Annotated in this window: 98 protein-coding genes and 3 pseudogenes (1 of these 101 only partly in view); 48 read left to right on the plus strand and 53 right to left on the minus strand. The window is 62.3% G+C overall.

Annotated features, from left to right (window positions below; translation table 11 throughout):
- Positions 1 to 128: 128 nt before the first annotated feature.
- Positions 129 to 514: pseudogene (locus ACI2KG_RS10685) on the plus strand (transposase); the annotation flags it as partial.
- 36 nt (positions 515 to 550) lie between these two features.
- Here the strand turns inward: ACI2KG_RS10685 and ACI2KG_RS10690 are convergent.
- Entirely contained in the window at positions 551 to 1,570 is a 1,020-nt protein-coding gene (locus ACI2KG_RS10690) for an RHS repeat-associated core domain-containing protein (protein ID WP_404661868.1), read from the minus strand.
- A 148-nt stretch (positions 1,571 to 1,718) separates the two neighbouring features.
- Between ACI2KG_RS10690 and ACI2KG_RS10695 the strand changes: the two genes are divergently transcribed.
- Complete coding sequence (locus tag ACI2KG_RS10695; protein ID WP_404661869.1) at positions 1,719 to 1,991, plus strand: hypothetical protein; 273 nt, start codon at positions 1,719 to 1,721, stop codon at positions 1,989 to 1,991.
- 345 nt (positions 1,992 to 2,336) lie between these two features.
- A complete protein-coding gene (tam, locus tag ACI2KG_RS10700) occupies positions 2,337 to 3,113 on the plus strand; it encodes a trans-aconitate 2-methyltransferase (RefSeq protein ID WP_404661870.1) in 777 nt (258 codons plus the stop codon).
- On the opposite strand, the gene ACI2KG_RS10705 is transcribed toward tam, so the two are convergent.
- Positions 3,103 to 3,474 carry a DUF2784 domain-containing protein gene (locus tag ACI2KG_RS10705; protein ID WP_404661871.1) on the minus strand — a complete coding sequence of 124 codons (372 nt, stop codon included), beginning with the start codon at positions 3,472 to 3,474 and terminating at the stop codon, positions 3,103 to 3,105. The two genes, tam and ACI2KG_RS10705, sit on opposite strands and share 11 nt — an antisense overlap.
- Before the next feature lie 154 nt (positions 3,475 to 3,628).
- Entirely contained in the window at positions 3,629 to 4,498 is an 870-nt protein-coding gene (locus ACI2KG_RS10710) for a LysR substrate-binding domain-containing protein (protein ID WP_400617326.1), read from the minus strand.
- Positions 4,499 to 4,741: 243 nt separating this feature from the next.
- Between ACI2KG_RS10710 and ACI2KG_RS10715 the strand changes: the two genes are divergently transcribed.
- The 5 genes from ACI2KG_RS10715 (at position 4,742) to ACI2KG_RS10735 (ending at position 11,052) form a co-directional block, all read left to right on the plus strand.
- Positions 4,742 to 6,058, plus strand: a complete 1,317-nt coding sequence (locus ACI2KG_RS10715; protein ID WP_404661872.1) for an MFS transporter — start codon at positions 4,742 to 4,744, stop codon at positions 6,056 to 6,058.
- Between the two features lie 14 nt (positions 6,059 to 6,072).
- Positions 6,073 to 7,464 carry an FAD-dependent oxidoreductase gene (locus ACI2KG_RS10720; RefSeq protein ID WP_404661873.1) on the plus strand — a complete coding sequence of 464 codons (1,392 nt, stop codon included), beginning with the start codon at positions 6,073 to 6,075 and terminating at the stop codon, positions 7,462 to 7,464.
- A gap of 165 nt (positions 7,465 to 7,629) precedes the next feature.
- Entirely contained in the window at positions 7,630 to 8,340 is a 711-nt protein-coding gene (locus ACI2KG_RS10725; protein WP_404661874.1) for a YebC/PmpR family DNA-binding transcriptional regulator, read from the plus strand.
- 153 nt (positions 8,341 to 8,493) lie between these two features.
- Positions 8,494 to 9,438, plus strand: coding sequence for a LysR family transcriptional regulator (locus ACI2KG_RS10730; protein WP_404661875.1), 945 nt, complete (start codon positions 8,494 to 8,496; stop codon positions 9,436 to 9,438).
- A 201-nt stretch (positions 9,439 to 9,639) separates the two neighbouring features.
- Complete coding sequence (locus ACI2KG_RS10735) at positions 9,640 to 11,052, plus strand: DOPA decarboxylase (RefSeq protein ID WP_404661876.1); 1,413 nt, start codon at positions 9,640 to 9,642, stop codon at positions 11,050 to 11,052.
- A 137-nt stretch (positions 11,053 to 11,189) separates the two neighbouring features.
- Here the strand turns inward: ACI2KG_RS10735 and ACI2KG_RS10740 are convergent, their stop codons facing one another.
- Complete coding sequence (locus ACI2KG_RS10740) at positions 11,190 to 12,563, minus strand: MFS transporter (RefSeq protein WP_404661877.1); 1,374 nt, start codon at positions 12,561 to 12,563, stop codon at positions 11,190 to 11,192.
- A 288-nt stretch (positions 12,564 to 12,851) separates the two neighbouring features.
- On the opposite strand from ACI2KG_RS10740, the gene quiC reads away from it, so the two are divergent.
- The 6 genes from quiC (at position 12,852) to ACI2KG_RS10770 (ending at position 18,539) form a co-directional block, all read left to right on the plus strand.
- The gene (quiC, locus tag ACI2KG_RS10745; RefSeq protein ID WP_404661878.1) at positions 12,852 to 14,759 is read left to right on the plus strand and encodes a 3-dehydroshikimate dehydratase QuiC; all 1,908 of its coding nucleotides are present in this window, start codon (positions 12,852 to 12,854) and stop codon (positions 14,757 to 14,759) included.
- Between the two features lie 493 nt (positions 14,760 to 15,252).
- A complete protein-coding gene (locus ACI2KG_RS10750; protein WP_404661879.1) occupies positions 15,253 to 15,654 on the plus strand; it encodes a hypothetical protein in 402 nt (133 codons plus the stop codon).
- A gap of 259 nt (positions 15,655 to 15,913) precedes the next feature.
- Complete coding sequence (locus ACI2KG_RS10755; protein WP_003256222.1) at positions 15,914 to 16,135, plus strand: MbtH family protein; 222 nt, start codon at positions 15,914 to 15,916, stop codon at positions 16,133 to 16,135.
- On the plus strand, positions 16,132 to 16,851 hold the full coding sequence (locus ACI2KG_RS10760; protein ID WP_404661880.1) for a thioesterase II family protein: 720 nt from the start codon (positions 16,132 to 16,134) through the stop codon (positions 16,849 to 16,851). The genes ACI2KG_RS10755 and ACI2KG_RS10760 overlap by 4 nt, the downstream gene beginning before the upstream one ends.
- A gap of 57 nt (positions 16,852 to 16,908) precedes the next feature.
- Positions 16,909 to 17,460, plus strand: a complete 552-nt coding sequence (locus ACI2KG_RS10765; protein WP_404661881.1) for a hydrolase — start codon at positions 16,909 to 16,911, stop codon at positions 17,458 to 17,460.
- The gene (locus ACI2KG_RS10770) at positions 17,457 to 18,539 is read left to right on the plus strand and encodes a DUF1615 domain-containing protein (protein WP_404661979.1); all 1,083 of its coding nucleotides are present in this window, start codon (positions 17,457 to 17,459) and stop codon (positions 18,537 to 18,539) included. Before ACI2KG_RS10765 ends, ACI2KG_RS10770 begins: the two co-directional genes overlap by 4 nt.
- A gap of 415 nt (positions 18,540 to 18,954) precedes the next feature.
- Here the strand turns inward: ACI2KG_RS10770 and ACI2KG_RS10775 are convergent, their stop codons facing one another.
- From ACI2KG_RS10775 to ACI2KG_RS10815, 9 genes are all read right to left on the minus strand, one after another.
- Positions 18,955 to 19,818: a metal ABC transporter substrate-binding protein gene (locus ACI2KG_RS10775; protein ID WP_404661882.1), complete on the minus strand. Its 864-nt coding sequence runs from the start codon at positions 19,816 to 19,818 to the stop codon at positions 18,955 to 18,957.
- Positions 19,815 to 20,714, minus strand: coding sequence for a metal ABC transporter permease (locus ACI2KG_RS10780; protein ID WP_404661883.1), 900 nt, complete (start codon positions 20,712 to 20,714; stop codon positions 19,815 to 19,817). The genes ACI2KG_RS10775 and ACI2KG_RS10780 overlap by 4 nt, the downstream gene beginning before the upstream one ends.
- Positions 20,711 to 21,460 carry a metal ABC transporter ATP-binding protein gene (locus ACI2KG_RS10785; RefSeq protein WP_404661884.1) on the minus strand — a complete coding sequence of 250 codons (750 nt, stop codon included), beginning with the start codon at positions 21,458 to 21,460 and terminating at the stop codon, positions 20,711 to 20,713. The genes ACI2KG_RS10780 and ACI2KG_RS10785 overlap by 4 nt, the downstream gene beginning before the upstream one ends.
- Positions 21,457 to 22,359 (minus strand): metal ABC transporter substrate-binding protein, encoded by a 903-nt coding sequence (locus ACI2KG_RS10790; RefSeq protein WP_201202389.1) that lies wholly within the window; start codon positions 22,357 to 22,359, stop codon positions 21,457 to 21,459. Before ACI2KG_RS10790 ends, ACI2KG_RS10785 begins: the two co-directional genes overlap by 4 nt.
- A gap of 16 nt (positions 22,360 to 22,375) precedes the next feature.
- On the minus strand, positions 22,376 to 22,945 hold the full coding sequence (locus ACI2KG_RS10795) for a DUF6162 family protein (protein ID WP_404661885.1): 570 nt from the start codon (positions 22,943 to 22,945) through the stop codon (positions 22,376 to 22,378).
- Positions 22,942 to 23,262: a hypothetical protein gene (locus ACI2KG_RS10800; protein WP_400617276.1), complete on the minus strand. Its 321-nt coding sequence runs from the start codon at positions 23,260 to 23,262 to the stop codon at positions 22,942 to 22,944. Before ACI2KG_RS10800 ends, ACI2KG_RS10795 begins: the two co-directional genes overlap by 4 nt.
- Positions 23,259 to 23,798, minus strand: coding sequence for a thiamine pyrophosphate-binding protein (locus ACI2KG_RS10805; protein ID WP_404661886.1), 540 nt, complete (start codon positions 23,796 to 23,798; stop codon positions 23,259 to 23,261). Before ACI2KG_RS10805 ends, ACI2KG_RS10800 begins: the two co-directional genes overlap by 4 nt.
- Positions 23,795 to 24,988, minus strand: a complete 1,194-nt coding sequence (locus ACI2KG_RS10810; protein ID WP_400617272.1) for a PepSY-associated TM helix domain-containing protein — start codon at positions 24,986 to 24,988, stop codon at positions 23,795 to 23,797. The genes ACI2KG_RS10805 and ACI2KG_RS10810 overlap by 4 nt, the downstream gene beginning before the upstream one ends.
- A gap of 316 nt (positions 24,989 to 25,304) precedes the next feature.
- Positions 25,305 to 26,639 carry a lysine N(6)-hydroxylase/L-ornithine N(5)-oxygenase family protein gene (locus ACI2KG_RS10815; protein ID WP_404661887.1) on the minus strand — a complete coding sequence of 445 codons (1,335 nt, stop codon included), beginning with the start codon at positions 26,637 to 26,639 and terminating at the stop codon, positions 25,305 to 25,307.
- 173 nt (positions 26,640 to 26,812) lie between these two features.
- Here ACI2KG_RS10815 and ACI2KG_RS10820 point away from each other — a divergent pair, with 173 nt between their 5' ends.
- Positions 26,813 to 27,256 (plus strand): hypothetical protein, encoded by a 444-nt coding sequence (locus tag ACI2KG_RS10820; RefSeq protein WP_404661888.1) that lies wholly within the window; start codon positions 26,813 to 26,815, stop codon positions 27,254 to 27,256.
- Between the two features lie 141 nt (positions 27,257 to 27,397).
- Here ACI2KG_RS10820 and pbpG read toward each other — a convergent pair whose 3' ends face one another.
- Positions 27,398 to 28,324 carry a D-alanyl-D-alanine endopeptidase gene (gene pbpG, locus ACI2KG_RS10825; RefSeq protein WP_201202378.1) on the minus strand — a complete coding sequence of 309 codons (927 nt, stop codon included), beginning with the start codon at positions 28,322 to 28,324 and terminating at the stop codon, positions 27,398 to 27,400.
- 207 nt (positions 28,325 to 28,531) lie between these two features.
- Positions 28,532 to 29,149, minus strand: coding sequence for a hypothetical protein (locus tag ACI2KG_RS10830; RefSeq protein ID WP_404661889.1), 618 nt, complete (start codon positions 29,147 to 29,149; stop codon positions 28,532 to 28,534).
- Between the two features lie 281 nt (positions 29,150 to 29,430).
- Here ACI2KG_RS10830 and ACI2KG_RS10835 point away from each other — a divergent pair, with 281 nt between their 5' ends.
- A complete protein-coding gene (locus ACI2KG_RS10835) occupies positions 29,431 to 29,694 on the plus strand; it encodes a hypothetical protein (RefSeq protein ID WP_404661890.1) in 264 nt (87 codons plus the stop codon).
- A 121-nt stretch (positions 29,695 to 29,815) separates the two neighbouring features.
- On the opposite strand, the gene ACI2KG_RS10840 is transcribed toward ACI2KG_RS10835, so the two are convergent.
- On the minus strand, positions 29,816 to 30,490 hold the full coding sequence (locus ACI2KG_RS10840) for a polysaccharide lyase family 7 protein (protein WP_404661891.1): 675 nt from the start codon (positions 30,488 to 30,490) through the stop codon (positions 29,816 to 29,818).
- Between the two features lie 239 nt (positions 30,491 to 30,729).
- Here ACI2KG_RS10840 and ACI2KG_RS10845 point away from each other — a divergent pair, with 239 nt between their 5' ends.
- Positions 30,730 to 31,053, plus strand: coding sequence for a DUF1654 domain-containing protein (locus ACI2KG_RS10845; protein WP_404661892.1), 324 nt, complete (start codon positions 30,730 to 30,732; stop codon positions 31,051 to 31,053).
- A 38-nt stretch (positions 31,054 to 31,091) separates the two neighbouring features.
- Here the strand turns inward: ACI2KG_RS10845 and ACI2KG_RS10850 are convergent, their stop codons facing one another.
- Positions 31,092 to 31,916 (minus strand): helix-turn-helix transcriptional regulator, encoded by an 825-nt coding sequence (locus ACI2KG_RS10850; RefSeq protein ID WP_404661893.1) that lies wholly within the window; start codon positions 31,914 to 31,916, stop codon positions 31,092 to 31,094.
- A 162-nt stretch (positions 31,917 to 32,078) separates the two neighbouring features.
- Between ACI2KG_RS10850 and ACI2KG_RS10855 the strand changes: the two genes are divergently transcribed.
- On the plus strand, positions 32,079 to 32,399 hold the full coding sequence (locus ACI2KG_RS10855; protein ID WP_404661894.1) for a chemotaxis protein: 321 nt from the start codon (positions 32,079 to 32,081) through the stop codon (positions 32,397 to 32,399).
- A 32-nt stretch (positions 32,400 to 32,431) separates the two neighbouring features.
- Here ACI2KG_RS10855 and ACI2KG_RS10860 read toward each other — a convergent pair whose 3' ends face one another.
- Positions 32,432 to 32,614, minus strand: a complete 183-nt coding sequence (locus tag ACI2KG_RS10860) for a hypothetical protein (RefSeq protein ID WP_201202372.1) — start codon at positions 32,612 to 32,614, stop codon at positions 32,432 to 32,434.
- 97 nt (positions 32,615 to 32,711) lie between these two features.
- A complete protein-coding gene (locus tag ACI2KG_RS10865; RefSeq protein ID WP_404661895.1) occupies positions 32,712 to 33,056 on the minus strand; it encodes a hypothetical protein in 345 nt (114 codons plus the stop codon).
- Positions 33,057 to 33,217: 161 nt separating this feature from the next.
- On the opposite strand from ACI2KG_RS10865, the gene ACI2KG_RS10870 reads away from it, so the two are divergent.
- Positions 33,218 to 34,039, plus strand: coding sequence for a shikimate 5-dehydrogenase (locus ACI2KG_RS10870; protein WP_404661896.1), 822 nt, complete (start codon positions 33,218 to 33,220; stop codon positions 34,037 to 34,039).
- 119 nt (positions 34,040 to 34,158) lie between these two features.
- Here ACI2KG_RS10870 and ACI2KG_RS10875 read toward each other — a convergent pair whose 3' ends face one another.
- From ACI2KG_RS10875 to ACI2KG_RS10885, 3 genes are all read right to left on the minus strand, one after another.
- Positions 34,159 to 34,401: a hypothetical protein gene (locus ACI2KG_RS10875; protein ID WP_404661897.1), complete on the minus strand. Its 243-nt coding sequence runs from the start codon at positions 34,399 to 34,401 to the stop codon at positions 34,159 to 34,161.
- Positions 34,402 to 34,484: 83 nt separating this feature from the next.
- The gene (gene gloA / locus ACI2KG_RS10880; RefSeq protein ID WP_404661898.1) at positions 34,485 to 35,012 is read right to left on the minus strand and encodes a lactoylglutathione lyase; all 528 of its coding nucleotides are present in this window, start codon (positions 35,010 to 35,012) and stop codon (positions 34,485 to 34,487) included.
- Between the two features lie 225 nt (positions 35,013 to 35,237).
- Positions 35,238 to 35,597, minus strand: coding sequence for a histone-like nucleoid-structuring protein, MvaT/MvaU family (locus tag ACI2KG_RS10885; protein ID WP_201205603.1), 360 nt, complete (start codon positions 35,595 to 35,597; stop codon positions 35,238 to 35,240).
- Between the two features lie 364 nt (positions 35,598 to 35,961).
- Here ACI2KG_RS10885 and ACI2KG_RS10890 point away from each other — a divergent pair, with 364 nt between their 5' ends.
- Together ACI2KG_RS10890 and cobF are read left to right on the plus strand one after the other, a co-directional pair.
- Positions 35,962 to 37,251, plus strand: a complete 1,290-nt coding sequence (locus ACI2KG_RS10890; RefSeq protein ID WP_404661899.1) for an OprD family porin — start codon at positions 35,962 to 35,964, stop codon at positions 37,249 to 37,251.
- A gap of 80 nt (positions 37,252 to 37,331) precedes the next feature.
- Complete coding sequence (gene cobF, locus ACI2KG_RS10895) at positions 37,332 to 38,081, plus strand: precorrin-6A synthase (deacetylating) (protein ID WP_404661900.1); 750 nt, start codon at positions 37,332 to 37,334, stop codon at positions 38,079 to 38,081.
- Positions 38,082 to 38,201: 120 nt separating this feature from the next.
- Here the strand turns inward: cobF and ACI2KG_RS10900 are convergent, their stop codons facing one another.
- Complete coding sequence (locus tag ACI2KG_RS10900; protein ID WP_404661901.1) at positions 38,202 to 38,552, minus strand: response regulator; 351 nt, start codon at positions 38,550 to 38,552, stop codon at positions 38,202 to 38,204.
- A gap of 248 nt (positions 38,553 to 38,800) precedes the next feature.
- Here ACI2KG_RS10900 and ACI2KG_RS10905 point away from each other — a divergent pair, with 248 nt between their 5' ends.
- From ACI2KG_RS10905 to ACI2KG_RS10925, 5 genes are read left to right on the plus strand one after another with little or no spacing between them, the layout of a single operon-like run.
- Positions 38,801 to 42,268 carry a response regulator gene (locus ACI2KG_RS10905; RefSeq protein ID WP_404661902.1) on the plus strand — a complete coding sequence of 1,156 codons (3,468 nt, stop codon included), beginning with the start codon at positions 38,801 to 38,803 and terminating at the stop codon, positions 42,266 to 42,268.
- Entirely contained in the window at positions 42,265 to 43,086 is an 822-nt protein-coding gene (locus ACI2KG_RS10910; protein ID WP_201205592.1) for a protein-glutamate O-methyltransferase CheR, read from the plus strand. Before ACI2KG_RS10905 ends, ACI2KG_RS10910 begins: the two co-directional genes overlap by 4 nt.
- Positions 43,083 to 43,658, plus strand: a complete 576-nt coding sequence (locus ACI2KG_RS10915) for a chemotaxis protein CheB (protein ID WP_404661903.1) — start codon at positions 43,083 to 43,085, stop codon at positions 43,656 to 43,658. Before ACI2KG_RS10910 ends, ACI2KG_RS10915 begins: the two co-directional genes overlap by 4 nt.
- Positions 43,652 to 44,878: an ATP-binding protein gene (locus ACI2KG_RS10920; protein ID WP_404661904.1), complete on the plus strand. Its 1,227-nt coding sequence runs from the start codon at positions 43,652 to 43,654 to the stop codon at positions 44,876 to 44,878. The genes ACI2KG_RS10915 and ACI2KG_RS10920 overlap by 7 nt, the downstream gene beginning before the upstream one ends.
- 44 nt (positions 44,879 to 44,922) lie before the next feature.
- The gene (locus tag ACI2KG_RS10925) at positions 44,923 to 45,300 is read left to right on the plus strand and encodes a response regulator (protein ID WP_404661905.1); all 378 of its coding nucleotides are present in this window, start codon (positions 44,923 to 44,925) and stop codon (positions 45,298 to 45,300) included.
- Positions 45,301 to 45,478: 178 nt separating this feature from the next.
- Here the strand turns inward: ACI2KG_RS10925 and ACI2KG_RS10930 are convergent, their stop codons facing one another.
- The 3 genes from ACI2KG_RS10930 to ACI2KG_RS10940 are packed head-to-tail and all read right to left on the minus strand — an operon-like array spanning position 45,479 to position 48,119.
- Positions 45,479 to 46,060: a TetR/AcrR family transcriptional regulator gene (locus ACI2KG_RS10930; protein ID WP_404661906.1), complete on the minus strand. Its 582-nt coding sequence runs from the start codon at positions 46,058 to 46,060 to the stop codon at positions 45,479 to 45,481.
- Between the two features lie 12 nt (positions 46,061 to 46,072).
- A complete protein-coding gene (locus ACI2KG_RS10935) occupies positions 46,073 to 46,921 on the minus strand; it encodes a 3-hydroxybutyryl-CoA dehydrogenase (RefSeq protein WP_404661907.1) in 849 nt (282 codons plus the stop codon).
- A 13-nt stretch (positions 46,922 to 46,934) separates the two neighbouring features.
- Positions 46,935 to 48,119, minus strand: a complete 1,185-nt coding sequence (locus ACI2KG_RS10940; protein ID WP_404661908.1) for an acetyl-CoA C-acyltransferase family protein — start codon at positions 48,117 to 48,119, stop codon at positions 46,935 to 46,937.
- A gap of 170 nt (positions 48,120 to 48,289) precedes the next feature.
- Between ACI2KG_RS10940 and ACI2KG_RS10945 the strand changes: the two genes are divergently transcribed.
- Positions 48,290 to 49,300, plus strand: coding sequence for an AraC family transcriptional regulator ligand-binding domain-containing protein (locus ACI2KG_RS10945; protein WP_404661909.1), 1,011 nt, complete (start codon positions 48,290 to 48,292; stop codon positions 49,298 to 49,300).
- Between the two features lie 131 nt (positions 49,301 to 49,431).
- Here ACI2KG_RS10945 and ACI2KG_RS10950 read toward each other — a convergent pair whose 3' ends face one another.
- Complete coding sequence (locus ACI2KG_RS10950) at positions 49,432 to 49,869, minus strand: carboxymuconolactone decarboxylase family protein (protein ID WP_404661910.1); 438 nt, start codon at positions 49,867 to 49,869, stop codon at positions 49,432 to 49,434.
- A 201-nt stretch (positions 49,870 to 50,070) separates the two neighbouring features.
- On the opposite strand from ACI2KG_RS10950, the gene ACI2KG_RS10955 reads away from it, so the two are divergent.
- Positions 50,071 to 51,267 carry a cyanate transporter gene (locus tag ACI2KG_RS10955; RefSeq protein ID WP_404661911.1) on the plus strand — a complete coding sequence of 399 codons (1,197 nt, stop codon included), beginning with the start codon at positions 50,071 to 50,073 and terminating at the stop codon, positions 51,265 to 51,267.
- Here the strand turns inward: ACI2KG_RS10955 and ACI2KG_RS10960 are convergent.
- The 5 genes from ACI2KG_RS10960 to glcD form a co-directional block, all read right to left on the minus strand.
- Positions 51,260 to 52,693 (minus strand): PLP-dependent aminotransferase family protein, encoded by a 1,434-nt coding sequence (locus ACI2KG_RS10960; RefSeq protein WP_404661912.1) that lies wholly within the window; start codon positions 52,691 to 52,693, stop codon positions 51,260 to 51,262. The two genes, ACI2KG_RS10955 and ACI2KG_RS10960, sit on opposite strands and share 8 nt — an antisense overlap.
- 185 nt (positions 52,694 to 52,878) lie before the next feature.
- Positions 52,879 to 53,217, minus strand: a complete 339-nt coding sequence (locus tag ACI2KG_RS10965) for a hypothetical protein (protein ID WP_400617219.1) — start codon at positions 53,215 to 53,217, stop codon at positions 52,879 to 52,881.
- A gap of 483 nt (positions 53,218 to 53,700) precedes the next feature.
- Entirely contained in the window at positions 53,701 to 54,936 is a 1,236-nt protein-coding gene (gene glcF, locus ACI2KG_RS10970; RefSeq protein WP_404661913.1) for a glycolate oxidase subunit GlcF, read from the minus strand.
- A 9-nt stretch (positions 54,937 to 54,945) separates the two neighbouring features.
- Positions 54,946 to 55,995 (minus strand): glycolate oxidase subunit GlcE, encoded by a 1,050-nt coding sequence (gene glcE / locus ACI2KG_RS10975; RefSeq protein ID WP_404661914.1) that lies wholly within the window; start codon positions 55,993 to 55,995, stop codon positions 54,946 to 54,948.
- Complete coding sequence (gene glcD / locus ACI2KG_RS10980) at positions 55,995 to 57,494, minus strand: glycolate oxidase subunit GlcD (protein WP_404661915.1); 1,500 nt, start codon at positions 57,492 to 57,494, stop codon at positions 55,995 to 55,997. The genes glcE and glcD overlap by 1 nt, the downstream gene beginning before the upstream one ends.
- A 195-nt stretch (positions 57,495 to 57,689) precedes the next feature.
- Here glcD and glcC point away from each other — a divergent pair, with 195 nt between their 5' ends.
- Entirely contained in the window at positions 57,690 to 58,454 is a 765-nt protein-coding gene (gene glcC, locus ACI2KG_RS10985; protein ID WP_404661916.1) for a transcriptional regulator GlcC, read from the plus strand.
- Positions 58,455 to 58,575: 121 nt separating this feature from the next.
- On the opposite strand, the gene ACI2KG_RS10990 is transcribed toward glcC, so the two are convergent.
- Entirely contained in the window at positions 58,576 to 58,893 is a 318-nt protein-coding gene (locus tag ACI2KG_RS10990; RefSeq protein ID WP_201205562.1) for a DUF2388 domain-containing protein, read from the minus strand.
- A gap of 209 nt (positions 58,894 to 59,102) precedes the next feature.
- The gene (gene mrdA, locus ACI2KG_RS10995) at positions 59,103 to 61,001 is read right to left on the minus strand and encodes a penicillin-binding protein 2 (protein WP_404661917.1); all 1,899 of its coding nucleotides are present in this window, start codon (positions 60,999 to 61,001) and stop codon (positions 59,103 to 59,105) included.
- A 562-nt stretch (positions 61,002 to 61,563) separates the two neighbouring features.
- Here mrdA and ACI2KG_RS11000 point away from each other — a divergent pair.
- The 3 genes and pseudogenes from ACI2KG_RS11000 to ACI2KG_RS11010 form a co-directional block, all read left to right on the plus strand.
- A pseudogene (locus tag ACI2KG_RS11000) lies at positions 61,564 to 62,661 on the plus strand (MFS transporter); the annotation flags it as partial.
- Between the two features lie 3 nt (positions 62,662 to 62,664).
- Positions 62,665 to 63,235: pseudogene (locus ACI2KG_RS11005) on the plus strand (OprD family outer membrane porin); the annotation flags it as partial.
- A gap of 245 nt (positions 63,236 to 63,480) precedes the next feature.
- Complete coding sequence (locus tag ACI2KG_RS11010; protein WP_404661918.1) at positions 63,481 to 64,194, plus strand: GntR family transcriptional regulator; 714 nt, start codon at positions 63,481 to 63,483, stop codon at positions 64,192 to 64,194.
- 6 nt (positions 64,195 to 64,200) lie between these two features.
- Here ACI2KG_RS11010 and ACI2KG_RS11015 read toward each other — a convergent pair whose 3' ends face one another.
- The 3 genes from ACI2KG_RS11015 to ACI2KG_RS11025 form a co-directional block, all read right to left on the minus strand.
- A complete protein-coding gene (locus tag ACI2KG_RS11015) occupies positions 64,201 to 65,151 on the minus strand; it encodes a PDR/VanB family oxidoreductase (protein ID WP_404661919.1) in 951 nt (316 codons plus the stop codon).
- A 12-nt stretch (positions 65,152 to 65,163) separates the two neighbouring features.
- The gene (locus ACI2KG_RS11020) at positions 65,164 to 66,231 is read right to left on the minus strand and encodes a Rieske 2Fe-2S domain-containing protein (protein ID WP_404661920.1); all 1,068 of its coding nucleotides are present in this window, start codon (positions 66,229 to 66,231) and stop codon (positions 65,164 to 65,166) included.
- A 268-nt stretch (positions 66,232 to 66,499) separates the two neighbouring features.
- Positions 66,500 to 66,973 carry a hypothetical protein gene (locus ACI2KG_RS11025; protein WP_404661921.1) on the minus strand — a complete coding sequence of 158 codons (474 nt, stop codon included), beginning with the start codon at positions 66,971 to 66,973 and terminating at the stop codon, positions 66,500 to 66,502.
- A gap of 148 nt (positions 66,974 to 67,121) precedes the next feature.
- On the opposite strand from ACI2KG_RS11025, the gene ACI2KG_RS11030 reads away from it, so the two are divergent.
- Genes ACI2KG_RS11030 through ACI2KG_RS11045 form a run of 4 tightly spaced genes read left to right on the plus strand, consistent with a single transcriptional unit; the run spans position 67,122 to position 70,526 of the window.
- Positions 67,122 to 67,718, plus strand: a complete 597-nt coding sequence (locus ACI2KG_RS11030) for a paraquat-inducible protein A (protein ID WP_404661922.1) — start codon at positions 67,122 to 67,124, stop codon at positions 67,716 to 67,718.
- A complete protein-coding gene (locus ACI2KG_RS11035; RefSeq protein WP_404661923.1) occupies positions 67,715 to 68,344 on the plus strand; it encodes a paraquat-inducible protein A in 630 nt (209 codons plus the stop codon). Before ACI2KG_RS11030 ends, ACI2KG_RS11035 begins: the two co-directional genes overlap by 4 nt.
- A complete protein-coding gene (locus ACI2KG_RS11040; protein ID WP_404661924.1) occupies positions 68,344 to 69,984 on the plus strand; it encodes an intermembrane transport protein PqiB in 1,641 nt (546 codons plus the stop codon). The genes ACI2KG_RS11035 and ACI2KG_RS11040 overlap by 1 nt, the downstream gene beginning before the upstream one ends.
- Before the next feature lie 11 nt (positions 69,985 to 69,995).
- Positions 69,996 to 70,526: a membrane integrity-associated transporter subunit PqiC gene (locus ACI2KG_RS11045; protein WP_400617172.1), complete on the plus strand. Its 531-nt coding sequence runs from the start codon at positions 69,996 to 69,998 to the stop codon at positions 70,524 to 70,526.
- A gap of 264 nt (positions 70,527 to 70,790) precedes the next feature.
- Here ACI2KG_RS11045 and ACI2KG_RS11050 read toward each other — a convergent pair whose 3' ends face one another.
- The 11 genes from ACI2KG_RS11050 to tssF form a co-directional block, all read right to left on the minus strand.
- Positions 70,791 to 71,054 (minus strand): PAAR domain-containing protein, encoded by a 264-nt coding sequence (locus ACI2KG_RS11050; RefSeq protein WP_404661925.1) that lies wholly within the window; start codon positions 71,052 to 71,054, stop codon positions 70,791 to 70,793.
- Between the two features lie 75 nt (positions 71,055 to 71,129).
- Positions 71,130 to 71,516: a hypothetical protein gene (locus ACI2KG_RS11055; RefSeq protein WP_404661926.1), complete on the minus strand. Its 387-nt coding sequence runs from the start codon at positions 71,514 to 71,516 to the stop codon at positions 71,130 to 71,132.
- Positions 71,517 to 76,070 (minus strand): RHS repeat-associated core domain-containing protein, encoded by a 4,554-nt coding sequence (locus tag ACI2KG_RS11060; protein ID WP_404661927.1) that lies wholly within the window; start codon positions 76,068 to 76,070, stop codon positions 71,517 to 71,519. It lies immediately after the preceding gene.
- Positions 76,067 to 78,829 (minus strand): type VI secretion system Vgr family protein, encoded by a 2,763-nt coding sequence (locus tag ACI2KG_RS11065; RefSeq protein ID WP_404661928.1) that lies wholly within the window; start codon positions 78,827 to 78,829, stop codon positions 76,067 to 76,069. Before ACI2KG_RS11065 ends, ACI2KG_RS11060 begins: the two co-directional genes overlap by 4 nt.
- A 120-nt stretch (positions 78,830 to 78,949) precedes the next feature.
- The gene (locus ACI2KG_RS11070) at positions 78,950 to 79,090 is read right to left on the minus strand and encodes a hypothetical protein (protein ID WP_404661929.1); all 141 of its coding nucleotides are present in this window, start codon (positions 79,088 to 79,090) and stop codon (positions 78,950 to 78,952) included.
- A 77-nt stretch (positions 79,091 to 79,167) separates the two neighbouring features.
- Positions 79,168 to 79,431 carry a PAAR domain-containing protein gene (locus tag ACI2KG_RS11075; protein WP_404661930.1) on the minus strand — a complete coding sequence of 88 codons (264 nt, stop codon included), beginning with the start codon at positions 79,429 to 79,431 and terminating at the stop codon, positions 79,168 to 79,170.
- Positions 79,432 to 79,476: 45 nt separating this feature from the next.
- Positions 79,477 to 79,899 carry an SMI1/KNR4 family protein gene (locus tag ACI2KG_RS11080; protein ID WP_404661931.1) on the minus strand — a complete coding sequence of 141 codons (423 nt, stop codon included), beginning with the start codon at positions 79,897 to 79,899 and terminating at the stop codon, positions 79,477 to 79,479.
- A 3-nt stretch (positions 79,900 to 79,902) separates the two neighbouring features.
- Positions 79,903 to 84,486: an RHS repeat-associated core domain-containing protein gene (locus ACI2KG_RS11085; protein WP_404661932.1), complete on the minus strand. Its 4,584-nt coding sequence runs from the start codon at positions 84,484 to 84,486 to the stop codon at positions 79,903 to 79,905.
- Positions 84,479 to 87,223, minus strand: coding sequence for a type VI secretion system Vgr family protein (locus ACI2KG_RS11090; protein ID WP_404661933.1), 2,745 nt, complete (start codon positions 87,221 to 87,223; stop codon positions 84,479 to 84,481). The genes ACI2KG_RS11085 and ACI2KG_RS11090 overlap by 8 nt, the downstream gene beginning before the upstream one ends.
- A gap of 241 nt (positions 87,224 to 87,464) precedes the next feature.
- Positions 87,465 to 88,268, minus strand: coding sequence for a type IVB secretion system protein IcmH/DotU (icmH, locus tag ACI2KG_RS11095; protein ID WP_404661934.1), 804 nt, complete (start codon positions 88,266 to 88,268; stop codon positions 87,465 to 87,467).
- 16 nt (positions 88,269 to 88,284) lie between these two features.
- Entirely contained in the window at positions 88,285 to 90,048 is a 1,764-nt protein-coding gene (gene tssF, locus ACI2KG_RS11100; RefSeq protein ID WP_404661935.1) for a type VI secretion system baseplate subunit TssF, read from the minus strand.
- 294 nt (positions 90,049 to 90,342) lie between these two features.
- Between tssF and tssM the strand changes: the two genes are divergently transcribed.
- Positions 90,343 to 94,011, plus strand: a complete 3,669-nt coding sequence (gene tssM / locus ACI2KG_RS11105) for a type VI secretion system membrane subunit TssM (protein ID WP_404661936.1) — start codon at positions 90,343 to 90,345, stop codon at positions 94,009 to 94,011.
- Positions 94,012 to 94,074: 63 nt separating this feature from the next.
- On the opposite strand, the gene tssK is transcribed toward tssM, so the two are convergent.
- From tssK to tssG, 4 genes are read right to left on the minus strand one after another with little or no spacing between them, the layout of a single operon-like run.
- A complete protein-coding gene (gene tssK / locus ACI2KG_RS11110) occupies positions 94,075 to 95,412 on the minus strand; it encodes a type VI secretion system baseplate subunit TssK (RefSeq protein ID WP_404661937.1) in 1,338 nt (445 codons plus the stop codon).
- A gap of 24 nt (positions 95,413 to 95,436) precedes the next feature.
- Positions 95,437 to 96,186, minus strand: a complete 750-nt coding sequence (gene tssJ, locus ACI2KG_RS11115) for a type VI secretion system lipoprotein TssJ (protein ID WP_404661938.1) — start codon at positions 96,184 to 96,186, stop codon at positions 95,437 to 95,439.
- A complete protein-coding gene (locus ACI2KG_RS11120) occupies positions 96,183 to 96,761 on the minus strand; it encodes an FHA domain-containing protein (protein WP_404661939.1) in 579 nt (192 codons plus the stop codon). Before ACI2KG_RS11120 ends, tssJ begins: the two co-directional genes overlap by 4 nt.
- The gene (gene tssG, locus ACI2KG_RS11125) at positions 96,758 to 97,768 is read right to left on the minus strand and encodes a type VI secretion system baseplate subunit TssG (RefSeq protein ID WP_404661940.1); all 1,011 of its coding nucleotides are present in this window, start codon (positions 97,766 to 97,768) and stop codon (positions 96,758 to 96,760) included. The genes ACI2KG_RS11120 and tssG overlap by 4 nt, the downstream gene beginning before the upstream one ends.
- Before the next feature lie 326 nt (positions 97,769 to 98,094).
- On the opposite strand from tssG, the gene ACI2KG_RS11130 reads away from it, so the two are divergent.
- The 3 genes from ACI2KG_RS11130 to ACI2KG_RS11140 are packed head-to-tail and all read left to right on the plus strand — an operon-like array spanning position 98,095 to position 102,267.
- Positions 98,095 to 98,760, plus strand: coding sequence for an ABC transporter ATP-binding protein (locus ACI2KG_RS11130; protein WP_404661941.1), 666 nt, complete (start codon positions 98,095 to 98,097; stop codon positions 98,758 to 98,760).
- Complete coding sequence (locus ACI2KG_RS11135) at positions 98,760 to 101,222, plus strand: ABC transporter permease (RefSeq protein WP_404661942.1); 2,463 nt, start codon at positions 98,760 to 98,762, stop codon at positions 101,220 to 101,222. Before ACI2KG_RS11130 ends, ACI2KG_RS11135 begins: the two co-directional genes overlap by 1 nt.
- Positions 101,212 to 102,267: a lipocalin-like domain-containing protein gene (locus ACI2KG_RS11140; protein WP_404661943.1), complete on the plus strand. Its 1,056-nt coding sequence runs from the start codon at positions 101,212 to 101,214 to the stop codon at positions 102,265 to 102,267. The genes ACI2KG_RS11135 and ACI2KG_RS11140 overlap by 11 nt, the downstream gene beginning before the upstream one ends.
- A gap of 167 nt (positions 102,268 to 102,434) precedes the next feature.
- Here the strand turns inward: ACI2KG_RS11140 and ACI2KG_RS11145 are convergent, their stop codons facing one another.
- The gene (locus tag ACI2KG_RS11145; RefSeq protein WP_404661944.1) at positions 102,435 to 103,181 is read right to left on the minus strand and encodes an enoyl-CoA hydratase-related protein; all 747 of its coding nucleotides are present in this window, start codon (positions 103,179 to 103,181) and stop codon (positions 102,435 to 102,437) included.
- Between the two features lie 129 nt (positions 103,182 to 103,310).
- On the opposite strand from ACI2KG_RS11145, the gene ACI2KG_RS11150 reads away from it, so the two are divergent.
- The 8 genes from ACI2KG_RS11150 to ACI2KG_RS11185 all read left to right on the plus strand — a co-directional run.
- The gene (locus tag ACI2KG_RS11150; RefSeq protein ID WP_404661945.1) at positions 103,311 to 103,955 is read left to right on the plus strand and encodes a TetR family transcriptional regulator C-terminal domain-containing protein; all 645 of its coding nucleotides are present in this window, start codon (positions 103,311 to 103,313) and stop codon (positions 103,953 to 103,955) included.
- 74 nt (positions 103,956 to 104,029) lie between these two features.
- Entirely contained in the window at positions 104,030 to 104,746 is a 717-nt protein-coding gene (locus ACI2KG_RS11155; protein WP_012271826.1) for a response regulator, read from the plus strand.
- Positions 104,743 to 105,519 (plus strand): substrate-binding periplasmic protein, encoded by a 777-nt coding sequence (locus tag ACI2KG_RS11160; RefSeq protein ID WP_400617155.1) that lies wholly within the window; start codon positions 104,743 to 104,745, stop codon positions 105,517 to 105,519. Before ACI2KG_RS11155 ends, ACI2KG_RS11160 begins: the two co-directional genes overlap by 4 nt.
- Positions 105,516 to 107,768 carry an ATP-binding protein gene (locus tag ACI2KG_RS11165; RefSeq protein ID WP_404661946.1) on the plus strand — a complete coding sequence of 751 codons (2,253 nt, stop codon included), beginning with the start codon at positions 105,516 to 105,518 and terminating at the stop codon, positions 107,766 to 107,768. Before ACI2KG_RS11160 ends, ACI2KG_RS11165 begins: the two co-directional genes overlap by 4 nt.
- A 217-nt stretch (positions 107,769 to 107,985) precedes the next feature.
- Entirely contained in the window at positions 107,986 to 109,392 is a 1,407-nt protein-coding gene (locus ACI2KG_RS11170; protein WP_404661947.1) for an amino acid permease, read from the plus strand.
- A 359-nt stretch (positions 109,393 to 109,751) separates the two neighbouring features.
- On the plus strand, positions 109,752 to 110,546 hold the full coding sequence (locus ACI2KG_RS11175) for an enoyl-CoA hydratase/isomerase family protein (RefSeq protein ID WP_400617146.1): 795 nt from the start codon (positions 109,752 to 109,754) through the stop codon (positions 110,544 to 110,546).
- Between the two features lie 33 nt (positions 110,547 to 110,579).
- A complete protein-coding gene (locus ACI2KG_RS11180; RefSeq protein WP_404661948.1) occupies positions 110,580 to 111,740 on the plus strand; it encodes an acyl-CoA dehydrogenase family protein in 1,161 nt (386 codons plus the stop codon).
- Positions 111,741 to 111,756: 16 nt separating this feature from the next.
- A protein-coding gene (locus tag ACI2KG_RS11185; RefSeq protein WP_404661949.1) for an acetate--CoA ligase family protein crosses the window boundary here: on the plus strand, positions 111,757 to 113,733 show its 5' portion. 141 nt of this gene lie beyond the right edge of the window; 1,977 of the gene's 2,118 nt are visible here — the first part of the coding sequence; it begins with the start codon at positions 111,757 to 111,759; its stop codon lies off the right edge, out of view.

Consider the following 113,733-nt stretch of genomic DNA (forward strand, 5'->3'; position numbering starts at 1 on the left):
GAATCCGATGCGGTCGGTGTGGGAGCTGGCTTGCCGGCGATGGGCTGCACAGCAGCCCCGGCAGTCTTAACTGACTGGCATTAGGGCTTGCCCGCCCCCACAAGATACCCGTCACGAACGCGTAACCTATGGCCAAGCAACGCTTCACGGTCGTTCATCCCGATTGCGCCGTCCAGTCATTTACTTCCTTTACTGACGACCTGCACAGGCCGGCGGACTGGCTCAAAAGTTTGGCCATCACCGTCGTAGCCATGGAGCCCACAGGCGTTTACTGGATTCCGATTTACGAGATCCTCAGCGAACGTGGCTTCGAGGTTTACCTCCTCAATGCCCGGGCAACACGGCAGATCACGGGTCGCAAGTCCGATGTGCTGAATTGCCAATGGATTTGGCAACTGATGACACACGGGCTTCTGCGTGGTGCTTTCCGTCCGACGACCTGACATGCCGTGTTCGCTCATTGGTCAGGCAGCGTGCCTCCAAAGTGAAAGATCAGGCGCAGACCCTGAACCGGAAACTCGGGTATGAGGCAGTGGCTGCCTAAACCTGATCAAAACGATGAGTTGCGTCTTATTTGAGAAATTTGATAGGAAACACCATACGTATACGAATCTAGCGCATCATCATTAGCAATATCTACCCAAAGTTTTCTTCTGTCTAAAGAATGCTGCTCCGTAACCGGGCCGGATCGATAGGCTTCTTGAATATTGTGTATCCTGCGAGCATAAGGCCTTAACAAAGTCTCCAAATCTTTGGCATGGCCAGTCGTTATGCCAAGCGGCACGACTTTCGTTTTTTTGAACCAATTTCCTAATCCCTTGACGGTCACTGAATATAAATCAGAATAATCCTCTGCATAATACTTAAGACTCAGAACTCTTTCGCCTGAAATGGGTAGTTTGTATTTCGATAGCTCAGGGTGTTTCAAGAAAAAATTGTCATATTCTTTCGGGATCAAAGATTTAGTAACATTCTCTACCATAGATTTTGGAGCGGTAAGCGTAGCTTGCACCAAATCACCGCCACCTAGAGTATGAATAAAATCTGTGTCCAGTGTATAGTGCATTTGTGTGAGGACGCGATTGTCGCGCTGCGCAGCAATCTTCGCCAGTGTCTTGAGTGATGGACTCCCTGTAGTTGATGGGGCCCTGGTCCGCCCACTGGGGTCGCTGTAATTGACCGGATCACCAGAACAGTAACCCATCCAATTCAGCTCCTGCCCTTGCATATTAAATACATCGGGCGAATTAAACCCAGGGCGACTTGGAATATACGCCCGCCTGCCCCCCAGCAAATATCCCTGGAATGTGCGATCATACACCTCGCCATTAAATCCTACTCGGCACTTACTGCTCGACAAGTCAGGCTCAAACCCATATGCAGAATAGTTAAACGATGATTCTTGCTGCGCATCACGCATTACCGTCCCAGTCTGATCTGTTGCCAGTAACAGATTATTTATCGGCCCGCGCTGAGCGAGCAACTGAGCGGCTGCACGAAAAAAAACTGTGCGCTCGGTTTCCGCAAGCAAGATGACGGGGTGGCGACCCTTATAGAAGATACGTTCCATAACTTTATCACCTCGTTATTTTCAGTATTATTAACCCGCTGAAAACATCCTGCTACTGATAAAAATGTTAGGTTTACGAACAGCTGGCAGGTTTGGTACGTTGCTACAAATGTGGGTTTGCCCTAATGCCAGTCAACCTTAGGTCGAAGTGGAGGCCAGTGGTGAGCTGCAGCCAGACTGGAACCTCAGCGCCAGCTACAACCGCAGCATCATCAAGGGCGCCGATGGTGAACGCATCAACACGGTGTTCCCGGCCAACATGGTCAAGCTGTGGAGCACCTACCGTCTGCCGGGTGAACTGGACCGCCTGACCGTAGGCGGTGGCATGAACTGGCAGAGCGGCATCCACTTCACTGCCGCGCCCACCGACTTGGGCAAGACGGTCAGGCCAAGCAGGGCCTGTTCGCGGTGTTCAACCTGATGGGCCGTCACCAGATCACCGACCAGCTTTCGAACGTTGAAGGTCAACAACCTGTTCGAAAAGAAGTACCTCAGTGCGCTGGATACCACGTTCTACAGTGGCTACTACGGCGAGCCACGCAAGGTCATGGTGATCACCCGCTGGGACTTCTGAAGGCAGGGATGCGTTCCTTTGTAGGAGCGGCCTTGCGTCGCGATGGGCCGCAAAGCGGCCCCAAAATTGTGGCCCTGGCATAGATTGCCGGGGCTGCTTCGCAGCCCATCGCGACGCAAGGCCGCTCACAGGGACCGCACAGGGCTTTAGATGGCATATGCTGAACACACCGCCCGCCCTAAGGAGCTACACATGGCCTGGTCCGCCACCCAGTATTCCCTGTTCGAAGATGAACGCACCCGCGCCGTGCGCGACCTGCTCGCCGCCATCCCGTCGCGCCCGGTGCGCCACGCCACCGACCTGGGCTGTGGCCCCGGCAACTCCACCGAAGTGCTGCTGCAACGCTACCCCGACGCCCAGGTGACGGCGCTGGACAGTGACCCGGACATGATCGCCAAGGCCCGCGAGCGCAAGCGGCTGTGCATCCCCCGGATGCGCACGGCCATCGGCGACATCAGCGGCTGGTCCGCGCCCGAGCCACAGGACCTGATCCTCGCCAATGCCTCGCTGCAATGGGTGCCCGACCACGCCTCGCTGTACCCGCACCTGGTACGCCAGTTGAGCGAAGGCGCCAGCCTGGCCGTGCAGACCCCGGACAACCTCGACGAGCCCGCCCACCGGCAATTGCGCGAGATTGCCAGCCAGGGCCCCTGGGCGGCCAAGTTCGCCGACTTCCAGCTGCCGCCCCGGCATAGCGCGGCGTTCTATTACGACCTGCTCAGCCCGTTGTGCGCGCGGGTGGATGTATGGCGCACCACCTATCACCACCCGTTGATGGGCGGCGCCGAAGCGGTGGTGGAATGGTTCAAGGGCTCGGCGCTGCGGCCTTATCTGGCCAGGCTGGATGAACAGGAGCAGGCCAGCTTCCTGCAGATGTACCTGCAGGCGATGCAGCGCGACTACCCGCCGGCCACCGACGGCAAGGTGCTGTTGCCGTTCCCGCGCCTGTTCGTTGTTGCTACCCGCTAGGGCGGCGCCAGCGCCAGGCCACGTAGCTGTAGATGCCCAGGTTGAGCAGCAGTACGAAGCTGCCCAGCAGCAGCTGGATGTGCGGGGTCAGCCCGGCAGGGTAGATCAGTGGCCAGATGTAGTGCTCGACGAAGCCGCCTTGGTAGCCCGCGTCACCGGCGGCGCTGCGCATGCGGTTTTCCCAGGTTGTCAGTGGGCAGCCGAGGTGCAGGCATTCCACCGCCAGGCCCCAGGCCAGGGCCGGCAGGTGCAATAGCAGGGCAGGGCGCCAGCGCAGTACCAGCAGGCCACCGAACAGCACCAGCAGGATGAAGGCCAGGTGCAGCAGGACCAGGGTGTCGGCGGCGAGGCGGTAGAGCATGGGATGAGTGCCCAGTCATGAAGTTACACCAGCATAGTTGGGTAGCCTGCACTGGCCCTATCGCCGGCAAGCCAGCTCCCACAGGAAAACCACAAGTGCTGAAATTGTGGCGTACTTGTGGGAGCTGGCTTGCCGGCGATAGGGCCAGTGCAGGCTACAAACCTTCCTCAACCATCTGCAAAAAGGTCGCCACCACCCGCCGCGTACGCTGCTCGCTCAAACACACCAGGGTCTCGGTCAAATGCCGCTGGCAATCGACGATCGGCAGCGCACACACCCGCGCATCGGCGCCAAACTCCGCCGCCGACACCACCCCCACGCCAATCCCCACCACTACCGCCTCACGCGCGGCCTCGCGGCCTTCCACCTGGATGGCCGGGCGAATCCGCAGCCCGGCGCGCTGCATCTCTTCCTCCAGCGTCTGCCGCGTTACCGAACCAGGCTCGCGCAGCACCAGTGGCGTGTCGTCAAGGTCCGCCAGGCTGATCGAGCCACGGCTGGCCCACGGATGGTTGTGCGAGACAAACGCCACCATCGGGTCGCGCCGCAGCGGCAGGCAGTGCAGGCGCTCATCGTCGACATCACGGCCAAGCAGGGCCAGGTCGGCCTGGTAGCTGAACAAACGGGCCAGCGACTCATCGGTATTGCCGGTCTCGATCTTCACCTGAATGCCCGGGTAGCGCTGGCAGAAGCGGGCGATCTGCGGCAGCACGTGCACCGGCGCATCCACTGCCAGCACCAGGCTGCCGGTGTGCAGCGCACGCGAGTCCTGCAGCAGGTCATGGGCCTCGGCTTCACAGGCGAACAGGCGCTGGCTGATGCCCAGCAGGCGCTCGCCAAGGTCGGTGAGCTGCACCGAGCGCTTGTTGCGGTGGAACAGCAACACGCCGAAGCGTTCCTCCAGTTTGCGCACCTGGTCCGACACGGCTGGCTGGGTCAGAAACAACTTTTCTGCCGCGCGGGTAAAGCTGCCGTGCACGGCCACCGCGTGGAACGCCTTGAGTTGTGCGTGGGAAACCGACATGAGCACCTCAGTAACAAGCTGAGCTTATGTGTGTAATACGATAAATCGATTTTATTTATTTTTCCGCAACTGTTTCCATGCATTTCAGCCCGACGCAGGCACCACAAGTGCCGCCAGGGCCACGGTGCCCACCCGGTGCCACCTGACCCGATGACAGCCTCGTCATCGCTGTGCGTAACACAAGAACAAGACAGGCGTTTCTTCACATTCTGCCGGCACACTCAAGCAAGAGGTCAGACTTAAATGAATCAATCCCTAGCCACGATCAAACGTTGGCGCATGCAGATTTTCGCCATCACCTGGCTGGCCTACGCCGCCTTCTACTTCACCCGCAAAGCCTTTTCGGTGGCCAAGCTGGGCATCGCCGAAGACCCGGCCTTCATGCTCGACAAGGCCGCCATGGCCAACCTCGACGCCATTTACCTGGCCGCCTATGCCGTGGGCCAGTTCACCTGGGGCATGCTGGCCGACCGCTTCGGCCCGCGCGTGGTGGTGCTTGGCGGGTTGCTGATATCCGCCGTGGCGGCAGTGGTGATGGGCAGTTACGCCACCTTCCCGATCTTTGCCACCTGCATGCTGGTGCAGGGCCTGGCGCAATCCACCGGCTGGGCCGGCCTGTGCAAGAACATCGGCAGCTTCTTCCCGGCCTCGCAGCGGGGGCGGGTGCTGGGCCTGTGGAGCTCCTGCTATGCCTTCGGCGGCCTGGTGGCTTCACCGTTTGCCGGCTGGTGGGCCTATACCCTGGTCGGCACCTGGCACGCGGCGTTTTTCTCCAGCGCTGCGGTGGTGGCGCTGGTGGCGGTGCTGTTCTTCTTCCTGCAGCGCAACAAACCCGAAGACGTCGGCCTGCCGGCGGTGGAACCCGAACCGCAGAGCATGGCCCCGGCCGACAACCTGTGCAGCGTGTGGGCACCGCTGAAAGAGATTTTGCGCAACCGCACGGTGTTGACCCTGGGCCTGGCGTACTTCCTGCTCAAGCCGGCGCGCTACGCCATCCTGTTATCGGGGCCGGTGATCGTCTTCGAGCAGATGCCCTCGGTGGGCAAGGTGGGCGCGGCAATCATCCCGACCGCCTTCGAACTGGCTGGGCTGCTGGGGCCAATCATGATTGGCCTGGCCTCCGACAAGCTGTTTGGCGCCCGGCGAATGCCGGCCTGCGTGATCAGCCTGGTGCTGTTGACGGTGACCCTGGCGGCGTTCATGGCGGCGATGCACACCGGCAGCGTAGTGCTGGTCGTGGCCTTGCTGTTTGTCATGGGCCTGACTCTGTACGGGCCGGACTCGATGATCAGCGGCGCCGCCGCCATCGACTTCGGCACGGCCAAGGCCGGGGCCACCGCAGCGGGCTTCGTCAACGGCTGCGGTTCGGTGGGCGCGGTGCTGGGCGGGTTGCTGCCAGGTTACTTCGATGGCGTCACGGTGTTCATCGTGTTTGCCGGCTGCGCGCTGTTCTCGGCGCTGGTACTGCTGCCGCACTGGAACAGCCGCCCGGCCAGCAGCCCGCAGAGCAGCGATGTGGCACCGAACACCAGCATGGCAATCAAGCCACTGCGTACCTAAAGGAAAGCGAGCGGATGAGACCCTTCTGGCTACAACAGGCCCTGGCATCGACCCAGGAGGCGGTGTGCCCGCCGCTGCAAGGCGACGCCCGTTGCGATATATGCATCGTCGGCGGTGGTTATACCGGCCTGTGGACGGCGCTGATGCTCAAGGAGGCGGTACCGGCGCTGGATGTAATGCTGATCGAGGCCGACATCTGCGGTGCCGGGGCCAGTGGCCGTAATGGCGGGTGTGCGTTGTCCTGGTCGGCCAAGTACTTCACCCTTGAGCGCCTGTTCGGTGCGGCCGAGGCGGTGCGCTTGGTGCGTGAGTCGGAGCGCAGCATCAGTGAGATCGGCGCGTTCTGTGCGGCCAATGGCATCGACTGCGACTACCGCCTGGACGGCACGCTGTACACCGCCACCAATGCCGCCCAGGTAGGCGCCACCGATGCGGTGATCGCCGCGCTGGAGCACAAGGGCATCAATGCGTTCCGCCGCCTGCCGCTGGAGCAGGTGCAGCGCCTGGCCGGTTCGGCGCGGCACCTGGAAGGTTGGTTCTCGCCAGCCGCTGCCACCGTGCAGCCGGGAAAGCTGGTGCGCGGCTTGCGCCGGGTGGCGTTGCAGCGCGGGGTGCGCATTTTCGAGGGCACCGCCATGACTGGCCTGGAGCATGGCGCCCCGGTGCAGGTGCGCACGGCCAACGGTAGTGTGCGCGCCGACCGCGTGGTGCTGGGCCTCAACGCCTGGATGGCGCGGGCCTTCCCACAGTTCGAGCGCAGCGTGGCGATTGTTTCCAGCGACATGGTGATTACCGAACCGTACCCCGAACTGCTGCGCCAGATCGGCCTGGACAGCGGCATCAGCGTGCTCGACTCGCGCATTTTCGTGCATTACTACCACAACACGTCCGATGGCCGGCTGATGCTGGGCAAGGGTGGCAATACCTTTGCCTATGGCGGGCGCATGTTGCCGGTGTTCGACCAGCCATCACCGTACCGGCGATTGCTGCGCGAAAGCCTTGGCGGGTTCTTCCCGGCGCTGGCCGAGGTGCCGCTGGCGGCCAGCTGGAACGGCCCGTCGGACCGCTCGGTGACCGGGCTGCCATTCTTTGGCCGGCTGGACGGGCAGGGCAATGTGTTCTACGGGTTTGGCTATTCCGGCAGCGGGGTGGGGCCGTGCCATATGGGCGGGCAGATCCTGTCGTCGCTGGCGCTGGGGCTGGACAACCCGTGGACCCGCTCGCCGCTGGTCAAAGGGCCGCTGGGCCTGTTCCCGCCTGAGCCAATCCGCTACCTGGGGTCGCTGATGGTGCGCAATGCCATCCGCCGCAAGGAGCGCGCCGAAGACCACGGGTTGCGCCCGCGCCGGCTGGATGTGCGCCTGGCGCGGTTTGCGGCGGCGGCAGGTAAAGCCGATAAAGGCTGAGTCTTTGGCGTTACCCATTTTTTTTGGGAGCGGTCTTGTGCCGCGAATGGGTCGCGAAGCGGCCCCCAGCGATTACTTGTCGAACACCGGCTCGAGGGCGTATAAACTGCACCCACTTTTGGCCGGTCGCTTCCTGAACCGGCCGCTGAAACAAAGAGAGTCGACATGGGCGCACAGTGGAAAGCCAAACATAGAGAAACAGCGGCCAACGCCAAAGGCAAGGTGATGGGCAAGCTGGCCAAGGAAATTCAGATTGCGGCCAAGTCTGGCGCCGACCCGGACATGAACCCGCGCCTGCGCCTGGCCATTGTCCAGGCCAAGAAAGCCTCGATGACCCGTGAAACCCTGGAGCGTGCCATCAAGAAAGGTGCTGGCCTGGACGGCGAAGCCGTGCAGTACCATGCCGTCAGCTATGAAGGCTTCGCCCCGCACCAGGTGCCGCTGATCGTCGAGTGCCTGACCGACAACGTCAACCGCACCGTCGCGCAGATCCGCGTGCTGTTCCGCAAGGGCCAACTGGGGGCCAGCGGTTCGGTGACCTGGGACTTCAACCACGTCGGCCTGATCGAAGCCACCCCGGAAGGCGATGCCGACCCGGAAATGGCCGCCATCGAAGCCGGTGCCCAAGACTTTGAAGAAGGTGAAGAAGAGGGCTCGACCCTGTTCATCACCGACACCACCGACCTTGACGCGGTGCAAAAGGCCCTGCCTGAGCAGGGCTTCACCGTGACCTCGGCGAAGATCGGCTACACCCCGAAAAACCCGGTGAGCGCGGCCAGCCTGAGTGCTGAAGCGCTGGCAGAGGTAGAAGCGTTCCTCGAAGCGATAGACGAGAACGATGATGTGCAGAATGTTTATGTGGGTCTAACTGACTGATTTGTGTGATTAGGGCCGCTTTGCGGCCCATCGCGACACAAGGCCGCTCCTACAGGGACCGCGCAAGCCACAGAGAGATGCGGTCCCTGTAGGAGCGGCCTTGCGTCGCGAAACGAGGGCGAAGCCCTCGCAGCAGTCCGGAGCCGAACCCCGATGAACCCCACCTTCGCCTCCCTCAGCCTCGCCCACCTGCGCACCCTCGACCACCTTCTGCAGCTGAAAAACCTCAGCCACGCCGCCGAGCGCCTTGGCGTTAGCCAGTCGGCCCTGAGCCGCCAGCTGGCCCTGTTGCGTGAAGCGTTTGACGACCCCTTGCTGGTGCGCCAAGGGCGCGGCTACGTGCTTAGCGAACACGCCGAAACCCTGGTCGAACCCTTGCGCCAAGTTCTGGAAGAACTGCAAGCCCTGCGCCAGCCCGCAGTCTTCGACCCGGGCCGCTGCGAGCGGCGCTTCTGCCTGGCTGCTTCGGACTATGTGGCCGAACACATGCTGCCGTTGCTGGTCGCTGCGCTGGAACAGGAAGCACCGGGCGTTTCGCTGGAGTACCGCACCTGGCAGGCCGGCCAGTACGCCTTGCTGGCCAGCGGCGAGATCGACCTGGCGACCACGCTGTTCGACGAGTCGCCGCCCAACCTGCACGGGCGCCTGCTGGGCGAGGACCGCGCGGTTTGCCTGATGCGCCGTGACCACCCGCTGAGCGCACATACCGCGCTCAGCCAGGCCGATTACCTGGCGCACAAGCATGTGCGTATCTCCGGCGGTGGTGACAAGGACAGCTTCATCGACCGCCACCTGCGCGCCCAGGGCCTGCAGCGGCGAGTCAGCCTGGAAGTGCCGTTCTTCTCGGCTACGGTCAAAGTGATTGCCAATAGCCAGGCCGTGGCCACCGTCCCCGAGCACATTGCCCGGCAGCTGAGCCGTTTGCATGACCTGGCCTGGCGGCCGCTGGGCTTCATCGACCACAGCCAGCGCTACTGGGTGGTGTGGCACCAGCGTTTGCAGGCCTCGGCCGAACACCGCTGGTTGCGCAACCGGGTGTTCGAGTTGTGGCGCCAGTCGCAGTTCGGTGTGCAGGGTGGGCATGCGGGTTTGCCATAGCAGCTATGCGTGATGTGGGGTTATTCGTCTGGGGATAGCGGCCTAGACTGGGGGCATTGTGTGGCCAGCACTGGCCCTATCGCCGGCAAGCCAGCTCCCACAGGTACCCCACAAATTTCAGCACTTGTGGTTTTCCTGTGGGAGCTGGCTTGCCGGCGATAGGGCCGGGACAGGCAACGGACAACCCACAGGAGAGCCAGCGTGACCCCCGAACAATTCCGCCAATACGGCCACCAGCTGATCGACCTGATCGCCGACTACCGCCAGACCGTCGGCGAACGCCCGGTCATGGCCCAGGTCGAACCCGGCTACCTCAAGGCCGCCTTGCCAGAACAGGCCCCCCAGCAAGGCGAACCCTTCGAGGCCATCCTCGACGACGTCAACCAGCTGGTCATGCCCGGCCTGTCCCACTGGCAGCACCCGGACTTCTACGGTTATTTCCCTTCCAACGGCACACTGTCCTCGGTGCTGGGTGATTTTCTCAGCACCGGCCTGGGCGTACTGGGGTTGTCGTGGCAGTCCAGCCCGGCGCTGAGCGAACTGGAAGAAACCACCCTCGACTGGCTGCGCCAACTGCTAGGCCTGTCTGGTCAATGGAGCGGGGTGATCCAGGACACCGCCTCGACCAGCACCCTGGTGGCACTGATCAGTGCCCGTGAGCGTGCCACCGACTACGCCCTGGTGCGCGGCGGCCTGCAGGCCGAAGCCAAGCCGTTGATCGTGTATGTCAGCGCCCACGCCCACAGCTCGGTGGACAAGGCCGCGCTGCTGGCCGGTTTTGGCCGCGACAACATTCGCCTGATCCCCACCGACGAACGCTACGCCCTACGCCCAGAGGCGTTGCAGGCGGCCATCGAGCAAGACCTGGCCGCCGGCAACCAGCCCTGCGCCGTAGTGGCCACCACCGGCACCACCACCACCACCGCTCTCGACCCGCTGCGCCCGGTCGGCGAGATCGCCCAGGCCCATGGCCTGTGGCTGCATGTGGACTCGGCCATGGCCGGTTCGGCAATGATCTTGCCGGAATGCCGCTGGATGTGGGACGGCATCGAGCTGGCCGATTCGGTAGTGGTCAACGCGCACAAGTGGTTGGGCGTGGCCTTCGATTGCTCCATTTACTACGTGCGCGACCCGCAGCACCTGATCCGGGTGATGAGCACCAACCCCAGCTACCTGCAATCGGCAGTGGATGGCGAGGTGAAGAACCTGCGTGACTGGGGCATCCCGCTGGGCCGCCGGTTCCGCGCGTTGAAGCTGTGGTTCATGTTGCGTAGCGAAGGGGTTGAAGCGTTGCAGACGCGGTTGCGGCGTGACCTGGACAATGCCCAGTGGCTGGCGGGGCAGGTTGCGGCTGCGCCGGGCTGGGAAGTGTTGGCACCGGTGCAGTTGCAGACGTTGTGCATTCGCCATCAGCCGGCAGGGCTGGAAGGGGAGGCGCTGGATGCGCATACCAAAGGCTGGGCTGAGCGGCTGAATGCGTCCGGGGATGCGTATGTGACGCCGGCGACGCTGGATGGGCGCTGGATGGTGCGGGTGTCGATTGGGGCCTTGCCGACTGAGCGGGGGGATGTGGAGCGGTTGTGGGCGCGTCTGCAGGAAGTTGTTGAAGGCTGATAATGTCGGGGCCGCTTTGCGGCCCATTCGCCGGCAAGCCAGCTGCCACAGGTACTGCACAAGACTTGAGGACTGTGTAGCCCCTGTGGGCGCTGGCTTGCCGGCGAAAGGGCTGCAGAGCAGCCCCCTGCGGTCTATCAGTGACTCACCGCCTGAAAGCTACCTTTACGGTTAGCCTCATACGCTTCCTTTTCCATCGGCTTGGCGTCTGGGTTCCCCAGGTCTTCCATCGCCAGGCGGTGGGTTTCCGGGGCAATGTAGGCCGCCAGGGCGCACACGCAGGTGATGAAGAATGCCAGCCCGCCAATCACCAGCGGGATGTTCTCCGAGCCAGGTGGGGCAACCAGGGCGAACAGCGCCGGCAGCATGGCGGTCAGCATGGTGCCGATGTTCTGCGCGATGGCCATGGCCGAAACGCGGTAGCGGGTGTGGAACAGCTCTGGGTAGAAGCTTGGGAATACCGCGTTGTAACCCTGGTAGACCATGCCCCACATTACGATCGAAGCGGTGAAGGCCAGCGGCACGTTCTGGATGCTGATTGCATACAGGTAGACAAAGGCCAGCAGGCCCGAGCCCAGGCAACCGGCAATCATGGTCGGGCGACGGCCGATCTTGTCAGACAGGTTGCCGACAAACGGAATCACCAGCACCGCGACGATGTTGCCGACCACCGGAATCCACAGGTACACGCTCTTGTCAAAGCCGATGCCATAGGCCGGCTGCACCGCGTAGGCCGCACCAAAGATGGTGGCCACTACCGGGATCACGTTCATCAGCGCCATGAACATCACCAGCACCATGTGCTTCCAGCTATGGCGGAACGCTTCGCTGATCGGCGACTTGGCTACCTTGTCCTGTTTTTCTTCCTTCACGAACGCCGGGGTTTCGTGCACTTCCTTACGGATGATGAAACCGGCAATCAGCACGATGGCGCTCATCAGGAACGGAATGCGCCAGCCCCATTCGGTGAAGGCTTCGCTCGGCATGAAGTAGGCCAGTGGCAGGAACACGGCCGCGGCCATCACCTGGCCGGCCTGTACGCCCTGCAAGGTGAAGCTGGCGTAGTAGCCTCTTCGGCCGAACGGTGCGTGCTCCATGATCATGGAACTGGCCCCGGAGATTTCCCCGGCCACCGCAAAGCCCTGGATCAGGCGCAGTACCACCAGCAGGGCCGGTGCGAGGTAGCCGATGTCGTGGTAGGTCGGTAGCAGGCCGACGGCCATGGTCGACAGGCCCATCAGGAACATGCACAGCAGGAGCACGTTCTTGCGGCCGCGGGTATCACCCCAGTGGCCCAGCACGAAGGCGCCGACCGGGCGCGCCAGGTAGCCCACGCCATAGGTGGCCAACGAAGCAATGATGGCCATTTTCGGGTCGGTATTGGGGAAGAAGATCTGCGGGAAAATCAGTGCAGCGGCCTGGGCATAGATGAAGAAATCGTAGTACTCGAGTGCCGAGCCTATCCATCCACTGGCGGTCGCTTTTTTTGCTTGCGAGCTGGAGTGAGCCATCGTTGTCTCCGTTGTTATTGTTGTTTGCGCAGGTTCCGCCAGGGGTTTTGCCAAGGCAGGAGGCAGCGGTCGGTGTGCCTGCGTCTGTGGTTCATGTTGACCACGGGCCAGTGGGCTGGCAATTCGCTAAAACGGGTTTTGTGCGATAATCGAACGCAAAACTAACCATTCCGTACAAAGAGATTGAAGCGACGACTTTACCTGCGAATAATCGATCGTGCCATAAACTGTGACAGGGGTTTATACCTGTCGGGCACCGTATCCCTCTAACAACAAGGAACTCCCGCCATGCAGCGTTCGATCGCTACCGTGTCCTTGAGCGGCACACTGCCGGAAAAGCTCGAAGCCATCGCCGCCGCCGGTTTTGACGGCGTCGAGATCTTCGAAAACGACCTGCTTTACTACGCCGGCAGCCCGCGCCAGGTGCGCCAGATGTGCGCCGATCTGGGCATCGCCATTACCCTGTTCCAGCCGTTCCGCGATTTTGAAGGCTGCCGCCGCGACCGGCTGCAGAGAAACCTCGACCGCGCCGAGCGCAAGTTCGACCTGATGCAGGAACTGGGCACCGACCTGGTGCTGGTGTGCAGTAACGTCCAGGCCGATGCCCTGGGCGATGAACAGCTGCTGGTTGACGACCTGCGCCTGCTGGGCGAGCATGCCGGCAAGCGCGGCCTGCGTATTGGTTACGAAGCGCTGGCCTGGGGCCGCCACGTCAATACCTACCAGCAAGTGTGGAACCTGGTGCGCCAGGCCGACCACCCGGCCCTCGGGGTGATCCTCGACAGCTTCCATACCCTGTCGCTCAAGGGCGACCCGAGTGCGATCCGCGACATCCCCGGCGACAAGATCTTCTTCGTGCAAATGGCCGACGCACCGATCCTGGCCATGGACGTGCTGGAGTGGAGCCGTCACTTCCGCTGCTTCCCGGGGCAGGGCGAAATGGACATGGCCGGCTTCCTCGCGCCAATCCTCGCCACCGGCTACCGTGGCCCGTTGTCGCTGGAAATCTTCAACGACGGTTTCCGCGCCGCGCCAACCCGGCAGAATGCCGCCGATGGCCTGCGTTCGCTGCTGTACCTCGAAGAGCAAACCCGCCTGCGCCTGGAGCAGGAAAACACCCCGATCGAACCTAGCGTGCTGTTTACTCCACCCGCTGCCAGCACTTATGACGGCGTGGAGTTCCTTGAATTTGCCGTTGACGAAGCCGTCGGCGCGCGCCTGGGCAGCTGGTTGAAGCGCCTGGGCTTTGCTGAAGCCGGCAAGCACCGCAGCAAAGAGGTGCAACTGCTGCGCCAGGGCGATATCAACATTGTGCTGAACGCCGAGCCGTATTCATTTGGCCACAACTTCTTCGAGGCCCATGGCCCGTCGCTGTGCGCCACCGCGCTGCGGGTCAAGGATCAGCAGGCTGCGCTGAAGCGTGCCACCGCCTACCGTGGCCAGCCGTTCCGCGGCCTGGTCGGCCCCAACGAGTGCGAAGTGCCGGCGGTACGTGCGCCGGACGGCAGCCTGCTGTACCTGGTCGAACAGGGCACCGCCGGCCACACCCTGTACGACACCGACTTCAGCCTGGACCCGAACGCCAGCGCCACCGGCGGCCTGCGCCGCATCGACCACATGGCCCTGGCGCTGCCGGCCGAGTCGCTGGACAGCTGGGTACTGTTCTACAAGAGCCTGTTCGACTTCGCCGCCGACGACGAAGTGGTGCTGCCCGACCCCTATGGCCTGGTCAAGAGCCGCGCCCTGCGCAGCCAGTGCGGCACCTTGCGCCTGCCGCTGAACATTTCGGAAAACCGCAACACCGCCATCGCCCATGCGTTGTCCAGCTACCGGGGTTCGGGGGTGCATCACATCGCCTTCGATTGTGACGACATCTTCCGCGAAGTGGCGCGGGCCAAGCTTGCCGGCGTGCCGCTGCTGGAGATCCCGCTGAACTACTACGATGACCTGGCGGCGCGCTTCGATTTCGACGACGAGTTCCTCAGCGAGCTGGCGTACTACAACGTGTTGTACGACCGCGACGCCCAGGGCGGCGAGCTGTTCCACGTGTACACCGAGCCGTTCGAAGAGCGTTTCTTCTTCGAGATCATCCAGCGCAAGGGGGGGTATGCCGGCTACGGCGCGGCCAACGTCGCGGTGCGCCTGGCCGCCATGGCCAAGGCCCGCAGCGGCGCTGCGCGCAAGCCGGTCCTGTAGTCGCCTGCACCGGCCTCATCGCCGGCAAGCCAGCTCCCACAGGGTCACTGCAGGCTGACAGGCCAATGCAGTACCTGTGGGAGATCACCCAGCCCTTCCGGGCTGCGCTGTCGCGCAGCAAACATGAGATGTATGGCTCCAGATCTGCGGTGGCGCTGACATTTTGAAAAAGAAAAGGCGGCTGGCCCGGTAGGGCCAGCCGCCTTTTGCTTTGTTAGGGTTCGTGTGCGCGGGACAGAGATCGTAGCCAGCACTGGTGTGTGTCAGCACACCCGCGTGGGAGAGTGATCCGCACGGTATCGGCGTGAAGTCCCTGTAGGCATCAGCTGAATCAGCTGTGACCATGTATGAGAGAGTGAACCCTTTCGCCGCCGTGTGCCCCGCGCGCCCTGGCTTTAGCGCAGATGCATAAATTGCTGGGGCTGCTTCGCAGCCCTTTCGCGACACAAGGCCGCTCCTACAGGGCGCAGCAAAAACTGGCTATGCTTGCTCCATGACCAGCTCTCCACCTTTACGCCAACCTTGCCCCCCTGGCGCATGCATCTGCGGCCGCGAACACCTGGCCGATCACCCGCAGACAGCCCAGCGCATTCTCCTGCTGACCCGCCAGGAAGAAAAACGCCTGCTCGAACGCCTGGAAAACCTCAAGGACCTGGAAGACCTGCAGCGCCTGCAGCAACGCCTGTACGACAACCTCGGCATCCGCGTGCATATCGCCCCCGGTTTCAACGAAGTGCGGACCATGCGCGGCATCGTCATCGAACTGGACGACCAGCCCGGGCTGTGCCGCAAGACCCGGCAAGCGATACCGGCGGCGATCCGGCGGGGGCTGGAGCGTAATCCGCAGGTGGCCTTCCGGTTGCTTGATACCCATGACCTGTTGCGGGATGCCTGATGGCGGCTGTATCGCGATCCTTGTAGGAGCGGCCTTGTGTCGCGATCGGGCGCGCAGCGGCCGCAAAACCTGCAACCCCGATTTGCCTGACAGAGCATGGTTGCCTGGATTGCGGCCGCTGCGCGCCCGATCGCGACACAAGGCCGCTCCTACAGGGGATCGCGTCAGTGCTGCTAATTTTTCCAGCGCTCACTACGTCTACTTGAAAGCCCCCCTGCGCCAACCCCGCAGCGGCACTTATCATTCAAGGAGACAGGCAATGACTTCCGTTTTCGACCGCGACGATATCCAGTTCCAGGTAGTGGTCAACCACGAAGAGCAATACTCGATCTGGCCCGACTACAAGGCCATCCCCAACGGCTGGCGTGCCGTGGGCAAAAGCGGCCTGAAGAAGGACTGCCTGGCCTACATTGATGAAGTGTGGACCGACATGCGCCCGCTGAGCCTGCGCCAGAAGATGGCCGAAGCCGCCGCCCAGTGACCGCACTGAACCTGCTGTGCCTGCCGTACTCCGGCGCCAGCGCCATGGTCTACAGCCGCTGGCGGCGCAAGCTGCCGGCGTGGTTGCAGGTGCGCCCGGTCGAGCTGCCCGGGCGCGGTGCGCGCATGGCCGAGCCACTGCACACCGACATGCAGGCGCTGGCCCGGCAGCTGGCCAGCGAGCAGCGCCTGGCGGCCAGTGCGCCGTATGCGTTGCTTGGTCATAGCCTGGGCGCGTTACTGGCCTTCGAACTGGCGCACGAGCTGCAAGCGCTGGGCTGCCCGGCGCCGCTGGCGTTGTTCGCCTGCGGTACGGCGGCGCCGACCCGGCGCGAGGATTACGATGGCAAGCACTGGCGCGAGCCTAAAAGCGACGCCGAGCTGATCAGCGAGTTGCGCGAGCTGCAAGGCACGCCCGAGGAAGTGCTGGCCAATGCCGAGTTGATGAGCCTGACCTTGCCGACCCTGCGCGCCGATTTCCTGCTGTGCGGTACCTACGCCTACCGCGACCGGCCGGCGCTTAACTGCCCGCTGCATGTGCTGGGCGGCACCGATGACCGGGCCAATGATGAGCAACTGCAGGCCTGGGGCAAAGAAACTGACGGCGAGTTCTCGCTGCAGATGTTCCCCGGTGGGCACTTCTTCATCCATGAACATGAAGACCGTGTGCTCGACGCGCTGGCTGCCTCGCTGCAACCCTTGCGCTTGTCCGCCTGATTGACGTCGCCGCTCGCCTGGGGGAGGCTAGGCTTTTTCCCAGGCAAGGGGCAGACCATGCTGATCGATCCACACAAGGCCACGCTGCTGGTCGTCGACATCCAGGAAAAACTCATCGGCGCCATGAGCGACCCCGAAGGCACTCGGGCGCGGGCTCGCTGGTTGCTGGCAGCCACCGCCGCGCTGGAGCTACCGACGGTAATATCCGAGCAGTACCCCAAAGGCCTGGGCCATACCCTGGCGGAGCTGCTGGCCGCGGCACCGGCCGCCGACGTGGTGGAGAAAAGCCATTTTTCCTGCGTGGCCGCCGAGTGCCTGCCGGCCAGCCTGATGGCGCGTGAGCAGGTAATCGTGTGTGGCATGGAAACCCACGTTTGCGTGCTGCAAACCGTGCTTGGCTTGCTGGCGTTGGGCAAGCAGGTGTTCGTGGTCGAGGATGCCTGCGACAGCCGCACCCCGGCGAGCAAGGCAGCGGGGCTGGCGCGCATGCGAGCCGCCGGTGCGCAGGTGGTGACCCGCGAGATGGTGCTGTTCGAACTGATGGGCAGTGCCGGCCACCCGCTGTTCCGCCATCTCAGCAAAACCTACCTGGTCGGTGAACAACCCTGAACGGCCGGTTACTGGCTGCCGGGTTGGTGGCCCTGGCGCTGCTGCAAGGCTGCGCCGGGCGCCGCGAGGAAGTGCCCGAGGCGGACCCGGCCAAGGTCCGTGCCCAGTTGCTGCGGCTGCTCCCTGCCCAGGCCAAGAATCGCGAGGGTTGGGCCAAGGATATCCAGGTTGCCTTCGAAGCCCAGCGCATTGCCCCCAGCAAAAGCAACCTGTGCGCCGTGCTGGCGGTGACCGAGCAGGAGTCGACCTTCACTGCCGACCCGCAGGTGCCCAACCTGGGGCGCATCGCCCGCGAAGAAATCGACCGCCGCGCGGCACGCCTGCATATCCCCAAGCTGCTGGTCGACGGTGCGCTGAAGGCACCTTCGGGCAACGGCCAGAGCTACCAGCAGCGCTTGCAGGCGGTGCGCAGCGAGAAGCAGCTCAGCGAACTGTACGACGAAGTGATTGCCCGGGTGCCGCTGGGCAAGAGCTTGCTTGGCGGGCTCAACCCGGTGCACACCGGCGGGCCGATGCAGGTCAGCATCGACTTTGCCGAGAAGCATGCACAGGACTACCCGTACAGCCACGATGGCAGCATTCGCCGGGAAGTGTTCACCCGGCGCGGCGGCCTGTACTTCGGTATCGCCCACCTGTTGGGCTACCCGGTCAGCTACGATCGCAAGCTGTACCGCTTTGCCGATTTCAACGCCGGTTGGTACGCCAGCCGCAACGCGGCGTTCCAGGCGGCGTTGAGCACAGTGACCGGGGTGAAGCTGGCGCTGGACGGCGACCTGGTGGCGCCTGGGGCGATCATGCCGGGCACCACCGAAATGGCAGCGCGCAAGCTGGGGGTGAAGCTGGGTTTGCGGAACCCGCAGATACGCAGCCAACTGGAGGAGGGCGACAGCCTGGCGTTCGAGGACAGCAAGCTGTACAGCGGGGTATTTGCCCTGGCCGATGCTGCCGCTGGCAAGCCGGTGCCACGGGCAGTCTTGCCGGGTATTGAACTGAAGAGCCCAAAGATTACCCGCAAGCTGACCACGGCGTGGTTTGCCGGGCGGGTGGATGAGCGTTATCAGCGGTGCCTGAAGCGCTAGCCTGCAAGCTATCTTGTGTTGCCTGCGCTGGCCTCATCGCCGGCAAGCCAGCTCCTACAGGTACTGAACAAGGCACAAGGCACAAGACTTATGCGGTCGAGGTGGGAGCGGCCTGCATCACCATCGGGGCAGGCACAGAATCTGTAGGAGCGGCCTTGCGTCGCGATGGGCTGCGAAGCAGCCCCGGCAATTTGTGCATCTGTGCGGAAACCTTGGGGCTGCTGCGCAGCCCATCGCGACGCAAGGCCGCTCCTACAAGGGCCAGTGCTGGTCAGGGGAGCTATGCAAGACAGTTCTCCTTCCTCGACCGCTTTACCCTCAAGGCAGTATCCCTGTGGGAGCTGGCTTGCCGGCGATGAGGCCAGTACAGGTAGCACAAGACAATCTCCCACATTGAACGCATCAGCCTGTTCGATCAGCTCTCGCCCAATGCCCCAACCACTAGGTCAACACTGGCCTTCAACCCGGCAAACGCATCCTCAGGGTCACTGTCCACCACCACCAGTTTCGCACCTGCTGCCTTGATCACCTCGGCCACTGCCGGATCAGGTTGGCGATGGTCCAGCACCAACGCCACATCCTGTGCCTTCAGGTTCTCGCCCAAAGCCTTGAGCGCCGCCGCATCCCACTCGGCCGGCAGCGGTTGCTCGACCACGTCCAGGTTCATCCCGCTGGCCAGGTACCCCAGCCGCTCCGACAGGCTCACCACCGTCAGGTTGTCGACCTTGGCCAGGCGTGTCTGGCTGTTGGCCGATAGCTCCAGCAGTTGGCGCTTGAGCCCGGCCAAGTTGCCCTGGATCTTGGCCTTGGCGTCCGGCGCCAAACGCTCCAGGTCATTGGCCACCACGTCGGCCATGCGCCCGAGGTTGGTCGGGTTGAGCCACGGGTAGGCGCCATAGGCATCGTCGCCGCTCACCGCAATGCCCGGCAGCGCGCCATCGACTGGCCGTGCGGCATCGATCTCGATAATGCGGATATTGCTGCGACGAGCCATCGGGTACAGCGGGTCGTCACGCCAGATCGAGCGTACGCCGATCACCGCGTCAGCCTGCTGCGCAGCCTTGTCCAGGCTGGCACCCCCACGCCCGCTGAAATACGACGGTTGGCGGCTGGCCGGCAGGTTGGCCGGCGCAGCCCGTTTCAACTGCACCGCCGTGCCGTCGAGCAGGGCACTGGCCAGGCTGTGGGTGACGGGCAGCGTGGTCAGCACCTGCGTGGCGAAAGACAGCGACGGCAGGCCGGCCAGGGCCAGTGCCAGGGTCAGGCGTTTCAGGTTCATGCCGGGTTTCCTTGCAGGCGGGGAACGAGGGCGCGGGCGAGCGCGGCCAGGGCGAAGCAGATGCCGGCGACCAGGATGATCGCGGCACCCGACGGCACCGGCAGGTCGAACACGATCGGCAACAGGATGCCGAACAGGGTACTGATGGTGGCGATCAGTACGGACAGGAAGAAAAAGCCCTTCAGCGACTGGCTGACCAGGCGCGCGGCAGCAGCCGGGATCACCAGCAACGCACCGACCAGGATCGCCCCGATCACCTTCACCGCCGCGACGGTCACCAGGGTCACCAGCACCACGAACAGGTAATCCAGGGTCTTCACTGCCACGCCGCGCACCGCCGCCAGTTGCGGGTTGAAGCTGGCCAGCATGATGCGGTTGTACAGCGGTACGGCCAACGCCAGTACCAGCACCGCGACAATGCCCAGCACCACCAGGTCCTGGCCGCTGACGGTCAGCACCGAGCCGAACAGCACGTTCTCGAGGATGTGCACGTTGATCTTGCCCGCCAGCATCAGCAGCAGGCTGGCACCCAGTGCCAGTGACACCGAGAGGAACACGCCGATCAACGTGTCCGGCGACAGCCCGGTGCGGTTACGCAGGAAATTGAGCAGGATGCCAAACAGCAGGCAGTAGCCGAACAGGCTGCCATAAGGGCCGGTGTAGGGCTCGCCGAGCAGAATGCCGATGGCCACGCCGGTGAGCGCAGCATGGCCGACCGCTTCGGAAAAGAAGGCAAAGCGCTTGACCACCACCAGGGTGCCCAGGCCGCCCAGTACCGGGCCGATCATCAGGCCGGCCAGCAGGGCATTGACCACGAAGCCGTAGGCCATTGCCTCGGGCAGGTAGCCGGCAATGGCCCAGTCCTGGACCAGTTGGCGAAATGCTTCAAAACTCATGAGGCAAGGCTCTCGCTACGCGGGTGAACAGAGAACAGGCCGAGCAGGCGCTCGGGGGTCAGGGCCTGGGCGGGTGGGGCGTCGAACAGTACCTGGCGGCTCAGGCCGGTCACCCGGTCGGCCAGGCGCAGCACTGCCTCGAGGTCATGCTCGATCCACAGTACGGTGGTGCCGGCCTGGCGCCAGCCCAGCAGCAGTTGTTCGAACACTTGAATGCCGGCTTCATCGAGCGCCGACATCGGCTCGTCCAGCACCAGCAACTGCGGTTCGGGGATCAGGCCCTGGGCCAGCAGCACGCGTTGGCGTTCGCCGCCAGACAATGCCCCCATGCGCCGCTTGCGCTTGTCGAGCATGCCAACCCGTGCCAGGGCGGCATCGATGGCCGGCTGCACGCGCCGGGACAGGCCGAGGAACGCCGGGCGGCGCTGGCACATGGCGGCCATGAAGTCGTCCACGGTCATGGGCAGGCCGCGGTCGAACTCCAGTGCCTGCGGCACGTAGCCGATCACCTCGCGCCCGGCTGGCCAGTGCAAGGTCAACTGGCCCTGGTGTGGCATCTGCCCGAGCAGGGTCTTGATCAGCGAGCTCTTGCCGCCGCCGTTGGGGCCGACGATGGCATGCACGCTGCCGGCTGCGACGTTGAAGCTGACCTGTTCAAGAATGCGTGTACGGCCCAGGGTCAGGTCGATGCCGGCGAACTCGATGCGCGGCCCACAGGCTGCAACCAGGTTGGCGGCGGCGGTCATGCGCGGTTCTCCTGAATGGCGCGAACCACGGTGTCGAGGTTGCGCTTCATCTCCACTTCGTACTTGTCCTTGGTGTATTCACCGTAGGAAATGTGCGTCAGCGGGTACAGGCGCACGCCGGACTCACGCTGGATGGTTTCGACATACGCCGACGGGAAGTCCATCTCGGAGAAAATCACCCGTACATCCAGGGCCTTGAGCTGGTCGATGGTCTTTTTCAGCTGCGCCGGGCTCGGCTCGATGCCATGGGCCGGCTCGACAACCGCGGTCACCTCCAGGCCGAAGTCGCGCACCAGGTAGTCGTAGGCAGCATGAATGGTGGCTACGCGGAAGGTGGCGCTGGGCGCTTCGGTAACCTTGGCCAGTGCCTCGGCACGCAACGCGCGCAGGCGTTTGGCGTAGGCACGGGCGTTTTGCGTGTACAGCTTGGCGTTGTCCGGGTCGAGCTTGCCCAGTTCGCGGGCAATGTTGTTGACCTGGGCAATGGTAGTGCTGATCGACAGGAAGGTGTGCGGGTTGACCACCTTGCCGGCGCCCCGTGCGGCAATGCCGGTGGCTGCCAGCAGCGGGACGTTCTGGTTGGCCTCGATGGTGGCGATGTCGGGCTTTTCGCTGGCGGCGATCATGCGGTCGGCAAAGTCGTCATGGCCAACGCCGTTAAGCACCACCACGTCCAGCGTGCCGATGCGCTTGATGTCCTCGGCCCGTGGCTCGTAGGCATGCGGGTTGAAGCCCGCCGGAATCAGCGGCACCACTTCGGCCTTGTCGCCGACAATGTTGCTGACATAGCTGTAGTAAGGGTGCAGGGTAATGCCGATGCGCAGCGGTTTGCCGTTATCGGCCAGGGCCAATGCAGGCAGGGCAAGGGCCAGGAGCAGGGCGAGGGCGGAGCGGAACATGGGAAGGTCCTTGGGTTCAGTGACGGTGTTCGCGGGTAACCCCGGCGTCGTAGTGGCTGACCACCTGCTGCCAGCCGGCGGCGATCAGGGCAGCCTGGCCGAGGTCGTCCGGGATCACGGCAGCGCTGTCGCGGCGCAACCAGACGTCGGCCTGGCCGCTGCTGTCAGCGGGCAGGATCAGCAACAGGCTGCCGGCCACTTCAGGGGCCTGGGTGCGGCCCAGGTAGGCGCCGGTCTCCAGCCATGACCATTGGTGGCGGCCACGGCTCTGGCTGCCGGCATCGACCACGAACGGCGGCAGGCCTTCTTCGGCCAGGGCCTGTACGCTGGGCACGGCGGCGTTTTCCTCGCGCAGCAACTGGATCTCGTCGAAGGCCACCCGCAGGTCCGTGTACAGGCCTTGTTCGGCGGCGGTAAGGTCACGGCGGGCGTCGATCTGGTGGCTGGCGATGGCCTGTTCGTCCTCGCGCTCTGCCCGCAGCAGCACGACGCTGGCGGCGAGCACCACGATCAGCAGGCTGGCCAGCAGCACATACAGGGTTTCGTGCCCGGCACCGGCCGGGCGAATCACTTGGGCGCGGCTCATGGCTGGGCGATATCGGCGTAGTCGACTTCCACCACGTGCCCGGGGCCAGCGTCGAACAGCACGTAGAATTCACCGTCCGGGCGCTTGAAGGTCAGGGTAGAGTCGTCGCCGAGCTTGCCGCCGACCAGCACTTGCTCGTCATAGCCGATCACATCCAGGGTTACCCCAGGGGCGCCGCTGCCGTCGGAAAACCCGCCCGTGCAGGTGACCTGGCCGTTGGCCGTTTCTTCGCATTCGCACATCGGGTTGTGCGCCAGGGCGGGGCCGGCGGCCAGCGCCAGCAGGGGCAGGGCGAAGGTGCGGATCAGGTGTTTCATTTCTTGCCTCCTTGTTTTTCGAGCCAGGCCACGGTGGCTGGCGATGCCTTGGCCAACGGGACGGATGCCTGGTGCATGCTGCCGTCCCAGCCTTCCAGGGTGATCCAGATCTGGGCGTCGGGTTTGGTCCGCGGCGGGATCGGCAGCGAGGTGCCCATGTTGTACGGCGCGCCGAAGAAGATGGTGCCGGCGGCGCGCAGGCTGCGCGGCTTGCCAATGCGCAGGTAGGCAGCCTTGACGTCCTTGACGCAGGCTTTGCACAGCGCCGCATTGAATGACTTGAAGTAACCGGCCGGGCCGTCGGCGCGTGGCGCCTCGTCGCGCAGTTCGGCCAGGTTGAGGCTGTAGGGGCCGACCTTGATGTCGCTGATTACATTGGCACCCAGGCCGGCGTCGCCACGGAACAGCTTCGCGTCGGCAAAGTACTTGGGCATGAAGCCCAGCGGGATCAGGATCAGCAGGATGTTCAGGTGAAAACGCCACTTCAGCCAGAACTGTTTCAGCGGGCTGGCGGGCAGGGCTTGGGCCTGGCTCATGGGTGCATCTCCACAGTGGTTTCACGGCGTGCCGCACGCGGTGCGCGCTCGCTGCGCTTGAGCGCGGCGGCGGTGGCCTGGGCGGTGCGTTTGGTCCAGATCAGCAGGCCACTGAACACCATCAGGGTGAGGATCAGGCCGAAGAAGAACCACACCAGCTTGATCGGCAAGCCGCCGAAATCGCCGGTGTGCAGCGGGCGCATGGACTCGGTGACGAACTCCAGCGCCGAGCGGTCGCTGATCTCGAACTGGCTGTCGACATGACGGGTGTACGGGTTTACCGAGGCGCTCTGGAACATCAGCGGGTACCAGCCCGGACCGGACAAGGTGACGTGGCTGTAGGCGGTCGCAGGCAGCGAGATGAAGCTGACCTCCAGCCCCGGGATGGCCAGGCCGGCAAGGCGTGCCGCTTCATCCAGGTCGATGCGCGGCGCCGGGGTGCCGTCTGGCGTTTGCGGTACTTCCTCGCGGGCGATCACCGGCACGATGGGCCGGCTGGAAATGGTGATGTGGTTGTCGAACAGGATCGCCTGGATCAGGAACCAGGTGCCGGTGATGGAAATGACCGCAATGAACCAGATCGACCACACCCCGGCCAGGCGGTGCAGGTCACCCCAGAAAATCCGCGAACCATGGCCGGTACGCACCGGCTTGAAAAAGCCCTTCCAGAACTTCTTGTACACCACCAGGCCGGTGACCAGCGAGGCCAGCATCGGCAGGCCCAGCAGCGAAACCAGGTACCAGCCCCAGCTGAAGCCGTTGGTGAACGGCACCAGCCACCAGCCGTGCAGGGCACGGGTGAAGGCCTCGAAGTTGAAATCCGGGGTCTTGCCCTGGATGGCGCCGGTATAGGGGTTTACATACAGGGTCGGGCTGGTGCCGTCTGGCAGGGTGACATTGGCCTTGACCGCGAAGTGCGAACCGTCAGGTTGGCTGAGTCGCTCGACGACCATGTCCGGCTCGGCCTTGTTCAAGGCTTCCAGCACTTTCTGGAAACTCATGCGCTCGACATCGGCGTCTGGCTTGTTGGCGCGCACGGCCGGGTCGGCCAGCCAGACGATTTCCTGGCTGACCACGGCGAGCATGCCGGTGAAACAGACAATCAACACAAAGAACCAGATCGGCAACGCGAGCCAGCTGTGGACCAGGAACCACAGCCTGGATTTGGATTTTTTCGGTGATTTGGCCATCAGACGGTCTTCTGCAATAGGTGGTCGAGCGTATGCCCAACCAAAGAGGGCTGTACTGATAAGGACGAATGAGAATTGAAAACCTGCCGTTTTAAATGAAAGCAAATGTTTCAAACGACAAAGGCCTGTGCCTGTCAGGTGATCGATTGGGGCCGCTTTGCGGCCCGTCGCCGGCAAGCCAGCTCCCACAGATACAGCGCAGTTCTCAACAATTGCGCGTTTACTGTGGGAGCTGGCTTGCCGGCGATGGGCTGCATAGCAGCCCTAATGACGCTAAATGACGGTTATCAGGTCGGAAGGCATGAAGCAGAAGGGTTCAGGCGCGGGTCAGGGCTACTGCGGGGTGAGCCTTGCCATGCAGTTGTGCCAGGTCGTGGTACAACGCCCGGCCAATTTCCGCGGCGCGTGCCGGCAGCACCGAGAGCAGGGTGTCGCTCAGGCCGTGGCTGTTCTCGCAGAAGCCTTGCAGGTACACCGACGCCTGCAGGTCGGGGCTGGCCAGCACTCGGTAGTTGCGATCAACACTGAAGTCGTCCAGGTAACCGGCCAGCGGTGCCAGCAGGTCACGGTGCGAGCGGCGCTCGTAACCGGTGGCAAGGATCACGGCATCGTAACGGTGGGTTTGCTGCTGGCCGGTGGCGAGGTCACGCAGGGTCAGCTCCACGCCCTCGCGGGTGGCGACTACCGCTTCTACCTGGCGGCGGCACAGTACATTGTGGCGGTGCTGGTGGGCGACCTTCTGCCGATACAGAATGCCGTAGATGCGCTCGATCAAGTTGAGGTCGACCACCGAATAGTTGGTGTTGTGGTACTCGCCCAGCAGTTTGCTGCGCTGGTCGGCTGGTTCGTTGTAGACCAGGTCGGTGTAGTCTGGCGAGAAGATCTCGTTGACGAACGGGCTGTCGTCGGCGGGCTTCAGGGCCGAGCCGCGCAGGACCATGTCGACCTTGACCGACGGGTAGCTGTCGTTCAGGTCGATAAACGCCTCGGCGGCGCTTTGCCCCGAGCCGATCACGGCAATGCGCATCGGTTTGCCTTCAGTGCACGGCAGCTTGTTCAGGCTGCTCAGGTACTGCGAGTGGTGGAATACCCGTGGGTCATCCTTGAAGGCACCGAACTTTTCCGGAATTTTCGGCGTGCCGCCACTGCCGACCACCACCGAGCGGGTGCGGCGGCTGTATTCGCGGCCTTGGGCATCGCGCGCGATCAGGCGCAGGTGCTCGACCCGGCCGCTTTGCACTTCTGGCTCGATGCGCAGCACTTCCTGGCCATATACCGCCTGGGTGGCGAAGTGTTCGGCGGCCCAGCGCAGGTAGTCGTTGTATTCCAGGCGGCACGGGTAGAAGGTGCCGAGGTTGATGAAGTCGGCCAGACGCTGCTTCTGGTGCAGGTAATTGACGAAGCTGTAAGGGCTGGTGGGGTTGCGCAGCGACACCAGGTCTTTCAGGAACGAGATCTGCAGCTCGCTCTGGGTCGCCAGGGTTTCGCCGTGCCAGCGGTAGTCCTGTTGCTTGTCGATGAACAGCGCATCCAGGGCATGGCCCTGGCTTTCGGCGAGTTCTTCCAGGGCAATGGCCAAGGCCAGGTTGGAGGGGCCGAAGCCCACGCCGATCAGATCTTTGATGGTTTCCTGCTGTGTGGGCTGGCTCATGGCAGCGATTCCCTGAATGGTCGAATATGGACGCCCGCCGGGGCTCCGGCTCCTGCGCAAGTACATGAACTGGAACGAGCCAGCCAAAGGGGAATTTAAGCGGGCTAAAGATCTGCGTGGGGCTGCCGATAAGGGGGTTACGGCAAGGACCCAACTTCTGGCAGGGAATCGGCATGACATCCATAGCGGCAAATTTGCACATCAACGGCGTTTCGGCGCAGGCGCTGAGCGTTAATGCAGCAGCCCAGGGCGAACAGACAACGCAGGCCGAGAACGACGGGCCACTCAGTATCAGTGGCGATACCTTGAAGGTTGGCGGTGCAGGGCAGGCCCACTCTACGCAAGACAGCGAAGAGAGCGGCGAATCGGCAGGGGTAACGGCACTGCGCGAGCTGATCAAGCAGCTGCAGAAGCAGTTGGCCGAAGAGCAGAAGCAGCTGGCTCAATTGATGAGCAGCAAGATGGAAGAAACAGCCAAGGCCAATGCTGTGAGCGCCAAGCAAGCCAGCATCGCCACCATCACCGGGCAGATCATGACGGCCACAGCGCAGTTACTGGAGCTGTTGCAGCAAGAGGGCGGCAGCAGCGCGGGCGGAATGGTCAGCGCCACGGCCTGACAAGCATTGGGGCTGCTGTGCAGCCCATCGCCGGCAAGCCAGCTCCCACAGAGATAGCGACAGGCCCGCCAGACGCGGTCCCTGTGGGAGCTGGCTTGCCGGCGATAGGGCCCATTCAGGCCCCATCATTTCAAGCCCGGGTTACTCCGCCACCACCCGCCCTTTGCCCTGGCGGTCAGCCTTGTACTGCATGGCCACGGCCGGCGCTGGCTTGGCTGCGCCGGTTTCCAGCCACTGGCGCATGCGGCTGGCATCAGCAAAGTGGGTGTACTTGCCGAAGGCATCGAGGATAACCATCGCTACCGGGCGGTTGTCCATGCGGGTCAGCAGCACCAGGCAGTGGCCGGCTTCGTTGGTGAAGCCGGTCTTGGTCAGCTTGATGTCCCAGTTGCTCTTGTTCACCAAATGGTCGGTGTTACGGAAGCCCAGCGTGTAGTTGGGCTTGCGGAAGGCCACGGTCTTCTCGCGGGTGGTCGACAGCTCGCTCAGCATCGGGTACTTGCGCGAAGCCATCAGCAGCTTGGACAGGTCGCGGGCGGTAGACACGTTCTGCGTCGACAGGCCGGTCGGTTCGACGTAGCGGGTGTGCGCCATGCCCAGGCTGCGGGCCTTGGCGTTCATCGCCTTGATGAACGCCGGGTAGCCACCCGGGTAGGCGTTGGCCAGGCTGTTGGCCGCACGGTTTTCCGACGACATCAGGGTAATCAGCAGGGTTTCGCGGCGGTCCAGCTGGCTGCCCAGGCGCACGCGCGAATACACGCCTTTCATTTCCGGGTTGTTGGCAATGGTCATGGTGAGCATCTCATCCATGGGTAGCTTGGCATCCAGCACCACCATCGCCGTCATCAGTTTGGTCACCGAGGCGATCGGCACCACGCGGTCGGCATGGTTCGAATACAGTTCCTGGTTGGTATTCAGGTCGATCAGCAGGGCGCTGCCTGAAGCCAGGTGCAGTTTGGAAGGGTCTCGTTGCACCTGGGCCGGGGGTTGTGCAGCAGCGGTCGACGGAAGGGTCGCGGTACCTGTGAGCAACAGCAGCAGGCTGAGGATGGACAGGGATGTTTTCACGTTGAGGCTCACTAAAGGTTGGTATGTCGTTGGCTGTGCAAGGGTTTTCCCCCTAAACCGCTGCATTCTGGAGTATGGCCGAATTGCTGTCGAATGCCTTATGACTAAAGGGCGCAAGGTGAACGAAATTTAATCCTGTAGCGTTTTTTGTATCCATTTCCGAAGCCTGAGCAGGACCAGTTGCTCAGGCATCTGGTCGTCACGGTTTCATCCATGGCTGCCTGGAAGCCGATGCTTGTATGGGCTCGGATCCATTGAATTGACTTGTTTATCTGTCGAGGTCGTCATTCGGCCTTCTTTACCCTGCAACTGATCAATTCTTTCCTTGAGTTTTCGATTTTCATCAAGCACCGATTTGTAGATTTTTCGGCTTTCAGCCAGGTCCCGTTCCAGATCAGAGGCCCGCTGCTCGATCTGGCGTACCTGATTGGTTGTTGATCTTATCGAGCGCTGGGACCGCTCTTCACTTTCGTTCAGAGCCTCGATCTTTGATTTCTGCTCCTGCATCACTCGATTCGCTTCTGCCATTTGCTCCGATGGCGGCTTGGGTTTTGGCGGCTTTTTGTAAATGCCATAGCCCCCTTTCTTGTTCAGGTTTGCGTGAACGCCTCCACCGAAGTGATAGATCTTTTTCTCCATAAGCGCTTTTAATTGAGCAGGCGTAAATTCTACCAATGTTTTTGGCGTGTCCTTCCCTTCGAGGACAACTTCTGCAACAGCTGTGTATTTTACATCGTCCAGAAAGAACAGGCTTTTGGGCAGCGCTAAACCCTTCGTGTATTCTTTGCGCAGCGTTCTGCTCAGTGTTTTTCCCTTGCGTGCCATTGTTTGTATCCTCCTTCGAGAAACCGCAGGATATCAAACAGGTGTCACCTTGCCATCATTTGCCGTGGTTGATAACAAAGGCCATGAACCGTTTGCCAGGCGCTCGCGGTTCAGCCCCGTGCCTCTCTGGCCTGTCGCCGCCTCACCTGCCCACCCATCCAGTGTGGATGGAAACCCAGTAGCGACCTCGACCGCGTCATAGTACGGTCCGCCTTCGACAAACCGCCCGGTTCGTTGCCTTCAAGCCCATGGACCGGGGCGCTTATGACCTGGGAGGTCTGATGCAACGCGCACGTGAGATCAGCCAGCAAGAACTGGATACAGCCTTGGTGGCGTTTACCCGCTTCAAAATCGGAGAGATCAAGCTTTTCGACCTGGAACAGGCCATGAGCTTCGAGGTGGGCGAGGCCCTGTCCAGAAGCGGGCTGGTCAGGTTCTCGATCACCAGGATGGTGTCGGGTCGTTATCGCCTCAGGGATGAAGGGGAAAATGCCATCACCGAGGCCGGGCGGGACCGCTTGCAGATGATCCGCGGGACAATATGACGCATCGGGACTGATCAATGGCGTGTCACGCCTGCCGGCCATGCGCACCCGGCCAGCCGGCATCCCGATGCAGCCTGCATTTCGCCGCAGGGCATCGGGGCGCCTTGCCGGTACTCAACGCTCAGCCATGGACCAGCGAGAGTTCACTGATGATGCAGATCGAGCCGTCATCGGCGGGCGTTGCATCGCTGTAGTCGACCTGGTTGTAGACCCCACCATGGAACTCGAACCGCCGCGATGCCCAGCTGCTGTCGAGTTGCAGTTCGCCCGACGCGCCGGTCTGCCCATTGCAGGTGGCTGTCACCGTAACCAGGCCCTGGCCAGTGACGTGAATGCTGACATTGAAAATCGCCCCCAGCGGTACGCCCTTCAGCACCGTCGAGTTGACCGGGTCGGCCTGGTTGTAGGTTGCTCGAAAGCCCAGGGTGATGTCGCCCTTCTTCCAGAACACTTTCACCGGCGGGCTGTCGTCGCCGCGTACGTGCATCTGGGCAATGACCACCTTCTGTGCTGCGTTGACCTTGGTCAGCGCCATGGTTTGGCGGTTCCAGTGGTCCTGGGCACTGGCCAGCATCCAGTCCTGGGTTTCGGTCCACTCGCAGCGGGTTCGATGAGTGCTTTTGCTCGACGCGCCTTTAGTGGGGGCAGAGAGCTGGATCGAACCGTCACTGAGTATTTTGACTACGCTCGGAAAGCGGGCAATCGCTTCGGCGCCGTTGAGCTCGAGCGCCACGGGGTTGGTTGAAGATACGGCCACCGGGGTGGCGAGGGTGAGATTGCTGATATCTACGGCCATGGAAAACTCCTGACAAAAAGTGAGCCTTGTTGACGGGTTGCTCTGGCAGCCGTGCAGGTGGCTGCCTGACAAAAATTAGCCACAAGCTAAATCGAAGTCAATAGCGATGAGCTAAATTTTCTCCTGCATTACATTATCTGCTGGCGAAATTTTTCCGTGTTGGGGCTTTACGCTGGATTTGCCGGTGAGATAAGCTTTCAGTAAGTACTGTACGAATATACAGCTATCAGGGTAAGAATATGTCTATGCAGATGAAGCCGGCAGCCCAGCATCGCCAGGAGATGACCGGAATAGAGCGGCTTAGCCTGCGCGTGTCGTCGATGATCAACCACCCGGTGGCACAGACGCAGCGCTGGGTCAGGGTGCATCGCCTGGACAGCGACGGTGATGCGGAATGGGAAGAGGTGATGGGCTTGCTGTCGGAAACGCCCGAGCTGGAGCTGACCTTCAACGACGATGAGAGCGTGATGGTGCGCTGGGAACGCAGCAGCGTGGAGCAGCGCGACGACTTTATCGTCGAGCAGGGCAGTGCAGGGCAGGTCGAGGAAGCGGCACCCTTCTGAGCATCAGTAAAAGCTCGTCGGCATGGGCGGCATACGCTTCACACCAGGTGGGCGTTCCATACCAGCAGCACCCTGGCCTGGATGTAGGTTTCTTCCCGGCGAATCATGCGGTCCTTGTGCCGCGAGTTGTCGGAAATCATCTCGAAATGGTCTTCATCTGCGATCTGCAGGCGCTTGATGTAGATGTGGTCGCCCCAGGAGAAGAAGTAGATGCCGTCGCCGACGAACTCGCGGATGCTGACGTCGACGATCAGCGGGTCGCGATGCTTGATGGTCGGCTCCATCGACTGGCCCCAGCCGGTTACCATTTTCAGGTGGTGGTGCTCACTGAACTCCACGCCCAGTTCGCGCAGGTGGCTCGGGCTGATGCGAACATCCTTGAACATTTCCGGGTAGTCGTGAGGGATCTGGCCGCCGCCCATGGCTGCCCGCACATCGTAGTGGGCGATCCAGACTTCGTCTCCGACCAGGCCGGGGCGGGCGAGGTCCGCCTTGACCAGTACAGCGTCGGCCGGCTCCTCGGCAGCAGCCAGCAACCTTTGCCGGGTTTCTTCAGGTATACCTTTGCCACTTCTGGCCAACATCTGCCTGACCAGTTCCGCCGCAGACTGCCTGCTATCGGTGGGCTCGACCACAGCTTGCACATGTTCGCCTGCTGCAAGCGCGTCGAACCAGCCGCGCGGCAAGCCTTCGATGCCCTCGATGCGCCTGGCTACGTCATCGCCCAGGTTTTTCGCGGTCTTGTCTGAAAGGATCTGGCTCAAGTGTGCAGGCGCCATCCCCCAGCGCTCAGCGCAGGATCCTTTACGCTGGCCGCCAATCAGCTTGACCAGGTTGTGCTTGCGAATTTCATAGATGTCCATAGGGCGAAGCATGCCAGTGTTTAGCTTGCTGCTAAATGTGCGCATGGCTAAATTTACCCTTGAGGTTATATTAGCGTAAGGCTAAATTAATGCTGAGAAGAAGAAAAGCCGCCGAGACCATTTTCTGCGGATTACCCCATCACCTTGAGGAATGAGGTTTACATGGATCCGACTGACCTCGGCCCGGGCACCGTCACTTGGCTGGGTGGAACGGGCACCGTGTTGCTGGGTGCATTTCTGTGGCTGCGCAAATGGCTGTCCAGGGATGCGGCAGACCGTGCAATGGACAGTGCAGACATTGCGGTAGTCCGGCGCCTGACTGAACTGCTCGATATCGAGCGCACTGCCCGTAAAGAGGCGGAAACCAAGGCTGACCAACTGGCCAGGGAGCGCAACGAACTGGTGCTCAGCGTAGGCCGGCTGCAAGGCAAGGTCATTGCGCTGACCGCCCAAAAAAAAGCCCGCCAGTTTGGCGGGCCATAAGGGCGTAGGGAGCAACGCACAACAAATTCGGGTCAGGCAACCAGGGTACCTGGCTGTAACTGTTCAACCAGGGCCTGGGCCGAGGCAAGGCTTGGCATCGGCCCGCTCACGGCTTCGCCGTTGCGCACCAGGTACCAGCACGCCAGCAGGCCTTGTTCACGCAATGAAACGGGGACGGCGCTGCCGACAACGGACATGATCTGGATAGTGGCCATGTGGACCTCCTGTAAAACATGGCGCTACGATACCCAGCGGCCGCAGCGGTTTGAAATCAACGTTGTCGATAGTGGTCATTAGTTCTATCAACCCTTACTAACGTGGCGGGCCGTAGTACACCGGCGGTGGCGCATAGTAGGCGCGGTAACCCGGGGGTGGCGGGGCCGGTGCATAGTACGGCTGGTAGTAAACCGGCTGCGGGGGCGGTTGCACGTACACCGGCTGCGGCGGGTAATAGACCGGCTGGCGTTCGACATACACGGTACGGTCATGCCCGCCATAAACCGTTGCCCCGACCACAGCGCCAACCACGGCCGCCCCCAGCAGCGGCCCAGGCCCGTACCCCCCACCCCCATGGCCGCCATAACCGTGAGCGGCAGCGGGCCCGCTGATGGCCAAGGCACCGACCAGCAGGGCGATTCCGGGTATGAGACGGTTCATGGGCAACCTCTTAGGAAAACCCCCTGGAGTGGGGTGTTACTAGTATGACTCCGGGCTCTGTCAACTGAGCACAGGGGAACGGTAAAGGTTGTGTAAGGGACGACCAGTGGTTGCCTCTGTTACGCTGCACAAACGTTTCAGTTATGACAAAGGAGCAGGTTATGTCGACAACTCCCAGCAGGGACACCGTGCTGTGCATCTCCTTGACAGGCCGCCCCGGCACGTTCGGCGTACGCTTTCACAACCACCTGTATCAGCAGTTGGGCCTGGACTTCTACTACAAGGCCATGCGCACCGATGACCTGCCGGCGGCGGTGGCGGGCATACGTGCCCTGGGTATTCGCGGCTGCGGGGTGTCGATGCCGTACAAGGAAGCGTGCATGGCCCTGGTCGATGAAGTCGACCCCTCGGCGGCCGCCATCGAGTCGGTCAATACCCTGGTCAACAACGAGGGCCGGTTGAAAGCCTACAACACGGATTACCTGGCGGTGCGCCAGTTGCTGGCGCAGCACCAGGTTGACCCGGCTACCGCCTTTGCCCTGCGTGGCAGTGGTGGCATGGCCAAGGCGGTGGCCAGTGCCCTGCGCGATGCCGGGTTTGCTGAAGGCATCATCGTTGCGCGTAACGAACAGGCTGGGCGGCAGCTGGCGGATGTTTGCGGGTATCGCTGGGTGGCGGAACTGGGCGATGTTTGCCCGCCGATGCTGGTGAACGTGACGCCTATCGGCATGGGGGGTGGGCCGGAGGCCAATGAACTGGCGTTTTCCGAGAACGCCATTACGGCGGCGGAGCGGGTGTTCGATGTTGTGGCGATGCCGGCGCAGACGCCATTGATACGCCGCGCGCAGGCGCTGGGCAAGCCGGTGATTACCGGGCTTGAGGTGATTGCGCTGCAGGCGCTGGAGCAGTTCGTGCTGTATACCGGGGTAAGGCCGACGCAGGCGCAGGTGGACGAGGCGGTGGCGTTCGCGCGGGATATCTGATTACGCCTGTGCGGGCCTATTCGCGGGTAAACCCGCTCCTACAACAATTGTGCGATCAGTCGCGGTCGTTGTAGAAGCGGGTTTACCCGCGAATAGGCCCGCACAGGCTTATACCAGGATCAGAACACCTTGCGCCCATCATCCAGCTGCTGGTCAACCAGCGCCCGGCCATGGGCCAGCGACACATGCTGCGCATTATCAAGGTCGGAGAAGAACTTCATCGGCATCGCCATGCGCCTGCTGGTGTGCCCGTCCGGGGCGGTGATCAGGCAGCCTGCGGCGTAGGGCAGCGGGGACTCGGGGTGGGGCATCACGCTGGCGGTGATAGTGTGCTCGCGGTATTCACAGTGAAGAGATTGCATCGTCCTTACCTCGCTGTGGCATGTGAAGCAGTTACCTTCATATACCACAGCAAGGGGCCGGGAGTTCCCGGCCCGACGAACGCCTAGCCTTTTAGCTCGGTGGGCTGAATCACTTCGACCCAATAGCCGTCCGGGTCCTTGACGAACGCCAAGTGGTTCATGCGCCCGTCCTGCAGGCGTTTCTGGAAGGGTACTTCCAGTGCTTCGAAGCGTGCACAGGCCGCACGCACGTCTGGCACCGAAATGCAGATGTGGCCGAAGCCGCGCGGGTCGGTGTTGCCGTTGTGGTAGGCAAATTCCGCATCGTTTTCAGTGCCGTGGTTGTGGGTCAGCTCCAGTACCCCAGGAATCGACTTCATCCACTGATGACGCCCCGTGTCATCGGCAGGGATTTGCGCCGGGTCGACCAGGGCCAGGAAGTACAGGCTGAAAGCGGCTTCGGGGAAGTCACGCTTGTCTACCAGGCTGAAGCCCAGCACGCGGGTATAGAAGTCCAGCGACTTCTCGATGTCCTTGACCCGCAGCATGGTGTGGTTGAAGACGAACTGGGCGGTGGCGGCATCGGGTTGCGCGGTAACGCCAGGCAGGGTTTGCAGATCATGCAGGCTCATGGTAACTCCTGAGACGGGGCCGGGTGCAGGGCACCGGCAAAACAGACAGGCTGGCCATGATACGGCAGTGCGTCGATTGCGCAAATGAAAGCGCCCTGCACAAGGCAGGGCGCTGGAATTAGAGGCCCGCATGTGCGGGCGCGTGATGGGGTCGCTAGTCCTTTAGCTGCCTCGATACTGAGCCAGCCCTTGTGAAAAAAGTGTGAAGCAGGCGTTGATGTTTCATCAGCGAACCCAGCTTTCCACCGTGGCGGCGCCATATTTTTCTTTCCAGGCCTTGAGCCCGCGGTGGTTGCCGCCTTTGGTCTCGATCCGTTCGCCCGTGTCCGGATGGGTATAAACCTTGACGACGCGCGGGCGGCGCTGCTGCTTGGGGGCCGCGCTGGAAACGCGAGCCACAGCCTTGGGGTCGAGAATGGCGATGATATCGCGCAGGCTCTTGTCATAGCTTTTCATCAGGCCGACTAGTTTCTGCTCGAATTCGATTTCGCGTTTGAGGCCGGCATCCTTTTTCAACGCTTCCAGTTGCGCCATCTGTTCCTGGAGCGCTTTTTCGGCAGCACGAAACTCTGCAAGTCTGGACACTGTAATCACTCCTGTACGTCGGTCGTGGCAGGGCGTGACGAACATTGAAGAAGAGTAAAAAACGCCGGCCACGCGGGTGGGTTCCGCTGTTCGCTGATATCGAGTGTAGTCATTCATGGCTACTGGGTAAACTGCTAACTTTTTGTAAGTAAGCTGGGAACTTTCCTAGTTTTGTGTGCGGTGTTTCGCCCCTTTTCCAACGCGGCCCCACGCGCCGCTTAGACCATGGTCCAATGGCCCGTGCCAGAGCCTGTGCGCGACAATTTCAGATGATGGCCGGCTATTTGTTCGGCCTTGACGCAGTACCGTGGCCCAGCGCGTGCCACGGGTTGTTAACTCGCCTTGATTGTGGATGTTTCCTCCCATGTTTGCCCCTTTTCCCCTCGCCCCCGGGCGTCGTGTTGCCGGCCTGTTCCTGATGTGTGCCGGCGTCAATGCCCAGGCCGCCGGTTTTCTTGAAGACAGCAGCGCCAAGCTCGAAGCGCGCAATGTCTATTTCAACCGGGATTTCCGTGACGGCCACAGCAGTTCCGGCCAGGGTGCGTCCAAGCGCGAAGAGTGGGCGCAAGGCTTCATTCTCAATGTACAGTCGGGTTATACCCAGGGCCCGGTCGGTTTTGGTGTGGACGCACTGGGCATGTTCGGTTTCAAACTGGATTCCAGCCCGGCCGACAGTAACAGTGGTTTGCTGCCATCTTCCGGCCGCGACCCGCGGCACTCGGCCGACCAGTACGCCAAGATGGGCCTGGCAGCCAAGGTCAAGGTTTCCAGCACCGTGCTCAAGTACGGTTCGATGATGCCGGATGTACCGCTGCTCAAGTACAACGATGGTCGCCTGCTGCCGACCATGTTCCATGGCGCGATGCTCACCTCCGAAGAACTGCACGACCTTAAGTTCACCCTGGCACGCCTGGATAAATACACCGCGCGGGACTCCACCGACCGCCAGGACATTCGCGTGCACTGCAAGAACAAGCGCTATGCCTGCGACACCGAAGCCGACCACTTCGACCTGGCCGGTGTCGATTACCGCTTCAACGAGCGCTTCAGTGCCCAATACCAGGTAGCCAAGCTGGAGAACATCTACCGCCAGCACTTCCTCGGCCTGGTGGCCAGCCAGCCATTGGCGGTGGGTAGCCTGTCGGCCGACCTGCGCCTGATCAAGAGCGATGACATCGGCAATGCCCGCGCTGGCGCCATCGACCACCGCGCGTTCAGCGGCATGCTCGGCTACAGCCTGGGCGGCCACAAGATCAGTGCCGGCTGGCAGCGCATGTATGGCGACAGTGCCATGCCGTACCTGGATGGCAGCAACCCGTACCTGGTCAACTACGCCCAGGTCAACGACTTCGCCGCCGCACAGGAACGCTCCTGGCAAGTGCGCTATGACTATGACTTCAAGGCCCTGGGTGTTCCCGGCCTGACCTTCTTCACCCGTTACATCAACGGTGACAACATCAAGGTGCCGGGCAGCAATGCCGAAGGCAAGGAATGGGAACGCGACACCGAGTTCAAGTACCAGGTGCAAAGTGGCACGTTCAAGGACGTCAGCGTGCGCCTGCGTAATTCCACGTATCGCAGCAACTATGAACAGTGGGCGCGTGACATGGACGAGACCCGGGTGATTGTCAGTTACAACTTCTCGATCTTCTAACCGGTCGCTTTGCCAATGACTGGCAGCCGCCTGACAATGGCGGCTAGTTTTTGGCGAAGGGCAGGGCAATGGGCAGGGCAATGAAAAACCTGATGTTGATCGGCATCGGCCCGGGTGATCCGCGTCAGGTCACTTATGAGGCCGTCGACGCGTTGCGCAGTGCCAGTGTGTTCTTCGTGCTCGACAAGGGCGGCGACAAGGACGAGCTGGTGCGCCTGCGCAAAGCCATCCTGCAACGCTACCGCCCCGAGGGCGGCTATCGGCTGGTGCAAGTGGCCGACCCGCTGCGCGATCACCAGGCAGACGACTACCTGGGCGCAGTGCAGGACTGGCACCGCCAGCGGGCGGCGCTGTATGCCCAACTGATCGAGCAGGAAATGGGCGGCGGTGAAACCGGCGCTTTTCTGCTGTGGGGCGAACCCACGCTGTATGACAGCACCTTGCGTATTCTTGGCCTGGTCCGCGAACGCGGCGTAGCGCTGCGCCTGCAGGTGATCCCGGGTATCAGTAGCGTGCAGGCGTTGGCGGCGCGGCACCAGGTGGCGTTGAACCGTATTGGCGAACCACTGACCGTGCTGCCTGGGCGGCGCCTGGTCGAGCAGGGGGGTATCGACAATGTCGTGGTGATGCTTGATGGGCGGTGCACGTTTGCCCAGCTGGATGACCCAGGGCTGATGATTTACTGGGGCGCTTATCTGGGGACTGAAGATGAGGTGCTGATTGCCGGGCCTTTGGCGGCGGTGAAAGCGCAGATCCTGGAGGTGCGTGAGCGGGTGCGGGCGCGCAAGGGGTGGATCATGGATACCTACCTGTTGCGCAGGGAGCTTTAGTGAGTTCAGGCCTGTGCCGGCCTCTTCGCGGGTGAACCCGCTCCCCCAGGTAAATCACCACCTTGAATTTTGTGGGAATCCTGTGGGAGCGGGTTTACCCGCGAAGCAGGCGCTGCGATCTCAAGGGTTACCCAGAATGGCCACCACCTTGTCCCGCAGCTGGTCGATACTGAACGGCTTGCCGATCAGGTGCATGCCCTCGGGCACATTGAAGCTGTCGGCATAACCACTGGCAAACAGCACCGGCAACAGCGGCCGCAGTTCGCGCGCTTTGCCCGCCAGCGCTTCGCCGCGCATGTCCGGCAGCCCCACGTCGGTCATCATCAAGGCCAAGGGCTGGTCCGGGTTTTCGAGTATGCGCAACGCTGCGCTGGCATCTTCTGCCTCAATGACCGTATAGCCCAGCTCGTCGAGCACTTCGACCATCAGCATGCGTACGATGTCGTCGTCTTCGACTACCAGAAGGTGCATGGTTGCGATCCTGTGCTAATGAATGTTCTAAGTCTGTGCACAAGGCGCCAGCATAAGTTCCCGAGGATACCGATACCGGCAAATAGATGGAACGATTCTCGAACCCAACCTTCAAATACTGGCTAAATGCCCTGCCAGAGCCGGTAAAGCTGGTTAGACTCGCTTTTCAGGACGGCGCAGTGGCAGATAACAACAACGACTGATCCGCCACCCTATTCAATGCACTTTTTTTGCTCGGGCGTTTTCTCATGATTCAAGCAGCCTCGATGGACCAGCGAAGCTTTCGCAAGCTGTTGAGCCGCAATATCGGCCTTCCCCTGGGGGTCGGCCTGTTGGGCGCCGTGGCCTTTGTCGCGGTGATCAACTACCTGCTCTCGGCCATGCAATGGGTCGAGCACACCGACCGGGTGATCGGCACTGCCAACGAAACGGTCAAGCTGTCGATCGACCTGGAAACCGGCATGCGCGGCTTCCTGCTGACCGGTGACGAGCGTTTCCTCGACCCCTACGAGGTGGCCAAACCGCGTATTCTCAGTAGCCTGCAAAGCCTGCGTGGCATGGTTGAGGACAACCCGCAGCAAGTCGACCGCATCGACAGGCTGGTTGCGTTGCAACAAGCGTGGAACGAATTTGGCAGCAACATGATTGATCTGCGCCGCAATGATGGTGCCTATCGGGAGCTGATCGGCAATGGCCGCGGCAAGCGCCTGACAGATGAGATACGCAAAGAATTCGACAACCTCATCGGCACCGAACAGCAACTGCGCATGGCCCGCAACGACAAGGTCAGCACTGTCACCGTTACGGCGATTTCGGCCTTCGTGTTGTTCATCGTCGGCCTGAGCGCCTTGTTGGCCTACCTCGGGCGGCGCGACCTGTTGGCGTTGTCTGGCAGCTACGACGAAAACCTCCAGGCCCAACAGCGTTCGGCCGAGCGACTGGAGCACCAGGCCTGGCTGCGCAACGGGCAAACCCAGTTGGCCGAACAGGTGCTGGGCCAGTTGACCCTGCCCATGCTCGGCGACAACATCCTGCGCTTCTTCGCCAGCTACCTGGGCAGTGTGGTCGGGGCGCTGTACGTACGTGACGAGCATGGCCGACTGGTACGCGTGGCCAGCTATGGCCTGGATGCCGAGCAAATGGCCCGCGAGCAGGTACTGGGCGATCACGAAGGCCTGTTGGGCCAGGCGGTACGCGAAGACCGAATACTGCGCCTGGATGAACTGCCAGAGAGCTACTTCCACCTTAGCTCCGGTCTGGGCAAGGGGCTGCCCCGCAGTGCCCTGGTGATGCCGGCCAGCGATGGCGGGCAGATCAACGGCGTGCTGGAGCTGGGCTTCCTGCGTGCGTTGCAAGACCGCGACGGTGAACTGCTGCAGCGGGTGGAGGATAACGTCGGTATCGCCATTGAAAGCGCCCGTTACCGCCAGCGCTTGCAGGAAGTGCTGGCCGAAACCCAGCAGCTGAACGAAGAGCTGCAGGTGCAGCAGGAAGAACTGAAAACCGCCAACGAAGAGCTGGAAGAGCAGTCCCGCGTGCTCAAGGAGTCCCAGGCCCACCTGGAGACCCAGCAGGCTGAGCTGGAGCAGACCAACGAGCAGCTGTCCGAGCGCACCGAGGCGCTGGACCGCAAGAACGACGAACTGGTCCAGGCCCAGGAAGAGCTGCAGGCACGCGCGGATGAACTGCAGCGTTCGAGCAAGTACAAGTCCGAATTCCTGGCCAACATGTCCCACGAGTTGCGCACGCCGCTGAACAGCTCGCTGATTCTGGCGAAGCTGCTGGCGGAGAACGCTGAAGGCAACCTCAGCGGCGAACAGGTGAAGTTTGCCGAGTCGATCTACTCGGCCGGCAACGATCTGCTCAACCTGATCAACGATATCCTCGACATCGCCAAGGTTGAGGCCGGCAAGCTTGAAGTGCGGCCCGAGACGACGCAATTGGCACGCCTGGTCGAAGGCCTGCGCGGCATGTTCCAGCCGTTGGCCGGGCACAAGGGCCTGGCTTTCGAGGTGACTGCCGAAGCGCAGGTGCCGGCTACCCTGTTCACCGACCGCCAGCGCCTGGAGCAGATTCTCAAGAACCTGCTGTCCAACGCTATCAAGTTCACCGAACGTGGTCAGGTCAGCCTGAACATCGGCTACCAGCCTGGCAGCGGCATCGTGTTTGCCGTGCGTGATTCCGGCATTGGTATTGCCGCCGACCAGCAGCAGGCTATATTCGGGGCCTTCCACCAGGTCGATGGCACCAGCAATCGTCGCTATGGCGGTACCGGCCTGGGTCTGTCGATCTCCCGCGACCTCGCCCATTTGCTGGGCGGGCACATCAGCGTCGACAGCAGCCCGGGGCAGGGCAGCGTGTTCAGCCTGGTATTGCCGGAGCGCTACGAGAACCTGACGCAGGACGTCGAGCCCCTTAGCCTGCGCCCGGCCGTCGATGCACTGCCACCGGTGCCGCAAGTGTCGGCGGTGGCCGCGCCGAAGCGCCCTGTGCAGACCTTTGCCGACGACCGCGAACGGGCACCCTTCGGCAACCGCTGCATTCTGGTGATCGAAGACGAACCGAACTTCGCTCGCATTCTCTTCGACCTGGCCCATGAGCTGGGCTACAGCTGCCTGGTGGCGCATGGGGCCGACGAAGGCTTCGAACTGGCTGCCCAGTACATCCCCGATGCGATCCTGCTGGACATGCGCCTGCCGGATCATTCCGGCCTCACCGTGCTGCAACGCCTCAAGGAGCAGGCCAATACCCGGCACATTCCGGTGCATATCATTTCTGTCGAGGACCGCGTCGAAGCCGCCATGCACATGGGCGCCGTCGGCTACGCGGTCAAACCCACCAGCCGCGAAGAATTGAAGGAAGTGTTCGCCCGCCTGGAGGCCAAGCTGACGCAGAAGCTCAAGCACATTCTGCTGGTGGAAGACGACGACCTGCAGCGCGAGAGCATTGCCCGCCTGATCGGCGATGACGACGTCGAGATCACCGCCGTGGGCATGGCCCAGGATGCGCTGGCGCTGCTGCGTGAAAACATCTACGACTGCATGATCATCGACCTCAAGCTGCCGGACATGCTCGGCAACGAGCTGCTCAAACGCATGACTGCCGAAGATATCCGCGCCTTCCCGCCGGTGATCGTGTATACCGGGCGCAACCTCACCCGCGAAGAAGAAGCCGACCTGCTCAAGTACTCGCGCTCGATCATCATCAAGGGCGCCCGCTCACCCGAGCGCCTGCTCGACGAAGTGACGCTGTTCCTGCACAAGGTTGAATCGCAGTTGTCCAACGAACGCCAGCGCATGCTCAAGACCGCGCGTAGCCGCGACAAGGTGTTCGAAGGGCGCAAGGTGCTGCTGGTGGATGATGACGTGCGCAATATCTTCGCCTTGACCAGCGCGCTGGAGCACAAGGGTGCGATCGTCGAGATCGGCCGTAACGGCCGCGAGGCCATCGAGCGCCTGGAGCAGCATGACGACATCGACCTGGTGCTGATGGACGTGATGATGCCGGAAATGGACGGCTTCGAAGCTACCCGGCTGATTCGCCAGCAAGCGCGCTGGCGCAAGCTGCCGATCATTGCCGTGACCGCCAAGGCGATGAAGGATGACCAGCAGCGTTGCCTGCAGGCCGGTGCCAATGATTACCTGGCCAAACCAATCGACCTGGACCGCTTGTTCTCGCTGATCCGTGTCTGGCTGCCGCAACTGGAGCGAATTTGACTAGCGAACGTAACACCGACATCGAAATCCGCTTGCTGATCGAGGCCATCTACCTCAAGTACAGCTACGATTTCCGCAACTATTCCGGCGCTTCGATCAAGCGCCGGATCCTGCATGCGCTGCGCCAGTTCGACTGCCTGACGGTATCGGCGCTGCAGGAGCGCGTGCTGCACGACCCGGGCATGTTCATGCAGTTGCTGCAGTACCTGACCATCCCCGTCAGCGAGATGTTCCGCGACCCGGGGCACTTCCTGGCACTGCGCAACGAAGTGGTGCCGCTGCTGCGCACCTGGCCGTCCATCAAGGTGTGGATTGCTGGCTGCAGCACGGGCGAAGAGGTGTACTCGATGGCCATCCTGCTGCGCGAGGAAGGCCTGCTGGAGCGCACCATCATCTATGCCACCGACATCAACCCGCACTCGCTGGACAAGGCCAAGCAGGGTATCTACTCGATGCAGAGCATGCGCGAGTACGCCGAAAACTATCGTATCGCCGGCGGGCGCCGAGACTTTGCCGAGTACTACACGGCAGCCTACGGCAACGCGATCATGGACAGCACCCTGCGCGACAACGTGACGTTTGCCGACCACAGCCTGGCTACCGACAGCGTGTTTTCCGAAACCCAGCTGGTGTCGTGCCGCAATGTGCTGATCTACTTCAACAAGGAACTGCAAGACCGTGCCTTTGGCTTGTTCCATGAGTCGCTGTGCCATCGTGGCTTCCTGGTGCTGGGCAGCAAGGAGTCGGTGGATTTTTCCGCTTACAGCGAGCGTTTCGAGCCGCTGGTCAAGCCTGAACGGATCTATCGCAAATCATGAACGGCGTGCACGCGGTGGTGATCGGTGCCTCGGCTGGTGGCGTGACGGCGCTGTTTACCGTACTGGGCGGGTTGCCGGAAAGCTTCGCCATCCCGGTGCTGTGTGTACTGCACCTGCCGGATGACCGCCACAGCCAGCTGGCCGAGGTGCTGCAGCGGCGCCTGCACCGTCCGGTGAGCGAGGCGCGGGACAAACAGACGATCCAACCCGGGCAGATATACGTGGCCGGGCCGGGTTACCACCTGTCGGTGGAGCGTGACTTCACCCTGTCGCTGAGTCAGGAACCGCCGGTGCATTTTTCCCGGCCGGCCATCGACTACCTGTTCATTTCCGCGGCCGATGCCTATGGCGCCGGCCTGCTTGGCGTGTTGCTCACCGGTGCCAACGAAGACGGCGCCCAAGGGCTTGCCTACATCAAGAACAGCGGCGGCCGGACCATCGTCCAGGACCCCCGCGACGCACAGGTTGCGCTGATGCCCGAGGCCGCCCTGGCCCTGCATCAGCCTGACCATATTCTTACCCTGAGTGGCGTCGAGCGGTTGCTCGCTGCCCTGGAGCCTAGCGCATGCTAAGCCACACCATCGCCAAACTGCTGATCGTCGACGACCTGCCGGAAAACCTGCTGGCCCTCGACGCCCTGATCCAGGGCGAAGACCGCGAGGTGCACCAGGCCCAGTCTGCCGAGGCCGCATTGTCGCTGTTGCTCGAACACGAGTTTGCCTTGGCCATTCTCGATGTACAGATGCCGGGCATGAACGGCTTTGAACTGGCCGAACTGATGCGCGGCACGGAAAAGACCCGCAACATCCCGATCGTCTTCGTCACCGCCGCCGGGCGCGAGATGAACTACGCCTTCAAGGGTTACGAAAGCGGGGCGGTGGACTTCCTGCACAAGCCGCTCGATACCCTGGCGGTGAAGAGCAAGGTGTCGGTGTTCGTCGATTTGTACCGCCAGCGCAAGGTGCTTGACCGCCAGTTGCAGGCGCTGGAGCGTAGCCGCCAGGAGCAGGAGGTGCTGCTGGCCCAGTTGCAGACGGCTCGCGGTGAACTGGAGCACGCGGTGCGCATGCGCGATGACTTCATGTCGATCGTCTCCCACGAGGTGCGTACCCCGCTCAACGGGCTGATCCTGGAAACCCAGCTGCGCAAGTTGCACCTGGCACGTGGCAACCTGGCAGCGTTCACTGGCGACAAACTACAGGCCATGGTCGAGCGCGACGAGCGGCAGATCAATAGCCTGATTCGCCTGATCGAAGACATGCTTGATGTCTCGCGCATCCGTACCGGCAAATTGTCGCTACGGCCTAAAGCCTTCGATCTGAGCCAACTGGTGCGTGGCTTGGTGGAAAACTTTACCGCCCAGGCCATGGCGCTGGAAACGCATATCGAATTGCAGTGCTGCGAGCCATTGCAAGGTGAGTGGGACGAATTCCGTATTGAGCAAGTACTGGCCAACCTGTTGTCCAATGCCTTGCGCTACGGTGAGCGCAAACCGGTGCAGGTGCGTGTGTACGAGCAGGGCGGCCTGGCCTGTGTGCAGGTACAGGACCACGGCATCGGCATTGGCATGGCCAACCAGCAGCGGATTTTTCAGCAGTTCGAACGGGTGGCCAGCCAGCATGCCAGCGGTGGTCTGGGGTTGGGGCTGTATATTTCGGAGCAGATCGTGCATGCCCATGGCGGGCGTATTCTGGTGGACAGTGAAGAGGGCAAAGGTGCTACCTTCACCTTGCAATTGCCACTGGCTACATTCGAACAACAAAACGACCAGGCGCGGGCAACCTCTGCGTGAGCCTGGGGTCTGATGGCCAACTGTATGTATTTCAAGGCGTTAACATGAGTGAAGATGCACAAGACGTGGTGCTGGTGGTTGAGGATGAACCGGCGATCCGCATGATTCTGCGTGACTACCTCGCTGGTGAGGGCTACCACGTGCTGGTAGCCGAAGATGGTGAACAAGCGTTCGCCATCCTGGCGAGCAAGCCGCACCTGGACCTGATGGTGACCGACTTCCGCTTGCCGGGCGGGGTCTCCGGGGTGGAGATTGCCGAGCCGGCGGTGAAGCTGCGGCCGGACCTGAAGGTGATCTTCATCAGTGGCTACCCGGCAGAGATCCTCGAATCCGGCAGCCCGATCACCCGCAAGGCACCGATCCTGGCCAAGCCGTTCGACCTGGATACCCTGCACGAGCAGATCCAGACGCTCCTGCGCTGAAAGCCATTCTTCAGGCGGAGTGCGGTCCCTGGTAGGAGCGGCCTTGTGTCGCGAAAGGGCCGCGAAGCGGCCCCAGGATACCAGCGCAAATGCAAAACTTGCTGGGGCCGCTTCGCGGCCCTTTCGCGACACAAGGCCGCTGCTACAGGATCTGTGCATGTCTTGAAGGCGGCGCAAATCAACCCAGGGTCCGCTCCAACCCACCCACCAACAGGCTCTCCATCAACCCCACCCCCTGAGCCTCGGGCAGCGCCTGCAACATCCCCGGCAACTGGTTAAGCAAGGTGGCCACCACATGCGCCGTGGCCACCAGGGCTTGCCCTTGCAACTTTGCCTGCGGCGCAATCAGCCGCAGCAGCCCCGCCTCGTAACGCGCACGCAACTGGGCCAGGCGCCGTTGCTGATCGTGGCTCAGGCAACAGAAATCCCGCTCTGCCAGACGAAACTGCAACGGCCGCTCGGCATGCAGCTGCCAGTGCGCGGCAATCAGGCAGCTCAACGCCGAAGTCCCCCGTGCCATGGCTCTGCGGCCCTGGTCGAGGGTGGCCTGCAATTCCTCGTACAGCTCCTCGATCAGGTCGAACAGCAGGTCTTGCTTGCTGGGAAAGTGATGGTACAGCGAGCCGGCTGTCAGCCCGACATGGGCCGCCAGCTCGCGCATGCTGACCTGGCCAAAGCCCTTTTCGGCAAACAGCGCCATGGCCCGGTCACGTCGCTCTTCAAAGTTGGCACAGCGCATCGCGGCATTGATCGGGGGCATGGCGCCTGTTCCTCAGTAAGTGAAGAAGCCGCGGCCGCTCTTGCGCCCCAGCCAACCGGCCGCGACCATTTCCTTGAGCAGCGGGGCAGGGCGGTACTTGCTGTCGTTGAAGCCCTCATGGAAGGCCTCCATGATTGCCAGCAAGGTGTCCAGGCCGATCAGGTCGGCCAGTGCCAACGGGCCGATCGGCTGGTTGCAGCCCAGGCGCATGCCGGTGTCGATGTCCTCGGCACTGGCCAGGCCTTCCTGGCGCACGAAGATCGCTTCGTTGATCATCGGCACCAGGATGCGGTTGACTACAAAGCCTGGGCGGTTGCCGGCGCTGATTGGGGTCTTGCCGACCTTTTCCGTGACCAGCAGCGCCTGGGCGTAGGTGCTGTCGCTGGTCTGCAGCCCACGAATGATCTCGACCAGCGCCATCATCGGCACCGGGTTGAAGAAGTGCACGCCAATGAAGCGCTCGGGGTGCTCGATGCTGGCGGCCAGCTGGGTGACCGACAGCGACGAGGTGTTGGTGGCGATCAGGCAGTCGGCAGCGACGTTGGCTGCCACCTGCTGCAGGATGCGCTGCTTCAGCTGCAGGTTCTCGGTGGCGGCCTCGATCACCATCTGCGCAGTGCCGAGCTGGCTGTAGTCGGTGCTGGTGCGGATACGCGTTTTCGCGGCTGCAGCCTCTTCGGCGTCAAGTGTGCCTTTGCTGACCTGGCGCTCCAGGTTCTTGCTCAAGGTGGCCACGCCGCGCTCCAGCGCCGCGTCGGAAACATCCACCAGCAGCACCCGGTAGCCAGCCACTGCGCACACTTGGGCAATGCCGTTGCCCATGGTGCCGGCGCCGATCACGGCGATCTGTTCAATGCTCATGCATCAGGCTCCCTCAAACGCGCTCGAAGACGATGGCGATGCCTTGGCCGCCGCCGATGCACATGGTGGCCAGGGCATAGCGGCCCTGGATGCGCTGCAGCTCATGGATGGCCTTGGTGGCGATGATCGCGCCGGTGGCACCTACCGGGTGGCCGAGGGAAATGCCCGAACCGTTGGGGTTGACCTTTTCCGGGTCGAAGCCCAGCTCGCTAGCCACGGCGCAGGCCTGGGCGGCGAAGGCTTCATTGGACTCGATCACGTCCAGGTCCTGGACCTTCAGGCCGGTCTTTTCCAGCACCTTGCGGGTGGCAGGGATCGGCCCCAGGCCCATCAGCTCGGGTTCTACCCCGGCATGCGCGTAGCCGACCAGGCGGGCCAGCGGCTTCAGGCCCAGGCGGCGCACGGCGTCACCGCTTGCCAGTACCAGGCCGGCGGCGCCGTCGTTGATACCGCTGGCGTTGCCGGCGGTGACGGTGCCGTCTTTCTTGAACACCGGCTTCATGCCGGCCAGTTGCTCGGCGGTCACGTCGCCACGCACATGTTCATCGACGCTGAACTGCACGCTGCCTTTGCGGGTTTTCAGCTCCACCGGCACGATCTGGCTGGCGAAGCGGCCTTCGGCAATGGCGCGGGCGGCGCGGCGCTGGCTGGTCAGGGCCAGTTCGTCCTGCATTTCACGGGTGATGCCATGTTTGGCCGCGACGTTTTCGGCGGTGATGCCCATGTGGAAGTGCTCGAACGGGTCATGCAGCACGCCAACGGTGTAGTCGATGCCTTGCAGGTCACCCATGCGTGCGCCCCAGCGCGCTTGCGGCAGCAGGTAAGGGCCACGGCTCATGGATTCGGCGCCAGCGGCAATGGCCACGTCGGTATCGCCCAGCAGCAGGCCCTGGGCTGCCGAGACGATGGCCTGCAGGCCCGAGCCGCACAGGCGGTTAACGTTAAAAGCCGGGGTTTCCTTGGGGATGCCGGCGTTCATGGCCGCTACCCGCGCCAAGTAGGCGTCACGGGGTTCGGTAGGAATCACGGTGCCCATCACCAGATGGCCGACTTGCTCGGCGGCCAAGCCCGAGCGCTCGATGGCGGCGCGGGTAATGGCGGTGGCCAGGTCGGCCAGCGGCAGGTCCTTGAGGGAACCGCCAAAGCCACCAATGGCTGAACGGACGGCACTGACGACGTAGATTTCTGCGCTGCTCATAGAGGCTCCGATTGCGAAGGCATGGCGGGACCGGGCCCGGCTCTGCGAGAATGGCCGGCAAGGTCCCGGAGTGGGTCCGAGTCTAGGCAAAGGCTCTGTTGCAGCCTATGCCGGAACTGTTCAAACAACCTGGCACTTTTTGCCACTCAGCATAGACAGCGAAAACCGCCATGCGCGATAGCGATTCGGTCGCCGTGTACTTTCTCAATGCCATGCTCCACGCCCTGCGCGACAGCCCCGCCGAGCGTGATGCACAGTTGCGCGCGGTGGGCATCGACCCGCAGCTGCTCGACCAGCCCCAGGCGCGGGTGCCGGCCAAGGCGTTCGCGCAACTGTGGCTGGCGTTGATCCAACGCCTGGACGATGAGTTCTTCCGCCTCGACAGCCACGGCATGCCGCTGGGCAGTTTTGCCCTGATCTGCCGGGGGCTGATTCTCGAACCCAACCTGGAGAAGGCCCTGCGCCAGTGCATGGGTGGCTTTGGCCTGTTCCTGCGTGACCTGCGCGGCAGCCTCACTTTACGCGGTGGGCGGGCGCTGATCAGTGTGCAGTCGAGTATCGCCGACCCGCTGACCCGGGTGTACGCCGAGGAAACCTACCTGGTGCTGATGGTCGGCATGCTGTGCTGGCTGGGCGGGCGGCGGATCGCCATAGACCGCACCGAGCTGGCAGTGTCGCGCCCGGCCCAGGAGGACGACCTGCTGTTGTGGGGGCCAGACCTGCGCCTGGGCAGCGGGCGCACCGAGGTAGAGTTCGACAGTGCCTGCCTGCGCCAGCCGGTGGTGCAGGACGTGGCGGCCTTGAAGACCTTCTTGCGCAGTGCGCCGCAAGGGCTGGTGATCCGCTTTCGCAACCAGAACGGGCTGGTGGCCGAGGTGTACCGGCACCTGCGGGCACGCCGTTACGGGCAATGGCCGACCTTGGCCGCGCTGGCACAGCAGCAGGGGGTGAGTGCCAGTACGTTCCGCCGGCAGCTGGAGCGCGAGGGGCGGTCGTACCAGCAGATCAAGGATGAGGTGCGCCGGGCGATGGCCTTCGAGCGCTTGCGCGAAGGCGAGCTGAGCATTGCCGAAATAGCCGAACAGGCGGGGTTTCAGGAGCCCAGTGCGTTTCACCGGGCGTTCAAGAAATGGACCGGGCAGAGTCCGGGGAGCTATCGGGCGCGGTTGGCGGGGCGTTAGCGTTTACCTGTACTGGCCCTATCGCCGGCAAGCCAGCTCCCACAGGTACGCCACAGAATTTGAACACCTGTGGTGTACCTGTGGGAGCTGGCTTGCCGGCGATAGGGCCAATACAGGCAATCAGTTGAAGATCAGGCCGGCACCATGGCAAACCCGACCCCAAAGCGGTTCCAGGCATTGATGGCGGCAATCGCCAAGGTCAGGTTGGCCACTTCGGCCGGCTCGAAGTGCTCCTGCAGGGCTTCGTACTGCCCTTGTGGTGCGCCCTGTTCAGGCAGGCGGGTCAGGCTCTCGACCCAGGCCAGCGCCGCACGTTCACGCGGGGTGAAGTAGGCCGTTTCCTGCCACACGCACAAGGTCTGCAGGCGTGCTTCGGTTTCACCGGCCTTGCGTGCATCGTTGGCGTGCAAGTTGACGCAGTAGGCGCAGCCGTTGATCTGCGAGGCGCGCAGGCGTACCAGTTCCAGCAGCGAATTGTCCAGGCCGCTCTTGGCCAGGGCCTGTTCCAGGCCGACCATGGCTTTGTAGGCTTCGGGTGCGTGTTTGGCCCATTCGATACGGTTGTGCATGGCAGTCTCCAAAAGGTGTGGGGTGGCAATGACGCTACTGTAGCGCTGTGCATGGGCCGCCCCGATAGCCAATTGCGCCCATAAGCGGGAGGCCAATCGTGCATTCAGGTGGCCACTGACAAGCATCCAATCTCTTCATTTCTGCCAGCCCGGCCAAGCCGGGATAATGGCTGGGTCTTGCGAGAAGAGAACCGATTCACAATGAGCGCTGCACTGAACCTGTTGCTGGTGATCCTGCTGGCACTGAACCTGCGACCGATCCTGACCAGTATCGGCCCGTTACTCGAACCCATGCGTGCCAGCACCGGCCTGGGTTACCAGCAGGCGGCCCTGCTGACGGCGCTGCCGGTGCTGTGCATGGGCCTGATGCCGTTGTTGCAGCCGTGGCTACGGCGCTGGATCAGCGAGCATGGCGGCATGCTCGGCGGCCTGGCAGCGATTGCCTTGGCCTGCCTGTGGCGCCTGCAGCTGGACAGCGCCTGGGCGTTGATTGCCAGTGCGGTAGTGGCCGGTTTGGGCGTGGCGGTGGTGCAGGGCATGATGCCGGGGCTGGTCAACCGCTGGTTCCCCGGGCGCCTGGCCGGGGCCATGGGCCTGTATTCGGCGGCACTGATGACTGGCGGCGGCCTGGCGGCAGTGCTCGGGCCACACATCAGCGGCCACTTCGGCCACTGGCAGGCCGGCCTGGGCCTGTGGGCGATCCCGGCCGTGCTGGCGGTGCTGGCCTGGGCCGTGCTGCGGCCACGCCACGATGCGCCAAAGTTGGCGGGGGCCACAGGCGGGCACTGGTTCGGCACCCGCCGGGCGTGGTTGCTGGCGCTGTACTTCGGCCTGATCAATGGCGGCTACACCAGCATGGTGGCCTGGTTGCCGGCCTACCACATCGAGCACGGCGGCAGTGCCCAGGGCGGCGCCGACCTGGTCGGCCTGATGACCATCTTCCAGGTGGCCGGCGCGCTGGGGCTACCGTTGTTGCTGCGGCGCTGGGCGGACCGCCGCCCGGGCCTGTGGTTGGCGCTGGCGATCCAGCTGGCCGGCTTCCTCGGCCTGCTGCTGGCGCCGACGGTGGCTTCGGGGCTGTGGGTCGCGATGATCGGTTTTGGCCTGGGCGCCTGCTTCAGCCAGAGCCTGACGCTAACCCTGGAGCACCTGAAAACGCCCGCCGAAGCCGGCAGCCTGGCAGCGTTCGTGCAGGGCATCGGCTTTATCATCACCGGCATCGTGCCGTATATCACCGGCTGGCTGCGCGATGTCAGTGGCGATTTCCAGGCTTCATGGACGCTGCTGACCGTGACGGTGTTGGCGATGTTGCTGGTGACCGCCTGCTTCAACCCGCGCGGCTATGCGGCGGCGATCGCCCGCCCGCCAGCCGCGGGTAAGGCGGCCCCGGTCAGCTGAGGCGTTGCAGGGTATCGCGCACCCGGTCCAGCGCCGGGTCGATGTCCAGCAGTTCGATGGCGCCGAAGCCCAGCAACAGCCCCGGGCGTACTGGCGCTTCGCTGAAGAACGGCGCCAGCGAATACAGGCCGACTTCCACCTTGCGCGCGAGGTTCGCCAGCAGTTCCACATCGACCTCGGGTTTGGCCAGGGCGCTGAGGTGGAAGCCGGCGCTGGCGGGAATGGCGTCGAACCACGGCGCCAGGTCGCCGCCCAGGCGTGCCAGGATGCGCTCGCGGCGGGCATTGTAGACGTCGTGGCAGCGGCGGATGTGCCTGTTCAGGTGGCCCTCGCCAAGGAAACGCGCCAGCGCCCATTGCAGCAGGGTCGGGCTGTGCCAGTCGCTGAGGTGCTTGGCCACACAAGCGGCCTGCAGCACCGCCGGCGGCAACACGGCATAACCCAGGCGCAGCTCGGACAGCAAGGTTTTGGAAAACGTCCCCACATAAGCCACCAGGCCATGCCGGTCGAGGCGCTGCAGCGCGTCCGAGGCCGGCCCGTGGTAGCGGAATTCGCAGTCGTAGTCGTCCTCGATAATCAGCGCCCCCAGCTCGGCAGCCCGCGCCAGCAGGGCGTGGCGGCGGGGCTCGCTCATCGGCATGCCCAGCGGGAACTGGTGCGAAGGCGTTACGTAGATCAGCCGGGTACCGTCGGCGATCTGCTCTACGCACAGGCCTTCAGCATCCACCGGTACCGATTGCAGGCGTGCACCCAGCGCCAGGAACAGTTGCCGTGCCGGCGGGTAGCCGGGGTCTTCCATGGCCACCTGGCAACCTGGTTCGACCAGCACCCGGGCGATCAGGTCCAGTGCCTGCTGGGCACCGTTGCACACCAGCAGGTCGGCGGCGCTGCAATGTACGCCACGGGCGTAGGCGACATGATGGGCAATGGCCTCGCGCAGCTCCGGCAGGCCCTGGGCCGGAAATTGCCGTTCGGGGTGGCGCTGGCTGCGGCGCAGGGCGTAGTTCAGGCAACTGCGCCATTGGTCGAACGGGAACTGTGCCTTGCTTGAAGCGCCGCCGATGAAGTCGTAGCGCGAGGGTGTCTGCAGTTGGCGTTGGGCGAGCACCGTGGCACGCTGCTGCCAGCGCTCGAGAGCCGCGGCGCCGGCCAGGGGGATGCCAGCTGCTCCGCTGCTGCGTAGCGGCTGGCGTAGGGTGATGAAGGTGCCACGGCCGACCACGCCGCTGAGCAGGTTGTCGTAGGTCAGGCGTGAATAGGCCTCGGCCACGGTCTTGCGCGAAACGCCCAGTTGTTCGGCCAGCAGGCGGGTAGGTGGCAGCTGGGTGCCGGCAGCCAGGTGGCCGCTGTCGATACCGGCGCGCAATTGCTGGTAAAGCTGGTCGGCCAGGCCTTTACGGCCCTCCAGGCGGATGTGCAGTTCCATGGGGCGGTCCGGAGCGGGGGAGTGCTCAGGATAGCGGATTGGCCAGGGAACAGCATGGGGCCGCTTTGCGGCCCAATCGCCGGCAAGCCAGCTCCCACAGGTACCCACAATGCTCAGGTTCAGCGCAGACCTGTGGGCGCTGGCTCGCCGGCGATGGGCTGCAAAGCAGCCCCAGAAATGACGGGTCAGAGCCGGGCGGTGCTCACGGTGATATAGCCCTTGTCCGCCACCGCTATGCGTATGACGGTTTCGTCCGCTGGCGCCTTGCGGTTGCGCTTGATGCACACGCCGTCCACTGTGGCCGCCCGCATATGCTCGGTAATGGCCCGCCCGTTCAAGTCGAAGAACACTGCGCTGGCCAGTAGCTCGATGCGTTCGATCAACAAGCGGGTCTGCTCATCCGTCGCACAGAAGAACATCACCCCCGACAGGTGCGGGTCTTCATCGGGGTTGTTGATGTCATGGGCAAGCATTTCGCGCAGGCTGTTGCGCAGTTCGGCAATGGAGCGGGCGTACACGTGCATGCGGAGTTTCCCCTGGACAGTCATCGCATGCCGATCTTGTTTTCTTCAGGTTGAACGGGCAAGTAGGGCGAATCTGAGAGCCTTGTGGGAAATCTCTGATTCTCCTCCGATGGGGGTAATTTATAAGGCGCGAGTCTTGTTGAAGGCGCCCAGGTGCATGCCTTGGGTTTTGAGGTGATGCACAAATCGAGCGCCGCCCGCGCGGCGCATCGCGGCACAAGGCCGCTCCCACATCTGTTTCGGGCCAGTCACTCCTGCCACCTGCGCACTCGCACCCTGGGTGCATGGCTGGAAATTGATGGAGAGCAGCGGCAATGCCGATGTCGAAGGGAACAAACAAGGCGGCCAGAGGTGATATCACAGGAATGATTGGCCCGAAACAGATGTGCGGCCTTGTGCCGCGAAGCGCCGCGCGGGGGGCGCTCGATCTGACAGGCAACCAAAATCCCCAGGCAAGCACACGAGCAACATCGGCCTGGCTTGCTATGCATGGGAGGTCTCTGGGTTCAAGGCTGCTTCGACGATTTCGATCCAGTGCCGTACCGGCGTGCGCCCAGCCCCGTCGATGTGGGTCTGGCAGCCGATGTTGGCGGTAGCGATGACTTGCGGTTTGCCGCTTTCCAGCGCATTCAGGCGATTATCGCGCAGTTGCAGGGACAGTTCAGGTTGGGTCAGCGAATAGGTGCCCGCCGAGCCGCAACACAGGTGACCATCGGGCACCGCAGTCAGCGTAAAGCCCAGGCGCGTCAGCAATGCCTCCACCGCGCCGCCCAGCTTCAGCGCATGCTGCAGGGTGCACGGGCAGTGGAAGGCCAGGCGCTGCTCGGCGCACAGGCCCAGTTGCTCAACCGGTTCATCGCGCAGCACTTCTACCAGGTCGCGGGACAGCGCACTGACCCGTGCAGCCTTGGCGGCGTAATGCGGGTCTTGCGCCAGCAGGTGGCCGTAGTCACGGACAAACGCGCCGCAGCCGCTGGCGGTTTGCACGATGGCCTCGGCGCCCGCTTCGATGGCCGGCCACCAGGCGTCGATATTGCGTCGAGCGCGTTGCAGGCCTTGTGCCTGGGCGTTCAGGTGGTAGTCCACGGCGCCACAGCAACCGGCCTGGTGGATCGCTTGCACGCTGATCCCCAGGCGGTCGAGCAGGCGCGCGGCAGCAGCATTGGTGTTGGGTGACAGGGCCGGCTGCACGCAGCCCTCGAGCATCAGTACCCGCCGTGCATGGCGCAGAGCGGGGCGCTGGCCAGGTGGGGTGACGTGCGCCGGCAGCTTGCGCTTGAGCGTGGCCGGCAGCAGCGGGCGCAGGGCCTGGCCGCTGCGGGTCAGCGCCTTGAACAGTGCCGGGCGCGGCACCACTGCACGCAGGCCCTGGCGCAGCAGGCGCTGGCCGAGCGGGCGCGCTACCTGCTGCTCGACCACGGCACGGCCGATGTCCAGCAGGTCGTGGTATTTCACCCCGGATGGGCAGGTGGTTTCGCAGTTGCGGCAGGTCAGGCAGCGGTCCAGGTGGAGCTGGGTGCTGGCGGTGATCGGCTCGCCTTCGAGCACCTGCTTGATCAGGTAGATGCGCCCGCGCGGCCCGTCCAGTTCATCCCCCAGCAACTGGTAGGTAGGGCAGGTAGCGGTGCAGAAGCCACAGTGCACGCAGGAACGCAGGATGCTTTCGGCTTCGTCGGCGCGGGCCAGGCGGCGGGAGGTTTCGCTGAGGTTGGTTTGCATGGTCTGGCCTCACAGGTCCGGGTACAGGCGGCCAGGGTTGAAAATGCCCTGGGGGTCGAGCTGCTGTTTCAGCGCACGGTGATAGCGCATCAGTGCAGCCGGCAGTGGTGGGCTGGTCGCGCCCTGCGCGTAGCACGTGGCGTGGCCGCCCACCTTGGCGACCAGTTCGCGAATGGCCTGCGCCTCTGCGCCTGATTTTAGCCAGCGCTGGGCGCCGCCCCAGTCGAGCAACGGCTGGCCGGGTAGCTCCAGCTCGCCACAAGCGTTGGGCACGGACAGGCGCCACAGTGGGGCAGGGCCACTGAAGAAGGCCAGGCGGTGTTCCCGCAGGTCGCTCCAGAAGCGGCCATCGAGGGTTTCACCGCCTAGCCGTTGGCGTGCCGACTGCACCGAGCCTTCGCCGCCTTCCAGGCGCAGGTACAGCGCTTCGCCATCATGGCAGGCGGCACTGATCGGCAGCGGCTGCTGGCCCCATTCGGCCAACTCGGCCAGCGCCTCGTGGCGGCCCATCGGCAGGCGCAAGGTCAGGCACTGGCGCGGGCGTGGCAGCACTTTCAACGACACTTCGGTCAGCAGCCCAAGGCAACCGAAGCTGCCCGCCATCAGCCGCGATACGTCGTAGCCGGCGACGTTCTTCATGACTTCGCCACCAAAGCGCAGCAGCTTGCCGTGGCCGGTGATCACCCGCGTACCGAGCACATAGTCGCGCACCGAGCCGGCCCACGGCCGGCGAGGGCCGGACAACCCCGCCGCGACCATGCCGCCCAAGGTTGCTTCGGGGCCCAGGTGCGGTGGCTCACAGGGCAACATCTGCCCGGCTTGGTGCAGCGCCGCCTCGATTTCGCGCAGCGGTGTGCCAGCGCGGGCGGTGAGCACCAGCTCGGTCGGGTCGTAGCTGACGATGCCCCGGTGGCTGCGGCTGTCGAGCACCTCGCCGGCCACCGGGTTGCCGAGCATGGCTTTGCTGTTGCTGCCCTGAATACGCAGCGGCGTACCTTGGTTCAAGGCTTGGTTGACCTGCTCCAGCAGGGCCTGGCTGTTATCGCGGTCCATGCTCATCAGAAGCGCTCCAGCTCGGGGAAGGGCAGTTGCCCATGGTGCACATGCAGGGCACCGAATTCGGCGCAGCGGTGCAGGGTGGGGATGTTCTTGCCCGGGTTGAGCAGGCCCTGCGGGTCGAAAGCGGCCTTTACCGCATGGAACAGGGTGATTTCGTCGCTGTTGAATTGCGCGCACATCTGGTTGATCTTCTCGCGGCCCACGCCGTGCTCGCCGGTGATGCTGCCGCCTACCGCCACGCACAGTTCAAGGATCTTGCCGCCGATGGCTTCGGCGCGCTCCAGTTCGCCCGGCAGGTTGGCATCGAACAGGATCAGCGGGTGCATGTTGCCGTCGCCGGCATGGAACACGTTGGCCACGCGCAAGCCGTATTCGCTGGACAGGTCGCTGATGCCTTTGAGCACGCGCGGCAATTCGCGGCGCGGGATGGTGCCGTCCATGCAGTAGTAGTCAGGGGAAATGCGCCCCACGGCCGGGAAGGCATTCTTGCGACCGGCCCAGAAGCGCGCGCGTTCGGCCTCGTCGAGGGCCAACCGTACCTCGCGGGCGCCCGCCTGGGTCAGCACGGCGGCGACCCGTTCGCAGTCGTCGTGCACGTCGGCCTCGACGCCATCCAGCTCGCACAGCAGGATCGCCGCAGCGTCCACCGGGTAGCCGGCGTGGATGAACGCTTCGGCGGCGCGGATTGCCAGGTTGTCCATCATCTCCAGGCCGCCGGGGATGATGCCGGCGGCAATGATTTCGGCGACGGCCCGGCCGGCATCCTCGACACTGTCGAAACTGGCCAGCAGCACCCGCGCCACCTGCGGCCTGGGCAGCAGCTTGACGGTGACTTCGGTGACGATGCCAAGCATGCCTTCGGAACCGGTGAACAAGGCCAGCAGGTCGAAGCCGGGGCTGTCCAGCGCATCACTGCCCAGCGTCAGGTGTTCGCCCTCGACGGTGAGGATTTCCACCTTGAGCAGGTTGTGCACGGTCAGGCCGTACTTCAGGCAGTGCACGCCCCCGGCGTTTTCAGCGACATTGCCGCCAATGGAACAGGCAATTTGCGAGGAGGGGTCGGGGGCGTAGTACATACCATGGGGCGCAGCGGCTTGGGAAATGGCCAGGTTGCGCACACCGGGCTGCACGCGGGCGAAGCGCCCCTGTGGGTTCACTTCCAGGATGCGGTTGAAACGCGCCATCACCAGCAAAATGCCCTTGGCCAGTGGCAGGGCTCCGCCCGACAGGCCGGTGCCGGCGCCACGTGCGACTACCGGTATGCCGTGCTGGTGGCACAGTTTCAGCAGGACCTGTACCTGCGCCAGGCGCTCGGGCAGCACCACCAGCAGCGGCACCGTGCGGTAGGCCGACAGGCCATCGCATTCGTAGGGTTTGAGGTCTTCTTCGCGGTGCAGGATTTCGAGGTCGGGCAGGGCCGCACGCAACGTCTGCAATACCTGCGCCCGGTCCACGCTGGGCAGCGCGCCATCGACGCGTTCGTCGTAGAGGATATTCATCGGCTCACTCGGCAACGGTTATTGTTGTTGTTGGCAAAGCGGTCACTGTTGCAGCCTGCGCGTGGCAGTGGCCGTGGTCGAGTACAGGGGTAACTGGTCCTACCAGTTTTTGCAGCGGGTGCTGGTTATTGACGGCTTTGCCCGGCTAGATTGGAGGCAGTGGTCGTAGTGGTCCTACCAGCAGGAGGGTGCACAGTGGGTGCGGAAGGCAAGGCGAAGGTCGCCGATCAGGTGGCCGAGCGGGTCGAACGGCTGATCGTTGAAGGCGTGCTCAAAGTAGGCCAGGCGCTGCCGTCGGAACGGCGCCTGGTGGAAAAGCTGGGTTGTTCGCGTTCTGCGCTGCGCGAAGGCCTGCGCATCTTGCGCGGGCGCGGCATCATCGACACCGAGCAGGGGCGAGGTTCGTTCGTCGCCGACCTGACCGGGCAGGCGGGCGTCACGCCATTGATGCACCTGTTCAGCTCCCAGCCGCGTACGCTGTTCGACCTGCTGGAGGTGCGCGCGTTGCTGGAGGCTGAAGCGGCGCGGCTGGCGGCGTTGCGCGCCACCGAGGTCGACCGCTTGCTGATTCGCCGGCGCTATGAAGAAATGTTGGCGGCGCACGAAGCCGCCGAGGCGCTTGATGCCCGTGGGCATGCGCTTCGTGACCATGCCTTTCACCGGGCGATCAGCGAGGCTTCGCACAACCCCGTGCTGGTGCATACCCTGCAGTCGCTCAGTGACCTGACCTTGAGCACGGTGTTTGCCTCGGTCAACAACCTGTATTGCCGGCCGGCGCAGAAGCGCCAGATCGATCGGCACCATGCGCGGTTGTATCACGCGGTGATGGAGCAGCTGCCGGAGCAGGCGCAACGGGCGGCGCGCGAGCATATCAACGGGATTCGTGACAGTTTACGGGAGATTGAGCAGGAAGAGCTGCGCCTGGTCAGGGCGACCATGCGGATGGATGGCTGGGGGTGAGGTTGCCTGGGCTGGCCCTATCGCCGGCAAGCCAGCTCCCACAGGTGCTCCACAGTCATCAGATATGGTGCGGCACTTGTGGGAGCTGGCTTGCCGGCGATAGGGCCGGAACAGGTTTACCTCAATGGTCAGCTATACGGTCATCCTGCGACAGAATGGCGCGGGCCAGCTCTTCATCATTGGCCTGCAGCCCTGGATGGTCCTTGCGAGCCTGTTCCAGCGCCGCTTCCACGTAGGCGCCGCGGATCGCACCGCCACTGGCGACGAAGGCGGAAAGCTCGTCACGTGCCGGGATAATCCGTTTGTCATCCTTGAAGGTGGAATAAAGCGAAGCGGAAACACCGGCCGAGGTGGCGACGTCGCCCGCATCGACGCGGGCCAGGGCAGCACCGGCAGGCAGCAGGAGCAGCAGCGCAGGGGCGAGGAGTAGGTGGCGCATGTCGAGTTCTCCAGTAGCGTGAAGCACAGGGAAATAAACCACTCAGTGTTTAAGAGAGCGCGGAGGGGGTGGTAGTTCCCTTTTCTGTCTGGAGATTGCAGGGGCCGCTTCGCGGCCCAATCGCGACACAAGGCCGCTCCCACAGGGGAATGCGATTTCCTGTGTGCGGCCTTGTGTCGCGATGGGCTGCGCAGCAGCCCCCCAAAGTCTCAAGAGTGCGGCACGCTCCGGGCAGCGTTTACCCCAACCGCATACTCCGACTTCAAATGCCCCTGCTCATCCAGCAGGTAAGCATCCATCACTTCGCGCACCACCGGCCCGGCTACCCGGCCACCGGCCTCGCCGTTCTCGATCATCACCGCCACCACCACGCTCGGGTGGTCAGCCGGGGCAAAGCCGACGAACAGGGCGTTGTCCCGGTGGCGCTCCAGGGTCTTGTTGCGGTTGTAGCGTTCGCCCTGCTTGATCGCCACCACCTGTGCGGTACCGCTCTTGCCCGCAATCCGGTACTGCGCGCCGGCCGCCGCCGCGCGGGCAATGCCGCGCGGGTCGTGCATGACCATCTGCATGCCCTGGTTGACCTGGTCCCAGGCGCGTTTGTCATGCAGCACGATGTTGGGCATCGGGTTGGGGTCGACCGGCGTATCGCCGCCCACGGTCATGGCCAGGTGCGGGCGGTGCCACACGCCCTTGCTGGCCAGCAGGCTGGTGGCCTGTGCCAGCTGCAGGGGGGTGACCTGCATGTAGCCCTGGCCGATGCCTAGGATCAGCGTCTCGCCCGGGAACCAGGCCTGGCGCCGGGTGGCGCGTTTCCATTGGGCTGACGGCATCAGCCCGGCAGCCTCCTCGAACATGTCCAGCGACACCTTCTGGCCCAGGCCGAACTCGGCCATGTAATCGTGCAGGCGGTCGATGCCCAGCTTGTGCGCCAGGTCGTAGAAGTAGGTGTCGTTGGAGCGCATGATGGCGGTGTACATGTCCACCCAGCCATCACCGCTGCGGTTCCAGTTGCGGTACTTGTGGTCGTAGTTGGGCAATTCATAGTAACCCGGGTCGAATACCCGGCTGCCAGGGGTGATCACGCCGCTGTCGAGACCGGCGATGGCCACTTCCGGTTTCACCGTCGAGCCGGGTGCGTACAGGCCGCGTAGCACGCGGTTGAACAATGGGCGGTCGATGGAATCGCGCAGCGCAGCGTACTGCTTGAAGCTGATGCCCTTGACGAACAGGTTGGGGTCGAAGCTGGGGTTGCTGACCATTGCCAGCACGTCGCCATTGGCCGGGTCGAGCACCACCACCGAGCCGCGGCGGTCGCCCAAGGCTTTTTCAGCGGCCACTTGCAAGTGGGCGTCCAGGGTCAGCACGATGTCCTGCCCCGGCGTCGGGGCCTTGTGGTTGAGTACGCGCATCACCCGGCCCTGGGCGTTGGTCTCGACTTCTTCGTAGCCCACGTGGCCATGCAACTGGCTTTCGTAGAAGTGCTCGATGCCTGTCTTGCCGATCGACTGGGTGCCCCGGTATTCGGTGCTGTCGAGGACCTTGGCTTCTTTCTCGTTGATGCGTCCCACATAGCCCACCGAGTGGGCGAAATGCTCGGCCATCGGGTACTCGCGGATGAACTGCGGCTCCACCTCCAGGCCTGGCAGGCGGAACTGGTTGACCGCCACCAGGGCAATCTGCTCTTCACTCAGGCCGACCATCAGGGTGACCGGCTCGAACGGCTTGCGGCCGCGGCGCAGGTCCTTGTCGAACTGTTTACGGTCATCCTCGCTCAGGCTCAGTACCTGGGTCAGGGTGTCGAGTACCTTGGCCGAGTCGCCGCCAGCGCGCTCGCGGGTCATGGTCAGGTCGAAGCTGGGTTTGTTGTCGGCCAGTACCACGCCGTTGCGGTCATAGATCAGCCCGCGCTCAGGGGCGATGGGCAGCACGTGCACGCGGTTGTTTTCCGACACGGCAGTCTGTTGGTCATGCTGCAGCACCTGCAGCACGTAGAGCCGGCCCACCAGCACGGCACACAGGCTGAACACCAGGGCGGCGCAGGCCAGAAGCCGGCGGTTGACCAGGTGTTTTTCCTTTTCGTGGTCCTTGAGGGGGATCGGTTGCGGCATCAGGGGCTCTTTTTACGGCTTTCGCGTTGGCCGTGCGGGCGCGCGAACGGGCGGGGGATGCTACGCAACACCTCCCGCAGCCTCAAGCCGAGAGCCGACTGGCGGCGGCTGGGTAGGGGCTGTGCGCCCCGTGATCAGGGCGCTGGCGAGAAACATGAAGATTTGTTCATGGCTGGCATCCTCGTGCACGGTTCAGGGGTGTGTTTTTGATCTTTTGTGGATCCATAAATTAATCATGTTCGATAATCGAACACGAATTGATGCTTTCCTTAAACTTATAAGATATTGAAAAATATAGATAATTATCTACATTTGTAAGTTGATAATGGCGTTTTGCCGAGTATCACCCTTTGATGCTGAGATCGCAGAGATTGTTTGTGGATCCATTATCTGGTTGATTAACGCCTGACAACGGCCGGAGCCCTCCGGCCGTAAGCGACAACAATTACAAAAAGGGTCCAGTCATGAATGGCTTTCCAAGGGTATGGAACCGTCAGGGTTTCTTGCGCTTTGTTTGCGTGTGCGCATCTGTTCTCTCACCTGTGAACCGGCAGGTGACCCCATGAATACCGACATCAAGCAACGCCTGGACAACGACCCGATGGGCCGCTTCCAGTGCCTGGCCATAGGTATCTGCATCATCCTCAACATGATCGACGGCTTCGACGTGTTGGTCATGGCCTTCACCGCTGCCTCGGTGTCCGCCGGGTGGGGCTTGAACGGGGCGCAGGTGGGTTTGCTCCTCAGCGCTGGCCTGTTCGGCATGGCGGCCGGGTCGCTGTTCATTGCGCCATGGGCCGACCGCTTTGGCCGCCGCCCGTTGATCCTGCTGTGCCTGGCGCTGTCTGGCCTAGGCATGCTGCTTTCGGCGTTGAGCCAGAGCCCGCTGCAACTGGCACTGCTGCGCGGCCTTACCGGGCTGGGTATCGGCGGCATTCTGGCCAGCAGCAACGTGATTGCCAGCGAGTACGCCAGCAAGCGCTGGCGCGGCCTGGCAGTCAGCCTGCAGTCCACCGGCTATGCCTTGGGCGCAACCTTGGGTGGTTTGCTGGCGGTGTGGCTGCTGGGGCATTGGGGCTGGCGCTCGGTGTTCCTGTTTGGCGGCATTGTCACCGTACTGGTGATCCCATTGGTGCTGCTGTGGCTACCAGAGTCGCTGGACTTCCTGCTGGCACGTCGGCCTGCCAATGCCCTGGGCCGAATCAACCGCCTGGCGGTACGCCTCGGTCAGCCGGCACTGGCCCAACTCCCAGCATTGACGGTGGCGGCGCAGGGTACGGCCAGTGGCTTCAAACAGCTGCTGACACCGGCCATGCGCCGTACCACGCTGGTGATCTGGTTGCTGTTCTTCCTGGTCATGTTCGGCTTCTACTTCGTCATGAGCTGGACACCAAAACTGTTGGTGGCCGCCGGTCTGTCAGCGCAGCAGGGCATTACCGGCGGGGTGTTGTTGAGCGTTGGGGGCATCCTTGGCGCGGCGCTGATCGGCGGCCTGGCATCTCGCTGGCCACTGACCCGCGTGCTGGCGTTGTTCATGCTCATTACCGCAGCACTGCTGGTGCTGTTCGTGGCCAATGGCGCTTCGGTCAGTGCGGCGTTGGCACTGGGGTTGCTGATCGGGCTGTTTTCCAACGGATGCGTGGCCGGGCTGTACGCTTTGTTGCATTCGCAACTGGAGGACATCTATCAGCAAAGCTACTTCAACCTGCAGCACAGCCAGCGGGTAGGGGAGTGGACGCCGGGCGCCAACCTTGGCTACTTCATTGACCGGGATGACGGCTAGGCACGCATTGGTGATATCCAGAGCCGCACTGGCTACGCCTTGCTGTCGGCCGCATACAGTGGCCACACGCTGTACCTGGGTTTGCAAAAGGTCAGTGGTGACAGCCCGTGGATGTCGGTGTATGGCAGCAGCGGCCGCACCTTGGGTAACGAACGGCAACTTCAGCAACGCCGACGAGCGTTCGTGGCAAGCGCGTTACGATTACAACTTTGCTGCGCTGGGCGTGCCGGGCCTGCTGGCCATGGTGCGTTACGGGCATGGCGAGAACGCCACCACGGCGGCGGGCAGCAATGGCAAGGAGTGGGAGCGCGACACCGAGGTCAATTACACCTTCCAGAGCGGGGCGTTGAAAAACCTCAACATCCGCCTCAACAACTCGACCAACCGACGCAGCTTCAACAGCGACTTTGACCAGACACGGTTGATCGTCAGTTATCCGCTGACGTTGTAGGAGATCGCCCAAGCAACTCTGCATTCGGTGTGGGAGCCGCGCTTGCCGGCGATGGGCTGCGCAGCGGCCCCGAAGGTCTCAAACCAATCACAATCCCGCAGAATGGTGTCGCTTGCAGTGGGGCTGCTTCGCAGCCCATCGCCGGCAAGCGCGGCTCCCACAGAGTACTCAGCCAGCCCCAACAGGCCAGCAACAGCTTCCGGCTTGCGCTAAGATGCCCGCTTCTGTCTCTGGAAGTCGCCTGGATGAGCAAGCCCGGTCAAATGGTGTTGGTCGCGTTGCGCAAGATGATCGCCTCGGGCGAGCTGGCGGCCGGCGAGCGCTTGATGGAAGTCCCTACCGCCGAGCTGTTCGGCGTTTCACGCATGCCGGTGCGCATGGCGTTCCGCACCCTTGAGCAGGAAGGCCTGTTGGTTCGCTTTGGTGGCCGGGGGTTTCAGGTGCGCTCGGTCAGCGCCGATGACATTGCCGGTGCGGTCGAAGTGCGTGGCGTGCTGGAGGGGTTGGCTGCCCGTCAGGCTGCCGAGCGTGGCTTGTCTGCGCACGCTCGCGCAACGCTGCAACAATGCCTGGTCGATGGCGACCAACTGTTCGACAAGGGCTTCGTGACCGAAGACGACCTGCAGGCCTACCACGACCTTAACATGCGCTTTCACCATGTGATCATCGAGGCCAGCCATAACCCGGCCATTGCCGTCGCCCTGGCGCGCAACGACCACCTGCCATTCGCCTCGGTCACTGCGCTGGCGGTGGACCGCCATGACTTGGCCCGCGAGTACCGGCGCTTCAACTTCGCCCACATGCAGCACCACGCGGTGTTCGACGCCCTGGTCAACCGCCAGGGTGCCCGCGCCGAAGCAATCATGCGCGAGCACGCCAATGCCACCCTGCGTTACGCCGAAACCTTCGGCGGAGCTGCGGCAGACGCGGGCATGAAAGTCATTTTGCCGACTGCGTAAGCCGGCTCAGATATCCAGCACCAGCAACGGTGTTTTTGACCGCGAGCAGCAGGGCGTGAACTGATCGTTCTGCGCTTGCTCCTCTTCGGTAAGGAACATATCGCGATGGTCTGGCGTGCCCTGCAGCACGCGGGTCAGGCAGGTGCCACAAATACCTTGCTCGCACGACATGGCGATCTCGATGCCGTTCTGCTCCAGTACCTGCACCACCGTCTGGTCGGCGGGCACCTCGAACACCTGCCCGGTGCTGGCAACCTGCACCGCGAAGCTACCGTCGTTGCTGGCATCCACTGGCGCCGCCGCAAAGTACTCGCGGTGCAGGTTGGCCGCTTGCCAGCCCAGCCCCTCGGCACTGTCCAGCACATGCTGCATGAACCCGCCCGGCCCACACACGTACAAGTGTAGGTCCTCTTGCGGTGTGCCCAGTATCTGGACGATATCCAACCGCGTTTCCGGCTGCTCGTCAAAATGCACGAACAGCCGATCAGCAAACGGCGCGCTGCGAATCCGCTCGACAAACGCCGCACGCTCGCTGGAGCGGGCGCAGTAGTGCAGCTCGAAGTCATGGCCGCTGTGGGACAGCTGCTCGGCCATGCACAGGATTGGGGTAATGCCGATGCCCCCGGCAAACAGCAGGCTGCGCTGCGCGCCCTCGGCCAGCGGGAACAGGTTGCGCGGCGCGCTGATGCGCAGCCGGGCACCGGCTTGAACCTGCTCGTGCAGGCAGCGTGAGCCGCCTCGCGAGGCCGGATCGTGAAGCACGCCGATCACATAGCGGTGGCGTTCCTCAGGGTGGTTGCACAGCGAATACTGGCGCACCAGCCCGTCGGGCAAATGCACATCGATGTGCGCACCAGCGCTGAACGCCGGCAGCAGGCCGCCATCCGCTGCTGCCAGCTCGAAACTGCAGATGCCCTGCGCTTCATTGTTACGGGATACCACTACGGCATCGATCATGTTGGCGGTTCCTCAGGCAGGCGTGGCGCGGGTGGCGATCAGTTGCGGCTGCGGCGCACGCTCTTTGGCGATGATCCGCTCCAGTACCTTGCGCGATTGCACGCCGCCGGCATCGATGTTCAGCTTCAGCAGGCTGCGCTCGGGGTTGGCCAGCAGGTTTTGCTGCTGGCGTTCGAGCATTTCCAGGTCTTCGCTGAAAATCTTGCCTTGGCCTTCGCGAATGTTGTCGGTCAGTGTTTGATCGTGAGCCGCGAAGTTGCGCGCCATACCCCAGAAGGACCAGATCGAGGTGTCGCTTTCCGGCGTGATGAAGTCGACGACGATGCTCGAAGCCTTGTGCTGTGCCTCGGCGTGGTAGCCGCCCTTGCCGGCATGTGCCACGCCCACTTCGATCAGCACATGGCTGGGCGGGGTGAAGCGGCAGATTTGCCAGCGGTCCACCGGCACATCGTCGGCCAGGCCATTGCCGCGCAGGGCCATGCGCCAGAACGGCGGGGCCATGATGTTTTCCATGTGGCGGGCGGTGACTACCTCATCGCCGGTGACGCTGGTGACCGGAGGCGCTTCGTCGATTTCCTTCTGGCCGATGCTGGAGGCATGCACGTAGGTTTCGTGGGTCAGGTCCATCAGGTTGTCGATCATCAGGCGGTAGTCGCAGCCGATGTGGAACAGCCCGCCGCCGTAAGCCCACTCATCGTTCACAGCCCATTCCAGGTGCGGGATCAGCGCCGGGTCGGCCTGCGCCTGGTCGCCGGGCCAGACCCAGATGAAGCCATAGCGCTCGACCGCAGCAAAGGTCTTGTTGCAAGGAAAGCCCCGTACCCGCTGGCCAGGCATCGACACGGTCTTGCCATCACAGCCCATGACCAGACCGTGATAGCCGCACACCAGGTTGCCGTCCTCAACGTAGCCCAGCGACAGTGGCGCACCACGGTGCGGGCAGAAGTCCTCGACTGCCGCTACACGGCTCTCGTGGCCACGGTAGAACACGATCTTTTCCCCGCAGATCTGCCGGCCCAGGGGCTTGGCAGTGATCTCGTCAGGGGTGCAGGCGACGTACCAAGTGTTTTTGGGGTACATAGGGGGGCTCTCCGGAATGTTTGTTTTTATTTAATGGATCCATTAGAGCTCTGCCTGTCAAGTGAGGTCAACAAATATGGCGCTGATTTTACGGGTTGCGTGCGATTATCGGACCACTATGGATCCATTGTTGCGGAGTGTGTGATTTGCGTAAACCAAGGCGTCACCCACTGCTGTGGCAGCAGTAGCCCGATTGCCATGGTTGGAGGGTTGTTCGGTCGAGGTGGGGCTGGCTGCCAGCGACAGGCTGCGCAGCAGCCCCAATGGCTCAGGGGTTGACCTGATAGCCGCGCCCCTGCAGGCAACCGCTGTAGGCACTGGCATGGGCTTGGGTTTTCGCCTGGTCCTGGCCGCGGCGGTCCTGGCGGCGGTCCTGACGCTGGCGCATGCCGCCGACCGCAGCACCGGCGGCGGCCACTTCACCGGCACGGTTCTGCCGGTACTCCTGCTTGGCATCGTCACCCACACGGTCATACAGCTCGTCGTGCTGGTTGCCGCGTACCTGTGCGCCCACCGCACCGGCTGCGGCACCCGCGGCCGCGCCGCGCACCCGGCCGCCGATGTGCGGGTCGCTGGACGTCGCCGTGCTGTTCGCAGCGTTGGTGGCGACGGTATTGCAATCGTTGATATCCAGTTGCATCTGCTGGCTGCTCTGGCCCTTGAGCGGCACCACCGATTGCGCCTGGGCTGCCGTTGCCGCACACAGCAGCACCAGCAGGTAACTCCACGTGAACGTACGCATGGCACACCTCCACCGGGCGGAAAGCCCGTCTCACAGGATAGTTCGGCTTTAGCGCTGCAGATGGCAGTTTTGCCCAGATGGTCTAAACCGGATATCAACATTGTTCCTTCGCATCATGGCCTGCAACCGGGCCGCCGGTGGAGCCGCCATGAGCCCGACCCGCGATCTGATCATCTGCGAATACTGCGACACGGTGTACCACCGTGCGCCGCTGCATAAACACCAGCGCGCCCTGTGTCAGCGTTGTGGCGGGGTGCTGTACCGGCACCGGTCGCTGACGATCGAGCAACGCCTGGCCCTGAGCGTGACCGGCGGCATCCTGCTGGTGTTCGCCAATTATTACCCGGTGATGACCATCGGCATGCAGGGGCTGACCCATTCCGCCACCTTGTGGGACTCGGTGCTGATCCTCAGCCACGGCAGCATCACCTTCATCGCCCTGGTCATGGCACTGTCGATCATCTTTGCGCCAGTGCTGCAGATTGCCGTGCTGTGCTGGGTGCTGAGTTTCGCCCTGGCTGGCCACCGTGCCCCTGGCTTTGCCCTGTGCATGCGCGGCCTGGAGAGCCTACGGCCTTGGAGCATGCTGGAGGTTTGCCTGCTGGGGGCCATGGTGGCGGTGATCAAGCTGGCGGGGTTGCTCGATGTGATCCCGGGCATCGGCCTGGTGGCCCTGGCCGCGCTGAGCATGTTGATCATTCATATCGCCGGTAAGGACATCCGCGACTTGTGGGAGCAGGTGTGACCACCCCGGCCAACGCTGACGACCTGGGCCTGTGCCTGTGCCATGGCTGTGGCCAGGCCTGCGACCTGAGCAGCGGCGCGCACACCTGCAACCGCTGTGGTGCTGGCATTCACCGGCGCAAGGCCAATGCCATCAGCCGCGGCTGGGCGTTTCTGCTGGCCGCACTGGTTTTCTATATCCCCGCCAACCTGCTACCGGTCATGCGCACCGAAATGCTCGGCAGTGGCAGCGAAAGCACCATCGGCGGTGGTGTGCTGGAGTTCTGGGAGGCCGGCGCCTGGGACATCGCGCTGATCATCTTCATTGCCAGTGTCGGGGTGCCGGCGATCAAGTTCTTTTCCCTCGGCCTGCTGTTGTACACCGCCCAGCGCCGCTCTACCTGGGCGCGCCGGCAGCGCTCGCAGCTGTACCGTTTCGTCGAACTGATCGGCTACTGGTCGATGCTCGATGTGATGGTGGTGGCGCTGGTGGCGGCGTTGGTGCAACTGCGCGGGCTGGGCACCATCGAGCCACGGGTGGGCATCCTGTTTTTCGGCATGGTGGTGGTGCTGACCATGTTTTCTGCGGTGAGCTTCGATCCACGCCTGATCTGGGATAGCCATGCCAACGAGGGGAGGCCGCATTGATGGGGCAACAGACTTACAAGCACGAGGGGCCGGGGCAGGCTGAAGTGCGCACCCGGCGCTGGAGCGTGTCGCTGGTGTGGATCGTGCCGATCCTGGCGATTCTTATCGGCGCCTCGCTGGTGGTGCGCAACTGGATGCAGCAAGGGCCGGTGATCGCCATCTCCTTCCACAGCGGGGAAGGGCTGGTGGCGCACAAGACCCAGGTCAAGTACCGCAGCGTGGTGATAGGCGAAGTGACCACGGTGGACCTGGCCGACGACAAGAAGAGCGTGGTGGCCAAAGTGCAGCTGTCCAACGACGCCCGCGCGTTCGCCACCGAGGGCGCGCGCTTCTGGGTGGTGCGCCCGCGCATCGGCGTGGGTGGCGTTTCTGGCGTGGATACGCTGCTGTCGGGCAGTTTCATCGGCGCCGACTCGGGTGAGTCGAAAGCCCCGGCAAAGACCTTCGTCGGCCTCGAACTGCCGCCACCGATTACCTATGACGAGAAGGGCAAGCGCTTTGTCCTGACTGCCAGCGACCTGGGCTCGCTGGATGTCGGCTCGTCGATCTACTACCGCAAGATCCCGGTGGGTGAGGTGGTGTCCTTCGCCTTGCAGGACAATGGCAAGGGCGTGGAGATTGGCGTGTTCGTGCAGGCACCCTACGACACCTTCGTCACCGCCGACAGCCGCTTCTGGAATGCCAGTGGCGTCGACATGCAGATTGGCGCCAACGGGCTCAAGGTCGATACCGAATCGTTGTCATCGATATTGGTCGGCGGGCTGGCCTTCGGTTCACCGGATTTTGCCCCGCAAGCCGAACCGGCTGCCGATCAGGCGCGCTTCCAGCTGTTTGCCGATCGCGACACCGCGCTGGCGCCACCCAATGGCCAGGCCCAGTACCTGCAATTGCGCTTCGACCAGGCCATGCGCGGGCTGTCGGTGGGCGCGCCGGTCGAGTTCAAAGGGGTGGAGTTTGGCCGGGTCACGTCGATCAAGCTGGATTACGATGCCGACCGGCAGACCTTTCCGGTAGTGGTTGACGCAGTGATCTACCCACAGCGGCTGGGGCCGGTGCACCGCAAGATGCTGGCGGTATTCAAGCACACCGAAGGCGACATGGACGGTGCGCGGCGGTTGATCGGCACCTTCGTCGAACACGGGTTGCGGGCCCAGGCGCGCAGCGGCAACCTGATCACCGGGCAAATGTTCATCTCCCTTGATTTTTACCCGGATGTGCCCAAGGTCACGTTCGACATGGCCGCCAACCCCATCATGATCCCCACGCTGCCCGGCAGCCTGGAGCAGTTGCAGGAACAACTGCAGCGGGTGGTGGAGCGCATTGCCAAGCTGCCGCTGGAAAGCATCGCCGGCAACCTCGACGGCAGCCTGCGCGAGCTGCGTGCCAGCCTCAAACAGTTCAACGGCCAGACCTTGCCAGACGTGAAGGTGGCGCTCGAGGAAGTGCACAAGACCCTGCGTACGGCCAATTCGGCGATCTCCGAAGACTCGCCGCAGCGTGAGCGCATGGGCGAAACCCTGGACGAGCTGGAGCGCATGTCGCGTTCGCTGCGTGACCTTGCCGATTACCTGGGCCGCCACCCCGAGTCGCTGATTCGTGGCCGGCCGAAAGCGGCCGGTGCCGCCGACCTTGAACCCTGAGGAAACAGCCGATGCAACGACTGCGCAATGTGTGTGTGGCCAGCCTGCTGGTGTGGCTCGGGGGCTGCAGCAGTACGCCGAACAACTACCATACGCTGGTGCCGAGCGAGCCGGTGCGCGGCAGTGGCCAGCGCATTCAGGTGACCCGCGTGGTCGTACCGCCCCAGGTCGACCGCCCGCAACTGGTCGTGCGGCAGGGGCCCAGCGGCCTGGCCATCCTGGAGACGGAGTGGTGGGGGGCTAACCTGGTGGATGAGTTTCGCAGCGCCTTGCAGGACCAGTTAGGCGGCCCTGCGGGGGGCGCCAACGCGGCGCTACGGGTGGACGTGCAGCGCTTTGACACGGTGCCGGGGCGCTACGCCACACTCGAGGCAGTGTGGCGCCTGAAGCAGGCGGGGCAGGCCGAACTGACGTGCCGCACCTCGGTGCAAAGCGCGGCGGACAACAGCATCGCCAGCCTGGTGAATGCGCACCAGGCCAACCTGCGCAAGCTGGCCGAGGCGGTACGGGCAAGTGCCAGCCGGGGTAGCTGTTCAGCCTGAGCCCGCCACCGCGTCGCCTTTTTCGCGGGCAACATTCACTGAACTAGCAGGGACACTTGTAGGAGCGGCCTTGCGTCGCGATGGGCTGCGAAGCCGCCCCGGCAATTTTAGATGAGTGTTGATGTTGATGCTGTACGGGTAATCGAGAACGTCGCAAATGTGCTGGGGCTCATTGCCAGATTCCTAATCTTAGATCGGGAGCGGTGGCAACAGGCATACTGCTGGGATGCCTGTTGTTCGCCTGCTCTATTTGGCCTGGTTGACTCAGCTGTGGACGCTGCCGTGTGATGCGCTGGCGATCAAGCAGGCGCCGCACGCGGTCTTCATGCCGTCGAGGGCCACGGGGATACCATTGACGCGGTAGGTGGCACTGCCCTCGATGATGGGGAATTCGCCTTTGCATAAGGGGCAGAAGACCGTGTTGCCTTTGCCTGCTATCGGTTTTCCGTTGAGGTTAGTATGGGGGATGGCGTTTAGAACTTTCCCACCGTGGTCGGTGTTGTCACCTAGTCGAACTATCACTTTCATTGTGTGGGGCCTGTATTGGTAAAGGGCACAGATTTCGCACTTGGATTTTCTGTCGGAAGATTTAGTGTCTCTTGGCTATGTATGAAGTTTGCGGGTGGCAGCTAAAGCAACCATGGAATCTGGATCTTTTGAAAGAAATAGTAAAATGTCACTTGGGGTTTTGGGGTTGCAGGCAATTCGATGCCTTATCGTGGGGTCTGCATCTGCAGCGAGTCTTTGAAAGGTGGCTTTGTTGAGTTTTCTTTTAGTTGCTATTTTCCAGCGTATATCTATATCTTCACTTTTGGAAAGACGATCAATGATGTCGTCTGGAATGGTTTTATTTGCAGCTACGCATCTTGCGAGTTGAGGGTATTTATTAAGAATGTCAGTCCATACCTCACTTGAGGCAGCTTGGTTCGCATAGGTGGTGTCTTCATCGTTTTCACAAAGGATTTTGAATTCTTCGGATGTGTGAATCATTTATTTCCCCTTGTTATCTTTGCAACGCATTCCTTTAAGGTTCATCTTGGCGCCAGTTGGGCCTTTGTGTTTTCCCGTCATGTAATCGCCGTATACGTCAGCGTCTTCTTGATGGATAAGTTGATCGCCGTATTGTTTCATTACTTTCCATCCGCTGCCTCCATGATTCTCAGTGTCCCGAGACCACCATAGCTCGCTGTCTGGGTCTCGATAATATTTAACTTTTGTGCCATTCAGTGCATCCTCGCACACACGATTATATCGCTGAATTTGCCATGGTTTCCTGCATGGAGTTAAAGAGTTTTGATTTGCTTTTGACGATTCCGGTTTTCGTCCGTTCGGTGATGGTTTTTTTGTGAGTCCAAGAGGGTCAATCCATAGGATAGGATTGGTTGCGTATATATAGACATGCAATCCTCCGCTGAAGCCGACAGGGTCTTTTCCGATAAAGCGACCAGTGCTCGGGCAGTAATATCTATATCTGTTGTAGCTGTGGTTGAGTTCGATGTCAAAATACTGCCCCTGGAATCTCAGGGTATTAAAATAATTGGCCTGTTTTACAGTGTTTTTTTGGGTTTTTTTTGTTAGTCCCCAGGCTGTATAGTTTTCAAGCCAGCATTTTTCTCCGCCCCACGCTGTCATTTCTATAGGGGTTCCAAGGTGGTCGCTCTGATACCAAGTAACGGTGTCGAAAGCTTTTCGCGTGGGATTGTGCTGCAGAACACTATCTCGCATGGTGTCATAAGGAATATCATATATTGGTTGATGTAGCATATTTTCGATGTGATTCATCACTCCCTGTGCGATTGGAATGAAAGTACCAGGCTCAAACACATAGTGCGTGGTCTGCCCCTTGCCATCTCGGCCTCGCTGCTCAAACGCCAGCGTATCGCCGTCCCAAACAAATAACGTCAGATCGCAGCCTAGCTTTTCATCCAGCGCGCGCCGCGCGTTCTCGTTCCAGACCGGTCCAGCCTGTACCCGGTTGCGGTATTTCGAGCGTGAGTCTTTGTACACACGTCGGCCTAACGCGTCATAGCCAAACTCTACAACCAGTCGCTCATCCTCATAGCGTCGCAGCCGGTCATACAGGTCCCAAGTAAACTTGCCGGTCTCGCCGTTCTCAATCCGCTCCAGCAGGTTGCCGCGCTCGTCATACCGATACTGCGTACCGCAGTAGCTGCGCAGCACGTTGTCCATCAGCTTGCGCGGCGAATGTGGATTGGGGCCGGGTGGAGCCTCAGGGTCCAACAGGTTGCTCGCGGGATCGAAGGCGAACGTTTCCTTTTCGTAGTTTTGGCTGGCTTCGACCAACCGGCCAACCGGGTCATAGCGATAACGCAAATCTCCACGGTTCAAGTCGTTGATATGGATTAATTGACCCGCTTCGTCGTAGCGGTAGTTGCGCGCTGCGATGCGCTTGGACTCACCCTGGCGCGCCAGGGTTTGTTCCAGCAACTGGCCATTCGGGCTCCAGGTCTGGCGCTGGATCAGACCATTGCCTTGCACGCGGCCGATCTCTCGGTGCAGATCATCACGCTCGTAGCTGATCAACTCCTGGTCATCGAGTTTGAGCGCCAGCAGGTGGCCGCTGCCATAGGTTAGCCAGCTGACCCTGTGTCCATCGGGGCGTGTGGTAGCGACGCGTTGGTTGAGGGCATCGTACTCATGCTTGAACACGGCCACCTGTGGCTTGACCAGATAATCCAGCCACTGATGTTCGCGCGTGTTGTTGCCAGCAGCATCGTAGAACCAGTGCAGCCGGCAGGTGCCGTTGTTGGCCGCGAGCAGGTTGCCATTGCCGTCATAGGCAAAGGTCTCTATCTCCCACTTGTCACCACCACGCCGTGCGGCCTTGCGCTGGATGAGGCGGCCCATCGGGTCATATTCGAAGTGCGTGGTCCTGTCGCCATCCACACGGCGGGTAGGCAGGTTGCTGCCGTTGTCGTACAGGTAGTGGGTGGTCTCCTTGTCGAAGCCGGTTTCCTTGAGCAGTCGGCCAACGGGGTCATACCTGAAGCTGGCTTCGCTGTTGTTTTCGTTGCGCAGGCGCTCGAGTTGGCCGAGCTTGTCCCAGTGGTAAGTGAGGGTGGTGCCGTTGGCATTGAGGCGCTGATAGATGAGCCCGGCTTCGTCGTAGGTCCAGGAAGTACGCCGGTGAAGAGCATCCGTGTGGCTGAGCAGGCGGCCTTCGGCATCGCGTTCAAAACGTTCGGTGGTCTTGTCCGGATGGACCAGCAGCACCAGTTGGCCAGCTTCGTACTCGTACTCCGTGACCTCGCCGGCAGCGTTGATCAGCTTGATCAGTTGACCCGCATTGTTGTACTTCCATTGCGTGGTCTTGCCTGAGCAATCGGTATAGCTGATCAGCCGTCCGTCGCGGTTGTACGCCAGTTTCTTCTCACCGCCGTTGGCGTCGGTAATGGCAATGGGAAAGTTGTCGCTGTTGTAGGTGTAGAGGGTTTTGTTCTCCAGCGGGTCCTGGGTTTCGATGATGTTGCCGCGCTGGTCATAGTCGTATTTCCACAGCCCACCTTCGGCATCGCGGGTTTTGAAGCGTTGGCCCAGATCATCGTACGCATGGTGAACGGACGTACCATCAGCGCGGGTATGCTGCAGCACGTTGCCGCGCTCGTCGTAGGCGAACTGCTCCGCGCTGCCGTCGGTATGGATGTGTTGAACAACGTTCTTGGCATCATCGCGGTAGAACCACTCTTCATTGCCGTCCGGGTAGACGATGCGGTAGGTGAAGCCGAGGATGTCGTAGTAGTGCCAGGTTTCAAGCCCCTGAGCGTTGGTGACATAGGTCAGCCGGATGTTCTTGTCCCACTCCAGTCGAGTTTCGAAGCTTCCGTCGTCGCCCCATTCCCGTACGGCTTTTGCAGTGGAGCTTTCGCCGTCCCACTCCAGATTGAAGCCGCGCCCGGTTCGGTCCGTGTAGTGCGTAATGAGGTGACGGTGGTAGGTATAGCGCCATTGCGCCGCGTTTTCGTCGCGTGCGCTGATCAAATCACCCTCGGTATCCTGCTCGTAGGCGGCCAGTTGGCGCTGCACCAGACCGTCAGCCATCATCCAGACCGAACGGATCAGGCCGTTTGCGCCGTACTCAATGTGCAGATGGTGCTGCTGGCGATCTTCCTGGTAAGTGAGCAGGTCCGATAACAGTGGTTTGTCGTTGTGAATGTGCTCGTAGTGCAGGTTCAGCCTTGCGCCGTTGCGATGCTGGATGGAGGTCAGGCGGTACGTGCTTGCTTGCCTTTGAAAATGCTCCTGGATGTCATGGCCGCGGGCAACGATCAGCTCGTTGCCAGAGGCTCGAATGAGCAAGACATCTTCGACGGCATCGTAGTGATGTTTGCCAATGCCCACGTCTGGATACTGATGGCTTCGGCCGTCAGCGTCCTGGTAGGCAAGGCCCCCGTCATCAGTGCACTCCAGAAAGATCGTATAGGGCGTGATCCACCTTGCGCCGAATGGCCCAGTGTCCAATGCGGCCAGACTGGAACGATAGGTCCGTGCCCAGTCGATCGGGAAGCATCCAGGCAAAGAAAAATCTGTATGGGTGAAGGACTCACTGCCCGTCGCAAAGCTGATGTTTGCGCCAGTACCGGCCGCTGCAAGGTTTCGGCAGTTGGGGTCTTTAACGGCTGGCCGCTCGGTGCCACGCGTTGTCAGGCCGTTCTGCTGTTGCGTGTGTTGTGCTTGGCTAGGCCTGTTGCTGTGGGATGTTGCCGCGATTGCCGCTCGGCGTTTTCGATTTCTAAGCGCATTCGTTAAGGACATTACCAAGTAGCCAATGCTCCCGACTTTCCCCGCGTCTGCCATGCCCAGTATCTTGGCTGCAGCGTTGCGGCCGATCTGGTCGGCCAAATTTGCGGCTTTGAGCAATTGCTGGCAGGTATCAGCAGAAAGCAGTCGGTCCTCGATCAGGAAGTTTGCGGCTATTGCTGCAACCGGCCCGAAAAAGAAGGAGGCTTGCTTGGTTTTCTTGGCAAGGGCCTTCTGCCCTTGATCGCTAGCGACACCCCGCAGCATCTGTGCGAAGGAAGCGCAGGCCTTTTTGATCTGCGCAGCAATCTTGGTCAGCAACTCGTTCAGGCGGCTTTCTATGGCCTGGGCGAAGGCTTCCAGTGAGCCTCGTGTTTTATCGTTTAAGTTCTTCTCCAGTGCGCTTAGCAGGGCGTCAGAAATCTTCGCGATACCATTGCGCCTGACCGCCGCGAGCGTTGTGCGTATTGTCAGGCGTGCAGGCCCTACGCCGGGAAACGACACCAGTCCGACGACGTTGATGCCGAAGCTGACCCACGTTAGAAAGTCATCTTGGTTGCCATCGACGAGCGTCAGCAGATCCCCAACGGCATCCACCGCTGCGAATACGGTGCCCACGCCTGGAATGACAGAGCCTGCAGTATTGACGGCTGTCCAGCCGATGGCGCCCCCTGTCATTTTTCGGATCCATTGGTCCAGTTTCTCTTTGCCTGCGTCAATGTCGTTGATAGAAGCGGTATTCGTTGGCCCTGTGGCCTGTTGAACTGTCCGAGCGGGAGGGGTCATCGTGCTGTCTCCGAGCGTTTGATCAGCGTCTCGGGAACTCCGGCGCCTTTAAGGATGGACTTTGCCGTGTCAGCAGACAGATCAGCGCCCGAGCGAAGCGATGTACCCTTCAACTTCGCCGCTGATTTGGAGGAGGTGAGCTGTTTTAGAACTACGGCTGTTTGCGCACTCAGCTCTGGTGAAGAAGACGTGGTCAGCTCACCAGCGATCTGCTCGTGTGGGCCGGGGAATCCTGGGTCGTGCCAGACATCCACATCGTCATCGCTGAATCGTACTTTGGCCGGCCCAGGTGCAACGTTGGCGACGCTGGCTTTCCCGTCGCCATCGAGGCTGCCGTTGAATAATTGGCCGAGGGCGTCTTCAACTTCGTACTTACCCTTCTTGAACGGCAGGGCATTGGCGTATTGCTGGAGCAGTTCGAGTTTTCCCTTAGCGGATTTGAGGTCTTCGGGAAACGCTGCCGCCTGGCTTTTCGAGCCCTTGTAGATGAAGTCGGTCGCATGCCCGGTGTACAGGCCGGCCGTGGCATGCAGAATCCCGCCCGCGTTGTAGGTGGTACTGCTGCCACCGGCCTGGATCACCAGCTCCTCCTTGGCGCTGAGGGTGATGCGTTCGGCGGTGACGCTGACCTTGAGCTTGGCCAGCAGGTTGATGTTGTCCTTGAGCGCTTTCAGGTCGATGTCGCCGGAAGCGGCCACCAGTCGCCAGCCCATGCTCTGCACGAACTGCCGCACGCCTTGACTGGCACTGATCAACAGGCGTTTGCCGATGGCCATGCTGGTGTGGCCGCCCGTACTCAGGCCAAGGTGTTCGCCGCTGGCGATATGGGTCGATGCCGGGGTGGTGGTGGCGACGCCGGTCGGGCTGGCCAGCACCAGTTGCGGATCGACCAGCTCCGGAAACCGGTTGGCTTCGGGGTTGCCGCCGTAACCGCAGATGGCGTCGTGTTGCTCTTTGAGCGCTTCACCCACTTCATCCTGGTCGCCGTCTTCTTGGGCCAGGTGATCGCGGGCTTCGCTGGCAAAGGTGGTGTGGTACTCCTGGCCGACTTTCAGGCGCTCGGCGGTTTCGGCCAGGTCGGTGTGGTGCTGCACGGCGCGGGCGCGCAGTTCGGTGGTCAGTAGCAAGCCGCCGCCCGCACGGATCACGCCGTGGGTATCGGTCCGTAGCTCGAAACCTTGCCCACGGGGCTGGCCACCGAAGTGGCGCGGATGGGTGAGGTAGCCCAGATACAAGGCCGTGTGGTCGTGGTCGGTCATCAACGCGGCGCTGATCTGCCCGGTGGTGTCGTCCAGGCGCAGTTCGTTGTGACGCTTGCCGTGGTGTTCCTTGCTGCGGATAGGGCTAAGTGCCTTGAACTCGGGCAGGCGGTAGGGCGTGCGGTTGACGATGTGGTAGCTGCGCCCGGTGATCATCGGCTGGTCGGGGTCGCCGTTGAGAAAACTGACCACCACCTCCTGGCCGATGCGGGGGATGGCCACATGGCCCCAAGTGGCGCCGGCCCAGGCCTGGGTCACGCGCACCCAGCAGGAACTCTTGTCGTCGTCCTGACCGAGGCGGTCCCAGGGAAACTGCACGCGCACGCGGCCGTGCTCGTCGCAGTAGATTTCTTCGCCGGGCGGACCGACCACCTTGGCCATCTGCGGGCCTTCGATCACGGGTTTGGGGCGGGCAGGGGCGTGCCATTCGACAGTGGCCGGTATCAGGGTGGCGGTGAGGGTATACGAGGTGCCGAGGTCGGCCTCGGCAGCATCCTCTTCCAGTGCGGTGAACTGGCGGCCTTCATGCTTGATGCGCATCGGCCGCCAGAGGATGTTCATGTCTTCGCGATCATGCCCGGTCAGCTGGAAGGCGATACCCGGTTGCAGGCGTGCATCGTCGCCTGTGACTTCTGCCACCCGGGCATCCCCGAACAGGGCGTCGGCGCGGGTCTGGGTGAACGGCTTGCCGGCATTGTCGTGCTTGTACCGGCCGGGGTAGTTATAGCGCTCGTAGTCGTTACCCTGGTTGCCCATGTCCTTGGCGTACATCGTGTGTTCGTGGTTGTAGCGCGGGTGGGTGAAGGTGTAATCGCGCTGCACCTGCACGCTGGTGCGGACCTGCTCGCGGTAGGCGAAACGGTGCAGGCAGGGTTGCTGCTCCATGCCGCCGCGATTGGCGACGTACAGCACCGGCTCGCCTTCCAGGCTGCCGAACTGGTTGATTCTGTCGGCCTGTACCACGCCGTGGCCGGCTTCATTGTGTTCAAAGATCGAAATCAGGCCTTCCTCGGCCGACAGGCGCCAGAAGAAATCCAGGTCCAGGTCACCGGCCTGCACGCAGAACTCGCGGCTCTGGTGCGGGTTGACCAGGTACTGGGCCAGCGTGCCCCACTGGCGCTCGCGGAACAGTTCCTCTAGCAGCGTTGGAACGGTGCGGTGCTGGAAGATGCGCCAGTCCGATTGCAGGCCGGCGCGGGCCAGTTGCGGTTCGATCACAGCGCGATAGCGGGTGCGGCGATGGCCGGTCTTGCCTTGTTCGAAGCTGCTGATCAGGCCGTGCACATGGCGCACCGCCTCATCCTGTTGCCAGATGGTCAGCACGGCAGGTTGGTCGAGCAGGGTGGCAAAATCAGCGTCGTCGGCGAAGCTGACCAGTTCGACGTCCAGCCGATAGAGCTGGCTGACCCCCTCGTTCAGTTCGAACGACACGACATCAAATGAAATGGCCTCATCGGCCGGTGTACTGAAGGTAAAGCGCACATCATTCAAATTGCTCATGCAAACTCCTGCGGGTCATCCCATCGGGCAGGTTATGGCGCCAGGCGCATTGAACGGCGCGCGGCTGTAAGTGCACTGAAGACCGTAGCGAGGAATCAAGTCAGTTCGGCGTGGCCGAAGTTATTGCTGCAGCATTGTCTGCAATGAGGCCAATACCTGCTGGGTAATGCCGTTGAGTTTGCTGGCGAAGTACACATAGACGCCGGTGCAGAACACGCCCATGACCGCCCAAGGGGTCCACCAGAACAACTGACGTAGCATGCGGAGGTGGCGGGAGCAGCGACAACAGATATTGCAAGAGTATCTGTTGCTCGCCTGCTCCACGTAACGTCATTGACTCAGCGATCAACAGTGCCGTGTGATGCGCTGGCGATCAAGCTGGAGCCGCACGCGGTTTTCATGCCGTCGAGTGCGACGGGGATTCCGTTGAAGCGATAGGTGTCACTGCCCTCAATGATGGGAAGCTCGTCTTTGCATAGAGGACAGAAAACCAGGTTCCCTTTGCCGGCCATTGGTTTGCCGGTGAGGTTTGTATTGGCAATACATCCGATTACTTTACCTCCTTGGTCGGTAGTATCGCCAGTCCTTACTATGGTTTTCATATGTAATTCTCAAAATTTCCTTGGTGGGTTGTTCAACGTTTTCAGCTATTGAGAGTGTTTGAACAGTTCAATGAAATCTTTGAAATTATTGGCAAGCTTTCGCCAGTGATCGTCGTCCCACCAAATGACTGAGGGTGGATCTTGCCGAAAGTCAAAGCAGAATGGACTGCCATCGCCTGAAGTCCCAAAGCATAATATATTCTCGAAATCCACAATGTCGTTGATTGCGCCGGGGTATGGCGGGGTCTCGCTTGATATTCCGTAATCCTTGGAGCTCGGGAAGTCATCTTTCAATGAGTTTGTTTTTTTGTTTATGATTTCTTTATCTGTATAAATTCTAGACAGTTCAGTTTCAAGTGGATTTCCAAATGCGTCTTTATCCTCCTTGAGTTCGAGATTGCAAACTCCCTTGCTTTGGATGTATTTTGTTGCGTGCTTCATGAATTCATTTGGGGTTCTAGGGTTCATAATTTATTTTCCGTCTTTTTGGAATTCTGGCAAGGTTTTAGCGTAGCGAATTGATTTCTGTGCGGCCTCGTTGCACTCGCGCCCGAAAAGGTTACGAAGATCTCTGACGTCTTTGGCCATTCTTTGGCGCGCATTTAATCCTGCATCCTCTCTCATGCTAGTTTTCCCTCTTCCGCCCCAAGTACGAGTGTCACCATGTGCGTCATGTGTCATCAGGACGGATGGGCCGCTACCTTTAGATCGTCCTATGGTTCTGTTGTACGCCTGCTGAGGAAGGTGGTGAGCATCTAACTGTAGTGTAGTGTCGTATCCTTTGGCACTTTTGAGCATTTCCCTATAGCTGCCACCATCAAGACAAGGAGGAAGGCATGGGCATAAGCCTAGCGGATCAGTCCATTCTTTAGGGTTTGGAGCGTACTGATAAACATTCAGCCCGCCTCTAAAACCAATGGGGTCTTTTCCTATGAATCTGCCTAGCTCGGGTGAATAGTATCTGTGTCGATTGTAGTGTAGGTTTGTTTCTTCGTCGAAATATTGCCCTTGGAATCGAAGTTTGCAGTCCCTTGCTTCTGTTTCTCTGTGGGTGGGGGCGTTATGTAGTGGTTCGCCCCATGGCCTGAGATTTACTTCCCAATGGATTTTTCCTTCGTCGTTGGATAATTCCGATGGCGTTCCTAAATTGTCGCATTGATGCCATATCAGCGAATCAAATAGTTTTGGTGCTGGCTTGTGCTGCCACACGGGGTCCTGATTGATGTCATAGGGGAAATTGTAGTTTGGCCGCTGCAGCATCTCCTCAATATGGTTCATCAAGCCTTGCGCGACCGGTACGAATGTCCCAGGCTCAAACACATAATGCGTGGTCTGTCCCTTGCCATCCCGGCCTCGCTGCTCAAACGCCAGCGTGTCGCCGTCCCATATGAACAACGTCAGATCGCAGCCCAGCTTTTCATCCAGCGCTCGCCGCGCGTTCTCGTTCCACACCGGTCCAGCTTGAACCCTGTTGCGGTACTTCGAGCGTGAGTCCTTGTACACGCGACGGCCTAAAGCGTCATAGCCAAACTCGACAATCAGCCGCTCATCCTCATAGCGCCGCAGCCGGTCATACAGGTCCCAGGTGAACTTCCCCGCTTTGCCGTTCTCAATCCGCTCCAGCAGGTTGCCCCGTTCGTCATACCGATACTGCGTCCCGCAGTAGCTGCGCAGCACGTTGTCCATCAGCTTGCGCGGCGAATGTGGATTGGGGCCGGGCGGAGCCTCAGGGTCCAACAGGTTACTCGCGGGATCGAAGGCGAACGTTTCCTTTTCGTAGTTTTGGCTGGCTTCGACCAAGCGCCCGACCGGGTCATAGCGATAACGCAGGTCGCCACGGTTCAAGTCGTTGATGTGGAGCAATTGGCCAGCTTCGTCGTAGCGGTAGTTGCGCGCTGCGATGCGTTTGGATTCTCCCTGACGCGCCAGGGTTTGTTCCAGCAACTGGCCGTTCGGGCTCCAGGTCTGGCGCTGGATCAGGCCATTGCCTTGCACGCGGCCGATCTCTCGGTGCAGATCATCACGCTCGTAGCTGATCAGCTCCTGGTCATCGAGTTTGATGGCCAGAAGATGCCCACTGCCGTAGGTCAGCCAACTGACCCTGTGGCCATCGGGGCGTGTGGTGGCGACGCGTTGGTTGAGGGTGTCGTACTCATGCTTGAACACGGCCACCTGTGGCTTGACCAGATAATCCAGCCACTGATGTTCGCGAGTGTTGTTGCCAGCAGCATCGTAGAACCAGTGCAGCCGACAGGTGCCGTTGTTGGCCGCAAGCAGGTTGCCATTGCCGTCATAAGCAAAGGTCTCAACCTCCCAATTCACACCGCCACGCCGTCCGGCCTTGCGCTGTATGAGGCGGCCCATGGAGTCATATTCAAAGTGCGTGGTCCTGTCGCCATCCACACGGCGGGTGGGCAGGTTGCTGCCGTTGTCGTAGAGATAGTGCGTGGTCTGCTTGTCGAAGCCGGTTTCCTTGAGCAGTCGCCCGACGGGGTCATACCTGAAACTGGCTTCACTGTTGTTCTCGTTGTGCAGGCGCTCGAGCTGGCCGAGCTTGTCCCAGTGGTAAGTGAGGGTGGTGCCGTTGGCATTGAGGCGCTGATAGATGAGCCCGGCTTCGTCGTAGGTCCAGGAAGTACGCCGGTGAAGCGCATCGGTGTGGCTGAGCAGGCGGCCTTCGGCATCGCGCTCGAAGCGCTCGGTGGTTTTGTCCGGGTGGACCAGCAGCACCAGTTGGCCAGCTTCATACTCGTACTCTGTGACCTCCCCAGCAGCGTTGATCAGTTTGACCAGTTGGCCTGACGAATCGTATTTCCACTGTGTGGTCTTGCCCGAGCAATCGGTATAGCGGGTCAGTCGTCCCTCGCGGTTGTACGCCAGCTTCTTTTCTCCGCCATTGGCGTCGGTGATGCCGATGGGTTGGTTGTCGCTGTTGTAGGTGTAAAGGGTTTTGTTCTCCAGCGGGTCCTGGGTTTCGATGATATTGCCGCGCTGGTCGTAGTCGTATTTCCACAGCCCACCCTCGGCATCGCGGGTCTTGAAGCGCTGGTCCAAGTCGTCGTAGGCGTGGTGGATCGACGAGCCGTCTGGGCGAATGTGCTGGAGCAGGTTGCCACGCTCGTCATAGGCGTAAACATCGCTACTGCCATCGGTGTGGATGTGCTGGGTGACGTTCTTGGCGGCATCCCGGTAGAGCCATTCCTCGTTCTTGTCGGGATGGATGATGCGGTACGGGTAACCGAGAATGTCGCAGAAGTGCTGGGTCTCGTTGCCGTTGGCATCCACGATGCGGGTCAGGCGGATGTTCGGGTCCCAGCTTAAGCGGGTATCGAGGCTGCCATCATCGCCCCACTCGCGAACGGCCTTGGCATCCGCGCCTTCGCCAAGCCATTCCAGGTTCATGCCGCGACCGGTGCGGTCGGTGTAGCGGGTTACCAGGTGGTGCTGGTACTGGTATGTCCACTCGGCCCCATGCTCATCTTTCGCGCTGCACAGGTCGCCATGCGCATCGTAGGTGTAGGACGCCAGTTGGCGTTGTGGTTGGCCTTCGTACATCAACCAAAGCGCGACGACACGACCTTGTTCGTCTATCTCCGTGTGGATGTGTTGATGAGGTGTATCGTTTTGATAGGTGACTAGATCAGAGAGTACGGCAGTGTCGGCTACGTGATGTTCGTAGTGCAGGGCAATGCTGGAACCGCCCTTGTTCTTGATGGTACTCAAACGGAACTGGGTGCCATACCGCTGATAGATCTCTTGGCTCTCATGACCACGAAGCAGGGCAAGGGTGTCTTTGGCTATCCGGGCGATAACCACATTCTCGATGGCATCGTAGTGACTGCCTTTGAGGTTAGGCAGCGAGTACTGTTGACTTCTGCCGTCAGTGCCGTGGTAGGTGAGCTGGTCTTCGATCAGATCGAAGCGAGCCGCGAACGGGGTGATCCAACGTGCTCCGTATGGGCCCTTGTCGAACGCTGCCAAGGAAGAGCGATAAGTGCGGTTCCACTCGATGGGAAACACCCCGGGGAGCTGAAAGTCGGTGTGTACGATCGTTTCGCTGCCCGTGGCGAAACTTATGCTGCAGTTGGTGCCCGCTTTTGCCCCGCGCTTCTTGCAGTTCGCGTCTGCCTTTGCCGGCCGCTGCCCCGGAGCCGCCTCGGTACCTTGGCGCCCCTGCACGTTCCGACTTTGGCTTGTTGAACCAGGTGCGACGTTGCTGCGCCTTGGCTTGTATCCCCTTTTCATCAGAGCCAGTCTTAACACTTCCAGAATAGAAGCGATGCTGCCCGGGTCCGTCTTACTACCGATGGCAACGATCTTGTCGCCGGCCATCCGCCCGATGCTTTCGAGGCTTTGTGCGACTGGCTCGAGCAGGGCTTTGAGCTTTTCGCTTTTTCCGAGGCCCAGTTGGTCTTTGCTGAAGCCAAGCCCGGTTTTTCGTTTGGAATAGTCAGATGCTTCTGCCAGCAGCCGCAATCCGGGGGACATGATCGTCAGAGCGACATCCTTCACCCCTCCATCTGCCACCGATCGGATAAAGTCAGCGAGGAATTTGCAGATTTCGACAATTTTCTTGGCGAAGCTGGCAAGTATGCTCTGCAACTGTGCTTCGACTTCGGCAATGAATTCCTCAAGCTCTCCCGGACAAACCTCGGCAAGTGCCCCTTCAATCGCTTTGAGCAGTGCTTGCGCAATGCCGTCCTTGGACGCGGTTCTTAGCGACTTCAGCGCTGGGCGCATAACTACCCGTGCGGGCCCGACACCAGGCAGTGGCGCGATAGCGAACAGATTGATACCAAGACTTACCCAGTTGAACGGATCCGTCCGATAGGCACTGTCACCCTTGGCCAGTTCTATGATGTCGCCAATGGCGTCTGTTGCGGCGAAGATCGACCCGGCTATGGGTAGCATTTCGCCGACAGAGATAACTGTTCTCCAATTGACGGTATCGCCGGTGAGTTCTGTGAGCCACTTGGCGAGCATCTCGGTGCCAGCTCTTACGTCTTCCTCATCGAAGGTCTCTCTAGGGGCGACCACCCCGCCACACCTATCCATGTTGGGTTGTCCTTGTTTTGGAGCGTGTCATCGGAAGTGGACGCTCTTCCAACGGGTCGACCTTGATGGCGGATTGAAGGAATCGTTTGGCCTCGTGAGCGTCCACCTCTCCCGATTTGATGAGTTGGTTCACGGCTGCTTGCATTGCCGCAGCAGGGGTGAGAGGTGTGTTTTGATCGGAGGCGGGCGGTGAGGACTGCTCCGTGAACGGTGCTGCCGTGACGGCTTTGGTTTGATCTCGGCCGAACAGAACTTTCACTGGCCCCGATGCGAGCCCGGAAATGGCAGCGAACCCGTTGTCATCTAATGTGCCTTTGACGATCTGGCCCAAAGCATCCTCAACTTCGTAATCGGCACCCTTGAACGGATGGTTGTTTGCGTAGTGTTGGAACAGCTCCAGGTTGCCTTTGCCTGCTTTGAGGTCTTCGGGAAACGCCGCTGCCTGGCTTTTCGAGCCCTTGTAGATGAAGTCGGTCGCATGCCCGGAGTACTGGCCCGCCGTGGCATGCAGAATTCCGCCCGCGTTGTAGGTGGTACTGCTGCCACCTGCCTGAATCACCAGTTCCTCCTTGGCACTGAGGGTGATGCGTTCGGCAGTGACGCTGACCTTGAGCTTGGCCAGCAGGTTGATGTTGTCCTTGAGCGCTTTCAGATCGATGTCGCCGGAGGCCGCGACGAGTCGCCAGCCCATGCTCTGCACGAACTGCCGCACGCCACGGCTGGCACTGATCAGCAGGCGTTTGCCGATGGCCATGCTGGTATGGCCGCCCGTACTCAGGCCCAGGTGTTCGCCGCTGGCGATATGGGTCGATGCCGGGGTAGTGGTAGCGATGCCGGTCGGGCTGGCGAGTACCAGTTGCGGGTCGACCAACTCCGGAAACCGGTTGGCTTCGGGGTTGCCACCGTACCCGCAGATGGCGTCGTGTTGCTCTTTGAGCGCTTCACCCACTTCATCCTGATCACCGTCTTCCTGGGCCAAGTGATCGCGGGCTTCGCTGGCAAAGGTGGTGTGGTATTCCTGAGCGACTTTCAGGCGCTCGGCGGTTTCGGCGAGGTCCGTATGGTGCTGTACGGCACGGGTGCGCAGCTCGGTGGTCAGCAGCAAGCCGCCGCCCGCGCGGATCACGCCGTGGGTATCGGTCCGTAGCTCGAAACCTTGCCCACGGGGCTGGCCGCCGAGATGGCGCGGGTGGGTCAGGTAGCCCAGGTACAAGGCGGTGTGGTCGTGGTCACTCATCAGCGCGGCGCTGATCTGCCCAGTGGTGTCATCCAGCCGCAATTCGTTATGGCGCTTGCCGTGGTGCTCCTTGCTGCGGATCGGGCTGACGGCCTTGAACTCGGGCAAGCGATAGGGTGTGCGGTTGACGATGTGGTAGCTGCGCCCGGTGATCATCGGCTGGTCGGGGTCGCCATTGAGAAAACTGACCACGACCTCCTGGCCGATCCTGGGAATGGCCACATGACCCCAGGTGGCACCGGCCCAGGCCTGGGTCACGCGAACCCAGCAAGAACTCTTGTCGTTGTCCTGACCGAGGCGGTCCCAGGGAAACTGCACGCGCACGCGGCCGTGCTCGTCGCAGTAGATTTCCTCACCGGGTGGGCCGACCACCTTGGCCATTTGCGGTCCTTCGATGACGGGCTTGGGGCGGGCAGGGGCGTGCCATTCGACAGTGGCCGGTATCAGCGTGGCGGTGAGCGTGTAGGAGGTGCCGACGTTGGCCTCGGCGGCATCCTCTTCCAGTGCGGTGAACTGGCGGCCTTCATGCTTGATGTGCATCGGCCGCCAGAGGATGTTCATGTCTTCGCGGGCATGGCCGGTCAGCTGGAAGGCGATACCCGGTTGCAGGCGTGCATCGTCGCCTGTGACTTCTGCCACCCGGGCATCCCCGAACAGGGCGTCGGCGCGGGTCTGGGTGAACGGCTTGCCGGCATTGTCGTGCTTGTACCGGCCGGGGTAGTTATAGCGCTCGTAGTCGTTACCCTGATTGCCCATGTCCTTGGCGTACATCGTGTGTTCGTGGTTGTAGCGCGGGTGGGTGAAGGTGTAATCGCGCTGCACCTGCACGCTGGTGCGGACCTGTTCGCGGTAGGCAAACTGGTGCAGGCAGGGTTGCTGCTCGGTGCCACCGCGGTTGGCGACGTACAGCACCGGCTCGCCTTCCAGGCTGCCGAACTGGTTGACCCTGTCGGCCTGTACCACGCCGTGGCCGGCTTCGCTGTGCTCGAAGATCGAGATCAGACCTTCCTCGGCCGACAGGCGCCAGAAGAAATCCAGGTCCAGGTCGCCGGCCTGTACGCAGAACTCGCGGCTCTGGTGCGGGTTGACCAGGTACTGGGTCAGCGTGCCCCACAAGCGCTCGCGGAATAGTTCCTCTAGCAGCGTTGGAACGGTGCGGTGTTGGAAGATGCGCCAGTCCGATTGCAGGCCGGCGCGGGCCAGTTGCGGTTCGATCACGGCGCGATAACGGGTGCGGCGGTGGCCGGTCTTCCCTTGTTCGAAGCTGCTGATCAGGCCGTGCACATGGCGCACGGCTTCATCCTGTTGCCAGATGGTCAGCACGGCAGGCTGGTCGAGCAGGGTGGCGAAATCAGCGTCGTCGGCGAAGCTGACCAGTTCGACTTCCAGTCGATAGAGCTGGCTGACGGCCTCGTTCAGTTCGAACGAGACGACATCAAATGAAATGGCCTCGTCGGCCGGCGTACTGAAGGTAAAACGCACGTCATTTAAATTGCTCATGCAAACTCCTGCGGGTCATCCCATCGGGCAGGTTATGAAGCCAGGCGCATTGAACAGCGCGCGGCCGTAAGTGCACTGAAGACCGTAGCGAGGAATCCATTCCTGGTCGTCGAAGTAAGTTCGACAGATGTTGTAGGAAACTTCTGAAAATGCAGATCTACGATTGTAAAAGGCAAAGCCGTAGTTGCTGCGCCCATGGGCACAGTGACTGTTGAGTCAAGTCAGTTCGGCGTGGCCGAAGTTATTGCTGCAGCATGGTCTGCAATGAGGCCAATACCTGCTGGGTAATGCCGTCGAGTTGTGTGGCGAAGTACACATAGACGCCGGAGCAGAGCACGCCCATGACCGCCCAAGGGGTCCACCAGGGCACTTGGCGATTCATGCGATAGTGCCGGGGCGCGATATTGGTGAAGGGGTCGGTCAAGCGTTGTGAAGTGGCCTTGGTGCGGGGGCGCTCAGCGATATGCTTACGTAGGCGATCCATCCAGATTTCCAGCTCCTGATCACCGTTGGTCTGGTTGGCGTACTTGCCCCGGTAGCCCAGCGTCAGGCACCAGAACAGGAATACGCAGAGGTCATAGCGCTTTTCCGGGCCTTCCAGCAGGCGCTCAAGCACGCTGAAAAACTTTTCGCCGCCCCAGGTCTCCTGGTGGATGGCGCTGAGCAGGGACTGGGCTTTCCAAGGCGAATCGCGCCCCCAGGGCGTAGCCATCACGGCTTCGTCGACCACACAGCACAAGCAGTACGAAAACACCACGCGGTCGCCCTCATCACAATGCTCAAGCTGCCGCACTTCCTCGACCATGCCGTGGATCATGGTCTTGACGTGGGCGTACAGCTGCTCGACATGGTCATACTGCTCAGTGCCTTCCAGGCGAATGACCAACCCCAGCAGCGGCGAAGCGATGTCGTGAATGGGGTTGCCTGTGTTCGATCGTGTGTTGAAACCCAATGTATCGACCGGTGGAAACAGCTGGTTCAATGAAGGTGAATCGCGCGTTTCCTTGTGGTCCTTGTCATACGCTTGAGAGGATGTAACGGTCATAGGATGGACCTCCTGGTCACATTACCGGTTGCCGCCCGGTCCGGGCAGGCCATAGCTGGCAGGTTGAGGTAGCGGTGTTGACGATCTGCAGCTGATGAAAGGAGTTGCTGCTGGCATACGACGCCATGAAGTGCGACAGCACGTTGCCGAACAGCTGCACTTCGCCCCAGCACTCGAAGCCGCCAGGGTCGATGTGCAGGGTGGTGCGCATGCCGCGCACGGGCAGGCCCTTGATCAGCCAGTCATAGGGCTCGCTGTGTACTTGCTTGATGGCGTTGAGGCGCTGGGCGGTCCTGCGGGCCTGTTGCAGGTCATGAGCACCCACAAAGTCATACACCCGCAGGACCGAGGCGAGCGCGGCCGGGGAGGACAGCGACAGGTTGTTCAAAGCCAGGTTGGATATCAGCGCCCAGTGGCGCCCGCCCTGGCCGCCGCTCTGCAGCATCGGCGGGTAGCTGCGAGTGGGTGGGGTCAGATTGCGGTAGGTGACGTACGAGGGCGTGTCCTGAGTCGTCAGGTCGATTTCGCCTACCTTGAGCTGCTGCGCCAGTTCGCCATTGCTGCAGGTCAGGTCGATGCTCAGCTCTTCTTGTTCGCCCAGATAGGGTTCAAGGTTGTGGTGCACCGGGCGGATGTTGTGTTGCACCTTGCCGTTGACCGGTTCTTGCTCGATGTCCAGCTTGTAGTAGCGGGTGGGTACCGGTTCGCCCAGCGGGAAATTCCGGTGCAGTGATTCGAAGCGCTTGAAGTCCTGGACGTGATCCTTGGACCTCTGGCGCTGGCTGCTGACACGATCGACGCTGAAGATTTCGTCCTTGTCGCAGCCTTGGCGGCCCACGCGTATGGGGGCTTGAACCGCTTCTGCATCAAGCGGGATGGGCTTGGCCGGGCAGGTGAACAGGTTGATGGCGGGCACGCAGTTCAGCAGCACTGTCGTCTGATCGATCTGTATGTCAGGCGGAAGGGGCGCGTTGAAACGCAGCTCCAACTGGATCTGCTCGGCGGCTTCATCCGGCCAATAGGCCTGCAAGCCATCAATGCGAAAACCATGGAAGCGGTCGGGGAAGCAAAAGAACTCGTGCAGGGTGCGGTAGCCGTCCATCTGCTCGTTCGTGCTCGGCAGTAGGGCCTCATCGACATCGAAACCGGCGAAGGTCACTGAGGGCGGCAGGGCAAAGCGGTGCTGGCCAATGTGCAGATGGAGCTTTTCCAGGTGCTGCGCCAGCCACTGGTAGAGGTTCAGGGCATTACGGCGGTCACCGGCCAGGTGGAACTGCAGGTGATTGCACTTCATGCGCCGCAGCGGCTGTTCGCTCAGGGTGCCCAGGTTGATGCGCACCACCGGGGCTTCGGCACTGGGCTGCGTTGTGATACTGCGAATTTCCAGCGGTGCGATGGCCAGCTCAGTGCACGTGCGGAACTCACAGCTCACACCTTCAACCGGGCGGGAGAACACCGGCGTGCCTTTGGCCAGCACCTGGGTTTCACTCAGCGCGTGATCGACCGGCTGGAACTGCATCACCGTCATGCTCGGCAGTGGGCGCAGCACGTTGGGGGAGAGCAGCTGCAGCAAGGGGTGTGTCAGCTCGGGCAGGTGGTCTTCGATCTTCATGACCAGGCGAGCGGTGAGGAAAGCGAAGTGCTCCATCAGGTACGCGCTTTCCGGGTCCGATGCCATGCTGCCGAGATATGGCGCAAGGCGCGGGTTGTCCTCGACAAAGTCGTCACCCAGCTCACGGAGGGTCTGTTGTTCCTGCAGGAACCATTGTTTAAACATCATGTTTGTTATTTGAAGCGCTCTATCTAAAGGGGTTGGCCCAAATCAATAAGCATGGACTCGGGATTAGTTGTAGGAAGGTTCCTACAAGTTCATGGTTTAAGTGCCGTTGCGAAGTGCGTGGCTATTAATTCTTTAGTTCAGATCGCTCCGTTTCGTCTTCAAGAAAAGTGTTAGCGCTTATTTCGTTATACTGGGCATTGATAAATGATTTAAGCGGCTGTTACTGTGTTTTTCGGTTCGTGCCATGAGGGTGCGTCATTCATCGAAAACTGCAGTCGGTAAAGGTTTGCCGCCATGAAAGTGAAAAAGGACAGTCTGCTGCGTGGTTTATCGTTGTTGCAGCGCCAGGCAATGCCCATTGTCTTGGTCGCCACATTGCTCTGTGTTGCAGTCGCAGTGTTCGGGTTATGGTGGTGGGGGCCCCAGTGGCAGTGGGGTGGCCAGCAGCCCCTGGCCGAGCTACCCGTGCGCATTGCCGTCACCCTACTGCTTGCGGTGTTACCGCTGCTGGTGTGGAGCGCGTTGGTGCACCGTCGCAATCGCTCGATCATGCGCGAGCGGCAGCAACTGAGGCGTGAGGTGGAGGATCCCTGCCTGGTGTACTTGCAGGCCCAACAGCGCGCCCTCGATGGCAGCTTGACGCGCCTGCGCGACAGCCTGGGCGGCCGCGGGCATCGCTACGATGTGCCGTGGTATCTCATATTGGGCGAGGAGAACGCGGGTAAGTCGAGCTTTGTCAGTCGTTCGGACCAACGCTTCGCCTTGACCCGCACCGAGCGCAGTTCAGCTCAACGGGCCGGCGCCGATCCAGATCTGCTATTCGATATCGACTGGTGGGTGGGTGACGATGCGGTGCTAATCGATCCGCCGGGGGAGTTCATCAGCCAGCCGGAGCGGGCTGTGCCGCCAGCCGATCCGGTGCCTCCCAAACCAGCGCCTGAAGCAGGCCAGGACGAAGCACCTGCTGAGCAGGCGCCCGCCACGCTCAAAACTGCCGAGGCCCCAGGCCTGCCGGCAGGCATCGAGCGCCGCTTGTGGCGGCACATGATCGGCTGGCTGGCGCAGAATCGCAGCCGGCGACCGCTCAATGGCGTGGTCTTGCTGGTGGACATGACCAAGCTGTTTACGCAGACCGAAAAGGCGCGGCGTGACTTGGCCTTCGTGCTGCGCGCGCGCCTGACGGAGCTGGGCGGCGAACTGGGCACGCGCCTGCCGTTGTATGTGGTGATGAGCAAGTTCGACCTGCTGGACGGTTTCGAAGAGCTGTTTGCCAAGCTTGCGGCGCACGAGCGCGAAGAGGTGCAGGGCTTTACCTTCACGCTGGCATCGGTGGAGGCCTTTGACACCTGGCTGGAGGAACTGAGCAAGGCCTACCAGTGCTTCATCGAGCAGCTTGGCGTCACACTGCTGTCCGCCACCGGCGCAATGCCGCCCGCAGCACGCAAGCGCGCCTACTCGCTGCTCCGAGAGCTGAGCGGTGCCCAAAAGATGCTGCTGAGTTTCCTGGATGACGTGCTGAGCAGCGACCGCTACACGACGCCGGCGCTGGTGCGGGGGCTGTACTTTTCTTCGGTCTACCAACGCGGTGAGGTGCGCAACCTGCTCGCGGATGCCTCTGCCCGTGCTTTTGCCTTCGACCCGCCACCGCTGTCGACCAAGCCACAGGGCACCTCCGTGGTCTACTTCGCTCAGCAACTGTTGCAACGCGTGGTCTATCCCGAGGCTGGCCTGGCCGGCGACAACCTGCGGGTCGTCGAGTACAAGGCCCGGCTGCTCAGAGGCGGCACCATCGCCGCGAGCGTGTGCGGGCTGGCCATGGCGGGTGGTTGGCTGTACTTCTACAGCGTCAACCGTGATAAGGCGGAGCATGTGCTGGAGAAAAGCCAGGCGTTCATCAACACTAGCACTGACGACAAAGGTGACCTGACAGGGCGCAACCTGCTGGCCCCACTGGATGAGATCCGCGATGCCGTGAGCCTGTATGGCGACTACCGCTCAGGCTGGACCGTGCTCACGGACATGGGCTTGTACCAGGGCAAGGCTATCGGCCCACAGGTGGACCAGGCCTACCTGAATGCATTGGCCCGGCGCTTTCTGCCGGCGATCGCAGGCGGTGTGGCAGCGACCATCAAGCAGGCGGTGCCCGGTAGCGACGAGCAACTGGCGGCCCTGCGCGTGTACCGCATGATCGAGGATCGCGCCAATCGACGGCCTGCACTGGTTGAGCAGTGGATGGCCCGTGAGTGGCAAAAAGCTTATCCCGGCCAGGGTCAGTTGCAGGCCGCGCTGATGCGTCATTTGCAGTACGGCCTGGCCTACGCTGATGTCGAGTTGCCGAACTACCAGCGCGTGGTGACTGAGGCACAGCAGCAGCTACGCAAATTGCCCTTGGCCCAGCGTGTCTACATCAGTCTGCGGCAGCAGGCCCAGGAGCAATTGCACGGTGAGCTGGACTTGCGCAACGAAATCGGTCCTGCCTTCGATATCGTCTATGTACCGTTGACCGAGCGCAACCATCAGGCGGCCGTCGATGGCAACCTGTCGCTGCCCCCGTTGCTCACCGCGAGTGGCTTCAGGGACTACTTCGACCAACACAGCCAGAACGTGGCCGACCTGGCCCTGATCGACCAATGGGTTTTGGGCGAGCGGACCACCCTCGATTATTCCGACGTGGACCGCCAGGCCCTGGCGGAGCGCCTGCGTGCTTTGTACAGCGCCGATTACATCGACAGTTGGCGGCGGGTGCTGAACCAGTTTTCAGTCACCGAATTCGCCGACCTGACCCATGCCTTGAGTGTGCTGGAACAGGTCACCGGCCCGGCAGCGCCCATGCGCCGCCTGCTGGAAACCGTGCGTGGCAACACGCTAATCTACCCTCATCCCACGGGCAATGAGAAAGAGCCAGAAGGCGATCAGCAAGGCCGCGCTCAAGCCATGGGCATTTATCGCTCGTTTGCCGGGCTTTCAGGGATGCTCGATGTCCAAGGCGACAAGCCGTCCTTCTATGACGAAACCCTGCAGGCCATCAGCGCCGTGTACGACTATGTAAAAGCGGTGCAGGACAACCCGAATCAGGGCAAGGCCGCGCTGGCGGTGGCGCTGAGCCGCTTCTCGGAGAAAGAACCCGACCCTATCCGTAACCTGCAGCGTGTCGCTACAGGCTTGCCGGACCCGCTGAACCGGCATGTTCGCCAATTGGCAGATCAGACTTCCCAAGTGTTGATGGTCATGGCACTGCGCGAACTGGAGCAGCGCTGGGATGCGGAAGTTTATGGTGTGTACCTGGAGCGACTGGCTTCGCGCTACCCCATCGACCCGGCCGGGCCGGATGTTTCGCTCAAAGACTTCAAGGCGTTCTTTGGCCCACAGGGTCAGCTCCAGCGCTTCCAGGATCAGTACCTCACGGTGTTCCTCAAGGACAACCTCAATGCGCTTCATTCCAGTACGGACGATGGCTACCTGGTCCGACCTGAGGTGATGGAGCAGTTGAAGCAGGCGGAAGCGATCCGCAATGCATTCTTCGACAACCGCGGTGAGTTGAGCGTGAGCTTTGGCCTGGAGCCGGTGGCCATCAGCAGCGGGCTGCGTGGCAGCGTCTTTGGCATGGATGGTCAGCTGCAGGCATTTGCGGACAAGGGTAAAGACCCGATTGGCATGATTTGGCCAGGCCCTGCCGGAGAGAGTGGGCACAGTCGTGTCAGCCTGGTGCAGGCTGCGGGTACAACGGTCAGCCTGGCCTATCAGGGCCCGTGGTCGCTTTACCGACTGCTCAGTCGCGGCGGGCTGAACGCCCGCACGCCAACCAGCGTCGATTTGAGCTTCAGCATTGCCGGTGAATCCGCGCGCTACAAGTTCCACGCTACAGGCGCGAACAACCCTTTCACCCGCCAGCTGTTTGTTGAATTCGCCTTGCCGCAGCGGCTTCTGCGAGAAGGGGCCGCCAGCGAAGTGGCCGAGCGGTAAACGAACTCCCCGGAAAGCAGAATCCCGATACCGGATCGGGATTTTTAGTTGGCAGGGCCAGGTTCAGTCCGGCCTGATCGCCCAGAACTGCATCTCAAAGTTCGGGAGTTCCCCCGCAATGTGGAAGCCAAAGCCGCTCGCGTCCTTGAGCTGCTGCCAGGTTTCATGTTGGCGATCCAGTTCGAAGTAGACAAAGCCGGAGTGATGCGGCAGATAGCGAGGGGTGACCAGCTGAGGGATAAGCGCCAGCCCAGGCATTTGCAATTGTATGAACTGGTGCAGCTTCTCGAGTGGGGCGACCTTGCCCTGCTGCTGGAACCGCCTGCGCAGGTCGTCGGCGGGCAAGTCGGCACGCACGGCAAGAATGAACGTCGCATTCTCCAGCAGCTTGCGCTCATGCAGAACGGCTGCAAGTTCACCGTATTTTCTCTGGTGGATGGGCAGGGAAACGGCCCGCGGCAGCAGGATCGTGCTCAGTGACCGGCGAAGGGTTTCTTCCAGCACATGGAAGGATTCCGAGAGGTTGTCGTGCTGGTAGGCGGGGTAATCCAACGGCAGCCGGCCGTCATCGGTGAACGTCACCAGTTCGCCGCAAGCCTGGCCCAAGGCGATATGCAACTGTTCGGGATGCACGTTACCGCGACGTGCCAGGTGATGGAAGTAGGGGTGCAGGCGGTTGAGTACCTGCAACAGGGCGAAATCGGTGACATCGGCGATGCCCGACTGGCCGGGCGAGCAGATCCGCTTGGCGAGGTTGCGTGCGCGTTCGCGGATGAGCCCTGTGGTTTCCTCCAGGAACCGTAGTAGTGCAGGGGCACCCTTGAGCGAGATACAGGTGGGGTAGAAGTGTTGATCGAGCAATACGCTACCGTCGGGACGTTTGTCCATCACCTTGGCCACTGCCAGGCAGCTGTAGGCGCTGTTGTCGTCATCCTGAAGCTTGAGCTGCAGGTTCGGGATGGCGACATCCAGGATTATCGAATCGCCGCTGCCGCCGTGGTTGTCCATGACCGGTACACCCTTGGCGACGAAGCGGCCGGTCACATCCTCGCTGTCTGGCCAGCGCACTTCGGGGGCGCCGGGTGCATGCAAGGGGAGGGTCAGGTACACCGCTTTGTTCGCGGTGCCCACTGGGATTTCCAGCGGCGCGGGTGGTGGCATGTCACCGGGGATGTCGAAAACGGTGCCGTCGGGCATCACGCCACGGGCGCGGATAATGGCGATTTTGCCGAAGCTCAGGTACTCGGCATTCAACTCCAGCTCGCTAAACCCATAAAACGCATCATTCAAACTGGCGACGCGTTGTTGCAGTGCTGATTCGGCGGCGAAGGCCATCTGCTGAAAGTGCTGGGGTTTGACGAACAAGCCTTCTTTCCACAACACAGCGTTTCGTGAACTCATCGGGTATTCCTTTTCAATAGAGCATTACGGGGTGCGGAGCAATTCGCTGTCCTGACGCAGTTCGACGCCGTTGTTCTCGAAGTGAACGTGCACGGTGTGGCTGTAGCCGCGGGGTTTGATGCGGATCGCATCTTTCCACTTGCCCTGTGGGCCATGCACACGCGCAACTACCGCGATATAGCGAGTGCGCGCGTTGATTTCTTCATGTTCGATGAACTTGAATTGGCCCGGCACCAGGCGGAAGTCGTCAACGCTGATCAGGGTGCTGCCCAGTGCTTTATCCAGGTCTTCTTCCACCTGCTCATAGGTGGCGTCCAGCAACAGGGAGTCGTCCCTGAGTTGAAGCACTTTGAACGCGACGGAAGCGGGTGTTTGTCGGGGCGCTTGGCCGGCGGGCTCGGGAGCCTCGGATTGTGCTGCCGTGTAACTGGCCAACTGCGCAGGCGCATTGGGTGAGGCGGGGTAGTTCTGGTGCAGTTGTTCTGCCAGCGCACCTACCTTGTCGGTCAAGCCAACGGCGTCGGCGGCACTGAGGGTGACCGCCAGCCGAGCCGAATCAGCGGGTAGCGCTGAGGCCTCTCCCAGGGGCGTGTGCGCTGAGCTGGCGACAGCAGGTGGCTCCGCCGCATACAGACTCAGCCCTACATGGCTGATGTCATTGTTGGGCCCGCCGACAGGGAGCGTCGGGTCCATGACCACTTGATACGCCCTGCTGATCGAAGTGCACCCGGCCAGTGCCAGGCAGGCTAGAATTACACCGATGGGCTTGTTCATCGCATCTCCCTGCCGAAGATCTCGGCGATGGAGGGGTCGATTCGGGATTGCGAAACCCTGTCCAGATAGGCTTGAGGATCAAGTTCGTCCGTATGCACTGGTTCTGGAGCTTGGAACAGGCTCAATGTATCGGTAGTCGGAGCACCGAGTACCTGCAGCGGACATAGGCGCTGTGTGGCCTGCAGGGCTGAAAGCGGGTTGTTGGCTGAATGAAGTTCCGGCTTTTCTTTGGCCTCGTCCTCGTCGCACAGGCGAATGGCAATCTGGTAGTCGCCGATTCGTAGCCTGTCATTGTGCCTGAGGCGGACGGGCGTGCCTGATGGCAGTGCAGTGTCACTGCCGTTCATGAAACTCTTGCCGCTGTGGTCAATGATGCAGAAGTGGCCTTCATGCCAGCGGACTTCGCAATGCACTGGCAGCATCTGGGCTTCGCGACCGTGTAGCCGCCAGGTTGCCTGAGTGCCAAGTGTGCCGCCTGCTTTATCGAAGCGGTACTGCGGCTCGCTGCCATGCAGCAGTGTTTCCGGGTTCAAAACGGATAGGGTGAGGCCGAGGGAGGGAACATTTGTACTCATGCGCGTACCAGAATGCGAACAGGGGGAGGTGTTGGGTCTTTGCGGTCGGCCATGAAGCTGGTCCAGCCCAGGTGAGTGCCATGCTCGGCCCGGAGGCTGAAGGGCGGCGCTTCTTCGGCACGCATGCGCAACTCCAGGTCATAGGCCCCGACATCGCGAAGCAGAAACTCCACTAGCCGGGCCAAACGCTGGTAATTGTCACCACTGGGTAGGAATTCACGGAACTGCTGCTGGTCCAGGCCTGCAATCACGATGGTGAACTTGCTGCTACGTGATTCGGTGCTGCCGCCCACCAGGAAGTTGTCGTTGAGCGCGCAGTTGCGCGAGCCCAGGCCGTTGCGCTGAGACTGCGTAATGTGCACGGTGCGCTTCTCGAATTCGCGAATGCTGACCTGTTGCAGGTCGAAGCAGTGCGCGATCATGCCAGCCACCATGCCGGGTGACCGACTTCGGCTGGCAATCATCCCTACGAAGCTGAGCAGCCTGCTCCATGGCAGCGGCGTATTCCCGCGCAGCGCTGAATCGTCCAGGCCAATCAAGGCGAAGACATAGCGGGAGAAACCATCCTTGGCGCCGGGTTGAAAACGGCGGTAGTAGCGGTACTTGCGCCACCCTTGGTGCAGCAGGGTATGCAGGCGATGGTTGAAGAAGTTCAGATACGCCGGGCGCAAACCGATGCCATGCGCATGTTCATAGGCAATGTCATCTAGGTAGTAAGTGGGCAAAGGCGAGTCTGTGCCATGCAGGCCCAGGAAACTGGCCTCGATACGATAGCGATCATCACCCAGCCTGTCGGCCCGTAACACATCAGCAATCGGGAAACACAGTTTTGGAGACACTTCCAGGCGTACACGGCGGCGCGTCTCACGATCGGCGGTGCGCTGTTCAAGGTCATCGCCATGCAACTGGTGAAGCAACTCAATCAGTTGAAAATAGTTGTATTGGTGGGCGTCCTTCAAAGCGCTATCGACGTTGCCAGTCGCGCGCTGCTCGTCCGGGTTTTCCATGGGGCACCTCTTGTCGGAACAACGAAATAGACATTGATCCTAGACGAGTGCTTCTAAAATTATTTCTTCATTTCATGTCAAAAAGTTAAAAAATTAAAATGCTGAATGGGCGTGTAGGAAGTTTCCTTAGTTACTGGCTAGCTGTTAATCACTTTGTATATTCAGAGGCCAATAAATGCGAGCGGCAGAGTATTTATCAACGAAGAAAACAGAGCCCAACCCGCGAGCATCGACCGCTTTCAATATCGATAAACAAACAGATTCCCAGGTATGCCTGCCCGAATCTGCTATTCCTAAAGGGACACCCACCCCACCAAGGCCCCTCGATGCTGGTCATCGAAAACCTCCACAAGTCATTCCCCACCCCCCAAGGCCCACTCCCGGTATTGCAGGGTGTCGACCTGCGCTTGCCGCGCAGCAGCAGCCTGGCGCTGATGGGTGAGTCGGGCAGCGGCAAGAGCACCCTGCTGCACCTGGTGGCCGGCCTGGACCGTGCCGACAGCGGCCGCATCCTGATCGACGAAATTCCCCTCGACGGCCGTTCGGAGGCATCGCTGGCCCAGTGGCGGCGGCAGGGGATTGGCCTGGTGTTTCAGCAGTACAACCTGATCAGCAGCCTGGATGTGGGGAGCAACCTGGCATTCCAGGCCAGGCTGGCCGACCGGCACGACCCCGATTGGGTCGCCTACCTGGCCCAACGCCTGGGCTTGGCGGACCTGCTTTCGCGTTACCCGGAACAGCTATCCGGCGGCCAGCAGCAACGCGTCGCCATCGGCCGTGCACTGGCCGGGCGGCCGGCCTGGTTGTTGGCCGACGAACCCACCGGTAGCCTCGATGAAGCCAGTAGCGATGAAGTGTTGAGCCTGTTGCTGCAACTGGTCGCTGAAACCGGCAGCGGTGTGCTGATGGTGACCCACAGCCCGCGGCTGGCGGCGCGCTTGCAGCAGCGATGCTACTTGCACGCCGGTCGCGTACGGGCCGAGGCGGGCTGATGAGGCTGTTATCGTTGGCCCTGTTGGCGCTGCTCAGCCACTGGTGGCGCCATCGCGTGCAGTGCGTCAGCATCTTCACCGGCCTGTGGCTGGCGACTGCGCTGTGGACGGGTGTGCAGGCGCTGAACAGCCAGGCGCGCAGCGACTATGCCCGGGCCAGTGCAGTACTGGCCGGGCCGCTGCAGGCGCAACTGCTGCCGCGCCAGGGCGAGCGCTTTGACCAGGCGCTGTACGTGCAGCTGCGCAGGCTGGGCTGGGCAGTGTCGCCGGTGCTGGAAGGGCGTTTGCGCCTGCCGGGCGAGCCGGCGCGCAGCGTGCGCCTGATCGGCATCGAGCCGTTAAGCCTGCCGCCGGCCAGCAGCATTGCCGGGGTGCAGCCGCAGGCTTTCGACCTGCAGGCATTCATCGGGGCGCCCGGGCAAGCCTGGGTTGGGCCTGACACCTTGCGGCAGTTGAAGGTAAACGCCGGGCAGGTGGCATACGACAGCGAGGGGCAGGCGCTGCCGCCGGTGATGCTGCGGCCTGAATTAGCGCCCGGGGTGATCGTGGTCGATATCGGGCATGCGCAGGCGTTGTTGCAGGCTCCCGGGCAGTTGTCGCGATTGCTGGTAGCCGGTAGCCCGGGGCTTCTGCCACCAGGCATTGCGCCATACCTTGAACTGCAACCCCAGCAAGACGACGGTGGTTTGCAGCGCCTGACTGACAGCTTCCACCTTAACCTGACTGCCCTCGGCCTATTGGCGTTCGTTGTCGGCTTGTTCATTGCCCATGCCGCGATCGGTCTGGCGCTGGAGCAGCGGCGGGGGCTGATTCGCAACTTGCGCGCCTGTGGCGTCAGCTTGCAAACCCTGCTGTGGGCCCTGGTGCTGGAACTGGGCCTGTTCGCAGTGATGGGCGGGCTGGCCGGCGTGGCCAGTGGTTATGCCTTGGCTGCAGGGTTGCTGCCCGATGTTGCCGCCAGCCTGCGTGGCCTTTATGGCGCCCAGGTCGCCGGCACGCTGAGCCTGCCCGCGTGGTGGTGGCTGGCCGGGCTGTTGGTGAGTGTGCTCGGTGCATTGCTGGCAGGGCTGGGCAGTGTATTGCGGGCAGCGCGGCTACCGTTGCTGGCGCTGGCGCAGCCCCAGGCTTGGCGATTGGCACAGGGGCAGTGGTTGAAACGTCAGGCGGTGGTGGCAGGCTTGTTGCTTTTGCCCGGCGTGGGTTGTGGTGTGCTTGGCAATAGCCTGCCCAGTGCTTTCGCCATGCTGGCCGCGCTGCTGCTGGCGGCGGCGCTGTTGTTGCCGGCCGTGCTCGACCGGGTGCTGGCTTGGCTGGCGCGCCGTTGCCAGCGGCCATTGGCGCAATGGTTCGTCGCTGACAGCCGCCAGCAGCTGCCTGCCCTGAGCCTGGCGCTGATGGCCTTGCTGCTGGCGCTGGCTGCCAGTGTTGGTGTGGGCAGCATGACCGAGGGTTTTCGCAAGACCTTTGTCAGTTGGCTTGACCAGCGTTTGTCCGCCGACCTGTACGTGACCCCACGCGATACAGCCCAGGGCTTACAGATAGCCGAATGGCTTGGTCAGCAACCGGCTGTCGGTGTGGTCCTGCCTGGCTGGCGTGTCGAAATGCAGCTGCAAGGTTGGCCTGTGCAAATCCAGGGCATTGTCGATCACCCGGTCTATCGAACCCGCTGGCCGTTGCTGCAACAACGGCCTCACGCCTGGGAGCAGTTGGCCAGCGGGCGCGCGGTGATGCTCAGCGAGCAGTTGGCCAGGCGACTGAAACTGCAATTGGGCGATAGCTTTGCAATGCCTGCACGTACCTCGCCAGCCCTGACGGTTGTGGCTATCTATGCTGATTACGGCAACCCCAAGGGGCACGTACTGGTCAATGCCCACTGGCTGCGTGAACATTGGCCAGACGCAGCACTGACAGGGTTGAGCGTCGACCTGCTTGCCGAACAAGGGCCGTCCATCAAGGCCGAGTTGCAACAGCGCTACCACCTGGACGACAGCCGCGTGGTCGAGCAGGCACGGTTGAAACGCTGGTCGACCGATGTGTTCAACCGCACGTTCGCCGCCACGGCCGCGCTCAACAGCCTTACCCTGGGCGTGGCCGGCGTGGCGCTGTTCATCAACTTGCTGACGCTGGGCCAGTCCCGGCTGAGCCAGCTGGCACCGCTATGGGCATTGGGTGTACGGCGTGCACGGCTGGCATGGTTGAGCCTTGGCCAGACGCTGATGCTCAGCAGCCTTACCGTGTTGCTGGCGATGCCCTTGGGTGTGCTGCTGGCGTGGTGCCTGGTCGCGGTAGTGAACGTACAGGCATTCGGCTGGCGCTTGCCGCTCTACGTGTTCCCTGCGCAGCTGCTGCAACTGGCCATGTTGGGCTTGCTCACCAGCCTGTTGGCCAGCGCCTGGCCGGTGTGGCAGCTGGCGCGTCGCCAGCCGCGTGAACTGTTGAGGCCGTTTGCCGATGAAGCGTAATGCCTGGCTGTTGCTCTGCGGGTTGCTGTGCGGCTGTGACCAGCCGGCACCGCAAAGCTATGCCGGGCTCGGGCAGCAGGCGGGCGAGTTCAACCAGGTGACCCGCGAGCATCCGCTGGTGTTCCCACGCGATCATGGCGCCCACAATGGCTTTCGCATCGAGTGGTGGTACGTCACGGCCAACCTCAAGGATGCCCAGGGGCGTGACTGGGGCGCGCAGTGGACACTGTTCCGCTCGGCCTTGCGCCCCGGCCCGGAGACCGGCGGCTGGAACAGCCCGAACCTGTGGATGGGCCACGCGGCGTTGACTGGCCCGGGTGGCCATCAGTCGGCTGAAACCCTGGCGCGTGGTGGCATCGGTCAGGCCGGCGTGCAGGCCCAGCCGTTTCGGGCGTGGATCAATGACTGGTCGCTGCAGGGCAGGGACGCCATCGACAACCTGCACATGACAGCGGGTGGTGAGGGTTTCCGCTACGACTTGCACCTGCGTAGCGACCGACCGCTGGTGCTGCATGGGGATCAGGGCTACAGCGAAAAGTCTGGCAAGGGGCAAGCTTCGTACTATTACAGCCAGCCGTTCTACCATGTGCGCGGGGAGGTGGAGCGTGGCGGCATGTGCATTGTGGTGACGGGCCAGGCCTGGCTGGATCGGGAGTGGAGCAGCCAGCCGTTGGCCGCCGGGCAGACGGGCTGGGACTGGTTCTCGCTGCACCTGGACAGTGGCGCCAGGCTGATGCTGTTCCAGGTGCGTGAGGCGCAAGGGGAGCCGTACCGTGCCGGGACCTGGGTCGGGCCGCAGGGAGAGGTGGGGGCGTTGCAAGGGGCGCAGATCCAGCTGCAGGCAGTGGCTTGGACGAAGCAGCAAAACGGCAAGCAGGTGCCTACGCGCTGGCGGGTGCAAGTGCCAGGGCATGGGCTGGATGTGCAGGTGGAGGCCGTGGAGCCGCAGGCGTGGATGCAGACCCGCTTCCCGTATTGGGAAGGGCCGGTGCGCTTGAGCGGGGGGGCGGGTGGGCGTGGGTATCTGGAGATGACCGGGTATTAGGGACTTACATTTCGGTCGTTACGCGGTCCCTTGTAGGAGCGGCCTTGCGTCGCGATAGGGCCGCGAAGCGGCCCCGGCGATTTTTGCGGCAATGCAAAAATCTTGGGGGCGCTTCGCACCCCTCTCGCGACACAAGGCCGCTCCTACAGGGGGCCGCGGCAGCCTGATCAATCCTTGATTAGCCCGCGCAAAACGGCACGCGCCTCGTCGCTACGCAAGCACTCGATAAACAACCGGCTCTCCCGCGCTACTGTCGCCTCCAGCTCTGCCCGCTGGCTGTCCTTGAGCAAGCGCTTGCTGATCCGCAACGCCGCCTGGGGATACCCTTGCAGCTGCCGCGCCAGCGTGCGCGCCGCAGCCAGGCACTGTTCGCCATCTTCGTGCAGCGCATTGGCAAGCCCCCAGGCCACCGCCTGCTCGCCGTCAAGCAAGGTGTTGCCCAGCAGCAAGCTGGCGGCACGGGCCTGGCCCAGCAAGCGCGGCAGCAACAGGCTGGAGCCGAACTCCGGGCACACCCCCAAGGGCGCAAACGGCATGCGCAGCTTGGCCGAGCGGCTGACCAGCACCTGGTCGCAGTGCAACAGCAAGGTGGCACCGATGCCGATCGCCGCACCACTGACCGCAGCAAGCAACGGCTTGTCCAGGCCCATGACCACGCGCATCAGGCGGAACACCGGGCTGTCCAGGTCGCTGGGCGGGTTGTCGAGGAAGTCGCGCAGGTCGTTGCCCGCAGTAAAGCACTGCGGGTTGCCGGTGATGAGGATGACCTCGACGGCGGGGTCTTCACTTGCTGCCAGCAGCAGGTCACCCAACTGCTGGTACATGGCGTTGTTCAGCGCATTGAGCTTGTCGGGGCGGTTGAAGGCCAGGGTCAGCAGGCCCTGGTCCAGGTCGCGTGTGATCAGGTCGTTCATGGCAGCCGCTTTTGTTGTTGTGGTTGGCCCGGTCGGGCATGGGTGCTCAGGGTTTATCATGCGGTCCGGCTTGTTGTACAGTCGTTCAGTCCAGCCTGTTACCGCCAGCCCCTGCGAAGAGACCCGCCGATGAATCAGGAAGCCCGCTACCACCGTATGCTGCCGGAACTGCGCAAAGCCAACCTGGTCGAGGCGACCCTGGTGTGCCTCAAGCGCCATGGCTTCCAGGGTGCTTCGATCCGCAAGATCTCGGCCGAGGCCGGGGTTTCGGTCGGGCTGATCAGCCATCACTATGCCGGCAAGGACGAACTGGTGGCCGAAGCCTACATGGCCGTCACCGGCCGGGTGATGGGCCTGCTGCGCGAGGCCATGGCCCAGGCTGCGCCCAATGCGCGCGAGCGCTTGTCGGCGTTCTTCCGTGCGTCGTTTTGCAGCGAGTTGCTCGACCCGCAATTGCTCGATGCCTGGCTGGCGTTCTGGGGGGCGGTGAAAACCGCCGAGGCAATCAACCAGGTGCACGACCACTCCTACGGCGAGTACCGCAACGAACTCTGCCGGCTGCTGGCCAGCCTGGCTGAAGAGGAAGGCTGGCAGGGCTTCAATGCCGACCTGGCGGCCATCAGCCTCAGCGCCCTGCTCGATGGCCTGTGGCTGGAGTCGGGGCTCAACCCCGGCACCTTCACCCCTGAGCAGGGCGTGGTCATCTGCGAAGCCTGGGTCGACGGCCTGCAGGCCGGTGGCCGACGGCGCTTCAGCCTGCCCGAGGGCTGTTGATCACCCGTTCAGTAACGAGTACGCTGCTGTCGCGAGTGTGTAGAACAACACCAATAAAAAAGAGACAACACGCAATGACGCCTCGGGTATTGATCGTCGATGACGATCCGCTTATTCGTGACTTGCTACAGGCCTACCTGTCCCAGGAAGGCTACGACGTACACTGCGCCGACACCGCAGAAAAGGCCGAAGCCCTGCTGGGCAGCCAGGACGTTGACCTGGTGCTGCTGGACATCCGCCTGCCCGGCAAGGATGGCCTCACCCTGACCCGCGAACTGCGCGTGCGTTCGGAGGTCGGCATCATCCTCATCACCGGGCGCAACGACGATATCGACCGCATTGTCGGCCTGGAATGCGGCGCCGATGACTACGTGATCAAACCGCTCAACCCCCGCGAGCTGGTGTCCCGCGCCAAGAACCTGATCCGCCGCGTGCGCCATGCCCGCGAAGTACACCCGGCGCCGGCCTGCGCACAATCGCTGAAGCAGTTCGCCGACTGGGCGCTGGACACCGACCGCCGACGGCTGATTGATGCCAGGGGCGGGCAAACCCTGCTCACCCACGGCGAGTTCCAGTTGCTCAGCGTGTTCTTGCGCAACAGCGGCCACACCCTTAGCCGTGACCAGTTGATGGACCAGATCCGCAACCGCGAATGGGTGCCCAACGACCGCTCCATCGACGTGCTGGTCGGCCGCCTGCGGCGCAAGCTGCATGACGACCCGGCCGAGCCGCAACTGATCATCACCATCCATGGCACCGGCTACCTGTTCACCGCCAGCGTGGCGGCATGACCTGCCGCGCCTGGCTGCTGGCCCTGGCGTTGCTCGCTGCGCAGGCCAGTGCCACAGAGCCGGTGCGCTACTGCGACTACCCGGTGTACCCGCCGATTTCCTGGAGCGACGGCCACCAGGTGCGTGGCGTGGCGCCGACCGTGGTGCGCGAGTTGTTCGCCCGCATGGGCTACCCGGTGCAGACCGTGGTGCTGGGCAACTGGAAGCGCTGCCTGATGGACGCCGCCGCCGGGCGGGTGGACGTGGTGCTGGCCTATAACAGCGACCAGCGCGACCAGCGCATGCGTTTTTCTTCGGTGCCGGTGCTGCGCGAGGAAGTGGCGGTGTTCTACAACCGCCAGCGGCCGGTGCAGTTCCAGCAGCTGGAAGACCTGGCCGGCTACCGCGGCGGCCTGCTGTATGGCGAAAGCTACGGCGCCGAGTTCGACCGTTTTGTCGCCCGTCACCAGAACATCGAGCGGGTGTCTTCCAGCCAGCAGAACTTTGGCAAGTTGATCCGTGGGCGCATCGATTACGTGATCCAGGAGCGGCGCACCGGCCTGCTGTTCATCGAGCACCTGCCGGGCGCGCAGGACATTCGCGCCTTGCCCACCGCGCTCAGCGTGGACTACCTGCGCGTGGCCGTGTCGCGGCAATCGCCCTTGAGCCGGCACATGGCTGAAATCGACGCACAGCTGCAGCGCATGAACCAGGCCGGCGAGATTCAGCGCTGGCTGGAGCAGAGCGAAGTCACCTACCGTGACATGATCAACCTGCCGGCGGATGCCCGATGATCCGCCTGCGCACCGATGGCCTGTTACGCCGGCTGTTGCTGTTCATTCTGCTGTTCAGCCTGTGTTTCACCGTGCTGGCCAGTTCGGTGCAGCTGTACTTCGAATACCGCCGCGAAATGCGCGACATCGAGGCGCGCATGGCGTTGATCCGCGCCGGCTACCTGGCCAGCCTGGAGCGCAGCCTGTGGGACCTGGACGAGGCACAGCTGGACGTGCAACTGCGTGGCTTGGTGGACTTTTCCGACGTGGCGCGGGTGCGCCTGGTCAGCGATGATTTCCAGCTGTTGCGCGGCGTGGCCGAGCCCAAGGGGCCGTTGCGCATCGAGCGTTTTCCGCTTGATTACCAGCCTCCGTCAGGGCCCGCCAGGCACCTGGGCGAGCTGGAGGTCAGCATCGACCTGGGTGCGGTGCACCGTCGGTTGTACGCCACCGGCTTGGCCAGCCTGCTGTGGATGGGGGTGTTCCTGTGTGGCCTGGCGGTGGCATTGTCGGGGCTGTTCTACCGCCTGGTCACCCGCCACCTGCAGGTGATGGCCGAGTTCGCCCGCCGTATTGGCGCCGGCCAGTGGCAGGAGCCGTTGCGCCTGGGCCGTCGCCCATCGGCGCGCGCGGATGAAATCGACACGGTGGCCAACGCGCTGGACGATATGCGCCGGGCCATCCTCAGTGATGTCGAACGGCGCGAGCGCGACCGCCTGGCGTTGCAGGACAAACGTGACGAACTGCAGGCCATGGTCGAGCGGCGCACCGCCAGCCTGGCCCGGGCCAAGGACGACGCCGAGGCTGCCAACCTGGCCAAGTCGCGCTTTCTGGCAACCATGAGCCATGAGCTGCGCACGCCGCTCAACGGCATCCTCGGCATGGCCGAGTTGCTGCGTGGCGCCCGGCTGCAGGCGGCCGACCGCCAGCGCGTCGAAGCCTTATACAAGGCCGGCGAGGGGCTGCTGGCGATCCTCAACGAAGTGCTGTATTTCGCCCGGCTTGAAGAGGGCGAGAGCCGCGCCGAACGGGTCGGGTTTTCGCTGCGCCAGTTGTGCCAGGAGGTGCTGACGCTGCTTGAACCCATGGCCATGGACAACGGCGACACCTTGCAACTGGTGATCGATGAAACATTGGCCGATTACCAGCAGGGTGCCGAGCAGTACCTGCGCCAGGTGCTGAGCAACCTGCTGGCCAATGCCATCAAGTTTACCGAGCACGGCCAGGTGCAGCTCAAAGTGCAGGTGCTGGCCAGCAGCGAAACCGCACAGCGTTTGCGGCTGTCGGTCAGTGACAACGGCATTGGCATCGAACCCGATGTGCAGGCGCGGATCTTCGACCGTTTCGTCCAGGCCAGCGGGGCGGTAGCGCGGCGCTATGGCGGCACTGGCCTGGGCCTGGCGATCTGCAAGCACCTGGTGGAAAAGCTGGGGGGCAGCATCGGCCTGCAGAGCGTGCAAGGGCAGGGCAGCTGCTTCTGGTTCGAACTCGACATGGCGTGTGGGCAACCCGCACCAGCCAGTTCAGTCGCCCCGCTGCCGTTGCCCAGCCTGGATATCCTGGTGGTCGAAGACGTGGCGCTGAACCGCGAGGTGGCAGGGGGCCTGCTGCTGCGCGAGGGCCACCGGGTCAGCTTTGCCGAAGATGCCGGGCAGGCCCTGCAAGCCTGTGCCTTGCAGCGCTTCGACCTGATCCTGCTCGACGTGCACCTGCCGGGCATGAGCGGGGTGGAGTTGTGCCGGCAGTTGCGCGCCACGCCGGGGCCGAACCGCCACAGCCGGATTCTGGCGCTGACTGCCGGCGTGCAGCCGGGGCAAGTGCCGGGTTACCTCGACGCCGGCATGCAGGGGGTGCTCGCCAAACCCTTGCGCTTGGCCAATCTGCGCGAGGCGTTGGCTGAAGTCGCTCCTCGTGAAGTGGCTGGCACTGACGCACACATCGACTGGTCCCTGCTGGACACCCACCGCTCGCTGCTGGGAGAGCAGAAGCTCCAAGGCCTGCTGACCGTGCTGCGCCAGTCGCTGGAGCAGCAAGCCACGGCGCTGGCCGAGGCACTGCCGGCCCAGGACTTTACCGAAGTACAGCACCTGGCCCATCGCCTGGCCGGCAGTTGTGATTCGCTGGGCTTTTCCGGGCTGGCTGCAGTGTTACGTCGCCTCGAAGACGCGGCCCGGCAACACGACGCACAGGCGTTGCAAGCGCTCGGCCAGCCGCTGGCCGGCCAGCTGGCGCAGGCCCGTACCACCCTGGAACAGCTGATCCAGAGCTGACGTACAAAAAACTTACGACTTTTTACATCTTCGATCCGTTCGTACAACGGCACCTTACATCCGTTTCCAATAATCCATGGCAACCGCGTCGCACGCGGTCCATGAGGCTTATTGGAGACAACAATAATGACATGCCGTAGCACTCAGCCCCTCCTGCACACCACTGCGCGCAGCACCGACGCGTGGCCTTGCCCCGGCCGCAATGGCGAGGTGCGCCATGACTGACACTCACGAGAAAATCCAGCTGACCCGTGCGCTGAAAAGCCGGCACATTTTCATGTTGTCGTTAGGCGGTGTGATCGGCACTGGCCTGTTCATGGGCTCGGGCGTGACCATCAACCAGGGTGGGCCGGTGGGTGCGATCCTGGCATACCTCGTGGCTGGCCTGTTGATGTACCTGGTAATGGTCTGCCTGGGCGAGCTGTCGGTGCAGATGCCGGTGTCCGGCTCGTTCCAGGCCCATGCCACCAAGTTCATCGGCCCGGCCACCGGCTTCATGATCGGCTGGGTGTACTGGATGAGCTGGGCTACCACCGTGGGCCTGGAGTTCACTGCTGCCGGCATGCTGATGACCCGCTGGTTCCCGGAGGTGCCGATCTGGTACTGGTCGGCGCTGTTCGTGGTGGTGCTGTTCGGCCTCAATGCCCTGGCCACCCGCGCCTTTGGCGAGGCCGAGTACTGGTTCTCGGGAATCAAGGTGGCGACCATCCTTGGCTTTATCGTCATCGGCCTGCTGGTGATTTTCGGCGCCATTCCGCTAAGCAGCGGCGCACCGGCACCGATGCTGAACAACCTGGTGGGCGAATCGTTGTTCCCGCACGGGCTGTCGGCAGTGTTCGCGGTGATGATGACCGTGGTCTATGCCTTCCAGGGCTGCGAGATCATGGGCGTGGCGGCCGGCGAGACCGAGCACCCGGAAAAGAGCATTCCGCGGGCCGTGCGCAACGTGGTGTTCCGTGTACTGATCTTCTACGTGCTGGCGATTGCCGTGCTGTCGGCCATCGTGCCGTACGAGCAGGCCGGGTTGATGGAAAGCCCGTTCGTGCAAGTGTTCGACATGGTCGGCATCCCGTACGCCGCCGACCTGATGAACTTCGTCATCCTTACCGCCATCCTCTCGGTGGGCAACTCCGGGTTGTATGCCTCCACGCGCATTCTCTGGGCCATGTCCAAGAGTGGCATGGCGCCGAAAAGCCTGTCGCCGCTGAGCAAACGTGGCGTACCGCTGCGCGCGCTGAGCATCACCTTGTGCTTTGCGCTGATCTCGCTGATGACCAGCTTTGTCGCCGCGGACACGCTGTTCATGGTGTTGATGGCGATCAGCGGCATGTCTGGCACGGTGACCTGGATCGTCATTGCGCTGGCGCAGTACCGCTTCCGCAAGGCCTATCTGCGTGACGGCGGGCAGCTGCATGACCTGAAATACCGCGCGCCGCTGTACCCGCTGGTGCCGCTGCTGTGCATCACCCTGTGCAGTTCGCTGTTCGTGTTCCTGGCGCTGGATGAGACCCAGCGGCCGTCGTTGTACTGGGGCTTTGGCTTCATTGCCCTCTGCTATGCGGCGTACTTCTTCGTCAACCGCCGTCGGCAGGGGGCCTACGAGCCTAGTGCGCCAGGGGTTTGATTCGGGTGTTGGGCTGAAAATTGCCGGGGCCGCTTTGCGGCCCTTTCGCGACACAAGGCCGCTCCTACAGGGGAGAACGCATTCAGGCTCAGCCTGACACGGTCCCCTGTAGGAGCGGCCTTGTGTCGCGAAAGGGGCGCAAAGCGCCCCCGACAATCTCACAGTTGTACAAAGTTGTAACAACCGCCGCGCAACCAACCCTGAACAAATTAAGTAAGCCATTTAAAAACAATGACTTAACTAGATTTTAGGGTCTGTTACAGGCCCATTTGCCCCCAATTGCCGCCTTGTTGAACACTCGTTTAGTATCTCCCTCAACAAGCCCTCCCGATAACCACCACAACAACCCGAGGCCCCCCATGACCACCCCGTCGTCGTCACTGTTGAGCAAGGTCGAAGCCGGCGTTGCCTGGATCACCCTCAACCGCCCCGAACAGCGCAACGCGCTGGATATCCCCACCCTCAAGCAACTGCACGCGCTGCTGGAAACCTGCAACGGCGACCCGGCCGTGCGCGTGGTGGTGCTGACCGGCAGCGGCCGCAGTTTCTGCGCCGGTGCCGACCTGGCCGAATGGGCCGCAGCCGAAGCCCAGGGCACCTTGGAAAGCTACGGCTGGACCGAAACCGCCCACGCCCTGATGTTGCGACTGCACAGCCTCGACAAGCCGACCATTGCCGCCATCAACGGCACCGCCGTGGGCGGTGGCATGGACCTCAGCCTGTGCTGCGACCTGCGCATCGCTGCCGCGTCGGCACGCTTCAAGGCCGGCTACACCAGCATGGGCTACAGCCCCGATGCCGGCGCCAGCTGGCACCTGCCTCGGCTGATCGGCAGCGAGCAGGCCAAGCGCCTGCTGTTCCTCGACGAACTGTGGGGCGCCGAACGTGCTCTGGCCGCCGGGCTGGTCAGCGAAGTCTGCGCCGACGAGCAACTGCCCGCCGTTGCCGCCGAACTGGCCGGACGCCTGGCCAACGGCCCGACCTTTGCCTACGCGCAGACCAAGCAACTGATCCGCGACGGCGCCCGGCGCACCCTGGCCGAACAGCTGGAGGCTGAACGCCTGGCCGGCCTGCTGTGCGGCCGTAGCCAGGATGGCGCCGAAGCCTTGCAAGCTTCGATGGAACGCCGCGCACCCCGTTTCACCGGCCAGTAAGCCAATACCCGACCCTCACCAGGACCTTCGCAGATGAATTTCCAACTGACCCAAGAACAAGAAATGTTGGTGGAAGCGGTACGCAGCTTTGTCGCCAAGGAGCTGCTGCCCCACGAGGAAGCGGTGGATCGCGCCGACGCCGTGTCGCCAGAGCTGGCCGCGCAGATCCGCGGCAAGGCCATCGCTGCCGGGTTCTATGCCTTTAACATGCCTGAGGAAGTCGGCGGCGGTGGCCTGGACTACCTGTCCCAGGCGCTGATCGAGCGCGAGCTGTCCAAGGTGTCCTGGGCGCTGCACGTATTTGTCGCGCGGCCGTCGAAAATCCTCATGGCCTGCAAGGACGAGCAGATCAACGATTACCTGCTGCCGTGCGTGCAGGGCGAGAAAACCGACTGCTTTGCCCTCACCGAACCCGGTGCCGGCTCGGATGCCAATGCCATCAAGACCCGTGCCGTGCGCCAGGGCGATGACTTTGTCATCAACGGCAGCAAGCATTTCATCAGCCACGCCGGCCATGCCGACTTCGCCATTGTCTTCGCCGTGACCGACACCTACGAGCACAACGGCCGCAAGCGCAATGCGGTCACCGCGTTGCTGGTCGACCGGGGCACCCCGGGCATGACCATTCGCCGTGGCCCCAAGTGCGTGAGCAACCGTGGCTACCACACCTACGAACTGTTCTTCGACGACTGCCGGGTGCCGGCCAGCAAGGTCCTGGGCGAAGTCGGCAAGGGCTGGGAAGTGGCCAATGCCTGGCTCACGGCCGGCCGCGTGATGGTTGCGGCCAACTGCGTGGGCCAGGCCCAGCGTGCGCTTGACCTGTCGCTGCAGTGGGCCGCCGACCGCAAACAGTTCGGCCAGGCCATCGGTAGCTACCAGGGCGTGTCGTTCAAGCTGGCCGACATGGCCACGCAGATCCGCGCTGCAGAAATGCTCACCCTGCACACCGCCTGGAAGATGGACCAAGGCAGCATGACCGACGGCGAGGCCGGTATGGCCAAGCTGTTCGCCAGCGAGACGCTGGGCAAGGTGGCCGATGAAGCCGTGCAGATCTTCGGCGGCATGGGCCTGATGGATGAAGGGCCGGTCGAGCGCATCTGGCGTAACGCACGTATCGAACGCATCTGGGAAGGTACTTCGGAGATCCAGCGACACATCATCGCCCGCGAACTGCTGCGCCCGCTGCTGCGCTGACTGCCAGGAGAACCCCATGTCGCAATCGATGCGTGACAACCTCAAGCGCCTGTTGGCGCCCCGGCACCTGGCCTTCGTGGGCGGGCGCAGCATGGCGCGGGCGCTCAAGCGCTGCGCCGAAGGTGGCTTTGGCGGCGAGCTGTGGCTGGTCAACCCGCAGCACCAAAGCCTCGAGGGTATCCCCTGCGTGGCACGGGTGGCCGACTTGCCATACGCCCCGGACGCGGTGTTCATTGCCACCAACCGTGAGCTGACCTTGCACTGCGTTGCCGAGTTGGCCGCACGCGGCGCCGGTGGCGCCATCTGCTACGCCTCGGGCTTTGCCGAAAGCGGCGAGGAAGGCAGCCAGCTGCAACAGCGCCTGCTCGATGCCGCCGGCACCATGGCCTTGCTCGGCCCCAACTGCTACGGCCTGCTCGACTACCTGCACGGCGCCGCGCTGTGGCCGGTGGCGCACGGCGGCCAGCAGGTGGAGCAGGGCGTGGCGATCCTCACCCAGAGCGGCAACTTCGCCTACAACCTGTCGATGAGCGACCGCTCGCTGCCGGTGGCCTATATGGCTTCGGTCGGCAACCAGGCGCAACTGGGCGTGGCCGAACTGATGGACGTGCTGCTCGACGACCCACGGGTGACCGCCATCGGCCTGCACCTGGAAGGCCTGAAGAACGTGCCTGGCTTCGCCCGTGCTGCCAGCAAAGCCTTGCAGCAGGGCACACCGATCATTGCGCTGAAGACCGGTGTGTCGCAGATCGGTGCCGAACTGGCGCTCAGCCACACCAGTTCATTGTCTGGCTCCGATGCCCTGTACGACAGCTTGTTCCAACGGCTCGGGGTGATCCGCGTCAGCGGCCCGGTGAGCTTCGTCGAAACCCTCAAAGCTGCCGCCTGTGGGCGCTTGCCGGCAGACGGCGAGCTGATCGCGCTGGCCTGTTCGGGTGGCGATGCCGGCCTGATTGCCGACTATGCCGAGCGTAACCAGTTGAGCTTGCCGAAGCTTGCCCAAACGCAGGTGGCGACGCTGGCCGAAGTGCTGCCGGCCTATGCCAACCTGGTCAACCCACTGGACTTCACCACCGCCATCTGGGGGGATGAAGCAGCCCTGCAACGCATGCTCGACAGTACCCTTGGCGGTGCTGCCGACGCGGCCATGCTGGTGCTGGACTATCCGGCGGAGTTCACTGGCGAGCGCAAGGAGTGTGACCTGCTGCTGGCGCTGTACTGCGATGCGCTCGAGCGCCACGGCAAAATCGGCTTCGTCACCTCGGCCTTCCCCGAGTTGTTGCCTGCCAGCGCGCGCGAGCGCCTGCATGCGCGCGGCATCGCTGCCCTGCAGGGCGTGGAAGACGGCATGGCGGCCTGGGGCCGCATTGTCGCCTACCAGCGCAACCGCTCGCAGCTACTGGAGCAGGGCGAGGCTGCACGGCTACCGCTGTGCCCGCAGGCCCTGGCCGGTGAAACCCGCCTGCTGGACGAGTGGCAATCCAAGCAAGCCTTGCGTGCTTTCGGCCTGCCGGTGCCGGCCGGCGTGCTGAGCACGCCCGAGCGCGCCGTTACGGACGCCGCCCAGGTGGGCTACCCGCTGGTGCTCAAGGCCGTCAGTGCGCAGCTGCCACACAAGACCGAAGCTGGCGCGGTGGCGCTGAACCTGCGCGATGCCGCCGCCCTTGAAGCCGCGCTGGTACAGATGCGCCAACGCATCGCCGCCTATGCCCCGCAGGTGCCGTTCGACCAGGTACTGCTGGAGCCGATGGCCGAGCCGCCATTGGCCGAACTGATCGTCGGCATCAAGCGCGAGAACGACTTCGCCCTGGCCCTGGTGATCGGTGCCGGCGGTGTGCTGGTCGAGCTGTTGAAAGACAGCGTCAGCCTGCTGCTGCCCACCACCGACCGCGCCATTCGAGCGGCGCTGCTGAACCTGCGCAGTGCCAGCCTGCTGCAAGGCTTCCGGGGCCGCCCGGCTGCCGATCTCGACGCCTTGGTCGCGGCCATCCGT

It is taken from the genome of Pseudomonas sp. NPDC089407, assembly GCF_044900445.1.
Classification (GTDB): domain Bacteria; phylum Pseudomonadota; class Gammaproteobacteria; order Pseudomonadales; family Pseudomonadaceae; genus Aquipseudomonas.

Coding starts and splice junctions, on each gene's coding strand:
- tssK (WP_404661937.1), bottom strand. CDS start 95,412: ATGAGTTCACGAAACGCTGTGTTGTGGAAAGAAGGCTTGTTCGTCAAA.
- ACI2KG_RS10800 (WP_400617276.1), bottom strand. CDS start 23,262: ATGAAACACCTGATCCGCACCTTCGCCCTGCCCCTGCTGGCGCTGGCC.
- tam (WP_404661870.1), top strand. CDS start 2,337: ATGGCCTGGTCCGCCACCCAGTATTCCCTGTTCGAAGATGAACGCACC.
- mrdA (WP_404661917.1), bottom strand. CDS start 61,001: ATGCCGCAACCGATCCCCCTCAAGGACCACGAAAAGGAAAAACACCTG.
- gloA (WP_404661898.1), bottom strand. CDS start 35,012: ATGAGCCTGCATGATCTGCAAACCCTGCCTGGCGTTACCGCGCAACCC.
- ACI2KG_RS10925 (WP_404661905.1), top strand. CDS start 44,923: ATGAGTGAAGATGCACAAGACGTGGTGCTGGTGGTTGAGGATGAACCG.
- ACI2KG_RS11025 (WP_404661921.1), bottom strand. CDS start 66,973: ATGCGTACGTTCACGTGGAGTTACCTGCTGGTGCTGCTGTGTGCGGCA.
- ACI2KG_RS10795 (WP_404661885.1), bottom strand. CDS start 22,945: ATGAGCCGCGCCCAAGTGATTCGCCCGGCCGGTGCCGGGCACGAAACC.
- ACI2KG_RS10835 (WP_404661890.1), top strand. CDS start 29,431: ATGCAACGCGCACGTGAGATCAGCCAGCAAGAACTGGATACAGCCTTG.
- tssF (WP_404661935.1), bottom strand. CDS start 90,048: ATGATGTTTAAACAATGGTTCCTGCAGGAACAACAGACCCTCCGTGAG.
- ACI2KG_RS10900 (WP_404661901.1), bottom strand. CDS start 38,552: ATGCACCTTCTGGTAGTCGAAGACGACGACATCGTACGCATGCTGATG.
- ACI2KG_RS10720 (WP_404661873.1), top strand. CDS start 6,073: ATGAGACCCTTCTGGCTACAACAGGCCCTGGCATCGACCCAGGAGGCG.
- ACI2KG_RS11085 (WP_404661932.1), bottom strand. CDS start 84,486: ATGGATAGGTGTGGCGGGGTGGTCGCCCCTAGAGAGACCTTCGATGAG.
- ACI2KG_RS11090 (WP_404661933.1), bottom strand. CDS start 87,223: ATGAGCAATTTAAATGACGTGCGTTTTACCTTCAGTACGCCGGCCGAC.
- ACI2KG_RS11045 (WP_400617172.1), top strand. CDS start 69,996: ATGCAACGACTGCGCAATGTGTGTGTGGCCAGCCTGCTGGTGTGGCTC.
- ACI2KG_RS10960 (WP_404661912.1), bottom strand. CDS start 52,693: ATGGAACTGCACATCCGCCTGGAGGGCCGTAAAGGCCTGGCCGACCAG.
- ACI2KG_RS10775 (WP_404661882.1), bottom strand. CDS start 19,818: ATGAACCTGAAACGCCTGACCCTGGCACTGGCCCTGGCCGGCCTGCCG.
- ACI2KG_RS10750 (WP_404661879.1), top strand. CDS start 15,253: ATGACCAGCTCTCCACCTTTACGCCAACCTTGCCCCCCTGGCGCATGC.
- ACI2KG_RS11180 (WP_404661948.1), top strand. CDS start 110,580: ATGAATTTCCAACTGACCCAAGAACAAGAAATGTTGGTGGAAGCGGTA.
- ACI2KG_RS10865 (WP_404661895.1), bottom strand. CDS start 33,056: ATGAACCGTCTCATACCCGGAATCGCCCTGCTGGTCGGTGCCTTGGCC.
- ACI2KG_RS11170 (WP_404661947.1), top strand. CDS start 107,986: ATGACTGACACTCACGAGAAAATCCAGCTGACCCGTGCGCTGAAAAGC.
- ACI2KG_RS10755 (WP_003256222.1), top strand. CDS start 15,914: ATGACTTCCGTTTTCGACCGCGACGATATCCAGTTCCAGGTAGTGGTC.
- ACI2KG_RS11040 (WP_404661924.1), top strand. CDS start 68,344: ATGGGGCAACAGACTTACAAGCACGAGGGGCCGGGGCAGGCTGAAGTG.
- ACI2KG_RS10815 (WP_404661887.1), bottom strand. CDS start 26,639: ATGAGCCAGCCCACACAGCAGGAAACCATCAAAGATCTGATCGGCGTG.
- ACI2KG_RS10820 (WP_404661888.1), top strand. CDS start 26,813: ATGACATCCATAGCGGCAAATTTGCACATCAACGGCGTTTCGGCGCAG.
- ACI2KG_RS11145 (WP_404661944.1), bottom strand. CDS start 103,181: ATGAACGACCTGATCACACGCGACCTGGACCAGGGCCTGCTGACCCTG.
- glcD (WP_404661915.1), bottom strand. CDS start 57,494: ATGAATATCCTCTACGACGAACGCGTCGATGGCGCGCTGCCCAGCGTG.
- quiC (WP_404661878.1), top strand. CDS start 12,852: ATGCAGCGTTCGATCGCTACCGTGTCCTTGAGCGGCACACTGCCGGAA.
- ACI2KG_RS11050 (WP_404661925.1), bottom strand. CDS start 71,054: ATGAAAGTGATAGTTCGACTAGGTGACAACACCGACCACGGTGGGAAA.
- ACI2KG_RS10780 (WP_404661883.1), bottom strand. CDS start 20,714: ATGAGTTTTGAAGCATTTCGCCAACTGGTCCAGGACTGGGCCATTGCC.
- ACI2KG_RS11070 (WP_404661929.1), bottom strand. CDS start 79,090: ATGCTACGTCAGTTGTTCTGGTGGACCCCTTGGGCGGTCATGGGCGTG.
- ACI2KG_RS10905 (WP_404661902.1), top strand. CDS start 38,801: ATGATTCAAGCAGCCTCGATGGACCAGCGAAGCTTTCGCAAGCTGTTG.
- ACI2KG_RS10855 (WP_404661894.1), top strand. CDS start 32,079: ATGGATCCGACTGACCTCGGCCCGGGCACCGTCACTTGGCTGGGTGGA.
- ACI2KG_RS10690 (WP_404661868.1), bottom strand. CDS start 1,570: ATGGAACGTATCTTCTATAAGGGTCGCCACCCCGTCATCTTGCTTGCG.
- ACI2KG_RS11030 (WP_404661922.1), top strand. CDS start 67,122: ATGAGCCCGACCCGCGATCTGATCATCTGCGAATACTGCGACACGGTG.
- ACI2KG_RS11165 (WP_404661946.1), top strand. CDS start 105,516: ATGATCCGCCTGCGCACCGATGGCCTGTTACGCCGGCTGTTGCTGTTC.
- ACI2KG_RS10915 (WP_404661903.1), top strand. CDS start 43,083: ATGAACGGCGTGCACGCGGTGGTGATCGGTGCCTCGGCTGGTGGCGTG.
- ACI2KG_RS10935 (WP_404661907.1), bottom strand. CDS start 46,921: ATGAGCATTGAACAGATCGCCGTGATCGGCGCCGGCACCATGGGCAAC.
- ACI2KG_RS10955 (WP_404661911.1), top strand. CDS start 50,071: ATGAGCGCTGCACTGAACCTGTTGCTGGTGATCCTGCTGGCACTGAAC.
- ACI2KG_RS10950 (WP_404661910.1), bottom strand. CDS start 49,869: ATGCACAACCGTATCGAATGGGCCAAACACGCACCCGAAGCCTACAAA.
- ACI2KG_RS10875 (WP_404661897.1), bottom strand. CDS start 34,401: ATGCAATCTCTTCACTGTGAATACCGCGAGCACACTATCACCGCCAGC.
- ACI2KG_RS10705 (WP_404661871.1), bottom strand. CDS start 3,474: ATGCTCTACCGCCTCGCCGCCGACACCCTGGTCCTGCTGCACCTGGCC.
- glcF (WP_404661913.1), bottom strand. CDS start 54,936: ATGCAAACCAACCTCAGCGAAACCTCCCGCCGCCTGGCCCGCGCCGAC.
- ACI2KG_RS11075 (WP_404661930.1), bottom strand. CDS start 79,431: ATGAAAACCATAGTAAGGACTGGCGATACTACCGACCAAGGAGGTAAA.
- tssJ (WP_404661938.1), bottom strand. CDS start 96,186: ATGAACAAGCCCATCGGTGTAATTCTAGCCTGCCTGGCACTGGCCGGG.
- tssG (WP_404661940.1), bottom strand. CDS start 97,768: ATGGAAAACCCGGACGAGCAGCGCGCGACTGGCAACGTCGATAGCGCT.
- ACI2KG_RS11150 (WP_404661945.1), top strand. CDS start 103,311: ATGAATCAGGAAGCCCGCTACCACCGTATGCTGCCGGAACTGCGCAAA.
- ACI2KG_RS10725 (WP_404661874.1), top strand. CDS start 7,630: ATGGGCGCACAGTGGAAAGCCAAACATAGAGAAACAGCGGCCAACGCC.
- cobF (WP_404661900.1), top strand. CDS start 37,332: ATGAAAAACCTGATGTTGATCGGCATCGGCCCGGGTGATCCGCGTCAG.
- ACI2KG_RS10850 (WP_404661893.1), bottom strand. CDS start 31,916: ATGGACATCTATGAAATTCGCAAGCACAACCTGGTCAAGCTGATTGGC.
- ACI2KG_RS11080 (WP_404661931.1), bottom strand. CDS start 79,899: ATGAACCCTAGAACCCCAAATGAATTCATGAAGCACGCAACAAAATAC.
- ACI2KG_RS10765 (WP_404661881.1), top strand. CDS start 16,909: ATGCTGATCGATCCACACAAGGCCACGCTGCTGGTCGTCGACATCCAG.
- ACI2KG_RS10730 (WP_404661875.1), top strand. CDS start 8,494: ATGAACCCCACCTTCGCCTCCCTCAGCCTCGCCCACCTGCGCACCCTC.
- ACI2KG_RS10860 (WP_201202372.1), bottom strand. CDS start 32,614: ATGGCCACTATCCAGATCATGTCCGTTGTCGGCAGCGCCGTCCCCGTT.
- icmH (WP_404661934.1), bottom strand. CDS start 88,268: ATGACCGTTACATCCTCTCAAGCGTATGACAAGGACCACAAGGAAACG.
- ACI2KG_RS10930 (WP_404661906.1), bottom strand. CDS start 46,060: ATGCCCCCGATCAATGCCGCGATGCGCTGTGCCAACTTTGAAGAGCGA.
- ACI2KG_RS10990 (WP_201205562.1), bottom strand. CDS start 58,893: ATGCGCCACCTACTCCTCGCCCCTGCGCTGCTGCTCCTGCTGCCTGCC.
- ACI2KG_RS10740 (WP_404661877.1), bottom strand. CDS start 12,563: ATGGCTCACTCCAGCTCGCAAGCAAAAAAAGCGACCGCCAGTGGATGG.
- ACI2KG_RS11020 (WP_404661920.1), bottom strand. CDS start 66,231: ATGTACCCCAAAAACACTTGGTACGTCGCCTGCACCCCTGACGAGATC.
- ACI2KG_RS10840 (WP_404661891.1), bottom strand. CDS start 30,490: ATGGCCGTAGATATCAGCAATCTCACCCTCGCCACCCCGGTGGCCGTA.
- ACI2KG_RS11140 (WP_404661943.1), top strand. CDS start 101,212: ATGAAGCGTAATGCCTGGCTGTTGCTCTGCGGGTTGCTGTGCGGCTGT.
- ACI2KG_RS11160 (WP_400617155.1), top strand. CDS start 104,743: ATGACCTGCCGCGCCTGGCTGCTGGCCCTGGCGTTGCTCGCTGCGCAG.
- ACI2KG_RS10870 (WP_404661896.1), top strand. CDS start 33,218: ATGTCGACAACTCCCAGCAGGGACACCGTGCTGTGCATCTCCTTGACA.
- ACI2KG_RS10945 (WP_404661909.1), top strand. CDS start 48,290: ATGCGCGATAGCGATTCGGTCGCCGTGTACTTTCTCAATGCCATGCTC.
- ACI2KG_RS10830 (WP_404661889.1), bottom strand. CDS start 29,149: ATGGCACGCAAGGGAAAAACACTGAGCAGAACGCTGCGCAAAGAATAC.
- ACI2KG_RS10710 (WP_400617326.1), bottom strand. CDS start 4,498: ATGTCGGTTTCCCACGCACAACTCAAGGCGTTCCACGCGGTGGCCGTG.
- ACI2KG_RS10785 (WP_404661884.1), bottom strand. CDS start 21,460: ATGACCGCCGCCGCCAACCTGGTTGCAGCCTGTGGGCCGCGCATCGAG.
- tssM (WP_404661936.1), top strand. CDS start 90,343: ATGAAAGTGAAAAAGGACAGTCTGCTGCGTGGTTTATCGTTGTTGCAG.
- ACI2KG_RS11135 (WP_404661942.1), top strand. CDS start 98,760: ATGAGGCTGTTATCGTTGGCCCTGTTGGCGCTGCTCAGCCACTGGTGG.
- ACI2KG_RS10890 (WP_404661899.1), top strand. CDS start 35,962: ATGTTTGCCCCTTTTCCCCTCGCCCCCGGGCGTCGTGTTGCCGGCCTG.
- ACI2KG_RS11155 (WP_012271826.1), top strand. CDS start 104,030: ATGACGCCTCGGGTATTGATCGTCGATGACGATCCGCTTATTCGTGAC.
- ACI2KG_RS10790 (WP_201202389.1), bottom strand. CDS start 22,359: ATGTTCCGCTCCGCCCTCGCCCTGCTCCTGGCCCTTGCCCTGCCTGCA.
- ACI2KG_RS11130 (WP_404661941.1), top strand. CDS start 98,095: ATGCTGGTCATCGAAAACCTCCACAAGTCATTCCCCACCCCCCAAGGC.
- ACI2KG_RS10810 (WP_400617272.1), bottom strand. CDS start 24,988: ATGGCCAAATCACCGAAAAAATCCAAATCCAGGCTGTGGTTCCTGGTC.
- ACI2KG_RS11060 (WP_404661927.1), bottom strand. CDS start 76,070: ATGACCCCTCCCGCTCGGACAGTTCAACAGGCCACAGGGCCAACGAAT.
- ACI2KG_RS10940 (WP_404661908.1), bottom strand. CDS start 48,119: ATGAGCAGCGCAGAAATCTACGTCGTCAGTGCCGTCCGTTCAGCCATT.
- ACI2KG_RS11065 (WP_404661928.1), bottom strand. CDS start 78,829: ATGAGCAATTTGAATGATGTGCGCTTTACCTTCAGTACACCGGCCGAT.
- ACI2KG_RS10845 (WP_404661892.1), top strand. CDS start 30,730: ATGTCTATGCAGATGAAGCCGGCAGCCCAGCATCGCCAGGAGATGACC.
- ACI2KG_RS11010 (WP_404661918.1), top strand. CDS start 63,481: ATGAGCAAGCCCGGTCAAATGGTGTTGGTCGCGTTGCGCAAGATGATC.
- ACI2KG_RS11055 (WP_404661926.1), bottom strand. CDS start 71,516: ATGATTCACACATCCGAAGAATTCAAAATCCTTTGTGAAAACGATGAA.
- ACI2KG_RS11015 (WP_404661919.1), bottom strand. CDS start 65,151: ATGATCGATGCCGTAGTGGTATCCCGTAACAATGAAGCGCAGGGCATC.
- ACI2KG_RS11175 (WP_400617146.1), top strand. CDS start 109,752: ATGACCACCCCGTCGTCGTCACTGTTGAGCAAGGTCGAAGCCGGCGTT.
- ACI2KG_RS10805 (WP_404661886.1), bottom strand. CDS start 23,798: ATGAGCCAGGCCCAAGCCCTGCCCGCCAGCCCGCTGAAACAGTTCTGG.
- ACI2KG_RS10965 (WP_400617219.1), bottom strand. CDS start 53,217: ATGCACGTGTACGCCCGCTCCATTGCCGAACTGCGCAACAGCCTGCGC.
- ACI2KG_RS11120 (WP_404661939.1), bottom strand. CDS start 96,761: ATGAGTACAAATGTTCCCTCCCTCGGCCTCACCCTATCCGTTTTGAAC.
- ACI2KG_RS10715 (WP_404661872.1), top strand. CDS start 4,742: ATGAATCAATCCCTAGCCACGATCAAACGTTGGCGCATGCAGATTTTC.
- glcE (WP_404661914.1), bottom strand. CDS start 55,995: ATGAGCATGGACCGCGATAACAGCCAGGCCCTGCTGGAGCAGGTCAAC.
- ACI2KG_RS10920 (WP_404661904.1), top strand. CDS start 43,652: ATGCTAAGCCACACCATCGCCAAACTGCTGATCGTCGACGACCTGCCG.